Genomic DNA, 115343 nt, shown 5'->3' with positions numbered 1-115343 from the left:
TCAGTCGCAGTATTCAAAAAAATACTTAGACTGAAAACCGAGACTGAATACTGAAAACTGCGACTATAAAACTGTGACTAAAAAAACTAAGCGTAATTCATTTCAAGAGATTCTTTTATCAACGGATAATTCACTTTTCCGTTTGCTGTTAATGGTACATCAGTCTTATGGATTATTTTTATCGAACTGGCATGCAAATGCAATTTTGTTTTTAAGGCTTGCACAATCATTTCTTTGTTTAAATTATGATCTGTATATAAAACAGCCAAATGTTTGTCATTCAGATCCAGACAAATAAAGGTTTTTCCTCCGAGGCTATCTTTTAGCAGGAGTTCGATTTCATCTAAATTAATTCGAGTACCAAATAACTTCACGATTCGTTTTAATCTTCCGGTGATATAATAATAACCTTCAACATCTCTTCGTGCCTGATCTCCGGTATGCAGTTTTTCTTCCTGATGATAAAATTGTAAATCAGCTCTTCTTTCTGCATAACCGCCAAAAATATTTGGACCGTAATAAACTAATTCTGAGGTTTCCTCTTCGATCTCAAAACGACCATTTTGAACAGGGAGCCCAATCGAAGCTCTTTTTCTCAATAAGTCTTCAGGAGGTAAAAAAGCCATTCGTCCGCTTGCTTCAGTCTGACCATATTGCGCAAAGAATTTTTTGCCATATCGTTCTGTGTATTCTGAAATTACTTCGATTAATTTATGATTGATTATTCCGCCTCCATGCGTAAAATATCGCAATGACGGATAATCTTTTTTAAAAAAGCCAATACTGTAAAGCATTTCATAAAAGTAAGGCACCCCACCAAGGGTAGAATAACCATAATTTTTTAAATCGTGCCAAAACTCTTTTTTAAAAACATCTTTGTCTGTACAGATAATTTGATGTGCTTTTATGCAATTGGTATTAAAAATGGACATTCCGTAAACAGAATTTATCGGAACATTAAGCGGTACAACATCATCATTTTTAACAGGCAGATATTCCAGAATTGATCTGGCATTTTCAACAAGGTTTTTATCAGACAGCCGCACAAATTTAGGAGACCCTGTTGTTCCGGAAGTGCTCATTAAAAGCTTAACCTTTGGGTGTATGGGATAGATTGAATTTTCAATACGTTTAAACAGTTGTATGGTATCTGAGGCATCAACAATACTGTATCCGTCAATTTTACTTCTGGACGGATCATAAATATAATATGGTGTATAATTTTCTTCTAAGTTTTTCTTGAATTCAGCATTTATCCCTAATCCTAATAATGCAATTGTAAACCGGCTTTGATAAAAATTTAAAAAAGTTTCAACTGCCGGCAACTGATTGTCGTTGTAAATAAATGCAACAGAACGCAGGTTCTCAATTTCCAGCGATTGATGCATTTCTTTTATAGATTTAGAAAATCCGGTTGTAGAATCTGTAAAGATTAAATTTTCATTTTTTGAGATTAAATCATATAATTCCATAGTCTCTGGTTTCTAATTAATTTCAAATCCGTATTTCTTCAGTGCAATTTTTATTTTTGCTACGCTGTTCATCTCCAGAATATCTTCCATTTCTATAGTGATGTTATAAGTGCTTTCCAGTTCTTCGACCAAAACCAAATGGCTCATAGAGTCCCATTCGGCAATAGCCTGATATTCTAATTGGTCGTTTACTTCTTCAACAGGAATTTCAAAAGCTCTTGCAAATACTCCGTGTAATTGTTCTATTGTATTCATTTTTTCTATTTTTTAAATTGATATTTTTTAAACTTTGGCAACTAATTTTAACACATAGGAGAAACATAGATTTTCTTTCTAAAAAAAGGACTTATCAAGAATATATTTCTTCGCATAGCTGCTATGGATACTTTTTCTAAGTTTTTAAAGCTATGTCTATGTGTTTATTTAAATCTTAGCATCTCACTAAATATGATATTATATTAAACTTTGGTATGTTTCCATTTTCCTTTTCGAAAGACAATTATACAGGCTACAGCCAATACAATTTCTGACAGAAGGATGGCTGTAAAAACACCATTTGATCCCAGTTCAAAAGAAATTCCTAAGGCATAGGCGAGAGGAATCTGAACGATGTAAAACATTAAAATATAAAGCCAGGTTACCACTTTGACTTCGCCCGCTGCGTTAAGTGCCCTTGAAATCACCATTGTATATCCCAGAAGAATATAAGCCATAGAAATAAAATGGATGTATCTTGTACTAAAAGAGATAACTTCAGGAATATCAGTAAAAATTTCTACAACAGGAGTGGCGAGGAAAATCCAGCAAATACCAACAAAAACAAGAAATCCCATGTTTAGCATTCCTGCTCTCCAAACTGATTTTTCTGCTCTTTCCGGTTGTCTGGCGCCAAGGTTTTGTCCGGTTAATATTCCGGCTGCATTGCCAAGACCCCAAGCTGGCATTGTGGCTATAGAAGTTACTCTTTGTGCCAGAATATATCCTGCTAATGCATTGGGGCCAAAATGTGACATAATTTTAATCATAAATACCCAGCTTGAAGCAGGAATAATAAATTGAACCGTACCTCCAAAAGCCAATTTCAGCACTCTTTTAAAAATAGCCAGGTTAAATGCTAACTGCGCCAGTCCTATTTTCATGACCGTTATGCCTCTTACCAGATACCAGGCCTGATATAATACCCCGATAACTCTGGCAATTATGGTTGCTAAACCAACTCCTAATAAACCATAAGCTGGTATTGGTCCCCAGCCAAAAATAAATATGGGACACAAAACAATGTTTATGGCATTCGAAAGCCAAAGTATTCTCATAGCAGTCGAAGCATCTCCGGCCCCGCGAAATATTCCGTTTATTACTATTCGAAGAATTAAAAATCCGCTTGACGCAAACATGACGATTCCGTACGAAGTTCCTTCCTGAACCATGGCAGCAGAAAGCCCCATTGCGCTCATAATGTTGGTTGCCCATATTGCACAAACTACACTTATTAGTATTGCAATTGGGGTTGTTACGTAAATAACCTGCATAGCGGTTTGCCCGGCGGCTTTAAATTTTTTCTCTCCAATTCGTCTGGAAATCATGGCAGATGCAGCAATACCAAGACCTATTGAAACCGAATAACAAAACGTAATAAAAGTAGTTGTAGCTCCAGCAATAGAAATGGCATTTGTACCTAATCTACTCACAAAAAAAAGGTTTGAACAGACAAATAAAGATTCCATCAGCAACTCGGCCACCATTGGCACAGACAACAAAATGATCGTTTTGTTGATACTGCCAGAAGTGAAATTACTTTCGCTTCCGGCAAGGGAACGCCTTAGAAGACCAAAGAAAGAGCGTGTTTTAAAAATGGCTTCTTTCATGAGTTTTCTTTGACTATTAATGATTCTGCATGGATCAGTTGATAAAGCGGATTCGGAATAAAGCCACTTTTTTTCATGTGCGGAAAACCAGCTGTTTCTTCATAACCATTATGTAAACGTCTACTATTGAAAATAAGACGTTTAAATTCAGGAATTAATAAATTGTATTTATCAAACATATCCTGCAGTTCCGGATGTTCTTCCTGAAATTCTGAAATAACATCGTGAACGCAATTCCAAAAAGAAACTTCAGAATAATTTACTGTCGTTATTAATACATCACTCAGATATCTGAAAAAAGCATCAAAAACGGCAATTAATAATACTAAAGGGGCATTTTCAGGGTTTGGCGAAGCATTAAACATATTGTCAATGAATTCCTGAGGGAGTTTTTTCTTTCCTTCTTCATTAATTAAAATATCGCCCACAAAATCCTGCAAAGCAATACGAGTTGGAACGTAATCTTTTAGAATAAGAATTACATTTTGCCCGTGCGGATCAATGCATAAAGAATGTTGGTAATAAATTTGAAGAACAGGTTTAAGATACGCTCTCATATAGGCTTTTAACCATTGCTCTGTAGAAAGTCCTGATTTTTTGATAAGTTCTTCTACAAGGCTTTTACCATGATCATCTACATAAAGCAATGCCGCCATTGTCATCAGGTTTTCTCCGTATTTTAGAAAATTGATCGGGCTTTCGCGCCACATTGCCCCTAAATATTCATTGTATTGATAAGGAGGATTTTCAATCTTGCTATAACCCGGATGTGTATAAGTAACCGAAACCATTTCACCTAAAAGCACAACGCCCATTTTTTGTAAATGAGGATCTTTTTTAAGTATATCTTTAATATATTCAGTAAGTTTTGGCGCAATCGATAATTGTTTTGGACACAAACCTCTAATGTGACTTGTGTTTAATATAGACATTGATGTTTTTACATAATGCTTATCGGGTTTGCTCTGGTTAAAAAAGGTACGAATACTTTGTTGCGGACTGTAAATATCTTCTGTTAGTTCTAACGGAATAAGATGTTTAGACGCAATATCATGAGAAAACTGCATGACCAGTTTATTCTGCCATTGCCATAGATGCACGGGAATAAAAATATAATCGTCCGGATTTACTTTTAACTGCGTTAACTTGTTTCTAAAAGCAGCTATTTTTTCAGGACCTATTTCATCTTCATAAAAAGTCTGCTCATTCATATCAGATTGAAGGCGTAAAGTCGCTCTGTTTTTATGAGCCGCAATCCAGAGCAATCGTGTTTGTTGACCAGATTCAGGGGTGTAATTTTCATAATCATCTGAGTCAAAACCTATTCGGCCTTTATTTACAATCACCCACGGATGACCATCCAGACTGTGTTCTATGGCTTGAAAATCAGCATCGGCTAATTTTGCTGCAGACAAACGACGTTTAGAATGTATAAAGGCATCAGCATATAAAGTATGCAGCAATTCCTCGACATAATGGGAGAGGGTAAAAGAGTTGATACCAAAAGTTTCCTGAAGTTCTATAAAGAAATTGGGAACATCAATATGATCTGATTTTACTTCGTCTTCAATTTTATGAATGCTTTCTTTGACAATATGCCAGTAATTCAAAAATCGTGGATAGGCAGAAAAACTATAGTAAATATTCTCTTTGTCGGTTTCCAGAATAAAATGGGTCAAACCATTATCTTCTTTGCTTGTTATTTGTGGTTTTGCCAAATCTTCCCGCATCAATTCTGCGATGCTTTTAGCCAGTAGGTTTCGATTTACCTGATTCCAGACTGATGTATTGAGATGCTGTGCGTTGAATGTATTTTCCGGGGTTATCATCGTATTGAATTTATTAAGGTCTAATTATTTAATTGCTCGTTTACTAATTCCATAACACTTGCTGGCGAAAATTCCGGTGTCGTCTTTTGTATACCAAATTGTTGAAAAGCAATTCGTTTCTCGACCTTATAAACTTCACGATTAGCAAGCTGATTAATGATGCACGAGTTTCTGTAAGCGCCCATTCCTAAATCCGGAGTCGAAAGGCCATGAGTATGGAGTTCTGCGTTCTGAACAAAAATATCAGTACCCTTTTTATCAATCGTGTAATTGCGGTGCACATTAAATAAACCATTCTCTAAGCGATTGATCTTTGCTTCAATTCCTGAGAGAATAGTGGGTTCTTTGTATTTATAACCTGTTGCCAGAATGATATAATCGCTTTGATCCTTAAATGGTTGTTCCAATTCTGTGTGAACGAAATCCATGGTATAAGAACCGTCAGTTTCTTCATTAACAGAGGTAAGGCGCATATTCGAACGCAATTCTACATTTAGAGGCTTATCGTCTAAACTCATTTCGTACAAACTATCAAATATTTCATTGATTAATTCCTGATCAATACCTTTATAAAGTCCGTGTTGTCGGTCTAGAAGCTGTTTTCGTTTTTCAGGAGACAAACTATGAAAATGATCAACGTATTCCGGAGAAGTTAATTCCAGCGTTAGTTTTGATTTATTGTCAAGCGGAAAAAAGTGAGAGGAGCGGGTAAACCATTTCAGTTGCAATCCGTTTTCGGTTGCGGGTAAAAGGTCACGAAAAACCTCTGCAGCACTTTGTCCGGAACCTATTACAGTTACCGATGCGTTTTGAGGAATACGGGATTTGAAATATAAATATTTTGAAGCATGAATAACATTTGGTAACTCTTCCGGATCAATAAATTCAGGAATATGTGGAGAAGTTCCAGTACCCAAAACTATTTTGTGGGCATAATAAGTAGCTGTTATGCAAGTCTGAGTATTGATCACCATGATTTTGTAAACACCGTCTACATGATTTATAGCTACTACTTTATGTGAGAATTTGCAATTGTGCAATTGTGCTGCGACCCATTTGCAATATTCATTATACTCCCTTCTGTAAATAAAGAAGTTCTCACGAATGTAAAATTTATACAAACGCCCGCTTTCTTTGATATAATTTAAAAAACTATACTTGTTTGTTGGATCGGCCATGGTGACCAAATCTCCTAAAAACGGAACCTGAAGCGTTGCATTATTCAACATAAGGCCCGGATGCCAGTCAAAGCCTTCCGACTGATCAAAAAATAAAGCTGATAGTTCCTCAACCGGTTCTATAAGAGCTGCAAGGCCAAGATTAAAAGGACCAATTCCGATCCCGATTAACGAATATATTTTTTCTGTATTCATTGTAGTATTTTTATGGATTAAACTTGAGGGGCTGAAACAGTATTGTTTTTAAAATCTTTGGCAGCAGGAAATTTCTCCCAATACCATTCTCTATAGCAAAAGTTCAGATTGGCTTTTTTGTGCGGCATTTCGATTACTTTTTCGATTTTAAAACCTACATGAGCCTTATTGATCATTGCAGCGAGAGAATCTACAGAACCTTCGCCAACCATTTTACCAACTTTTGGCTCTGCCAATACAAAATCCATCATAGATTGCGTTGCAGGCGAACCATATTTTAGTTTAGGATCAATTGGTGCTATAAATTGATGAGTTCCGTAATCTGAAGGCAGCGCATCATAATATTCACCAACGATGTCGCGGCTTACCCAATACACTTCAATATTAAAAGTAGGAACACCATTAGCCTCTCCGATAAAACTGTGTGAATGATCTCCCGGAAGCAACATTCGATAATAAGCTTCTAATTCGCGAATTGGCCAATTCATCTGCCATATTTTTAGTGCATGTTCACGATGAAACCATTCATGAAGTATCTCCAGATCTTTATCAAGATCAACCGGACGCAACGTTATGGTTACATTTTCTTTCTCAAAAAAACGACTGAAAACGGCATTATTCGCTTTTGGATTAATTAACTTTTTGGAGAAAAAGTGTTTGTTTAACGGATTAGGATAGGTTTTGTAAACCGCAGGATTCGTTCTTGGTGCACTGGCTTCATCCATATTGTTTAAACTGGTCAGCAGATTTCCTTTTACCATCAGTTTGACACTATTAGTAAAATGAGAAACCAAGCCTGTGGTGTCTGACTGTTCCTCTTTTTTAAAGGCTTCATAAATAAGGTTCAGAAGCGTGCTCTCCTCAGCAAGTTTATTTTTTCCTAAAATATTTACTACTCCAAACAAGTGGTTGATCAATAAGTAATACCCCCATAGATTAATAATTTTAGTTTCTGCAATAAAAGATCTGCTTTCTTTACCAAAATCGGGAATCAAGCGTTCCAGTTCCCCTACTATTCCCTGACGGAAAAAATAACCCTGGTTGTCTCTGAAATAGAGCTTTGACGGAAAAAGATTTTCATCAAATTCAACAAGTATATTCTGCTGATGAAATTCGGCTCCAAATCCGTATTTATTGAAAATACCAATCAAAGGAGTCAGGCTAATATTCAGATATTGTTTAAACCATGAAAGGGCAGTATCGGTTATAGATGTATCTTGTTTTTTGGCAGCTTTATTGATAAGATTGAGGATTCGTGGCGATTCGCCCAAAAAGCCGTCCTGACAAAGAGAAGCTACCATAGTTACATTTTTGTTTTTACCAGCCCCGTGAAAAAGATTCTGGCGTACGCTTGTGCTGAAACCATCAATAATTTTATCTTCATAAATTACGGCAATAAAAGCAGGATCTGTAATAAGCTGTATCTGGGGATAATCTTTCCGGATACCTTTTCCCCAATCGGTTTTCATGAGCTGTGCAGCATCATAACCACGATTTAATTCATGCAGGTAATTGACACGAAAAGAATTGGTGATTTTAACATGCAAAGAAAATTTATACATCCATTCACTTTCATCATTATAAACTGTACGAACAGATGATGTGGCTGTATAAGAAGGTCCAAATTGCCCTAAACTGAAGAGAAGTTGCCTGGATTGCATTTCTTTCACTTCCTTTTGGCCTAATAAATAATTGGCTTCCCACGGATGCGTTGGAACTACCTTGTATTGCCTATAAAATTCTAATAATTCTTTGGTCTGCTTATTTGCATATTTAGAAATCTCCTCTCTCAGATAATCTGTCATCAGGTAATCTTCGGCGCTTTTCTCTATTACATTTTCAGGATGTACCAGAAAAAAGTGTAAAGCAAATTTACCTCCGGTTTCAGGAGAATATTGAAGCAACTCCGCTTTAGAGAAACCTTCCCTGCTTTTGGGCAGTGGATGAACCGTATGTCCTAAAATTAGGGATTGTTCTGACTCAATAAATGTTTGTTCAGGATTGTTAGCATTCTGATCGCTGTTTTTATAATGTTCAAGATATAAAGCCAGATTGTCAATACTGTTTTCCATACGTTTTTGCGTGGGAAATCCATCTATTTCCGAATAGTCAGTTTTTGCATAAATACTAACAAGTTCAATAAACTCCATTGGGTTAATCTCCCTGATTTCATCTGAAGCAATATTTCTTGACACAACCGGAAAGCTGAAAGAATGAACACCACTTTCAGAGAAGTAAGTCAAAGGTGTAAAAACTTCCTGACCAATGATGGTAAAATCAAATCTTAGAAAAGAGCTATGATCAATAGCCTGCATAAAATCAGCCAGCGTGTGGTCGTATTTCGGTACACCTTCGTAACGGCTCCAATTACTGAATTCCCTACAATAGCAATTAAGCAGGGATTTGAAGTTTACCTGCTCTGCCAACTGGCGAAAATTAGTTAAGTCTTTGGTATTCATTTCCATTTTTTTTGATGAGGTTAAGGATGTTTTTGATATCATTTAGGGTTGTCAAAGGATTGAAAATGGTAAACTTCAGATAGAATTCCCCGTTTACTTTGGTACTGGCTACTAAAACTTCCCCGCTAAAAAAGAGTTTTTCCTTGATGTACTGATTGACTTCGCAAGAGTTAGATTCAGCCGGTCCATTAAGATATCTGAACACGAGGACGCCTATATCTGAACGGCATAAAAGTTCAAAGTTTTCATCAGATTCCAGATGTTCTGCTGTCTTTTGAGTAGTTTCTATGATGGTATCCGTAAACTGCCCTAGTTTTTCTTTGCCCATATAACGAAGTGTACACCAAAGTTTCAGCGCATCAAAACGGCGCGTACTCTGTATAATCGACTTGTTGATTTGTGCCGGAAGTGCATCGTAATTCTGCTCTTTGGGATTTAAATAATCAGCGTGGTGCTTAATAATATTAAGATGAAGTTTGTTTTTTACAATAAAAGCGCTGCTGCTTATGGGCTGGAAGAATGATTTATGGTAATCAATTGTTACAGAATCTGCCAGCTCTATTCCGTTTAAAAGATGTCTGTGTTTCTCTGTCAATAATAATCCGCAACCGTATGCAGCATCAACATGAAGCCATAAATTATGACGACCGGCAATATCAGCAATCGCTCTCAGCGGATCAATATTTCCAAAATCTGTAGTTCCTGCAGTAGCAGTAATCGCTATGGGAATATTGCCTTTTTCTATTTCCTGAGCGATTGCTTTTTCCAGTTTTTCGGGATCCATGCGATATCTGTGATCAACCCCTACATGTACGATGGCTTGTTCCCCAAGACCTAAAATCCAGGCATTTTTATGATTGCTGAAATGTGCTTTGTCAGAAACAAAAATTCTGAATTTAGAAGCATCCTCAGGAAGGCCCTCAAGTTTGATATTCCATTTCTGGTATTCTAAAGAATAATAATCCCGTGCCAAAAGCAGCCCCATTAAATTGCTTTGAGAACCTCCTGCGGTAAAAATCCCGTCCCCTTTTGTGTATCCAATCTGTTCACTTGTCCAATCGATAAGTTTTCGTTCCATGAAAGTTCCGCCGGCACTTTGGTCATAAGTATCCTGAGAAGAATTAATGGCACTTATCAGGACTTCTGCTGCCAATGCAGGTATTACAACTGGGCAATTTAAGTGTGCGATATATTCGGGAAGGTGATAAGCGGTGGCATGTTTGACATAAAGTTCGTCAATTTCATCAAGCAGGCTTTTATAATCGGGCAGGGGCAACGAGAAATCTACTTCTTCAACTTTGGCCCTAATCTCTTCCGGTCTTATTCCGCTAAATGGTTTTTGATTGTTTTTCAGGAAATTTGAAACCCGTTCCTGTGCAGATTTAACGGCATAGGCATATTCTGTACCAGAATTCTCATGAAAAATATCTTTATAAAAACCGCGGTCTGGCAAAAGTGTTTTATCCATAGACACTTCAGTATTGGTCAATGTGTTATTCATAATTGATAATTATTTAGGGATTAGTTATAATTTTATTTGAGATAAATTACTTTTTTTGAAAGGGGTGTTCTCTTTTTTCGGGACACTTTTAAATCATCAGGATAATAACCCAGATAGAGCAGCCCTAATGATTTTTCATTTTCGGCCAGGCCGAACTGTGCCACATATTCAACAGCTGCTCCTTTAGAACTCCAATAACTGCCTATATTATACGCGGTACAGGTTAGGGATATGTTTTGGACAGCTGAGGAAACTCCGGCAATCTCTTCCCATTCCGGTAGATTGATTTTTGTGTTCCTCACCATTATAACACCAATGAGGCAGGCTGCGTTGAGAGGATAACTCTCAAGATAACTGAGTTTCTCTTTTAAAGCCTCAGCAGATAATTCACTATAGAAATCCTTGTAATAATTAGCCATGAACTGCCCGTATTCTTGAAGATATTTACCGCTGAAAACCATGAACCGCCATGGCTCTGTCATTTTATGGTTTGGGGCCCATGTTGCATTTAACAAAATATCGTCAAGAATTTTAACTGGAATTTCTTGCTTTATAAATTCAAAGGCATAAATGCTTCGTCTTGAACGGATTATTTCAGATATCAATTTTCCTTTATCAGGAATATCTGATTCCTTTGCTTTAATGGGGTTAATCATATTATTCATATTTTTTTTAAATTTTTCAGGAAAAAGTGTTTTTATTTAGACTTAATAAAATATATTTGTAAGTAATTTTTATTTAGAATAAATAAAAACAATAAGAACAAATGTAGAAATTAATATCAATAAAAAAAATTAAACACAATAATTTTATACGAATGTCCGTACACCTCTTTTTTTAACCAAGAATTATAACAAGTGTATTGTGCTGATTATAAATATTTATGTGTTTTAATTTCCCCAATTTTTAATAACTAAAAAAGCATTGAAAAAATGAAATCACAATCCATAACTGCAGAGGCTCACGCTGCAAAAGAAAATTTCAATTATGAAATTCCTACAAAGCCTTTAATTGTTGAGATTACCCCTCAGGAGAGAAATATTTTATCCAATGTCGGTGGTCTTCTGGTAAAAGCGTTTGACCATTATGAGAATCCTGACTATATTGCGGCTCTTCATCTTTATGCTTTTCAATTACTCCCCGAAAGAATCAGCAGAATCTTAAGCCAGTTTGGGACTGATTTTTCAGCTGGTCAGTATGGGGCAATAGTGTTTCAGGGACTTTTGGAAGTAGATCAGGAAGATTTGGGACCGACACCTTCAAATTGGCAGAGAGCAGATTATAGAAAATTAAATAAATATGGATTTATTTGCTCTCTTCTTCATGGAGCAGTGCCTTCAAAACCCGTGCAATATTATGCTCAGCGAAAAGGAGGAGGGCTTCTGCATGCGGTGATCCCAGATGAAAAAATGGCAGCGACGCAAACCGGCTCTGGATCGAAAACCGATTTATATGTTCATACCGAAGATGCTTTTTTACTTAACCAGGCTGATTTTTTGAGTTTTCTGTATTTAAGAAACGAAGAAAGGGTGCCTTCTACTTTATACTCTATCCGCTCACATGGGAAGGTAAATGAGACCATGGAAAAATTGTTTAATCCAATTTATCAATGTCCGAAAGACGCTAATTATGACGATAAACAAGTAGTTTCTGGACCTACAGCTTCTGTTTTGTACGGAAATAAAGAACTTCCTTTTATACGTTTTGATGCTGCTGAACAAATATTCAACGAAAATGCCGGACAGACACCGGAAGCCCTTTATAATTTGACTGAATTTTGGAATGAGGCTAAGACACTAATAAATAGTGAATATATTCCGAATTCCGGTGATGTCATTTTCGTCAATAATCATTTGTGCGCGCATGGACGAAGCGCATTTGTTGCCGGGCAACGCGAAGAGAATGGTAAAATTGTAAAATGCGAACGCCGTCAGATGCTTAGAATGATGAGTAAAACCAGTTTAATCCATATGAGATCTGTAACCCAGACAAACAATCCGTATTTTGTTATGGAAGAGCATTTAGGAGAAATCTTTGATTTGGATAGTCTTAGGGATTAAATTTATAAGAACTGCAATTCTTCACTTTAATTTTAATATGCATTCATTTATTGATCTCAGAAATAGTTTATAACTATGTATTTTAGTGCATTTTGCTATAGTTTCTAGAAAATATCAGCCACAAATTTTCACGAATTAATTAGTGCTGATTCGTGTAATTTGTGGCTAATAAATAGTGGTGCAACCTTGCAGGCTTTCAGTCTGTCAGCCAAATCTATGGACTGAAACCCCATAGGTTTAGTTTAATATTAAATTTCTTAAAGCAGTATAAAATATAATAACCAGTTGGAGGTAATTTGTTTTTAATGATACCAACATCTGATACCTTTAGTGTAATATCAACTTTATAAATCAAAACCTATAGAAAATTGCCAAACTCTGTTTTGTGCTCTCCCTTCGTCATATAAATCCCCTAAACCTAAGTGGTAACGTACTCCTAAACTTATACCGGAATTTGTTTTGAATCCTCCGCCAAAGTTAAACCCCCAATCAAAACTATTAGGGTCATATTTTTGTGAAGTATTAAAAAGGCCATCATATTCTTCTTTATGTGAAACTGCCAGCCCAATTTGCGGACCTGCTTCCAAAAAGAAATTTTTAGAAGGATAGGCTTTAAGCATTAATGGTAAGTTTATGTAATCTAACTTTTGCGTAAAAGTTCCGCTGTTATTTGTTATTTTATATCCTTGTTGAGAATATAGTAATTCAGGTTGGATAGAAAAGCTTTCGCTAATAAATGACTCGCCATACACTCCTATATGAAAACCATGTCGTTGTCCAGTTTCTCCATCTCCGTCAAAACTTACAGCTGCTAAATTATAACCTCCTTTTATTCCACCGTTCGATTTGGGAATAGTGTTATCCTGTGCATTTATTGTTGTTATTGCACCAAAGAATAAAGCTGTTATTAAAAATTTTGTTTTCATCTGTTTTATATTATAATTGTATTTAATTAAATTTTTATTTTCCTCCATTGGCACGAAGGTCCGCAATACATTGCGCATCTAATTGTGGTGCTGTACCACCTGAAACCATATTAGAAATACCTCCGCCTGTTTCTGAAGACCAATACATTAAACATGTCTTTTCAACACAGTGTTTTGGATGTTCTGTATCTTCATGATTGCTTTGCAGGGCTGTCCCAAGGTTAGTTAATCCTAATATATGCCCAAATTCATGGGTAATTACTGTTGTCTCCAATAAACTTCTGCCGGGCTCAAACGGGCTGTCACTTAATCCCTGAATAGTTTGCTCAAAAATAACAAAAGAAGTATTTCTGTAAGCCGTTCCAAGAATAACAGATGTTCCGGTATCCTTTGAAGATTTCCCATCTGCAAAAAATGCCCAAACTGCTATTTCATCAGAATTGTTATATTTTGTACGGTTAGCATCTTCAATACTTACAATCTCCTCATTTGTATAAGATAAATTTCCTGGAGATGGTATAGAACGTTTTATAACATTAATACCGTTTGGTTTGTATGTTCTGGCTGTAAGAAAATTTACCAAATTATTAATTGCGGTACTGCTTGGTTCAAAACCGGCTACATACACCACTTCAATAACCATACGCTTAAACTTTCTATCAGATAATAAATCGTTAGAAGAACTTCCTGTTTGCTGTTTATTGGTATTAGGATTTACTGCAACTAAGTTATCTGTGCGATCATCTTCTTTTGAACAGGATGCTATTGAGATAAACAAACAGATGGTCAGTAGAGTAATTGCTTTTTTCATTATTATCTTTATTTATTAAGTTTATTTATATAAGAACAGCTGTGTTTTTTCAGGCAGCTGTTCTTAATAAATGACTAACTTAAATCCAGTTATATTTGTTTCAACACTAACGTTACAGCAGCATTAGTCTTACTTTGCAATGTGATGGTTGTAGTTGTAAAATTGGTTATTTTCCAAGTATTATTTAATAATGTAAACGAAGCATGACCTGAAAAATTTAGTTTTAGAAAAACATCTAATTCCGAACTTACGGCATAAGTTCCATTCACAGTTGTATTCAATAGATCCACAGCTTTTATAGATAAATTATTTGCAAAATCTATCGTAAAATCTTTATAGTCATTTGCAGAATTAACTCCAGTGTTTATAAATGAATCTACTTTAAATTTTCCTTTAACTAAAATCGTTTCTAGTTTTTTTCCGTTTTGAACCGCTGTGGTCATCGCTTCTTCTGTCTTTAAAGATGCATTGATCGCGGTTTGTAATTCAGCATCACTGGAAACTGTTATTTTGGTTCCATCCGCAATTGTCACTGAAATTGGGTATTTTACTGAATATAATTCCGTAGCACTTACATTAGACATATACGTATATAGTTGTTGTTCAGATGTGATGACAACACTTCCGGTTTGTTCTAAACTTAAATTATACGTTAAAATTGTAATTGGGAAGGTAATATTTACTGAAGAAATAGCATCCTGACCTGAAGTTTCTGCTGATGTGCAGGCATCAAGAATCGCATTATACTCAGTTTGATTATTAACATCAACCTCTGTGTAGTTACTTAATTTAACTTTTAAAGGAAATTGTAATATAACAGTATCCTGATCATCGTTAAATTCCCCAAAAATAGAAATAACCTGTTGGTAATCTGCCTGGCTTAGAATAGAAACCTGAACGCCATTTACTTTAGCAGTAACTGGTAACAAAATTGAAGAACATGATGCTCCATCCAGGAAATCATCAAATGAACCATCGTACATCGAAGTACGTTTCAGATTATTTGTTGTAGTCGAATTTGCTGAATTTGTATTTGAATTTTCTTCTTTTACGTCATCAATTTCACTTTGGCATGATGTAAAACCTATTATAGCCATCAATGCGATTCCTGTAACAATTTTTAATTTTTTCATAATTTTCAAATTTAATGTATTTTTATATTGACAAGCGATGTTTTTACCGCCATTCTGTTAGTAAGACAACCATGCTTATTTTTACCCTATATAAATTTTAAAAAAAAATATAATTTTTTATAAATAAATACATAAAACCTTAATAATCAATAATGTATTGGTTGGTGTGTTTTTCAAAAAAAAAGCAATTATAATTAACGTAACTGCCTTTTCAAAAAATAATTTACATTTACAACCTACAAAAAATGAATTAATACTCAATGGACGACGAAAAAAGTACACTTTGCGAAGAAAATCACTTTAAAGACTTTTACTTAAAACACGTGCAATCAGCAACTAATTTTGCTTATTATAAATGTGGCGATGATCAGGCTGCCTTAGATTTGGTACAAGATGCATTTACCAAAATTTGGGAGAATTGTTCTAAAATTGACTTTAGTAAAGTCAAAACGTATTTGTTTACCAGTATTAATAATTTATTTCTAAATACGGTAAAACATCAAAAAGTGGTATTAAGGTATGGTAAAGATGCGCCTAACTTAGATACAAATAATCAAAGTCCTGAATATTTATTTGAAGAAGAAGAATTCAGACTTAAACTCACACAAGCTATTGCATCATTAAGTGAGGTACAGCGCGAAGTATTTTTATTGAATCGAATAGATGGAAAAAAATATAGGGAAATAGCAGAGTTACTTGATATTTCTCAAAAAACCGTAGAAAAAAGAATGTCTGGTGCCCTGCAATTATTAAGAGCCCAAATAGAAAATATATAAGTAGTCATTTAGTATAGGGTAATTTAAAAGTTAGTTGTCTTATAAACATACAGATGTAAAATGGAAAAAGAAAAAGAGATATTAAAATGGTTAAATAATGAGCTTTCAGGCAAAGAAATTGAAGATTTAAAACAATCTGAAGATTTGCAAACGCTTGAAAAGATTGCTTATTATGCATCGCAATTGGAAACTCCAAAAGTAGATGCCCATTCTGCTTTGGAAGCTTTTAAAGAAAGAAACCATTCTAAAAAGGAACCAAAAGTCAGAACGTTAAACTTCAGGGCATTTTATAGAGTTGCTGCAGTTTTGGTTATTATGTTAACCTCTGCATATTTTTTGTTTTTTAACAACACCAAATCTTTTGAAACCCAAATAGCGCAAACAAAAACAGTAATGCTTCCTGATAATTCGGAAGTGATATTAAACTCGGCTTCAAAATTAAGTTTTAACGACAAAAAATGGGCTGATAAAAGAGCTTTAACTTTAGAAGGAGAAGCTTTTTTTAAAGTTCAGAAAGGGCAGACTTTTAATGTAAATACAACTGCGGGAGTTGTTACCGTTTTAGGGACACAATTTAACGTAAAAGAGCGCAAAAACTATTTTGAAGTGAATTGTTACGAAGGATTAGTAAGCGTGACGTATAATAATGCTACTATTAAATTACCTCCCGGAAAAACATTCCGGGTTATAAATGGCATTATCGAAAATATTGAAGATTTTAATGCCCAAAATCCTTCGTGGATTCAAAAAGAATCAAGTTTTAATAAGATCCCGTTAGATCAGGTTATTGCAGAACTGGAGCGTCAATATGATATAGAAATTAAAGTTGAGGATGTGGATACTTCAAAACTGTTTACGGGAAGTTTTACACATACTGACAAAAAAATAGCGCTTCAGGCGGTTACAATTCCGCTTAAATTAAGTTACAGGATTCAAGGCAAAACCATTATATTTTACAATTATGGTGTTAAATAAATGGCTGGTTTATTTGCTGCTTTGCATTGGAGGTATTTGTTATGGACAAAATATCCCTGAAAAAGTTCATTTAACCGAGGTAATTATTTCCATCGAAAAACAATTCAATATTAAATTTTCGTATGCCGTTGAAGATGTAGCCAACATTGCAATTGAAAAACCAAATGTTTCCTTCACGTTACAAGAAACGATAGATTATCTAAACTCGAAAACGCTTTTGAATTTTAAAGCTTTAGACGATCGGTATGTTACTGTTTCAGTGCTAAACAAAACTATATCCGTTTGTGGAATTGTTTTTTCCGATGAAAAAAAATCTCGTTTAACTGGCGCCTCAGTAGTTGTAAATAACATCGGAAAAAGCACAATAACCGATAAAAACGGTGCATTTAGCCTCCAAAATATTCCAATAAATGCAACGTTAACCATTTCCTATTTGGGTTTTGAATCCAGGCAGTTTTCTGCTAACGAATTGTTTTCAGCGCAAAATCATTGCAAGGAAATAGTGCTTTCCACAAAAAATGAAGAGTTAAATCAGGTCCTGATAAATGTCTATTTAACGCCCGGTTTGCAAAAATACCTGGATGGAAGCACCGTTTTAAATACTAAAAAATTCGGAATTCTTCCCGGCATGACAGAACCAGATATTATGCAATCCATACAAGTGCTTCCCGGTGTTGAAAGTACCAATGAAAGTATTGCCAATATCAACGTTCGCGGTGGGACCAACGATCAGAATTTAGTGCTTTGGGATAATATTAAAATGTATCATTCCGGTCATTTTTTCGGGTTAATATCTGCTTACAATCCTAATCTTACCAGCAAAGTTATCGTTAGTAAAAACGGGACAAGTGCTGAGTACAGTGATGGTGTTTCCAGTACGATCAACATGTATACGAAAGATCTGGTTACCAATATCTTTTCTGGTGGTGCTGGAATTAACTCCATTAGTGCCGATGCTTTTTTAGAAATTCCAATAACTAAAAAAATAGAATTGCATATTTCAGGACGCCGTTCTATTACTGATTTGTTTAAATCTCCTACATACACTAAATACTTTGATCGTAGTTTTCAGGACACTGAAATCAATGCGGATAGTGATCAGAATAATACCTCTTCTGATTTTTACTTTTATGATTATACCGCTAAATTACTTTTCGATTTGAATGAAAAACATCAATTCAGAGCGAATATTATTGGTATTAATAACGCTTTGGATTATTCAGAAAGCCACATTACAAATTCAAACGAAACCCAATCTAAAACCAGTAGTTTATCCCAGAAAAACATTGGTTACGGCGGGAATTGGAAAGCACAATGGAATCCAAAATTAAGTTCAAACTTCATCACTTACTTTTCCAGATATAATATTGGTGCTATAGATTACAGAGTGGAAACTGATCAGCGCTTAACCCAGGCTAATGAAGTACTGGACACTGGAGTTAAACTCAATACCTATTACAAAACTAATGACAACTTAAATTTCTTATTTGGGTATCAATTCAATGAAACGGGGATGTTAAATCAAACTGTTGTTAGTGCTCCGTTTTACTCCAGTACTAAAAAAGATGTTTTATTGAATCACGCCTTATTTTCTGAGGTTGAATACAATAAAAATTCTACCTATTTGAGAGTTGGATTGCGTTTGAATTATTTTCAAAAATTCGAAAAGCTTTTGGTTGAGCCAAGAATAAACATTCGACAAAAATTATCAGATCAATTTGCTTTAAAATTAGAAGGGGAATTTAAAAATCAATCTACTACTCAAATCGTGGATTTTGAAGATGATTTTTTAGGTGTCGAAAAAAGGCGTTGGGTTTTAGTAACAGATAAAGACATCCCAATTGCAACAAGTAAACAAGGCTCTTTTGGTGTAGAATTCAATAAAAATAAACTGAATATTGAGGCTACAGGTTTTTATAAAATTGTTGACGGCATTACAGCTTCTAATCAGGGTTTTTACAACAATTTTCAGTTTAATAACGCAAATGGAAGTTACACGGCCAGGGGTTTTGAATTTTTAGCCAATAAAACAGCGCGCCAATACAGTGTTTGGGCAAGTTACACATTTAGTATAAATGACTATGAATTTGATGCTTTTACACCTTCAACTTTTCCTAACAATGTAGATATTAGACACTCTGTATCACTTGGTTTTTATTATGACATCCTTAAAAATCTAAAAATTGCTGTTGGTGGTATCTGGAGAAATGGCCAGCCCTATACAAAACCAATTGAAGGTAATGAAACCATTCAAAACGGAAATTATATCATGGTGAATTATGACTCCCCAAACAGCGAAAATCTGGATAATTTCATCCGTTTAGACGCTTCTTTAAATTATAATTTTAATTTATCGGAGTCTGTTAAAGCTTCGATTACTGCGGGTGTAATTAATGCTGCCAATCGAAATAATATTATCAACAGGTATTACAAAGTCAATCCAAATGACCCGGATGCTGTTATTCAGGTAGACAACAAATCACTTGGTCTGACACCAAATATAAGTTTTAGGGTGAATTTTTAATATTTTCATCCTGAAAAGGGTAGTCAATTTGAAAAACAGCCGGTAATTTCAATATCCTCTTTTAGAATTACACACAATAGAAAAGTTTACACCTTAAAATTCTGGAATATCAACAGCATAATTGTATTGGAATGAGCAAAGAAAAGAGTTGCATAAAGCCCACTCTAATGCAAAATTGCTGAATATTGAGGATCAAAGCAACTTAAGGTAAACAGCTATTTTGGAACTAACTAACCACCATCAAATCAGGTTTAATCATAGCCAAAAAGTTACTTGAAGCAGACCTTATATAGAAACTGATTCTTGTTCAAATTTTTCCTTTGTTGATTCTGTCGTAGCTGTTATAGTTGAAACTTTTTTGGATGAATCAGGAATCTTAAAGATTTATAAGGTGTTGTATATCAGTAATTTTTTTAAAAAAATTAGAACAAATTATGATAGATATTAATATATGTGACAGGAACAAAATTTAAAATATAATTGAAGTTTTTGTTCCTTTATCGTGTATTTTTCATTAAATTTATTATCAATTAAATATATCTGTTATGACTGTAAATCAAATATTAGACGTAAAAGGAAAAGAAGTCCATTCGATACTTTCTACTATTACAGTATATGAAGCATTGAGAATAATGGGAGAAAAAAATATTGGGGCTCTTTTAATAATAGAAAATAATGTTTTAAAAGGGATTCTGTCTGAGAGGGATTATGCCCGAAAAATTGCTTTAAAAAACAAAGCTTCAAGAGATACTTTCGTGCATGAAATCATGGATAGAGATGTGATTACTGTAAAGCCGACGGATAATTTAGATCATTGTATGGATTTGATTACCACTAAAAGAATCAGGCATTTACCAGTTTTGTCTGATGACCAAGTTGTGGGTATTGTCTCCATTGGTGATGTGGTAATGGCAATAATCGATATTCAAAAAAATACCATTGATCATTTGGATTCCTATATCACCGGCACTAAGAAATTAGATTAATTGACCCTGAATAATAAATGAAGTTTATAAAATCCAGAAAAAAACAGGAATGTCAACAACATTGTGAAACTTTTCAATAACGATATTTAATTATGGAAACGATCATTCTTTCAATTGTTCTTTTAGCTTTTGCCATTGCGGGGATTGCCATTAAAATAGTAGTGAAAAAAGATGGAAGGTTTTCCGGTACTTGCAGCAGTAATAATCCATTAATGCAAAACGAGGAGGGAACCTGCGGTATTTGTGGGGCAAAGCCTGAGGAGAAATGTAAATCTTAGTGCAGTTCCTTTATCCACTTTTTTAAACTTTCAGAGGCATATGTTTTCCAGTTTCCTTTTTCATCGTAAATAAAATATACTTCCAGTTTTAAGTCTTTGTTGTCTTCTAAAAACTGAATCGACTTTTTCAATCCCATTACCATAAAAGCAGTAGCATAAGCGTCTGCAGTAATGCCGTCATCTGCAATTACCGTGGCACTTAATAAATTTTGTTTGGCGGGGTAGCCGGTTTTTGGGTTGATGATATGAGAAAATTTTTGGCCGTTTTCTTCATAAAATTTTCGATAATTTCCAGAAGTAGCCAGTGCTTTATTGTTTAAATTTATTACAGCTTCAAGTTTTCTTTGAGATGTTGCTTTTTCATCGGGTTTATCAATGCCAACTTTCCAATTTTCATTTTCTTTTTTTCCTTTGGCTTTAAGCTCTCCACCTAGTTCAACCAAGTAATTGTTTATTCCTTTGTTTTCAAGATAATTGGCCAAAATATCTACTGAATATCCCTGTGCAATGGCATTAAAATCAATTTTTATCCCTGGTTTCGCTTTTATTATTTTGTTTCCCTCAAGTTTCAACATTTTGTAGCCCACAAAATGAAGCAAACTATCAATTGTGGTGCTATCCGGAGCAGCTTTTTTACTAAAGCCAAATCCCCAGGAATTGACCAAGGGACCAACTGTTACATCAAAAAGACCATCGGTTTTTTCTGAAACTTCAAGTGATTTATGAAACACATCCATAAAATATTGATCGACCACAACACTGTTGTCGTTATTGTTTATTCTTGAAATAATTGAACCGGGAAGCCAGGTTGACATGGATACGTCTATCTCTTTTAACAGTGAATCAATGGCTGTTTTGTGATTGATTCCGTCATCAGATATATAAGAAATGTGGTAGCTGGTTCCCTGCGCATTTCCTTCGATCTTAATTAAAGATTTTTTATTGGAGTTACAGCCTGTAAGGAAAATAATGGATGCAAGAATAGGGAATAGGAATTTCGTCATAATTGTTTTTTATCCTCCAAAATCATCAAAAGCAATATTTTCAGGCGGGACACCAAGTTCGTCAAGCATTTTAAAAACAGCAGTGTTCATCATAGGTGGACCGCAAATGTAGTATTCAACATCCTCTGGTGCTTCATGATGCTTCAGATAATTTTCATACAGCACATTATGAATGAAACCTGTATGACCTGTCCAGTTGTCTTCAGGGAGCGGTTCTGAGAGCGCAATATTGTATTGAAAATTTGGAAATTCCTTTTCGATGTCCCGGAAATGATCGGTATAAAAAACTTCCTTTAATGATCTTCCTCCGTACCAGAAAGTAACTTTTCTATCCCTTTCTTTTTGGGTATGAAAAATATGAAATAGATGGGAACGCAACGGTGCCATTCCCGCACCGCCACCAATGTAAATCATTTCTTTTTTTGTAGGCTTGATATGGAAGTCGCCAAATGGCCCTGCTATATTCACTTTGTCGCCTGGCTTTAAGGCAAATACATAAGAGGAACAAATCCCCGGATTTACCTTCATAAATCCACCAGATTTCCTGTCGAATGGGGGAGTGGCAAGACGGATATTCAGCATAATAATGTTTCCTTCGGCGGGGTGATTGGCCATGGAGTAAGCGCGGAAAATGGGTTCAGGATTTTTCATTTTCAGATCCCATATTTTAAACTTATCATAATCTTCCTTAAATCGATCATCAATTTTATAAAGATCTTTAAAATCAATTTCACAAACAGGTGTATCTAACTGAATATAACAACCCGACTCAAATTCCAGAAATTCATTTTCGGGTAATTTTACGATTAATTCCTTAATGTAGGTAGCCACATTGTCATTTGAAACAACTTCGCATTCCCATTTTTTAATTCCCAGTATTTTTTGAGGAATGGTTATTTCCATATCCTGTTTCACTTTTACCTGACAGCCCAATCGCCAGTTTGATTGCTGTTGTTTTCTGTTAAAGTAAGGGGTTTCTGTGGGTAAAATACTGCCGCCACCAGATAATACCTGACATTTGCACATGGCGCAGGTTCCGCCGCCGCCGCACGCCGATGGTAAAAATATTTTTTTATCAGCCAGGGTGGTCAGCAGAGTTGAACCAGCTTCAGTTTCAAGCACTTCTTTTCCGTTAATGATTATTTTGACTAATCCGGAAGGAGTTAGTTTTGATTTTGCATACAGGATAATATACACCAGTACCAAATTGAATCCTAAGAAAACAATTATGCTGCTAATAACTGTTGTACTATTTATACTTAAAATTATCATTTCTTTTATTTGATTATAGATTTATAACGAAATCCCCATAAAACTCATAAATGCAATAGCCATTAATCCAGTTAAGATAAAAGTAATTCCCAAACCTCTTAAAGGTGCAGGAATATTTGAATACCTTAATTTTTCCCTAATAGCTGATAATGCAACTATCGCCAGAAACCAACCCACGCCAGAACCGAATCCAAAAACGGTTGCTTCCCCTAATGTGGCGTATTCCCTTTCCTGCATAAATAATGCGCCACCCAAAATAGAACAATTTACAGCAATGAGCGGTAAGAATATACCTAAGCTTGTGTATAGGGCAGGGGCAAATTTTTCTACTATCATCTCTACCAGCTGAACAATGGAAGCAATGGTTGCGATGAACATGATAAAACTTAAAAAACTAAGATCGATTGTTGCAAAGTCAGGGGACAGCCATTTTAATGCACCTGCTTTTAAAGCATATTTCTCCAGCATATAACAAACCGGCACGGAAATCAGTAAAACAAATATCACTGCAAAACCCAATCCTACAGCACTTTTTACGGTTTTTGAAATGGCCAGGTAAGAACACATGCCCAGAAAATAGGCAAATATCATATTCTCAATAAAAATTGCTTTTATAAAAATATTTACATGTTCCATAAAAAAAAGTTTAAATAACGTTGTTTTTTAATCGCTGTCAGTAGAATTATTTGGACTCTATTAATTTTTTGTTCCTGCTGCGTTGTATCCAAATCATAATTCCAACAATAATAAGTGCCATGGGTGGCATAATAAAGAGGCTGTTATTAAAATATCCCATCTTAAAAACGGATTCCGGTATAATTTGAAAACCCATCAATTCACCGGAGCCAAATAGTTCTCTTGCCATGGAAACTATGACTAATATTAATCCATAACCAAATCCGTTACCAATACCGTCTAAAAATGATGGCCAGGGTTTATTTGCCATAGCAAATGCTTCTAACCGGCCCATAATGATACAATTTGTAATAATTAGCCCAACAAAAACGGATAGTTGCTTGCTTACATCAAACACGAAAGCTTTTAAAAACTGGTCTACCAGAATAACCATTGTAGCAACTACGGTTAGCTGGACAATAATGCGAATGCGGTTTGGAATAATGTTTCTGATAAACGAAATGATAACATTCGAAAAAGCACATACCACTATTACCGCAATGGCCATAACAATAGATGGTTCCATTTTCACTGTAACTGCTAATGCCGAACAGATACCCAATACCTGTACGGTAATTGGGTTATTATCGTTTAACGGGTCATACAAAAGCCGTTTGTTTTTTGGTGAAAATAAACCTTCCTTTTGTGCTTTCGGTTTTGCAGGAGTTGTTGTTTTTGTGTTCATATACTGCTATTTAAGTTTATCAATTACGACCTCTTTTACTTTTAAAATAAGGTATATAATTGCTAAGTGTTCTTTTAAACATTTCTGTAACACCATTACTGGTTATTGTTGCTCCTGAAACGGCATCCACACCATGCATATCAGTTGGAGATGCACCACCTTTAATAACTTTTACCGAAACAAAATTTTCTGATTCATCAAATATTTTTTTCCCGATGAACTGCTGCTGAAATTTTTTTGTTTCAATTTCGGCGCCAAGCCCGGGTGTTTCACTTTTGTGTCCAAAGCTGGCCCCGTAAATAGTGTTCATATCGCCTTCCAGGGAGATGTAACCCCATATTGGTCCCCACAATCCCTTTCCCCGTACAGGAATGATATAAAAAGATTTTCCTTTTTTATTACAAATGAAGAGAGGAAATAATTGTTCATCCGTTTTACCTGTTTTGATTTTGTCCAGTTCTTTTTTAAGGTCTATATCAAACGCAACTTTGCCGGTTACTTCTTCTCCTTTATTATTTAAAACAATTTGTTTGGTGATATATTGGTTGAAAAACTGCTCTGCCTCATCGGTTTCTGCAGATACAGAAACACTGGTTAAAATGTTTTTCATTTTTTCTGTCCTGATATTTTTTGCCTGATACGGAGCAAGGCTAATAGCAGTTACAGATAATAGTATAGCAATAACTACCACCATACCGGAGGAAAAAAGAAATGTGGCCTTATTGCTGTCTTTATGCATTTTCATTTTGTACGGGCTTTACTCTTTTTAGTCTTCGTTTAATATTTGCTGCAACAATATAATGGTCTATTAAAGGGGCCATTACATTCATAAATAAAATGGATAACATCATTCCTTCAGGATATGCCGGGTTAAAAACCCTGAACAGAATGGCAAACATTCCTATTAAAAAACCATAGATGTATTTTCCTGTATTAGTTTGTGTTGCACTTACCGGATCAGTGGCCATAAAAATGGCACCAAATGCGAAGCCGCCTAAAACTAAATGATGTTGTGGTGTTAGCTGCATTAATGTATTCGATCCAAACAGATTAAAAATAAGTGCCATTAAAAATCCACCTGCAAAAACGGACGACATGATACGCCAGCTGCCAATACCTGTGTATAATAAAATAGCCGCACCAATCAAACAGGCAATTGTAGAGGTTTCGCCTATGGAGCCGGGAATGGCGCCAATAAAGGACTCCATCGTTCCGGGAATTTTATCGGCAAGACCTGCAGCAGCGTCTCCCAAAGGGGTAGCACCACTGTAAGCATCTACTAAAGTCTGCCCTTTGTCCATGCTTGTGTTTATCCATACTTCATTTCCTGACATTTTGGTTGGATAAGCAAAAAATAGAAATGCCCTGGCCGTAAGTGCCGGATTTAAAATATTCATACCAGTGCCGCCAAAAACTTCTTTTCCGATGATTACTGCAAAAATTGTTGAAACTGCGACCATCCATAGTGGTACATCGACAGGCATTACCAATGGAATTAACATACCTGAAACCAAAAAGCCTTCGTTAATGGTATGTTTTCTTATGATGGCAAAAATAAATTCTGTTGATAAACCGGCAGCGTAAGAAACAATAATCAACGGCATTACTTTGATTAGCCCGAAAATAAAATTATCCTGTAAGGAAGCATCCGTAATTCCCAAAGCCTGATAATGCTGGTAGCCAACATTCCACATACCAAATAAAAGGCAGGGAACTAAGGAAAGTACAACCAATATCATGGTGCGTTTTAAATCTATCGCATCACGTACATGGGTACCTTTGCCTGCAGTGGTGTGATCGGGAACAAAAAGAAAAGTTTCGAACGCATCGAATGCCGGATAAAATTTTTCCAGTTTTCCCCCTTTTTCAAAGTTGGGTTTTATAGTGTTCAGTAATTTTCTAAGTGGCTTCAAATTCAATTATTTTTAATGATAAAATTCAGATCTCTACTTGTTTTAAATGAGGTTAAACTCATTATAAATCAGTGTATTAATAATTATTTAACGATGTGTTCTATTTGTTTTGAATAAATAAATAGTTTTCTATTTAAAAATTGATTTGAATTAAATGTAAATCAATTGGTGTCAACTGAATTCTTTGCGTATAATATCAAGTCCATGACGTATGATTTCCTGTGATTTTATCTTAGATGTACAGACCAATTCACAGAGTGCAAAATCTTCTTCCACTACTTCGTAAATGCCCAGCTTTTCCATCATGTCTATATCCTCAATTAATATTGATTTTAAAAGATATACGGGGTAAATATCCATTGGAAAAACTTTTTCATATTGCCCGGTCATTACAAAAGGGCGTTCTTCGCCATGCAGGTTGGTATTCAGGACGTGTTTTTTATTGGGTGTCAGCCAAGAGAAAAAAGTACGGGACACACTGAATTTATTAAAGCCGGGAGTCAGCCACCCCATAAATTCAAACTCATTGCCCTCAGGAATAACGGTTATTTGCGAATCATAAAAACCTAAATAGCCATCAGGTAAAATTTGATTACCCGTTAAAATAGTACCACTGATAATTCTGTTTTGTCCCTTTTTTAATCCACCATCAGCAATGATTTTTTTTATAGAGCAGCCTATAGTGGTTTTATAATATTTTGGTTTATTAATCTGTGAACCGGTTAATGCAATCAATCTTGTTGCATCAAATATTCCTTCATTAAATAATTTTCCAATGATTAACACATCCTGTGGATTGATGTACCAAACTACTTCTCCCTTGTTTAAGGGATCAATATGATGTATCTGTATGCCCACATTTCCCGCAGGATGAGGACCAGATATTTTGTTGATTTGCACCGACTTTGCTTGTGCAAAAATAGAAGCAGGAGCAGGATTGTCCCTTACATTCAAATGTATTTTTCCATCAGTTAATTTTTTTAATGCATCCAAGCCAGTTTGAAAATCAATTTCTTTACCGGACATGATAAAATCATTATCGGGAGCCAATGGATTACTGTCAAAAGCAGAAATAAAAATAGATTTTGGACTTTCACTGGGATTGGCAATAATACCATAAGGACGCTGACGGATAAATGGCCAAAGGCCGCTGTCCAATAATATTTCAATAACTTCTTCTTTCCTTAAATTATTAGGATTTGATTTTTTAAATGAGGCATATTTAATTTCCCTGTCTGCCAGTATTTTAATTTCCAGGATCACTCTTTTTTCTCCACGAAGAATTTCGACCACTTCGCCACTAACAGGAGAGCTTACTTTAACGGCTTCATTATTTTTGTTATAAAACAAAGGGGTGCCTGCAAATACAGCATCGCCTGCTTTGACCAGTAATTTTGGATCGAGACCAATAAAGTCGGTTGGTTTTATGGCTAATATGTCAGCTATGGGCATGTCCTGAACAAACTTCACAGCTTCCCCTATCAGTTTGAGATTTAATCCCCGCTTAATTTTAATATATTCACTCATACATTAATTTATTTTATTTGGGTATTATTGGTGATTTCCTGGTATTTGGATGAGGTTCTGGTTACTCAATGAGTTCAGGCATTTTAGCCGTTACCATTTGATTTAGGCAAAAATCAAAGAAGCAATTTAGTGATTTTACCTTAAAATAGCAACAAAAAATCTAATTTTAGTAAAAAACGATTGCATATAGCCGGAGAAATTAGGATCTGCAGTGAAGATGTATTAATTTGATGTTCAGTGTTCTGTTGCATCAGTTTAATAAAATGCAAATATTAAAATCATTCGAATTTAATGTTAAAAGATTATTCTAAATAGAACTAATTGTGAATTTTGTTAAAATATCACTAAATTCAGGTATTTCGTACCTCTAATATTTGGTGTATTCTTGTCGACAACTAATCGACTCAAATTGACCTTACGTATTTCTTTAGACTGGACACCTACAATCTTATTGTTATTAGCTTTAACAATGGGATTAATCACTACAGATTTTTTTTATGATCCAACCAGTTTCGCTTATTATGGTTTTTGCATAACAACGTTCCTTTTTGCAATCATATGCTCTTTTTTTTATTTGCGGAGCTATAAAGCAATACTGTTAAAAACACCAATTCTCTTTTTTGGTTTGTGGTCTTCCTATATTTTTTTCCAATGCCTTAATCACTCAGTTGTTCCCTTATTTGCGATATACTTTTTTACTCTCTTTTTCTTGCTGATCAGTGCAACTACCTTATTTAGTTTGCCAGAATTTAAGTTTGGCGTTTTTTTTTACGGCATAATACTACTCTCCATCATTGAATCACTCTATTGTATTTTACAATCCTTAGGAGTATTTAAAAGCCATAGCCTGCTTTTTTTGGTTACCGGAAGCTATAATAATCCAAATGTGACGGCAATCTTTTTAGCCCTGACAACCCCTGCTTTTTTATATTTCTTCAGGAAAAAATACAAGTGGTTGATCCGTATTTCCTTTTTCATTCTGGTAATAGCCTTGTTTCTGCTTAAATGCCGTGCAGCATTTATAGGTACAATTGTGTCAGTAGTTGTTTTTTACAGTCTGGAATATAATATGGCTTCCTGGATAAAAAAGAACAAGAACAAACCCATATTAAAAGCCCTGTTTATTTTAAGCTTTCTGATCATAATCCCACTCAGTTCGTATTTGTATAATGCCAAAAAGGATTCTGCTGACGGTCGGAAATTTATTTGGAAAGTGTCGACCGTTATGGCACTGGAAAAACCATTAATGGGTTATGGATATGGTTATTTTGAAAAGGAATACAATTTATATCAGGCCGATTATATAAAAAAGGGAAAAACCACACCGGAAGAGCTTAAGAATGCCGGACCTGTAATTATGCCGCACAACGAATTGCTGCATAATTTAGTTGAAGGCGGCTTCATTGGACTTATATTGACCGGGCTGTTTTTTGGTTCCCTTTTCTTTGCTGTAAAACGGCGAACAAGAACTGATGGTGAAAAATCAAATGGCTCTGAAGTAAAAAACAGTTATTTTAATATAAGTTATTCAGGAGTTATAGCATTTATCGGAATGTCTATGGTCAATTCTACGGTTCAAATCATGCCCATAATGGCTTTATTGATTATTTATGCCGCTATTATCTGCAGTAAATTAAAACCTTTACAGCTTCCTTTGTTTCTCAATTTTCGTTTGCATAGTAATGCATTTCCAATTCTCTATAAGACAACGATTATTGTTTTAAGTTGTTATCTGCTCTGTATTGTTTCTGGAATGGCTATAGCCGACAGAGAAAATAAAAAAGCATCAATACTTCAAGAAGAGAAGCGATATAAAGAGGCGTTGCAGATAATGCATGGTCTGGAAAATTATTTAAGTGACGATCGGAATTATTGGAAAAATCTGGGCATTATTTACATCAAAACAAAAAACTACCAACAGGCGATTGACTGTTTTAGTACAGCAAAAAAATGGAGTTCCCTCCCTGATTTATATTTTGCTCCCGGTATGTGTTATGAAAAGCTTCACGATTACCCAAAAGCTATAGCTGAATATAAGCAACTCGTACTTTTACTGCCTTCAAAATTTGGATATCGTTTCAGATTAATGCAGGCTTACTTCAAAAACAAGGATATTGTCAATACCGCAATAACAGCCAAAGAAATTTTAGCACTTGAACCCAAAATTCCATCAGCTAAAGTAAAACAATATAAGAAAACAGCTTGGTACTTATTAAAAAAAATAGAATCAGAAGAAGTCACCAGAAAAAAAAGTTAATGGAACCAATAGTCAGTTCATTGCACTACCATTCAAAATTAATAAACCTTAAAAAACATTCTGATGTTTAAAAATTTTACTGGAAAAATATCACAACACACTAAAAAAGTAATTTTTCTATTATTTCCCTTTGTATTACACGCCCAATACCCGGATGCTGTGGAGGCCGTTTTAAAAAAATCCGGAAATAACAGGACAGAACTTGAAAAAGCACTTCAATACACCGAAAAAACAGCAGACGTATTAAAAATAAAAGCAATGCAGTTTTTAATCAGCAACATGGATATTCATTCCTCCGCCGATTATTATTGGGAAAACGAGGCAAAAGAAAAAGTCGACTACAATGAGTTAGCCTACCCTGATTTTGGGCAGGCAAAAAAGGCTCTTACAGCGATTAAGGAAAGAAATCCGGAACTACAGCCCAAACCCGTTCTGTATCAGGATCTAGAAACTATTACAGGTGATTACTTAATTCAAAATCTTGAAAAAGCCTTTACAGCCTGGCATTCTTCTGCAGTGAAAAATATCTCATTTACTGATTTTTGCGAATATATTTTGCCTTACCGCGTGAGTGAAGAACCTTTACAGGAATGGCGCCCTGTTTATTCCGATAAATTTAAGTGGATCAGTGAGCAAATCCCATCCAAAGGATTCAAACCCGTTTTATTTTCTGTAAAAGATGATTATGAAACCTGGTTCACCAATACCTGGGGGGAGACACGAAAAGAACCTTTACCAAGGCTCAGTGCTTTGCAATTATTGTTTAGAAAAGAAGGCCCTTGCCCGGACATTGCAGACCTTGGAGTATTTATTATGCGTTCACAAGGTATCCCTGCAGCTGTAAATGTAATTCCGTATTGGGCAACTGCTACAGGAGGACATTTTACGAACACTTTTTTTGATGATAAAATGCAAACCTATAATTGCGATTATGGGGCTAAGGATTTTGAAGAGAGTTTAAAAAGGGAACCTGCTAAAGTCCTCCGTCTGACATATTCCAAACAGCCAGGGACATTGGCTAGTTTTGAAGATAAAAACAATATTCCTACCGCTATTTTGAGACAGCGAAATTACATAGACGTAACCAAAGATTATTGGGAAACTACTGATGTAACATGCCCGCTATATCCTTCAACAAATCCATCTAATATTGTATATGCAACTACTTTTAACGGACTGGCATGGAGACCTTTTTGGTGGGGAAAAGCAGAAAACGGGAAAACGGTTTTTACTACAGTCTGTAAAAAAACGGTTATAATCCCACAATACTATCGAGACGGAAAATTGGTTCCTGCTGGTGCACCAGCAGTAATTGGAGACCGAGAGCCACTAATACTGACTCCTGATTTAACCCAAACCAGGGAAGTGATAATAGCCGAAGCCGATAAATACTTAAAATTTAAAATGGGTGTGACCTATAAATTATTTTATTGGAACAACGGTTGGAAACTTGTAGATACCCGGGAAGTAAAAGATCAGGTTACATCTATGCTTTTTTCCAAAATACCAAAAAATGCTTTACTATTATTCCTGTCCAGCGATTCTAAAAAATTAGAACGTCCTTTTATAATAGATGATCAGGGTAACAGGACATGGTTCTAAATGATATTTATAAAGCAATAACCATAACTCTTTTTTTTTGTTTTTATGTAATCGATTGCATATATAAAAACATAAATAAATAATAAATTATTAAATACTAAAGATGAAAACAAAATTAATTAAAACATTCCTCATAGGTATTCTGCTTCAGCCAGTTTTAGGCTTGGCACAAGTAAGTCCAAATGTAAACAAACTGTTTCCCGCACACATTATCTATAAAATAGATGAAGTAAATTCAAAAGTAAACTTATCAGAAGACACGCAAATTAAATTAGGCAGAAAACTCTATGCTGCCGACAGCCTCGCTAATGTCAGTATTGTTAAGGGTGAGCCTATTGCTCAATTGAAATCGTATTATACAGTAGATGCCGGTTTTTTAAAACCTATTTTCTCTCCTGAAGAATTGGACACTTATGGATATGCAACAGATCATGATAATCGTTATTTGGCAGCCTTAAATTTTGCTCCCCAGTTAAAACTGGAATCCACACAAATAAACGAAATACGAAAACAAAACGATTCTTTGGCTGGTGTTCCTAAAATATCCTTAAAAGAAACGATCCGAATTTATAATAAAAAACTCCACAGTATTCTGGCAAAAGAGCAATATGTATCATTACTTAAAATAATTTATCAGGAACAATCAGAAGATGAGGCAAAAAGTGACTGGGAAAAAATAATAAAACTTCAACTGGTTGCCGATAAAAATGATAGGACTGAATACATTAAAATTATCAATTATCACTTGGCTAAAAATGTTTTTCTAGATAAAAAAGCGGATCGATATGAGAAAACCAAAAGAGACCTTTTAGCAAAAAAAATGGCATTGGAAGAACCTCTTATTTTATTACATGTCAATATATTATCTGAAGGTTCGTACACTAATAATAAATACTCTTCTGTGATCAAATACGAAAAAGAAGTGGAACTTACTAAAAGCCAGATAGACACTATTTTGGTAAAGTATAAAGAATTGGAACGGATTAAATTGGAGAATAAAGAAAAAGAATCTTCTTCAGATGCTCCAAAAATAGTTCCTTCAGAATATGGAAATATAGCCCTAATATTAAATTCAGAACAAGTAAAAAAGTGGCTGATTAATAAAAATATAAAAATAGCAAAAAAAGAAGCACAACGAAACTGGGAACAACTGGAAGCGGAAGGCTTAAGTACAGATTTAGATAAGGATAAAACACTAAGAGAATTTGGAACTTATCAATTGAAATATTTAGTAACCAAAGAAAGAGCAATGATTTACCATACCCAGGAAAATATATTTATGAAACGGGATGTTGAACAGAAAAAACCTGAACTGTTAAAACAACTGGATGCGATAGCCCGAAAAAAATCAAAAAATACGACTACCAAAAACGCACTAACCTGGTAGAAAGCCCATCTCCTGCCTAATCCTCCAACGAGGAAGATAGCGGGATAGGAAATTAAGAATAATAACCAAACAAATAATTCATGAAGAAAACTACAAGAAAAGGTGTGTGCTTATTGCTTCTCCTCGTCAGTATGCTGGGCTACTCGCAACAATCCCCAGAAGCAAAGAAGGCGTTTTTAAATGCAAGATCGCAACTCACCCAGGGAAGCAATAATTACAATCCGGAAGCTGGGCTGGCCACTCTTAAGGAACTGGCTTCCCAAGGCAATGCTGAGGCGATGAACGGACTCGGTTTATTGTACAGTAAAGGAATGACTGTACCTGTAGATGAGCAAGAAGGTATCAACTGGCTTGAAAAATCCGCCCAAAATGGGTACGCCAAGGCGTGGTACAATTTGGGATTATTGTATAAAGAGGGTGTTGGTACAACCCAAAACGATGAAAAATCCATAGCTTATTTTGAGAAAGCGGCAAAAGGCGGCTATAATCTTGCATACAAAGCATGGGGAAGTATGGCAATGAAAGGTAAAGGCGTACCCCAGGATTATCCTTTAGCGATAAGTATTTTTCAACAAGGAGCCGACAAAGGAAGCGGCAGTTCGATCTATGCCCTGGGTTATTTGCATTACAAAGGTTTTGGTTATCCGCAAGATTATGCTAAAGCTGTAGCATTATTTGAGGTGGCTGCCGAAAAGGGAGATACCGGAGGTATGTATATGCTGGGTTTATGCTATCGCAACGGATATGGAGTAGCTATTGATACAGACAAAGCCAAGTATTGGCTCAGCAAATCGGCAGCTTTGGGATTAAAAAAATCCGAGATCGAACTGGCAGAACCGGAGGCAGAAAATGCCAACCCAAACCAGATTAAAACAGTTTCAACAGTAATTCCTGAAGTTATTATGATCACCGAAACTGATATTCCTGAAAGGTTTAAAAAAGTAAAACAACAAGCTATTCAGAGAAACATTAAGGGCAGTTATACTGGGCATTTATTACGTTATGATTGGAGTGGACAAAATATCATCAGCAAAACCCCAATAGAAGTTGAACTTACACAGGACCGAAAAGAACTTTTAGGCGAATGGAAAGAAACTGCCGGCGACACTGCTGTTTTTTCTGCCAGAATCGAAGAGGATGCTATTGTTTTTCATGACTCTAAAATTGACCGAACCGAACATTTTTATAATGGTACAGTTGCAACCTATGATTTCAAGGAGGCACGATTACAGTTATTAGAAACTAACGAATCTCTCTTTATTGTGGGGAACCTGCAGCTTTTTAATATCAAGGAACAGGAGAACGAAAAACCAATGTATCTTATTTTAGAACGAAAAGAAGGGCAAAGTAATGAAAACAAAGAATTATTTTCTTCTGTAGTGATACATCCTAATCCTGTAGTGACCGACTTCAATCTTAGTTTTGATTTGTCCAGAGATGTGGATACAACCTTGAGTATTTATTACATAACTGGAAGGGAGTTATACCGTGAACAATGGAACGGTTTAACTGCTGGGCAACAAACTAAAACAATCTCCTTAAATGCTCCTGCAGGTTATTATCTTCTGCGATTGACCTATGGCACCGAAGTAAAAACTACACTTTTAATTAAAAAATAAGAACAATGAGAAATAAATACTTTATATTGGTACTTACGTTCTTTGGTATTTTAGCAAGCCAGGAAAGCTTCGGACAGGACTTTAATGGTTCGGAATGGGATGATGTAGTATATGTCGATAATGATTATCATGCACCAGATTACCCGGATATTCCTGTATTTTATGATGAGCCTAATTATACTGATTACTATAATGACCCATACGATGATTATTTTAATAATGACAATCCAAGTAATCCATCGGAAAATAGTTCATCTACAGAAACACCACAAGGACCGAATATAATTGATAAACCAGTAATAACAAAAAGCGAGTTAAGCAAGCTGATTCAGGATCTTATTAAGCGTTACGAAGTTTCTACAAAAGATAAATATGTACTTACTACAGCAAAAGGTGAATCACATACTGGTACAATTATAAAATTTGAGGACCGTTCCACGGGTCATTCTTTTTATTATTTTACCCCCGATAAGACTAGTGGTATTTTACAGGTGGGTAATTATTATAAAATTCCAGAACCTACAACTAATGGTTCAACAAATACAAGTACTAATGTAAACATAACAATTACAGGTTACATAGGTTCAGACGGAATGCCAGTTGGTTTTCAAACAATGGGGACTTCAAGCGGAAGTCAGCCGATATTTCTTGGAGCAAATGATGAATATCCAGAACCTTATTGTCAGGATTGCACACGAATTGACCCGGTTAGAGATCCTAAATACCCAGCCCTTTTAAAACTACTTCCAAAAATAAGAGAATTGGTTATGAATAATTCAAAAATAAAGATGAGTTTTGCAAATGCATCCGGATATAGTTTACAATCTGTAGATCATTTACTTTCAGTTGCTGCTTTTGAAAAACACATAAGGGTTGCCAATATTTCCACGTGGGGCTTGTTTGAAGGTGATATTACGCCTAATATTGTGTTTATTAGGGAAAATTTGGTAGCCTCTTTAGAAACTGGGGGATTTAAATTGGGAGGAGAAAATGAAGATTTGAACGGCACGTCTTTTTTTACTGCAATCGTAATTTTACATGAACTAGTTCACTATTGTAGGAAGTCGTATAATTTGCCGGCAGATATTACGATAAATGGAGTACAATATGAAGCAGGAGAAGTATTTGAAACTGCTATTTTCGGACGTGTATTAGGAATCACAGGTGTAACAAATATAGCAAAACAATATGGATGGACTTTCTAAAAAAACAGTATTCTTTTTTTTATTCTTAGCCTTTATGGGCTGTAAGAAAGATGAAAAAGTAGAAATAAATAAAAACAATCTAATTGAGGATGGGAGAAATTTAATCATACAAAACAGTAATGTTTTAATTGATTCTTTGGAAAGATATGATTTGAGATTTTTAAATGAGAAAGAAAAGCTTGAACCATTTACAGTTGGAGTATTAGATTCAATAATAATTGATGAGAGGTATTCCAAATATAGCGAGACGCCACATAAATTTTTTACTTTCAAATTAAAGAAAAGTGATTTTTTAAATTTTAAATCTCTATATCAACTAAAACTAATAAATAAAGGAGGCAATGAAAGTAATGTTGTTTTAATTTCCTTTTCAAATCTTAAGATAGAAAATGATAAAGCAGAGATCATGGTTACCAAAATAAATGGGATTAGCTCGGTTATTGACCGCTATTATTTTAAGAAGCAAAACAGCAAATGGATTTTTGTACGTAAGAAGCAAGTAAGTATGGGATAAATATTTAAGAATTCAATCCCTGTATTAATAGAATAAGGCGAATGTATATCATCTTTTTCAAAAAACGGATAAAATGATTGAAACTCCTACTAGCTATTTGTTTATGCCTATTTACATGAAGGCATATAAGTAGTAACTACATTATATTTAAAGACGCTATAATTGTGATTAAAATGAAAAAAATATTTAAAATAGCCTTAATAGTAATAGCTGGAACTATATTCAACTCTTGTCAAGCTCAAATTGCTAATTTTCAAGGAAAATGGAAAATTTCCAGTACGGATACTGATGAATTTATTTTGACGCTCAATCAAAACAATTCCGTTTTAACAGGATCACATATTTCTGTCCAGTTAAATGGAGATAAAATTGATAGTACATTAGATACAACAGACATCTCAATTAATGGAAATGTAAGTTCTAATACACAAGTTCTTGTTACCTTTACAAGTGCATTTAGTAATACTAGTGGTAAAGCCACATTGACTAAGATTAGTCCAACAGAAATTGCTTGGAAAATTGTTACACCTCCTTCTGGAGAATATTACTTCCCAAAAGAGGTAAGATTATATAAAGAATAATTTCGTAGATATATGATGAGGTTCAGGATAGTGGTTTTCTCTTTTCCTGTTAGAAGCTACAAGCCTAAAAATTTGTAGCTTTTTTATACAAACTGATTAACGGTCTTAAACATTGTCGCAAATACTATATAAGGTGGATATGGATTGCATATAGCCGGAGAAATTAGGATCTGTTGTGAAGATGTATTAATTTGATGTTCAGTGTTCTGTTGCATCGGTTTAATAAAATGCAAATATTAAAATCATTCGAATTAATTGAGAGTTCAACATAAATGCAACATCGCATGCAAAAGTGAGCTGATAGTTTTTTGAGAGGTATAAATTTATTGAATCAATTCGGGAACCTGTGGGATTACAAAAATACAGGAAACTGTACATCAAATATTATTGAAGTCATTTATATTTAATTTCAGTAAAAGTGTTCTGCACACGTGTGGTAATATTGATTCTTTTCAAAATCTGAAATACATTGTTGATGCGGCAAATAAAATATCCTTACCCGGACTTACTTCTCTAAGATAATCCTGTGCTTTGAACCAGGTTCCTTCTATTCTTACCGCAAACCATTTATTTATATTATAATCCAATGACATACCTAATTGTTTACCAATATACTTTTTAGAAGTATTTCTTCCAGAATAAATTAACATTGTATTTGGTTGATAAATCCCATCATTTTTACTAAACCTCCAAAAGAAATCATAGTCTATAGATAAGTTTATATCTTTATGAAATTGAAAATCAATAGAGGGATGAAAATCAATAAGATTTGACGGGCCAATTAATGCTGCTATTCCAAAATAACCCCCTTTAGGAAATAGTGGATTAAAAGTTTGCAGTTTATCATCGTCATAGTTTTTATCACCAGAAATTATTTCGGTTTTCAGGCCTATTTTTGGTTTGAATTTTAAAGCATTGAATTGATAATTGGTATTCAATGAAACTGTCCAGGCTTCAATAGTTTTATCTTTTATGCTTCCAAATTGATAAACGGTTTCAAAATCATAATTCCAATTTTTGTTTTTGCTCCAAATTCTGGTTCCTATAGAATGACGCAATTCGTTTCCATTTACATCATCAAATTTTGCATCAGCCCGCTCCAGACCAAAATAATATAAATCAATGTTTTGGATAAATGGAACTTTGTTTATTACGTTGTATAGTCCATATAATTTAGTTTCAGGGTTTAATCGGTCATCAAAATATCCATTTTGATTTTTTACATATTGACTGTAGAATGCATCCGACTTAAAATTATTATTTTTTAAAGTTATTCTAACGGCATCAAATGATTGACGGCTGTTTGGAGCTTCTCTAACTGACACCAGTCTCTGCGAACCAAAGAGCATTTCTTGTCTTCCGAACCTGAAAAGCATATTGTTTTTCCTCAAATTAAATTTAAAATCAAAAAAAAGCTGGTGTATGTCAAGCGGATTGTTTTCTATAGCATTTGGATCTATTCTGCTAATTTCAGTACTGCTTTGTAATTGAGTAAATAATCTGAATTGTTCCCTGAATTTTAAATCGGAGTGTAGTAATGCCCTATTTAGAATAAAACCGTTATTATCATTTTCTATACCACCCCAATTTTCGTTTTTAAAATATTGGTATTGCAATCTTAATTCGCCACCCAATGAAAGAGCTAAATTTGAGTTTTTGTCAATTGGCAAAAACTTAATTTTATCAAAAAAAGCAGCATTAGTATCAAGTGGTACTGCAGCGTATTCTTCGTCATATCTCAATGTTTTGAAATCCAGTCGGTTTTGGGCAAATGCTATATTGCCTATTACTAAAAAAAGAAAAACTATTTTTTTCATAATTAATTAGTTCTAAATGTTTTATCAATGGAAAATTTACCAGTCAAAAAATACAAATAAGGAAAAGATTGGATTGGCAGCAATAGCAAAATTTGGGTAAAGCCAATGGATAAATTGAAAGGATTGGGAACAGTTTTTACTATCCCAATCCTATACCAATTTTTTCAAGTTCATAAATATCAATTGCACTTAAAGACTAATTCTAAAAAAAAGATTCAGCAATCAAATGATAACAAGTTGTCATTGAAAAATATTTAATTTTTGTGATAGCCGCCAAAATAGTTGATTGGTGACCAATCCGGAATTGCTTTAGGCAGTGGTTTGATAACTGATTTAAAAATATCATCCGCATATACAGCCTTGCCATTAACAATGGTTAAATTTGAGGTAATGTCAAGAATTTTATTGTCGCTAACAGTAAAATAATCATCAGATAAAATTGCAAAATCTGCCAGATAGTTTTCTTTTAGAATTCCTCTATCAGCATCTAGTTTTACCAATTTCGCACTTCCTTGGGTGTATAGTTTTAGGGCAGTTACTCTGTCCAGAATATTTCTTTCTCCCTGATACTTGGTACCGCCAATTGTTTTACCTGTTGTTAACCAATATAAACCAATCCATGGATTGTATGAGCTAACACGAGTTGCATCAGACCCCATCCCGACAGGAATACCCATTTCAATCATGTCTTTAACAGGGGGCGTGTTTTCGGCAGCTTTTTTACCATATCTTTTAATAAATGCTTCACCCTGAAGGGCCATTCGGTGTTGAATGGCAATTCCGCCACCTAAATTTTTTACCCGTTGTAAATTTTCAACAGTAATTGTTTCCGCATGATCAAAAAACCAGGTCAAACCATTTAAAGGCGTTTCTTTATTTACTTCTTCTATAACGTTTAAGAAACGTGTAATTGTTTCATTGTAAGTAGCATGAATACGAAATGGCCATTTGTTTTTTACCAATGTTGAAATTACAGCTTTCATCTGTCCCTCCATTACGGGAGATAATTCTGGTCGTGGCTTGTCAAAATTTTCAAAATCGGCACCTGTTGCTACAAGACTTTCTCCACCACCCTGAACATAATATTCCAGTTTATCACTATGGTCGTCATCGTGATTGCCAATTTCTACTTCACTAATCCAATTGGTAAAGTCATTAATTTCCTTTCCTGGTTTTTGCGGATAAAGATAAAATGGTAATCGTACCGTAAGTTCATCCTGAGCAGCTAACTTACCGGTTATGCCATAATCATCAGGATAATTTTGAAATCCGCCTCCGGCATCCATTACAGCTGTAATTCCGAAGCGATTATTCTCGGTTAAAAATTGTTTGGTTGAATTAATTTTCTCTTCGTCTGTTAATTCGGGTAATTTAGCAATATTAGAGTATAAAATAAATGCATTTGGTTCTGCGACCAGCAATCCGGTTGGGTCTCCATTTTCATTTTTCTGAATAAGGCCACCTGGCGGATTTGGTGTATTTGCATCTATTTTTAATTTTGCTAATCCTGCTTTATTAAGATAAGCATGACCATATAAATGCAGAACAAATGCAGGCACATTACCAGTAGCATCATTAATTTCCTCTAATGTAGGCAGTCTTTTTTCTTCAAATTGGTAAGCATTCCAACCTCCAATTACACGAACCCATTGACCTTCAGGAGTTCTTTGTGCCTGCTCTTTCAACATTTGCAAAGCCAGTTTAAGAGAACGGACGCCATCCCAGCGTAATTCGGTATTAAAAAATCTGCCACCGCGAATTACATGAGAGTGGCTATCAAAAATACCCGGTATTATTGTTTTTCCTTTAGCATCAATAACTTTGGTATTTTTGCTTTTTAGCTTTAAGATTGTTTCATTTTTACCCAGCCTGATAATTTTTCCATCGGCTACAGCTATTGCTTCTGTAACTGTGTTTTTATCATCTAACGTGTAGATTTTCGCATTGAATACAATTAATGAAGGGCTTGTCTTTTTTTGGGCAAAACCAATCGAAGTGATGAGCAATGCTAATAAAACTGAAAATTTAATCGTTGTTTTCATTTCTCATTTTTTTTAAAAAAAGCGGATTTTTAAAACCCGCTTTGATTATTTAGTGTTTTAACATTTCTCTGGAGTATTGAATTCCAATACCGTATGCACCACCATATTTTACGGCTAAATCTGTAACAGCTTTATACGTTTCACCACGGGCCCAGTCTCTTTGTAATTCTAATAGGTATTGCATAGAAGTTATTGGTTTTGCTCCAACTTGTACCATTCTTGTAATTGCCTGATCGTGCGCTTCTTTAGAAACATCGCCGCTTGCATCGGTAATTACATAAACTTCATAGCCATCGCTTATAGCTGATAATACTGGTCCAACAATACAAACGCTTGTCCATAAACCTGCAAAAACAATTTTCTTTTTCCCTTTTCCGGTAATGGCTTTGTAGGCATTAACATCTTCCCAGGTATTCATTGTAGTTCTGTCAATATATTTTGTTCTGTCTGGGTAAGCCTCTAAAATTTCCGGAAAAACAGGGCCGCTAAATGAGTGCTCAGCAACTGTAGTTACAACAGTGGCAACATTAAAGATTTTAGATGCACCGGCAATTAAACCCACATTGTTTCTTAATTCGATGGCATCAATGCTTTTTGTTGCAAATGCCATTTGGCCTTCGTGATCTACTAAAACCAAAGCATGGTTTGTTGGATTTAATAAATTTGGACTTGGTTTTTGTGCAAAACCTGTCAAGGTTGAAAAACCTACTACTAAAGATAAAATTACTTTTTTCATTTTTTTAAAATTTTAAGATTAAAAATTATTGCTTAATTAATTGAATTTCAGAAACTAATTTGATTTCCTCTCCAACCAGAACCCCTCCGGTTTCAAGGGCTGCATTCCACGTCAAACCAAATTCTTTTCTGTTTATTTTTCCAGTTATTGAAAGTCCTGTTTTTGTATTTCCCCATGGATCGGTCATTAATCCACTGTATTCTGTATCTAATACGATGTTTTTTGTAACATCTTTGATTGTTAAATCTCCGGATATTTGATATTCACCATCATTAATTTTCTTAATCTGTGTAGAAACAAAAGAAAGTTTAGGGAAGTTATCTACATCAAAAAAGTCAGCACTTTTTAAGTGACCATCTCTGTCTGTATTATTGGTGTCAACTGAATTTATTTCTGCTGAAAAGTTGATTTTTGAAGTTTCAAATCTGTTATCTTCATTTTCGATGCTTGCTTCAAACGTGTTGAATTTTCCAGATACATTTGTAAACATCATGTGCTTTACTTTAAAGCCAATTTCCGAGTGTGTAGGGTCAATAGCCCAATTTGATTTTTCCAATTTTTGAGATTTAAGTTATTTTTATTTAATTATTATAAAGACATTGGTACTTCCACAATAGGATTTCGGTATCATCTGAATTTGCGGTTACGCTAAACTGATTGGTATTCCAAATTCCAAAACCATCTCTGGCTTCAAGAGTTTGCTGTTCTATGGTGGCAGTTCCTTTAATTAAGAAAGCATACACCCCATTTCCCGGTTTTTTAATAGTATAGTTTGAAATAGCTCCCTTATCAAAATTTCCAATATGAAACCAGGCATCCTGATGAATCCATACACCGGCATCGTTTGGATTTGGAGAAAGTATTTGTTGAAATTTATTTTTTCTTTCTTCTTTATTTAAAGTTATTTGGTCGTATCGTGGGTTAACATTTTTCTTATTTGGGTATATCCATATTTGAAGAAACTTCACTAATTGATTGTCATTTTTATTGTATTCACTGTGAAAAATTCCAGTTCCGGCGCTCATTACCTGTACATCCCCATTTTTTATTATGGTAGTATTTCCCATACTATCTTTATGTTCTAAATCGCCTTCAAGTGGAATACTAATGATCTCCATATTATCGTGAGGATGAGTTCCAAAACCTTTTCCAGCTGCAACCTTATCGTCATTTAAAACTCGTAAAACTCCAAAATGCATTCGCTCCGGGTTATTGTAATTCGCAAAGCTGAAAGTATGCCTGCTTTCTAGCCAACCGTGATTAGCTATTCCTCTTGAATCAGATTTATGAACTACTGTATTTTCAAATTCTTCTGATTTTATGTTTGGTAAATGATTATGACCAAGAACTTCCAACTCTTGAATTTCATCAATTTCATTTTTCATGATGTTTCCAAAAGCAGCAGTTGCGGCAAAAATTCCAGTTCCCAGTATTCCTTTCTTTAAGAAATCTTTTCTGTTCATGATTTACTTATTTATAATGTTAGTACAAAGTTGTGAAACTCCGGAAGGATGTGCATTGAACCAGTTCAAGAAAGTAAAATGTTCTTTTTTACTTTTTCATCACATTTTGATAGTGCAAATTTTGGGTATCTTTTTTACCTGTGCATTGAACCAGTTCAAGAAAGTAAAATGTTCTTTTTTACTTTTTCATCACATTCTGATAGTGCAAATTTTGGGTATCTTTTTTACCTGTGCATTGAACCAGTTCAAGAAAGTAAAATGTTCTTTTTTTACTTTCTCATCACATTTTGATAATACAAATTTTAGGCATCTTTTTTACTTGTGCATTGAACCAGTTCAGGAAAGTGTCTGATGGTTAATTGATTGATTTTTAAATATATAGTTCATTTATGGACATGCTTATCCAATAGCAGTAGAGATTGCTACAAAAACAATTAAATTTTAATGATTACTGTTTAGATATTCGGGTTCTGATCTTACTCAGGAATTCGGCAGAGATACCAAGATAGGATGCAATATAATGTTGGGCAACCCGTTGAGGAATAGTGGGATATAATTTGATAAATTCGAGATATTTTTCCTGAGCAGTTTTTACAATTGTATTTATTAATCTGTTTTGAGTTGCCGAAAGATTTTTTTGTACCATTAATCTAAATACTCTTTCAAATTTTGGCACCCGATTTAATAATTCTTCTTTATTTTTATCAGAGAGTATAAATATTTCGCAATCTTCAAGAGTTTCAATATAAATTTTACTCGGTTTCTGATCATGAAAACTGGCAATATCACTTACCCACCAATCTTCAATTGCAAACTGAATGATAACTTCAAAACCATTTTCATTGATGTAATAATTTCTAATACATCCTTTTATAATGTAAGCTTCAAAATTGCAAATTTCTCCTTCTTGCAATAAAAACGTTTTTTTTGGTACTGATTTATGCTTTAACAAAGAATTGAAAATTTCTAATTCTTTTTCAGAAAAATTCGCGCATCGGGTCATGAATTTATTAATAGCTTCGTACATAAGGAATATCAATTTTAAGAATTACATTCATTTAAACAGTAAGATTTCAGATTTTTAATAGTCCGCTTCCTTACCATGCTGAATAATTTTAATGTTAGAATTTAATGCCAGTGCTTTTGTCCTTATCTTTTGTTCTGTTATTTCATCGATATCACAACTTAAAACACTATCTCAATTATCTTTGAGTTGCCCTTTATGGCAAATATAACGCTGTTTTCTCAAATAATTTCAAAATTAGATCGTTCACAATGCAATAGATTAGTCCACCAGAAAGAGACTGATACGCATAATAAAGGAATTCAATCGTTTAAATCATTTATTGGTCTCAGATTTAGTTTGCAACTATGTACTTAGTGTATTTTGCTTAGCTTCCTTCATTTCTGATTTTAATACTAACAGGTTGTTTTTTCGTTATGGAAAATTTGTTCTCAATTAACAGAGTTCTTTCAGCATATATTCAGGTTAAAATTATAAAGGCCGGATTACTGTACTCAGATCAGGGTTTTTTAATTATTAGCTTAAAGCCCGGCTTTGAATAATGCTGTTTTTACGGTTTTCCTTAATTTAAGAATTTTAGTTCCCAACTAATATTGAATAAAAAATTGGATATGGTAACTGAACTCAGGTCTTATTAATTTAGAATTAGGATGAACAACAGTAGCTTTGTTTTTAAAATAGCGTATATTAGTGTAAATGCTAAAAAATAACTCCAATTAAATCATACGAATGTACTTGAAATACCTATTAATTTGTTTCATTTTGTTTTCAATTGAGGCAAATGCACAATTGTTAGAACAGAGCAAAGATCTCCGGGCAGCAGATTCACTGTTGACGGAATCCAGTTTTTCTGTCCACAAGGACAATTATTTCTTAACAGGCGTACCGTTGAATGCTTCCATCAATCGAAACTCAGCGGATATAAAATATCAGGTAAGCTTTAAGCTAAGATTGAGTTCCAAACCTTTGTGGGGTGGTTTTTTTTCCTATTTAATGTACACCCAAAAAGCATTTTGGGATATTTATGCAAGCTCAAAACCTTTTGCAGAAATTAATTTTAATCCTGGAGCAGCCATCGTTCGTCCCTTTTATTTAAAAGGGGGAAGGCTAACGTATGGAACAATCTCTTTTGAACACGAATCAAACGGCAGGGATTCTATTTATTCCAGAACCTGGAATATGCTTGCCTTCTCATTAAAGTCGCAGATTTCTCCCCGGTGGACTGTCGGGCTGAGAGGATGGATTCCGATTGTCGATAAGGAAGATAATCCTGAACTTACCAAATATGTGGGTTATGGTGAAGCAAGTGCAACCTATCAGATACAGCCTGGACAATGGAGTGCAGATATTCTTTTCAGAAAAGGAAGCGGACTTATCAATTATGGCTCTTTGCAGACACAGATAAACTGGAAACCGTACAAAAATGAGAATTATTACCTCACGCTTCAATGGTTTGTGGGTTACACAGAAAGTTTGATTGATTACCAGGAACATAAAAGCATGTTACGTTTGGGATTTGTAATCAAACCTGAAAATATGGGTATTTTTTAAATAACCAAAAAGAGTTACATTTTCGAATATGGTCTCAATATTTATTATAAGCCCTTAGTTCAGTCTGCTAACCAAATCTATGGACTTTCTGCCCATAGGTTTATTTTATATGTTGTCCTGCCTGTTACACTAAGACAATTTTGTGTTTAATGGCGTATAAAACCAAGCCAATACGGGTTTTTATTTCCAGTTTATCAAATAAACATTCTCGATATCCGTCAATTGTTTTGGGGCTGAGGCACATTTCTGAAGCAATTTCTTTATAGGTTTTTTCTGTGCAGGCGTGTTTTATAAAAACTATTTCTTTTTCTTTTAAATTGATTTTTTTGGAATCATCATTGGCTTTTTTGACCAGCATACCCGAAACTAATTCTGTAAAATAAAAACCTTTTTCGATAACAGATGCAATAGCATCCTTAAATATTTCTGGCGAAGTATCTTTCAGCAAGTAGCCTTTTGCTCCGTTGGTAATCATCTTTATAATAATTTCTTCATCATCATTAACCGAAAGGGCGATCACTTTTAAATCGGGTCTGTTTTCTTTGATCCATTTCATCGTGCTTACACCGTCTAAAACAGGCATATTGACATCTAATAAAATTAGGTCTACTTCTATATCAACATGATCTTCCAGGCAGGAAATAAATATTTTGCCATTTTCAAAGCGGTTAATTACTTCAAAATCTTTAAAACTGTTGATTAAAAGTTCGAGAGATTGTGAAAAAAGCTGATGATCATCTACAATAATAATTCTATTTTTAGTGTGAGGTTTCATTGGTCTTGATTAAGGGGGTATTCTATAGTCACGGTTGTTCCTGATGAATCTGATTGCATTATTAAGGCAGCACCAATTAATTTTGCTCTTAATTTCATGTTGTTTAAGCCTAATCCGAAATTTATCTGACTTACATCATAACCAATTCCGAAATCTTTTATTTCCAAATGAAAAACGGTATCAGTTGTTTTAATATTCACTTCAAATAAATCACTGTGCGAATGTTTAAGGCTGTTGTGTACTGCTTCCTGAAAAATTCGATAAATAAATAAATCATGTTCCTGGCTAATCTGAGGGATTTCTCCTCTAACATTATAATGATATTGAATGTTTTTTAGTTTTTTTATGCGCTCCAGATCTTGTTTTATGGCTTCGATAAAATTGCTCTGAAGTAAATTGTCCTTATTGATGATTCGGGATAAAATCCTTATTTCGTCTAATGATTTGGCTAATGTTTCTTTCAAATCATGTAGTTCGCTGGCTTGAACTGCTTTTCCGCTATTGAGATACATATTAAGCTGCATGATTCCAACAGAAACGATTTGGCCTATATTGTCATGAAGTTCCTTGCTGACTTCACTTAGTGTCTGATCTTTAATCTCTATTCTTGTTTTAATTAATTCGGATTGAAAATATAGTTCTGATTCCATTTTTTCAACTAAATAATTATTTTTCTTTTTTAAAAAATAAAAGAATATAACAAGCAGAATGATCAGTAAAGTTAAAAAAACAATACCTAATGAAATGACTAATAATTGTATTTCTTTTCGCTCCATAAAAATCCAATAACATAACAAGTGTGAGCCAGAACATTTAAAATAAACACTACTAAACTAAAAATGGATTCGTCATGTTTGATCAAAAACCAGTTTAAAGCAAGCATAAAGGGCAAAAATGGCACATGAAAAACTAAAATTCCTAATATATACCAAAAAAAGACCGATTTTTTAAAATTTAATATTTTGTCTGAATTAAAAATTTCTACGAGATATAAACATGATAATATCATAACTAGCAATACGCCAATGGCAAAACTATAAGTACATGAATGATTTACATCTTCTTTAAAATATAAAATATTCATAAAAAATGACAGCAGAAACACTGCCAGACTAAGGAGCGCCACTATTCGATAACTTATTTTTGATAAAAGACTCCTTAAAAGTAAGATGTAGGCGCAAAAACTGACCAGCATATAAAAATTAAAAACATAATAGTTTAACAGGCCTGTCCATTCGGTAAAATAATATCCGACTTTTTCTATTATGACAGAAAACCAAATTAAAATCACCAAAAATTTAGCTTTATTGACAGGAAGCTTATGCCATGAAATCAATCCAATAATTCCTGAAAATAAAGCTAAATAGACAATATAAAATCGTAGAAATTCAAACATAATTTTTTAGTATAATAAACTAGGCGGCCTTCCGATGCTTCCATAATTCATGGGTTCAATACTTGATATATCAGCATTGTCGTTTTCCTGAACTAATGCAAAAGTCTGTATCTTGCCTGGAGTACTTGTTCTGATTTTTTTTCCTGTAGCGGTTAAAAACAAGGTCATTAGACCGGCTTTTTCAGCATATTTTTTTTCATCCGGATATACTCCAAAATAAAAACGAATTCCGTTTACATCATAACCCGTTTTCTCGCCTTTTGACTTGATGTAATGAATGTAATTTTCGAGCTCTTCAACAGAAAACCAAACAGCATTGGCATCTTCTTTTTTAATGTATTTAGCAATTATACTGGCTCGGCATTTCATAAAATTCAAATGTAAGTCCTTTGCGAACTTTTTTGTAATTAATTGTGTGGGTCTTCCAGGTTCTTTTTTCATAATCATTTTGATGGTTAATTGGTTAATTAATTGGTAAATAGTATTTTAAATAAATTATTACAAACAAAATTATTTTAAATTCCTACAGTCGGCAAGGGGAAATATACCCTTTTTTTGTAGGGTAAATTTATTTAAAAATTTGTGTTAAAACACTGTTTTGGAGTAAATTATAAAAATAAATTTTGCATCATTCATTTTTGCGCACAAAATAACAGGCAAAATCCAAAAAGCCTGCTAAAAGAGTATGAGTTGATTATACTACTAAAAGTTATAAGTTTATATCACAAATTTTTCAGGGAGAATCATCAGCGAAGACAATTATTTAGAAGCAGTACGATATGTTTTAGGATCAGAATCTTCTAATTTAAGTGAAGACAAATTAGAAGATGTCCTTTTATCAAGAGTTGAGCAAATGCCAGAAATTGAGGCAGAAGGGTTTTGGTCAGGCTTTGAAATGTTGCAGGCAGTATTAGCACTTAAGTTTTAGATACTTAATTTATCCAAATTCAGCAGGAGCGGGGAGATTGTAGACCTGCGTTAATTTTTAAGATGCAAAAACCCGACTGTTGTTGGTCGGGTTTTTATATATAAAAAGATCAAATCTTTTTTTAATATTGAGATCAGGTTACTATGGTTTACTTTTTTCTTCCTAACCAAATTAATAAACCACTAATAGGCAATGTTACAGCAAAAAGGCAAACCAGTAAAGCTAGTATTTTGGTTGGATATCCATAAATGCTTCCGGTGTGAACAGGATAAATCAACCGTCTTATTTTATCTCCTTTTGAAAAAGATTCGTAGGGTCTTATTTCAATTTTTTCAGCGGTATATTTATCAAAATAAGCAGCACTGGATTGATTCGGAATCGTTTTTTCTAAATTTTCCTTAATTACAAAAATGCTATTAATACTATCGTTCGGCATTCTGATCTGTACATTCCCTTTGTATAAATAAATGCTATCAGTAGCTTGTAAAATATGCTGGTAAAATGCAGTTTTATTTAGTTTAGGGTCAATTTTTGTTGGATTTTCCACTTTAGCTGAAGGTTTGTTGGTTGTGCCATCGGCTAGATAATAAATAGCACTTTCAAACCATTTAAAAGACCAGGTAAGGCCTGTTAGAGAGATGATTAGCAGTATGAAAAAGCTGTAAAAACCAAAAGTAGAGTGAAAGTCCCAATTGACTCTTTTAAAGGAGGCATTCCATTTTACGGTTAAGCGTTGCTTTAAATTTTTTATTTTTTTTGGCCACCATAAAATCATTCCCGAGATTAACATGAAAACAAAAATCAGGCAAGAGCAGCCCGTAATAAATTGCCCGACATCACCCATTATTAAATGTCGGTGTAAATCTAAAACTACCGAATAAAACCTGTTTTTTTTATTTACAGAACCTAATACTTTTCCGGAATACGGGTCAACAGAGAAAATTATTGATTCCCCTTCAGAATTTTTCCCCAGAATTCGCATCGTACGTTCAGGATCATTATAGGTATAAATACGATTAATTTCTTCAACTGAATATTGTTTTTGCAAGATATCAGTACAATAATCAATTGTTTTTTTTGATTTTCCAACAGTAGAAACGGTATAAAACTCAGGATTTATGAATTGCTCAATTTCATCTTCAAAAACCAGAAGGCTTCCTGTTAGTGCCACTACAAAAACTACAAGCCCGGAAGCAAGTCCGAGCCATAAATGTAGTTTTCTAATATTTTTTTTCAATGTTTTATTCATACTAGATACTCTTCAGGAGTTTTTAAATATAAGTAAAAGAGTTTTTAAAATGAATAACCAAGAGTAAGTAACCAGTTACCAGGTGCTCCGGGAAATAGACGAATGTAATCGTAGCCACCAACCCAATAGGTTTTATTAGTAATGTTGTTGGCATTTAATTGTATCTTGAATTTATTGATATTATAATAAAGTGCCGCATTGAATAATGTGTAACCAGGGATTGTCTGAGTGGCGCTAATACTTAAATTACGTGTAGTTACAAAATTGGAACCCATGGCAATACCAAAATCTTTTAAAGCACCATGTGTAAAATTATAGCGTGTCCAGATATTTCCCTGTTGTATAGGCGTATTTGGTTTTTGTCTTCCAACCTCAGATGCTACAGGACTATCTGTAATATGAGCTTCATTATATGAGTAAGCGGTTGAGATACTCCATTCGCGGGTAATATTACCGTTGATGTCGATTTCAATACCTTTTGATTCTTCCTTTCCAATTGCTCTCATTAAGTCAGCATTCGAGGCATCGTTGGCATTGTATAAAGTATTTTTTTGCTCGATTTTAAATAAAGCAAGCGTTACAAATAATTTTTCTTTAAACCATGATGATTTTCCTCCAAACTCTATCATATTACTTTCTAACGGGTCAAAAGGACCTCCGGCATTTGGATTCGATAATGAAGATGCCGTTTGCGGATTATATCCTTTTACATACGTACCATAAAGATTAATATTAGGATTAACGGTATATGTAAGGCCCAAACGGGGCAAAAATGAATGTTGTTTTACTTTATTCTCGTTATCTTTTTTATAATTCTCTTTATCGGTATATTCATCATATCGAACTCCAATTAAAGCTTGAAATGCTCCCCATTTTATGTGATCCTGCAGGTAAATACCATACAAGGAATAATAAGTTGGATCAAACGGACGGGCAACATAAAAATACTTGCTCATGTCTTTTAATTGCTGTGATCCAGATGGATTCGTTAAGTCAAAATGTGCCACATTGGGAACAGGATTTCCATTAGCATCTAACAAATAAGCACTACTGTTATTAGGATTATAGGTACTGATAAATCCTGTATTGGCAGCATTTCTATATCCTCTTGCCTCGAGTTGAGAGCCACCAGAAGGAACTTCTTCCTGTGCATAATCATATCCTAAAATCAAATTATGATCTAAGTCCCCAGTTTTTGCTTCATATTTAAAAAAAGTAGAAAGATTATCGATATAACGTTTACGTTTACGCATAAAAACCTGCATCTCAATTGCTGTCGGAATTGTGCTTCCGTCTGCTGCTGAAGCATATTTGTTCGCGCCGCGATGTTCTAGAAGATCTTCATTATAACCCGTTCGGATATAAGAAGCAGAAAATGATAAACGATCACTAAATTGATGATTTAATGAAGTCGTTACTATATACGTTTCCTCATTTAGATAATCATTAGTTGAGTTTAATGAATTTGAAGTTTTGGTTGAATAAAGATTATTTTCATAAGTTGACTGACCTCGATCCAATATACTTTTTGAACTGGTATAGATTAAATCAAAATTGACACTCGTTTTGTCATTTGGTAAAAAAGACAGGGAAGGGGCAAATACCAAATTTTTGTCAAATTGTAAATCCCTAAAAGAGTTTGCATTTTCGTAACCTAAATTCAAACGATATAAAAGTGATTTATCTTCAGTAAGTGGTCCGGTAAAATCGGCTAATGCCCTTAAGGTATTGAAACTTCCGGTCGAGAAACTCACGCTGTTTGCCGCCTGATCTAAAGGTTTTTTTGTAACTCTGTTCAAAACCCCTCCAGGCGATGCATTACCAAATAAGGCAGATGACGGACCTTTTAAAACCTCTACACGCTCCAGATAATTGGCTAATGGCTGTTTCCAGAACCCGGTTGAAGTTCTTAATCCGTTAAGTAATTGAGTATTGCTTCCTCCGTTTATTCTAAATCCTCTAATCGAAATATCATCGTAAAAAGTAAACTGACTTACGCCACTAAAATTTTTAACAATTTCACCTACACGTATAGATCCCTGATCGGCAATTAATTCTTTTGTAGCATACGACACAGCTTGTGGCAAATCTTTTAAGGCAATTTCTGTTTTTGCTCCAATAAAAGATTTGGTATTTCTATAAGATTTCTCTTTTCTGCCTGTAATTTCAACTGTTTGTAATGTATTGATGTTTTCCTTTAAAGTAACAGAAAGATCAAGCTTTTCATTTTCATGCAATTCAACTGTTTTTTCCTGAGGAGAAAATCCCATGGCAGAAAAAAGAAGCGTATAAGTTCCGGGAGTCAGGTTGTTAATTTCAAAATATCCCTTTTCAGTTGCGGTAGTGCTTTTTTTAAGGTTTTTAATCGATACGGCGGCGTATGAAACCCCTTCGTTATTTTCAGAACTTATTGTTCCTGTAATTTGAGAATTTTGTGCCTGGCCAATACTAAAAAAGGCCAATAACACAATCATGTAATTAAACTTCATGGCGGTTATTTAAATTTTATGTCGCAAATTTACACTTATTTAGATTAAATACAAATAATAAAATTATTGATAAAGTTGAATAACTCTAATTTTAATTCAAAAGCGGGGTAGTTTTATATTTGAATTTCCTGAAAAAAGAGAGGATAATTTAATCCAATTATTGAGACACAAATAAGAAAATGAAAGAGAAGAAGGAGGTGAGGATTAGCTGAGCAATGGATGAGACTTATAAAAGTTAAAGGTATTTAGTGTTTTTTATATAGTGCTGTTAATGAACTTGGTTATGCAGCTGATAACGAAAGAAGCTCTCTTTTAGGCAGTTTATTGATGAATACACTGTAATGCATTGAAATTGCTATTTGTTTTTGTGTACTGATTTGTACATTTGCAAAAATTAAAATCCTTTTATGGATGCGATAGAAAGAAGGTGTTATTTTGATTATCATAAATTAGCTCAATAAATAAAACAGATAGAATTCTATTCGTTTTATTAAATTTAATTGTAAAACAAGAACAATAATGATGGAGGGTTTTAAAACATTGAATGAAGTAATTAAAGTAGTTTTAGGTAATTTTACGGAATCGGATAACCGACTTTCTTTTTTTTACTTAATTCCTACAGTGCTAATTGCCTATTTAATATATTTTAAAACCAAACAAAAAGGCTCTTTCCTCAATTATATTTTTAACAAAAAAACATGGCTAAGCAAATCTGCCAAAGTAGATTATGTGATGTTGTTTTTTAACAGCATAATTAAAGTGATACTGATTGGCCCTTATCTGGCCTTTGGATTCTATCTGGCTTTTTATACCGATGATTTTTTGGCACGAACTTTTGGTTATGAAAAAATAACTTTAAGCATAACTCAAACCCTGATTTTATATACCCTTACACTAACATTAGTGAGTGATTTCACTACTTATGTCATTCATTACCTCATGCATCGATTTGAATTTCTGTGGGAGTTTCACAAAATTCACCATGCCGCCACAACGCTGAATCCCGTAACACAATATCGCATACACCCTGTTGAACTCATTCTTGTAAACATCAAGGAAACATTGGTCTTCGGATTAGTTATGGGTTTATTTGATTATCTCTCGGCGCACCAAGTTGAGATGATCACCTATTTAGGAATCAATATTTTTTCCTTTATTTTTATGTTTTTTGGCGCCAATCTACGCCATTCCAGTATTAAATTCAAATATTTTAATTTTTTGGAATACATATTTATGAGCCCGTACCAACACCAAATCCATCATAGTAACCAGCCGGAACATTTTGATCGTAATATGGGGTCAAAATTAGCCGTTTGGGACTGGATGTTTGGAACCTTGTTACGCTCGAAACAAGTAAATAAAGTTACCTTCGGAATCAGTAAAGAAGAAGATCTTCAAAAAAAATATGAGTCTTTTTTTAATAATTTGTTTTTGCCTTTTGTAAGTATTTACAGGGTAATTATGAGTAAAAATTCAAGATGATATATCGGATTTATGTTTTAAATAAAATAAAACATGTTTTAATATGCAAAATATCAATGAATTATGGCTTTGTATTTATTTATTCTAAATAATCTTTGGCAATTTGAAATACGTTCCTATATTTGCAAAAAATTATCTTAATCCAATCTAAATTAACCAAATATGGAATTTAAAAAATTATCTCTTTCTGCATTATCAATTATATTCTTGGGATTTGCTTCTTGTTCAAGTGACGACACATCACCTGAAGAAACTTTCAATTATACCGTTCCGGCAACTTACACGTTCGAAAGAGACGCTGTGACTTCTATAGATTATTCAGGTCAGACAAGCCGTTTATTAATGCTTGATGAGATGGGAAAATATTTTAGTACAGCCGCAACAAACGGAACTGTTGCTGACAACGTTGTTTTATCTGAAATGTATGCAAACACGAACGATCATTTTACAGGTACAGGGTTAAATACCTCAGGAAAACAGTTAAAAGATAAAACGGCTGCTTCGAAAGATTATTTTTCGCTATATCTTGGTGGTGGTTCAACTACTGAACAGATTAATGTTCGTGAATTATTTGAAACACAATTTGACAATGCTAAGGCCGCAAGCCAAGGAACGACTGCTTCTGCAGGTGTTGCCGGTGTCTATTTGGATGGATCAAGTAAGCGATTATTAGCTGCAAACGGATTAGAGCCTCAACAAGTATTGTTAAAAGGAATGATGGGAGCTTGCTTTTTAGATCAAGTTGTAAATAATTATTTAAGTTTGAATAAATTAGACGAAAGCACTAATAAAGCTGACAATACTGCTAAAGTTTTAGTAGCGGGTAAATCTTACACAACGATGGAACACACTTGGGATGAAGCCTATGGTTATATTTATGGAGGCGATAATTTAACCGTTACACCTAATGTTTTCAAATTTTGGAGCAGTTATATTAATCAAGTTAATGCTGATGCTGATTTTAATACTATAAAAGCTGATATTGATTTAGCTTTCCGTAAAGGCAGAGCGGCAATTGTAGCTAATGATTATAAAGTTCGTGATGCTCAAATTGATATTATTAAAGCAAAACTTGCAATGGTTCCTGCTGTTAGAGCGGTATATTACTTGCAAGAAGGAAAAGGAAAATTAGCAACCGATAATGGGGCAAAAGCATTTCACGCTTTGTCAGAGGGTTATGGTTTTATAATGTCATTAAGATACACGAATAAGCCGGGAACAAACAGCCCTTATTTTACAAAAGCAGAGGTAGATGCTATGCTTGCTTCGCTAACAAGCGGGACAAACGGTTTATGGGATATCGACACATTGGGTGCAAAACTTGATGCAATTTCTGCTCAAATTGCAACAAAATTTGGTTTCACGGTTGCTCAAGCCACATCAGTAAATTAATTCAATAAAAAACAAAGCAAGAGAAATTTACTTCTCTTGCTTTTTGTATTTTTGTGAAAATTTTTTAAGAAATGAAAAAGACCCTATTGATTTTAAGTTTTATAGCACTAATTGTTGCTTGTTCGTCTAATGGCGGAGACCCTAGTAGTGAAGGTAATGAGAGAACAGCACTTTTAACCAACTGGGCTGATAATATCATTGTTCCAGGTTATATAAATTATCAAGCAAAGGTTCAGATATTGGTAACTGGCACAAATGCTTTTGTTGCAGTTCCAACTGAAGCAAATCTTCAAACGGTTAGGACTTCCTGGTTTGAAGCCTACAAGGCATACCAATATGTAGCGATGTATAATATGGGAAAAGCAGAGGAAATCAACTTTAATGTGGCTTCCAATACCTACCCAACAAATACAGTTGGTATCGAATCAAATATTTCATCAGGAAGTTACAATCTGTCACTGCTTTCACAACTTGACAAGCAAGGTTTTCCAGCTCTGGATTATTTGATAAATGGTTTGGGAACTACTGATGCTTTGATTGTTGAATTTTATACTACAAATGCGAATGCTGCCAATTATAAGCAGTATTTAAAAGATGTTGCGGGCAAATTAAAAACAAATATCGATGCCATTGTGACAGATTGGAATTCAGGTTTTAGAAATAGTTATGTGGCCAACGACGGAACTTCGATAAGCAGTTCTGTAAACAAAACAATAAATCTGTTTGTAAAAAGTTTTGAGAAGGACATTCGCACCGGTAAAATAGGAATTCCTGCAGGAGTTTTTTCCGGGGGTGTTAAATATCCGGAAAAAGTGGAAGGCTATTACAAAAATGACATTTCTAAAGAGCTGCTGAATATATCAATTAAGGCATCACAGGATTTTTTTAACGGAAAACATTTCAATAGCACAACAACTGGGGAAGGACTAAAATCTTATTTAGACATTAAGAATACAACAAAAAACAATCAAAAATTAAGCGATGTCATAAATAATCAATTTACTGCTATTTTTAACGCAAATAGTGTACTTAATAATAGTTTTTCACAACAAGTAAATGCTGATAACTCAAAAATGATTGCCACTTATGATGCTTTACAGCAAAATGTAATCTATACAAAACTAGATATGATGCAAGCATTAAGTATCACTATAGACTATGTAGATAGCGATGGCGATTAATACCAATTATTTTTCTATATAAAGATAAATATCCCAACATTTGAATCCATTTTCAGAGTTGGGATATTTAGTATTAAAAATAATTCCTTTTCCAAATAGAATACAAAAATGAAGATCTCAAAAAGCAAGCAAAAGATTCAATTCTCTAATTTATTATACAAGCTGTTCATTTATTCAACTTTACTGTTTGTCTCGTCTAATGCTATTTCCCAAACAAAAATTGCAGGTATAATTACAGCTGAGAATGGCAGAAGATTGACTTCTGTTGAAATATATAATAAAACTTCGGGAACTAAATATTTGTCCAACTCTAAAGGGGAATTTTCAATAGAGTTAGACAAGTCTGGTGATTTTGAACTTGTTTTTTACAAAGAAAACTATTCAGTTTTAGAAAAAATAATTTCAACATCTGATAAAAATATTACCATTATTCTGGATAAAATCACAAACCTTTCGGAAGTAGTTATCAATAAACAAAAAGAAAAAATATTTGCTGTCAATAAATTAAAAGATATTGATGAAACGGCCATTTATGCAGGTAAGAAAACAGAAGTAATCTTATTGGATAAACTGACAGCGAATAAAGCAACCAATAATGCACGCCAGATATTTGCTCAAGTTGTAGGATTAACAATCAATGAAAGTTCCGATGGCGGTTTGCAATTAAGTATAGGCGGGCGTGGATTAGATCCAAACCGGACTTCCAATTTTAACACACGCCAAAACGGTTATGACATCAGTGCTGATGTTTTGGGCTATCCCGAAAGCTATTATGCAACACCCACCGAAGCATTAGAAGAAATACAAGTAGTTCGAGGTGCAGCATCATTACAATATGGGACTCAATTTGGCGGGCTGGTGAATTTCAAAACCAAGACGCCCAGCAAAAAAGCATTCGAATTCACAACAAGAAACACTTTTGGCTCTTATGGATTGTTTACCAATTTTACTTCATTAAGCGGAACAAAAGACAAATTCAGTTACTATACCTTTTACAATTACAAGCAGGGGAATGGTTTTAGACCCAATTCTGAATTCGAGAGCAAAAACTATTTTGGGAATTTAAATTATCAGTTTACAGATAAAACTTCACTACATTTTGATTACACCTATTTTAATTATTTGGCTCAACAAGCTGGCGGATTGACAGATGTGATGTTTAACGAAGACCCAACTCAAAGTAATAGAACACGAAACTGGTTTGCAGTTGATTGGAATTTATTTGCAGTGCGATTAAAACATAAGTTCAATGCTAACGCTGATTTTTCATTGCAATTATTTGGCTTAGATGCAAGCCGGAAAGCAGTTGGTTATCGTTCTAATCGAGTTTCAAATCCTGATATATTGGAAACAGAAAGAGATTTGATAATAGGTGAGTTTGTCAATTGGGGAGCAGAAGTGAGGTATTTGCAGCGCTATAAAATAAAAGAGAACACTAGTGCTTATTTGATAGGTGCTAAATATTATCAATCACGAAATACGGGAATTCAAGGCCCCGGAAGTTCAGGTAGTGATGCCAATTTTAATGTAGCTGATACAGAATTTCCTTTTTATCAAAATCAATCCAATTACACCTATCCAAACTTGAATGTATCGGTTTTTGGAGAAAACATATTTAAGATAACATCTGACTTTTCAATAACCCCAGGTTTTCGATTGGAAAAAATAAAAACACAGGCAGAAGGTTCTTACCAAAAAATAAATCTTGATTTGGCAGGAAATGTAATTTTAGATGAGACCAACTTTGAGAATAATATAAAAGATAGAAATTTTGTTTTATTAGGTATAGGATTAAGTTATAAACCATTGAATAAAATAGAGTTTTATGGAAATATTTCACAAAATTATCGTTCGGTAACATTCAATGATATTCGAACTGTAAGCCCAAGTCAAGTGATTGATGAAGATATTACAGATGAAAAAGGCTATACATCAGATATTGGAATACGTGGGCAATTAGGAGATAAAGTAAATTTTGATGCCAGTATATACGGATTGTATTATGATGACAAAATAGGTGAATATGAAACTAGAAACCCCAATGGTTCAGCGGCAATTGTTAGATTCAGGGATAATATAGGAACTGCTGTTACTTATGGGTTTGAAACAATGTTCGATTGGAGTTTGAGCAGGACATTTTTTAATAGGAATGACAACTTTGTTTGGAATGTGTTTTCTAATATTGCAATCACAGATTCGAAATACCTAAAATCAGACGCACCAAATATTGAGGGTAATAAAGTAGAATTTGTTCCGCTTTATAACGTAAAAACCGGAACAGGAATTGGGTATAAAAATTTTATTTCGAGTGTCCAATTTACCTATGTATCTTCTCAATTTACAGAAGCAAACAATAGCAAAACTGATGTAAATGACAACACGTATGGTATTTTTGGTCAAATTCCGGCCTATTACGTAGCTGATTTTTCAACCTCCTACAAATGGAAAAAATGGAAGCTGGAAGCAGGAATCACCAATTTTACAAACAACAGTTATTTTACAAGAAGAGCAACAGGATATCCTGGCCCCGGAATCATTCCGTCTGATACCAGAACTTTTTATACAACGCTCGAGTTTGTTTTTTAATGTTTTGAGATAATAGTCAGGTAGGCTTTAGGGATGTCGATAATGTATCAAACCAGGTCATGAAAATAAAATGTAATTTTAGCAATGATTCTAATGCGAGCCTCTTTAACACCTACATGATGAAACTCACATACTTTTCAAATTTTTCTTTAAGTTAAGAATCATCACAAATGCGAACCGTTAAACTCAATAAACATAAGGAGAGCTTTTTATGAAAAAATAGTAAAGAATTAGTTTTTGGTTATGCTACTTCAGCATCAAACGGTTTTGTGATAGGAATAAATAACAGATTCACTGATTAGAAAAGAATGTCAAAAGTAGCTTTTGCAGATTATCCAAAACTTATTGATGCGGTTGTAAAAGAAGATTTTAAATAGGGGTATTGTCATAGTCAATTAAAAACTATTTTTGAGAAAATAAAATGTAAATAAATTTTAAGTTATCGAAAAAAGGTTGAGTGGTTAATAGTGTAAATAAGAATAGAATTTTGTAATGTTCCGATTTAAACTATTTAATGATTTTAGTTTCTAAGAAGTTTTCAACTGATTTTTTAATCATTTACAAACGGGAATATCCAGAATGCACAAATATTATTTTTTTTCAGCTTCTTTCAAGAAGAAATCGGTCATCTTTTTAAAAGTATGTTCATTAAATGTAACCGGTCCATGTTGACCTTCAGGGACAGAAATAAATTCAGTCAATAATCCTTTTTCTTTCAATGCTTTGGAGAAAATTTCACTTTGACAATATGATACAACATTGTCAGCCTCCCCATGGATTACTATAAATTGAGGGTCTGTTTTGTCAATGAAAGTGATAGGATTAAGAAGAGCTAGCATGTCTAGGTTGTCTGCCGGGTTTCCTTTAATAAGAGCGGCCTCAGGAGAGTTACCATCTTTGGTACTTTTGCATTCATTCATGAGAGTCATGTCGATAGGACCAAACCAATCGACTACAGCATTCACAGAACTGCTAACGGAGGTGTAATTTCCTATATTGCCTTCAATATCGACCGTCTTTTTACCTACTGTAAATTCTTTAACAGAGTTTGATGCTCCTGCAAGTGATGAAAGATGGCCTCCGGAAGAATAACCTGTAATACCTATGAATGAAGGATCAATTTGGTATTTGGATGCATTTGCTCTTACAAATCGTACCGCAGCCTTAACATCATTTATTTGAGCAGGATAAGCAGCATCGGAACTTGCCCTGTGATTGATAACAATTACCGCAAAACCACTATATAGTAAATGTTTTCCTATTGTTTCGAATGCGGTTTGTTTCATATTATTACCATACCATGCACTGCCATATATTACAATTATTGCCTTATATTCAGGTTTCTCTGCCTTAGGCAAATAGATGTCAAGGTTATGATACTCTTTGTCATCATTGGCATAATTTTGATTAAGCCATTGGTTGCCAGAATTTTGTCCAAAACTTGTGACAAAGTTAAATACAACAATTATTATAGAAAGAACGGTTTTCTTCATACTCATAATTTTCATCAAGTGTTATGTTCATTTTTAAAATGATTTATTTTTATCTTTATAAAGATTCGTATAAATGTACTAAAAAGAGGTGTGTTGTAATGACAAAAACAAATGAAAAATTAATTAGTGCTAATTCGTGTAATTTGTGGCAAAACTATTAGAATTTTTGTGTCATAAAACTCACAAGTGATTCGATCGAGAGGCTTTTATATCAGATTGTTTTTAATTCCATGTCTCAATTGGATGTAAATTTTTATTGCCGAAAAAATAAATTAGAGTATTACGATTTAAATTTTCTCCAAAATATTTTTCCGGAACTTTACAATCACCCAATACTCTTTTAAAAACGTTGTTGGTCGAAATAGTGTGAAATAGAATATTGATTTACTTTAAATTTATCTTTTTAACCTGATGGGTATAATTAGTTTTTGATGATAATTTTTTGTCAGTTCAAGTGATCCGCTTTTTAACGGGATTGTATCGAGAACAGAAAAATTATTATTAAAAAAGGTTCTCGATACATTTTTTGTTCCGCTTCTCTGCACAAAAAACACTCGAACTGACGTTTTTAATAATTACACCCAATGGTTATTTAATTGCCTTACTAACAAAATATTAATTAAAGCCCTGATGAAAAATATTTTTTTATTGCTTAGTTTTTTTTTAATAATAACACCAATTTGTTCTCAGGAATTGTTAAAATCTCCTGAGCCATTTGGGCCATTGCCAACACAAAAACAAGTTGATTGGCATGAAATGGAGTTTTATGCTTTTGTGCACTTCTCATTAAATACATTTACAAATAAAGAGTGGGGCTATGGTGATGAGTCCCCAGAGCTGTTTAATCCGACTAATCTTGATGTTCGTCAATGGGCCCGGATTGCTAAGGAAGCTGGTATGAAAGGAATTATATTAGTAGCAAAACACCATGACGGGTTTTGTTTATGGCCATCAGCTTATACAGAACGGTCTGTAAAAAACTCTCCATGGAAAAAAGGCAAAGGGGATTTGGTTAAAGAATTAGCTGCAGCTTGCAAAGAGTACGATTTAAAATTAGGACTGTATCTTTCTCCTTGGGATAGAAATCATGCTGAATACGGCAAACCGGAATATATTACGTATTTCAGAAATCAGCTGAAGGAATTGCTTACTAATTATGGAGATGTCTTCGAAATGTGGTTTGATGGTGCCAATGGTGGTGATGGTTATTATGGCGGAGCCAATGAAACCCGAAAAATAAACACCCTTGACTATTATAATTGGGATGAAACCTATAAATTAATTTATAAAACGGCGCCAAAAACTTTGGTATGGGGAGTTGGGCCTTCAGAAGCCAGATGGATTGGGAATGAAGAAGGCCGTGCCGGAAAAACAAATTGGAGTCTTTTACGTCAAAAAGATGAGTTGGCAGGAAAAGTACATTATACGGAGTTCATGTCCGGGCATGAAGATGGAGAAAAATGGGTTCCCGGCGAAGCAGATGTATCCATTAGGCCAGGATGGTTTTATCATGCAGTTGAAGATGATAAAGTTCGCTCACTTGATGAAATGGTCGATATTTATTATGAGTCAATTGGACGTAATGCCAATTTACTGCTTAATCTTCCTGTAGACAGAAGGGGATTGGTTCATGAAAATGACGAAGCCAGACTAAAAGAACTGGTTGCTACTATAAGAGAAGATTTTAAAACCGAATTATTAGCATCAACCAAAGTAACAGCAGATAATAACAGAGGTAACAGTAATGAATTTGCAGCCAAAAGTGTAATTGACGGAAATAAAGATACTTATTGGGCTACAGATGATAATGTAAAAACAGCTTCGATTGTGTTTGATTTTGAAAAACCTACAGCGATCAATCGGATTCTGCTTCAGGAATATATAAAATTAGGACAACGCGTCAAAGCTTTTACGGTAGAGGCTAAAATTGACGGACAATGGAAAACTATTACCGATGAAACTACAATTGGATATAAAAGAATTTTAAGAATAGACCGGGTTATGGTTTCAGCACTTAAAATAAATATTACTGATGCAAAAGCAAGTATTGTTATCTCGAATATTGAGGCATATAATGCACCAACTTTTGTAAAGGCACCGGAAATTCAGCGGGATAAAAATGGAAATGTCACTATAAAATCTGAAGAAGGAAATAGTATTTATTATACTGTTAATGGTAGTACGCCATCTGTAAAAAGTACATTATATAAAGGCGTTTTTAAATATAATAAAGCAGTTCAGATAAAAGCCATAGCAATCAATAAAAATGAAAATAGCAGCAGTGCAGCTGCAACAGCAAAGTATGGGATTTCTAAAGAAAAATGGAAAATTGTTACCGCTTCAAGCGGAGATTTGAATTTGGTAAATAGAATTATAGACGGAAATCCGGGTACAGACTGGAGTTTTGGAAACGACAGCAATACCCTTTCGCAGGAAGTAGTAATTGATATGGGAGGCATTCTAAAAATAAATGGTTTTACTTATGTTCCGCAACAAGTAGGTAACAACCTTAATTTAATATCTAAATATGAATTTTACACAAGTTTAGATAACATAAAATGGACGGCACAATCTCAGGGTGAATTTTCAAACATTCAAAATAACCCTATAGAACAAGTAAAAACATTTACTGAAACTAAAGCAAGATACTTACGCTTTGTTGCTAAATCAGCTGAAGGAAAAGCTCAGACATTTTCTATTGGCGAAATAAATGTGATAGAAAAGTAAATAAACGAATCTTAAATTGGTCTCTGATTTTTTTTAAGTTTCTAATTATGTCTTTTGCCGAAGTTAACAGGTTATTAGTCGAATTTTTAATTTTATAGCTAGACTAATTCTTAATTTTATACTATTAATTAAAGGAAACAGGCAAATGATTAAAGAAGGTATAAATTTTAAAGAAGCTGGAAAATTTGAAGAAACACGTTTTGAGAAGATTCATAACGTAATTTTCGAATCATCTCAGGAAGCTTCTGTATTAGTTGCACAAGAAATAGCAAACATAATTCAGAGAAAAGAAGAATTAAATGAACCTTGCGTTTTAGGATTAGCAACTGGGTCTTCGCCAGTAAAAGTTTATGAAGAACTAGTAAGACTGCATAAAGAAGAAGGTTTAAGTTTTGCCAATGTGGTAACCTTTAATTTAGATGAATATTATCCAATGGATAAAAATAATATTCAGAGTTACTACTATTTCATGCATGAACATCTCTTTAATCATGTTGATATTCTTCCGGAGAATGTTAATATTCCAAACGGAAATATAAGTAATGAAGATTTACAGCAATATTGTATTGATTATGAAATGAAAATTAAATCATACGGTGGTTTAGATTTCCAGCTTTTAGGAATTGGAAGAACAGGTCATATCGGGTTTAATGAGCCGGGATCTCACGTTAATTCAGGGACAAGAAGTATTACGCTAGATCATTTGACACGCGTTGATGCAGCCTCTTCATTTTTAGGAATTGATAATGTACCCCGTAAGGCTATTACAATGGGAATTGGTACTGTAAAAACCGCCAAAAGAATCGTACTTCTGGGATGGGGAATCAGTAAAGCTGAAATCATTAAAAAAACAATAGAAGGTGAAATTTCTTCACGAGTGCCGGCAACCTATTTACAGCAGCATAACAACACAACATTTGTTTTAGATACCGAGGCTTCATCAGAATTAACGAGAGTAAAAACGCCATGGTTAGTAAAATCAATTATCTGGACAGAGGAATTAAAGCTTAAGGCTGTTGCCTGGTTAAGTGAGCTGACCAAAAAACCTTTTCTTAAACTTACAGATAAAGATTATAATGATAACGGTATGTCCAGTCTCTTGACAGAAGAAGGAACTGCTTATGACTTAAACATTAAAATGTTTAATAAAATGCAGCAGACTATTACGGGCTGGCCGGGAGGAAAACCAAATGCAGATGATACTTACAGACCGGAACGTGCCACTCCTGAAAAAAAGAGAATTATCATTTTTAGTCCGCATCCTGATGATGATGTTATTTCGATGGGAGGAACTTTTGACCGACTTGTAGAGCAGGGACATGATGTTCATATTGCTTATCAGACATCCGGAAATATTGCCGTTTCTAATGAAGAAGCTTTAAAATTTGCTGAAATTTCGATGGCATTAAATGAAAATTCCAGCGAGTCTGAAAATATCATCAATTTTTTAAAGAATAAAAAAGCCAATGATATTGATTCATTAGAAGTTAGAAAATTAAAAGGGTTAATTAGAAGAAGTGAATCTTTGGCTGCTACCAGATATTTAGGTTTGCAGGATTCAAGTGTTCACTTTTTAGATTTGCCATTTTATGAAACAGGTACAGTTAAGAAAAATAACCTGGGAGAAGCTGATATACAAATTATGTGTGATATTATCGAAAGAATAAAACCACATCAAATTTACGCGGCAGGCGATTTAGCAGATCCGCATGGAACCCATAAAGTTTGTTTAGATAGTTTGTTTGAGGCTTTAAAAAGAGTAAAGCACAAAAGTTTTATGGATGATTGCTGGGTCTGGTTATATAGAGGCGCCTGGCATGAATGGGAATCTTATCAAATCGAAATGGCGGTGCCAATGAGTCCTGATCAGGTTCTTAAAAAGCGTCATGCTATTTTTTATCACCAATCCCAAAAAGACGGAGTGATGTTTCAGGGAGATGACAGTAGGGAATTCTGGGTAAGGGTAGAAGACAGGAATAGATTAACAGCAGAAAAATACCATGCTTTAGGATTAGCAGATTATTCGGCTATAGAAGCATTCAAGAGATATATATTCTAAAAATACAATAAATTATTTTTTTAATGGTTTATTTTGATTAGTTAGTAAGTTGAAAATGCGGCCTTTATGGCCGCATTTTTTTGTTGGTACAATCTTGTTTCCCTGACAAAGAAAGAATCACACAAGAAATTCTGTGTAGAAAATAGCTAATCTTTGTAGTGTTTAGAATTTGCGACCCAGAAATTAAACAGCCCAGTATTTACAAATATTTCAGATTTGAGGTACAAATGAGGTATAAAATCTGCACAAGTAACACGAAATAACAACAAATAAATTTTATTCATTTTTTAATATAATGACAGCTTTCTGCTAATCTGTTTGGTAATAAGAACGCATTAGCTAGTGGTAGAAACAATGTTTAAAATATATTTGATAGAAAAAGGTTGTTTATTTATATTTTAAGGCTACCCATACTCTGGACAATTTATAAACAATTTTATGCAAGATTTAATGAAATTTGTATGTTTTCAAGTTAATCCTGTAAGAAAAAATTAAAAACTGCTTGCTTATAGTATTAGGCAAATCGTTTTGATCTTTGAGTGCAAGTATTAGAAGTGTTTTTACAATGGTTTAGGTTATTACTGACAATTGATCCACTTTGTGTGAGTTCACATTTCTACGAAATTTTTGCGAAGAAATAATTACATTTTGAAGTTATCATTATCTTTTTTTAAAATGATTCCATAAATAATATTTCTATGAAAGATAAGAAAATATCTTTGAAGTTCTAAAAACTTATTAACCAATAATTGTTTAATAATTATTTTTGAGACACTCCCCACGACTATTTAAAACATTCTAATTTCATTTTTGTACAGATAAAAAGGTGTATAGAGATATTAATTACCCTACAATTTTCATCAAAACATTTGATAGTCAGAAAATTAAATTTATTAACTAAAATTTAACAAGAAAAAAAAAGAATTTAGGTGATTGAAATTGAGAATAATGACCTATTTTTATTTTTTTTTTAACAAAATAGCATGAAATTTCAATTTTTATAAAGAAAATAAAAATTAATAATCATAAAACAGAGAGTGCCAACATAAAGATTTTAACAAAAAAAATGAATAGAAAAATTTTAATATTAATAGTTACAGTATTATCCCCAATAGCATTGTTTTCTCAAGTAAATATAAACGGACAGATTAAAGATAAAAACAATAAATCTATTGAATTAATTGAAATACAATTAAAAAACAAAGATTCTATAATAGTAAAAAGTGAATTAACAAACTCAGATGGTAAATTTATAATAGCTACTGAGAAAGGAGAATATCTATTATTAATAAAACAAATGGGTAAGTTTATATATAAACAACCAATAAACATAATTCAAAATATTGATCTAGGAATTATCAGAGTTAATGAAAATGAACAAAAACTCTTAGAAGTTGTAATAACTTCAAAAAATAAAATAATAGAAAGGAAAGTAGATAGGCTAATTTTCAATGTAGAAAATAGTGTTTCAGTCACTGGAGGTGATGCTATTGATGCGTTAAGACTTACACCTGGACTACAAGTTGAAAATGATGAAATCGCTATGATTGGCAAAGGCAGTATGGCTGTGATGATAGACGACCGATTAGTGCAACTTTCTGGTGATGATTTGATGAATTTTTTAAAAACAATCCAGTCCGATAATATTAAAAGTATTGAAGTAATTAAAGCACCTCCTGCCAAATATGATGCTGGAGGAAATGGAGGTATTGTTAATATTAAACTAAAGAAGGTAAATAAAGATGATCTATTTAGAGCAAGTATTAATTCATCATATGAACAAAAAACATATGCTACTGGTTCTATTGGAGGAAATATAACTTCACAAATAAATAAGTTGAGTATCTATTCGGCGATAAATTACAAAAATGGTTCTTATAAGGTAACAGAAAATAAAAAGTATCATTATCCTGCACAATTATGGGATGAGAATAATTTAAGAAGAGAATATACTAAAATCTTATCGGGAAGAATTGGATTTGACTATAAGCAAAATGATAAAAATGAATATGGTGTTTTGTACCTTGGTTCATTAAATAAGCCGTCAAATAATGAAATTGATAAAACTGACATTTATGACAATCAAAATCAATTAACAGATTATTTTACTAAAACTGATTCAAATAGAGATAAAGACGAAATTTTTAATTCTTATAATGCACATTATAAAAGAACTATAGACACTTTAGGGAAATCAATAACAGCGAACGTTGATTATTTATTTACAAATCAAGGAACAAATCGCACTTTTGATATTAACTCATTTGTAAATGATAATAATGCTAATTATAATGCATTCACCACCGGAAATCAAAATATAAAAATTTCTACATCGAATATTGATGTAGAATTACCATATGCAAAAATAAAATACACTTTTGGAGCAAAGGTATCATTTATCAATACAAACAATGATTTTAAATATTATGACATTTCAACTGGTGATTTTGTATTAGATACAAACCAAAGCAATGAATTTAATTATACTGAAAATACTCAGGCACTATATTTTATCACCGAAAAAAAAATAAATAAATGGGAATTTCAAATTGGATTAAGAGCAGAAAATACTCAAACAAAAGGTTATTCAAAAAATTTGAATCAGACTAATACAAATAATTATTTAAAACTTTTCCCTACAGTTTATTCTTCTTATACTGCAAATGAAAAAAACGTTTTTTCTTTTAATTATTATCGTAGAGTTGGAAGACCTAGTTACTACATGGCAAATCCATTTAGGACTTATACAAGTGATTTTAGCTATACAGAAGGAAATCCATTTATTCAACCCGAATTTAGCACTAATGTTGAATTAGCACATACTTATGATAACAATCTAAACACGTCCTTTTCTTATAGTTACTTAGAGGATGGAAAAAGTCAAATTCAACTATTAGATCCGACTACAAATATTTCTAAATCAACTTTCCTTAATTTTTTTAAAGTATATAGCTATTCATTAGATGTAAGCTATACACTAAAAAGATGGAAATGGTTGGAATCGAATAATTCAGCTAGTCTTTTTTATAGAAAAACAGTTGCAAATGAATTGTTAGATAATCAAATCGTTGAACAATTGAGTTACTATGTCTCATCAAACAACACATTTTTTCTAAATGATTCAAAAACATTCTTATCGAGTTTGGAATTAACATATAAGTCTCCACAAACCATCAATATCTATCATATTTCAGAAACTTTTAATACTAATATTGGTTTTAAATATATTTTTTCCAGCAAAAACTTACAGTTTAGTTTAAATTTTTACGACGTATTCAAAACAAATAGATATAGATCTTACAATTATTCAAATAGTGTCTTGTTAAAATCAAATAATTACTACGACGTTCAAACATTAAGATTTTCCCTCCTTTATAAATTTGGAAATAAAAAAATAAATGTAAAAGAGAACAAAAGAGGAAACGAAAACGAGTCAAACAGAGCCAATTAATTTCAACAAACCGCACCAGTACGGTTACTTGCTGGTAAATATTTTTTAATCTTTAATACTTTAAAATGAAAAAACAATTAAACAAAGTACCAAAACTAAAAGAGCAAAATGGCACTCTATCCGGAGGTTTTGCATCATTAAATGAATTTCAAATGAACAAAATTAAAGGGGGTAAAGCACCTGCAGATGGGAATTCTAGTTGCAACAATCCTGGAGATTGTACAAAAACTGATAATGGAGTTTGTACCAACGGGACTTGCTAGTATTATTCTTTTAATAAAAAATCCAAAAATGCTCTAAGGATGTAAATTATGATGAGCTGTATTTTAAAACAATTTTAAACATGAAATTAAATAAATTAAAATCATTGAAAATTGATTCAAATGGTAAATTGTCAGGTGGGTTTACATCATTAAACACATCTCAGATGAGTAAAATTAATGGAGGTAAAGCGCCTTCGGATACAAATGGATATTGCACTAACACGAATGGTTGTGGCGGTCAAAATGACCAGTGTACCAATACTACTTCGTGTTAATCAGTCTGATGCTTTTTGTAAAATAAAAATTGGTTCCTAAATAGACAAAGAGATATTTAAATCTTTTTGTCTATTTAAAATATTTCCTTACACTTAAAGTGTTAAATCTAACAAACAAGTGATAAAAAGTTAGACAATAAAAGTCCGAAAATACTCTGAAGACATAAAAATATTGAGTACTATTAAAAATCTTTGTAAAAATGAAATTAAATAAAAAATTAGAAAAATTGACATCATTGAGTGTAAATTTAAATGGCAAAATGTCTGGAGGATTTGGATCATTAAACTCAACTCAAATGAGCAAAATTAATGGGGGTAAAGCTCCCGCAGATTCAAATTCGTATTGTACCAACAATACAACATGCAACGAAGCAAATACATCTACTTGCACTAACTCAGGGACATGTGGATAAGTTTCCTAAGTATCTTATTTTAAAACTATTTACTTTCAGTAAATAGTTTTAAAATATATCATTTCTCCAATTTCAAACAAATTACCCAAATATATGAAATATAGTAAATTCAATAATTTTTTTAATTATGAAGACAAAAAAATCGGCTACAATACTTACGCAAATGAATTTATACTTTTAGACCCCGAGCTTTTTGAATTATTAGAAGCATCAAAACGAGAAGCAAATTTTGATGAACTAAATAATATACATCCAGATTTCTATGAACATTTAGTTGAAAAGGGATTTTTAATTAACGATGAAATTGATGAAATTGATAATGTAAAAAAATTGGTAAAAAAAATTGATCAGGAAAACGAATCTTCTTATCAATTAACAATAAATCCAACAATGAATTGCAATTTTAAATGTTGGTATTGTTACGAAACGCATATCAAAGCATCAAAAATGTCCCAAGACACAATACTTTCTGTAACAAAGTTTATAGATAATTTATTAATTGAAAAAGAAAATTTAGAATATTTTCATTTGAGTTGGTTTGGAGGTGAACCCCTACTTTATTTTGACAAAACTGTTTTACCATTGTTAGAAGATGTTTATCCTAAAATGATGGAAAGAAAAATAAAGTTTTCTTCAGGTTTTACTACAAACGGTTTGTTAATAAGTCAGAAAATGCTTGATTCTTGCAAAGATTTAGGAGTTAATCATTTTCAAATTACATTGGATGGACATAGGGAGAGACATAATCAAGTAAGATATATTTCAAAAGAAAAAGGTTCATACGATGAAATTGTAAAGAATATAATATTATGCTTAAAAAATAAATTTTCAGTAGGCGTAAGGTTAAATGTTTCTGAAGAAACGATTGAAACATTGCCAAACATTATTGAAGATTTTATAAAAATAACAAAAGCAGAAAAAAAATATTTGAATTTTTCTTTTCATGAGGTATGGCAAGAAAAAAAGGATATTAATTCAGACATTCAATCTATTGTTGACATGTTTAGATCAAAAGGATTTAATACTTTATATAAAGGAGTTAATTTAGATACAGTCAAAAACTCTTGTTATGCAGATAAAAAAAATCATGCAACTTTAAATTATAATGGTGAAGTATTTAAATGTACAGCTCGTGATTTTGAGTCTAAATCAAAGGAGGGACAGTTGAATGAAAACGGAGTAATTGAATGGAATGAAAAATTTGAAGATAGAATGAATTCAAAATTCAAAAACCCTCCATGTTTGAATTGTAGTATACTTCCAATTTGTAATGGCGGTTGTTCTCAACAAGCGATAGAACATAAAGGTGTTGATTATTGTATTCATAATTTTGATGAAAACAAAAAAATAGACATTATTAAAGATAAATTTTTATATGCTATTTCATAAATTAAATATTTCTAAATGATTTTCTCAGCACAACACGACCAAACTGATTGTGGTCCAGCTTGTTTGTCAATGATTGCAAACTATTACAATAAAAATTATTCTTTACAATTTTTAAGAGAACTCTCCTTCATTAATCGTGAAGGAGTTTCTTTATTAGGGATAAGTGAAGCCTCAAAAAAAATTGGATTTGAAACCCTCTCAGCTAAACTTACAATAGATAAACTTATTGAAGAAAAAGATACCCTCCCCTGTATTTTGCATTGGAATCAAAACCATTTTGTAGTTCTTAAAAAAATATCTAAAAATATTTTTTCAAAGAAATATCATTATCATTTAGCAGATCCTGCTCATGGTTTCATAACCTTAAACGAAGAAAATTTTAAAAAATCTTGGTTGTCAGATAATAGTAATGGAGTTGCATTTTTTCTAGAACCGACAGAAGAATTTTATAAAAAAAATCCTCAAGAAGAAAAAAAAATGTCACTAAAATATATGTTCAACCACCTAAAACCATATAAAAGACAACTTACATTAATGTTTATAATGCTTTTATTGGGTAGTTGTTTAACATTAATATTGCCATTTCTGACTCAAAACCTAATAGACAAAGGAGTAAATGCAAAGAATATAAATATAATTTCTATAATACTTCTAGCACAATTAGGCGTCTATTTAGGAACATTATCAATTGAGATAATTAGAAACTGGTTAATGCTTTATGTAGGTACAAAATTAAGTATTACCATTATTTCAGACTTTCTAAAAAAACTTTTACAACTACCAATTAAGTTTTTTGACACAAAAATGATGGGCGATTTTAATCAGCGAATACAAGACAATGAACGTATAGAGCACTTTTTAACTTCACAAAGTTTATTGACTTTTTTTTCGATTATTACTTTTTCTGTTTTTTTTGGGGTGCTTTGGTATTACAATATCATAATACTTTTTATTTATTTAACTTTAACCGTACTTTCAATTACTTGGTCATTATACTGGCTTAAAAAACGGAAAATTTTAGATTATTTTAAATTTCAACAGCGAAGTGAAAATCAAGAGTCAATATATGAAATTATTAACGGAGTTACAGAAATGAAACTCAATCAGTTTGAAGATTTAAAGCGTCAAGAATGGGAAAAAATTCAACAAAAGTTATTTAAGATAAACATCAGAATTTTAAAACTAGACCAATTTCAACTATCAGGTTTTGAGTTTATAAACCAAATCAAAAACATTATAGTAACATTTCTTGCTGCAACTTTTGTAGTCAAAGGTAAAATGACTTTGGGCGAATTATTAAGTGTTTCATATATTGTTGGTCAAATGAATTCGCCAGTAAACCAATTAGTAGCTTTTTTTCGTTCATTGCAAGATGCAAAATTAAGCTTAGAAAGACTTAATGAAGTTCAAAACCATCCAACAGAAGAAAGCGAAAATAACAAACAACTTTCTTTATCAGAAATAAAAACAGAAATAAAATTTATCAATGTGAGTTTTCAATATGAAGGCCCAAAGTCTCCATTTGTCCTAAAGGATATTAACTTCACGATTCCTGAAGGCAAAATAACAGCCATTGTAGGTGCAAGTGGTAGCGGAAAAACAACATTAATGAAATTGTTATTGAAATTTCACGAACCTACGAAAGGAGAAATATTTTTTAATTCCGAAAATATAAACAATATTTCACCCAAAAGTTTACGGGAAAACTGTGGAGTAGTAATACAAGACGGTTTTATATTTTCCGACACCATTGAGAGAAATATCGCAACAGGCGATGAAATTATTGACAAGGAAAAGCTTAAAAATGCAATAAAAATTGCAAATATTGAAGATTTTATAAATTCTTTGCCATTAGGAAGTAATACCAAAATTGGAGCATCAGGGAATGGAATATCTGGAGGGCAAAAACAAAGAATTCTTATTGCTAGAGCAATTTACAAGAACCCACATTACATATTTTTTGACGAAGCAACTAGTGCATTAGATGCAGAAAATGAAAAAAAAATACACGATAACTTGCAACTATTCTTTAAGGGAAAAACAGTTTTAATTATTGCACATCGTTTAAGTACTGTCAAAAATGCAGACCAAATCATTGTTCTTAATACAGGGGAAATTGTAGAATCAGGTACACATCAAGAACTTGTATATAACAAAAAAAACTATTACAACTTAGTTAAAAATCAGTTAGAGCTTGGTAGTTGATTTTTTATTTAAAATTATCAAGAATTTGAGCTTTATTGGTTTCAGATCAGGGTTTAAAAACCCAGCAATTTATTGCAGTGTATATATTAGTAATGCGAAAAAAACATAAAATATTACCTTTAAATTGATCTAATATCAGTTTTAAAATTAATTATCCCAGTTTTTATTAAAACAGAGAGACTGAAAGTCTCTCGTAAAACCAAACCCTTGCACTGAAAATGTAGCGTGGGGGTTTGTTTAGTTATAACATTTTAGCTTTTTGGTAGCGTGTTTTGTGTTGTTTTAACGTCTTATTTTTTGCTCCTCAAAATGACAAAGATATTGTCGTCAATTTTTTAATTAAAAGTACAGCTGTATTAAATAGAAGAATTTAAAATTCTTTGTTTTACATGATCAATATACGATCTGCCAATTACGTATCTAAGGCCTTCAATTTCTATACTATTTCCTTCAACGGCATCAATCTTATCAATAGCGATAGTATATGATCTGTGTATTCTCAAAAAATTTCTTTCGGGTAATAAATCTGTAAAATCAGATAATGTGCTGTGTATGATGTATTTGCCTGTGAGTGTGTTTATTTTTAGGTAATCTTTCAAACTTTCGATTACTAAAATTTCATTAAAAAAGATTTTCTTCATTCTCTTCTTGTCAATCTTAACAAAAATAAAAGCACTTTCGGAATTATTTTCATGCGGAATATTGCTGCTATTGTTAAGTCTTTTGCTAATCTTGTTTAGTGTTTTCATTAACCTCGGAAATTCGATAGGCTTTACCAGGTAATCTAAAACATCTAATTCGTAAGTTTCTATAGCAAACTGACTGTATGCACTGGTAATGACAAGTATAGGAGGGTTCTCTAAACTTTTAATAAAATTAATGCCATCAAGGACAGGCATATTAATATCCAGAAAAACAGCATCAACTTTATTGTTTTTTAAAAAATTAAGGCCTTCGATGGGGTTGCTAAAAGTATTTACTACCTCAAAATTTTCAATAGGTTCCAGGTAATTTTTAATAACATTAATTGCCAATGGCTCGTCATCTATGATCAAACAATTTATTTTCATTACTATTATTTTTTTTGAGAGAAATAAATTTAGCAGTTGTACTTGTAAAAAGAGATAATAGCTCCTAAGATACTTTAATTACAAGCTTTACAACAAAAATATCCTTTTTATTTTTAAATGAAAGCGTATAGTCACTTTTATTATAACCTAATTCAAGTCTTTTTTTGACATTTTCTAAACCTATGCCGTTAGACATGTTAAAATTACCCTTATGTTGCGTAATTTCGGGCATTGGGTTAGTAATAGTGAAATGTAAAAAATCACCTTTAATCTTAAAATTAATATTGATTATAACTGATCCGGTATTTTTGTTTACACCATGTTTAAAAGCATTTTCTATAAAAGTCAGTAATATAATAGGACTAATTTCTTTATCATGAATATCTCCTGAAATAGACATATTTATTTCTAACCGGTCATCATTTCTAATTCTTTCTAAATCCAGGTAATTCTGAATGCAAAGTATTTCGTTTTCTAAAGTTTGTTTCGTGCTTTTGGTATCATACAGCATATACCGCATTAACTCAGAAAGTTTAAGGACAATTTTTGGGGTCTTGTTTGATTTTTCGACAGATAAAGAATAAATATTATTCAGTGTATTGAAAAAGAAATGTGGAGAAATTTGAGATTTCAGGAAAAGCAGTTCTGTTTCTAATTGAGATTTTTCAAGGTCGGTTACTCTTTTATGCTCTCTTAAAAAATCGAATGTAATCTTAATGGCAGTAACAAATGTCATTACATAAAGTTCTCCCATCATCATGTCAATAGTGTAATTGAGTGTCAGTTTATCAATAGTTTCCGGTCCTTCAGGCCAAACATCGTGAGTTATTAACAGGTAAGTGAGGTTGAATTTAATGATTACCATCATAAATATGGCCGATAAAATAGAAAATATGTATAAGATATATTTTTTTCGATAAACCAAACCTGGCATAAGCACCAAAATATTTAAATAACATAACGTCATATGAATAGGGAATCCCAATAAATTTGTTTTTAAGGAATAAACGTAATCATTAAAATAACTTCCCCAGCGAAAAGTATTAAATATGAAATAAGTTAACCAAAATATAATGTGATATTGCAACTGAATACGGTATAATTTACTTGAATTTAAAATCATGATATATATTGTGTTTTGTGACTTTTTTTGATGTTTATCTTAGTTAATGTGTTGTCCGTCTAAATTACTTTTAATAAAAGCTGAATTTATTTAAATTTAAGGTTAAATTAAGATTGTTTTATATGAAGAATTTTACCCTGCTGGTTGTGTGTGTTATTTTTGCTGCAAGTTGCAAAATAAATGTAAACAAAAATAAGCATCACAAAACACTTTTTGTTAACCATGTTGATCCTTTTATTGGTACAGGTGGTCATGGGCATACATATCCGGGGGCTACAGTTCCTTTTGGAATGTTGCAGGTGAGTCCGGATAATGGAATTTCAAGCTGGGATTGGTGTTCCGGGTATCATTATTCAGATTCTATAGTAGCTGGCTTCAGTCATCTGCATTTAAGCGGAACAGGAATTGGTGATTTGGCCGATATTTTATTCATGCCAACCAATAAAAAACTTGATTTAACAACAAAAACAACTTCACGCGATCAATTACCTTACAAATCATCTTATAGTCATGTTAACGAAAAAGCAACACCGGGCTCTTACCAGGTTTTTCTTGAAGATCCTAAAATCAATGTAGAACTAACTTCTTCACAAAGAACTGCCTTCCATAAATATACATTCTCTAAAAATGATAAACAATCGGTCGTAATCGATCTTGGTTTTGCCATTAATTGGGATAAAGCACTAAAAACAGGAATTACAATTGAAGATGAATATACCATAAGCGGGTATCGTTTTAGTACCGGATGGGCAAAAAACCAGAAAGTGTTTTTTGTTGCAAAATTTTCAAAACCTATTTCAGAATCTGTTTTAATTGCTGATAAACAAATTATTTCAGGAAATCAGTCTGAAGCCGAAAACACGGCAACACAATTGTTTTTTAATCTTGGTAATACTGATGAATTACTGGTAAAAGTAGCTTTGTCATCTGTTAGTGTGGCCAATGCCAAAGATAATTTAGAGGAAGGAGGCTTCAACTTTGAAAAAACAAAATCAGATGCAACAACAATATGGAATGCAGCCTTAAATAAAATTGAAGTTGAGACACCGACAGATTCATTAAAAACAATGTTTTATACTGCGATGTATCACGCACAAGTTGCCCCTGTAGCCTATAGTGATAAAAACGGTCAGTTTAGAAAAGAGGATGATCAGATTGTTACAGCAACTGATTATACGGCCTATTCTACCTTATCACTATGGGATACTTTTAGAGCAGAAAATCCATTGTTGACTTTATTGGCACCTGACAAGGTTTCTGATATTGTAAACTCAATGTTGGCGTATTACGATACCAAAAAAATATTACCCGTTTGGACACTTTATGCCAACGAAACCAATACTATGACAGGATATCATTCTATTCCTGTAATTGTTGATGCCTACCAAAAAGGCATAAGAGGCTTTGATGCTGAAAAGGCATACGAGGCTATGAAAACTACCATGATGCAGGACGAACGCGGACTGAATTTCTATAAAAAGTACGGTTACATTCCTTATAATTTACTTGACGAATCAGTAACCATTACTTTAGAATATGCGTATGATGATTGGTGTGTAGCGCAAATGGCGAAAGCTCTTGGTAAAAATGAAGATTATGAATTTTTCTTAAACCGATCTAAAGCCTATCAACATTTATTTGATCCGAAAACCGGATTTATGAGAGGCAAATCTGAAGACGGAAAATCATGGAACGAGCCTTTTGATCCCAAACATTCCAACCACAGGGAACATACGGACTATACTGAGGGCAACGCCTGGCAACACAGCTGGTTTGTACCACAAAATGTTGAAGATTTTATTTCGCTGCACGGAAGCAATGACATTTTTGCAAAACGTTTAGAGCAATTATTTACCGAAAGCTCAGAAATTACAGGAAATAATGTTTCTGCTGATATTTCAGGTTTAATTGGCCAATATGCACATGGCAACGAACCAAGTCATCATATCGCTTATATGTTTAATCATGCTAACCAGCCCTGGAGAACGCAATATTGGGTACGTCATATTTTAGATACACAATACAATACTACACCAAACGGGTTAAGCGGAAATGAAGATTGCGGGCAAATGTCAGCCTGGTATGTTTTCAGTTCAATGGGATTATATCCTATGAATCCGGCATCGGGAGAATACGAAATTGGAAGCCCTATTTTCGAAAAAGCGAAAATCAATCTTGAAAAAGGAAAAACTTTTATAATTGAAGCAGAAAATGTTTCAGAGAAAAATTTCTATATACAATCAGCAACACTTAATGGTGTTCCATTTAATAAAACAGCTATTTCACATCAACAAATATTGCAAGGCGGAATTTTACATTTTGTGATGGGATCAGAACCCAATAAAAATTGGGGTTTAACGAATAAAACAGCTAAATAATGGATAGTATTGACGTAGCAATAATAGTTTTTTACATACTATTAACCATAGGTATTGGAGTCTGGATTTCCAGAAAAGCATCAAAAGGATTAGATGATTATTTTTTAGGAGGCAACTCTATAAAATGGTATTACCTGGGTTTAAGTAATGGATCAGGAATGTTTGATGTCTCCGGAACTGCCTGGATGGTTGGCGTGCTGTTTTTATATGGTGTAAAAAGTTTCATGTTCATGTGGCTTTGGCCTATTTGGAATCAAATTTTTGTCATGATGTTTTTGGCAGTCTGGATTCGTAAATCCAATACCATGACAGGATCCGAATGGATTTTGACTCGTTTTGGAAATGATAAAGCAGGTAAAGCATCGCATATTATAGTAGCTGTTTTTGCCATTGTCTCTACCATAGGTTTTATCGCTTATTTCTTTGAAGGAATTGGCAAGTTCATGACCATTATTTTGCCTTGGGATTTAGCTCTTCATTTTGGACATCTTATGGTGTTAAGTTCAGAACAGTCCTATGCTTTGTTGATTATCTTTTTAACGACAATTTACACCATCAAAGGCGGAATGTTTTCTGTGGTAGCAACAGAGGTTTTGCAATACGGAATTATGGTAGTGGCAGGGATATTAGTTGCCGGCTACACACTGATTAATTACACAGATGTCCAAATTGATGCTGTAATTACAGAAGAATGGAGAAACGTATTCTTTTCTATGGAGTTAGGGCCACATTGGAGCGATAAATATCAGGCGTTTAATAATTTGATAGATACCGAAGGTTATAAAATGTTTGGTTCATTGGTTGGAATGTCACTATTTAAAGGTTTTTTTGCCAGTATTGCAGGACCAACACCCAGTTATGACCTACAGCGAATTCTGTCGACTAAATCGGTTAAAGAAGCCGCATATATGAGTGGGTTCACCAATTTAATTCTATTTATTCCAAGGTATTTATTAATTGCAGGAATTGTGGTTATTGCATTAGTGACTTTGGCTCCGGAAATGAGCGTAAATTCTCATTTGAGCGGTGCCGATTTAGAGGTAATAATGCCCAAAGTGATTAATCTTCATATTCCGGTAGGGATAAAAGGTTTGTTGCTTGCCGGTTTATTGGCAGCATTTATGTCAACTTTCTCCGCCTTTGTCAACGCAGGACCGGCTTATATTGTAAACGATTTGTATAAAAAATATTTCAAACCTGATGAAACCAGCGAACATTATATTAAAATCAGTCAGATTGCATCGTTTCTGGTTGTCGGTTTAGGGGTGTTTATGGGCTTTTTTGCCAATTCGATTAATTCCTTAACCTTGTGGATAACCAGTGCTTTATTTGGGGGGTATGTGGCTGCCAATTTCCTAAAATGGATTTGGTGGCGTTTTAATGGCTGGGGTTATTTTTGGGGTATGTTCTCCGGACTTATCGTAGCTTCTTTGGAGTTTGTTCTGGATCAAAACAAAGGCAATTTCACCCCGGGAACATGGTTTTATGATTTATCAGAGGTGCAAGCCATATATTTATTCCCGGTTATATTAGCGTTCTCTATTTTGGGTTGCCTTTTAGGAACTTTCTTTAGCAAACCAACAGATATGGAAGTCCTGAAAGCATTCTATACCGGTGTAAGACCTTGGGGATGGTGGCAACCAGTTTATAAATTACTAAAAGTCGAAGATCAGACTTTTGAAAAAAACAAGGATTTTGGAAAAGATATGCTAAACTGTCTTGTCGGAATTGTTTGGCAGTCCAGCATGATTTTACTTCCAATTTATTTTATTATCAGAGATTATCCAAAAGCAATCATAGCATTATTAGTATTTTTAGTAACATCGGTCATTTTGAAATTTACATGGTTAGATAAAGTTCGAAAAATTCCGAATTAATAATGCAAAAAAAATTATGCAAGAATACCACAAGTCCATTAAAGGAGCCCTGGGTGTAGTTAAAATCTAATTACACCCAAGAGGGCTAAAAAATTAAGTCTAACAAATAAAATGATATAAAGTGAATACAATTCCATGGCAGGACAGACCCCAAAACAGCAATGATATAATGTGGAGATATTCTGAAAATCCAATTATAGAAAGATATGCAATCCCTTCATCAAACAGTATTTTTAACAGTGCTGTTGTTCCTTTTGGAGATGGTTTTGCAGGTGTTTTCAGATGTGACAACAAATCGGTTCAAATGAATATTTTTGCCGGTTTTAGTAAAAACGGAATCGATTGGGACATTAATCACGAACCAATCGTAATGCAGGCCGGAAATACCGAAATGATCGAATCAGCTTATAAATACGATCCGCGTGTCGTTTTTATCGAAGATCGTTACTGGATTACGTGGTGTAACGGTTACAACGGGCCAACCATTGGCATTGGTTATACTTTTGACTTCAAAGAATTTTTTCAATGCGAAAATGCCTATTTGCCTTTCAACAGAAACGGAGTATTGTTTCCACAAAAAATAAACGGGAAATATGCCATGTTAAGCCGTCCAAGTGATAACGGGCATACCCCTTTTGGAGATATTTGGATTAGTTACAGTCCGGATATGAAATATTGGGGAGAACACCGTTTAGTTATGAAACCAAGTGCTTTTATCGACAGTGCCTGGCAATGCGCTAAAGTAGGGGCAGGACCAATACCAATACTTACTAACGAAGGCTGGCTGATGATCTACCACGGGGTTATCAATACCTGCAACGGTTTCCGTTATGCAATGGGAGCAGCACTTTTAGATGTTGATTCACCGGACAAAGTAAAATACAGAACACAACCTTATTTATTAGGGCCTGCAGAACTTTATGAGCAAGTTGGCGATGTGCCAAATGTGGTTTTCCCATGTGCCGCTTTACACAGCATAGAAGAAGATAAACTGGCTGTATATTATGGTGCGGCAGATACAGTTGTGGCACTTGCATTTGGTAAATTAAGTGAAGTAATTCAGTTTACAAAAGATAACAGTTTATAGAAAAAGCATGCGTTTAAAATTTCAATGGTTAACAGTTCTTTTTTTAGGTCTTCTTTCGGTTGCGGGTTTTTCTCAATCGAAGAAGAGCACCATCATACCTAAAACTTATGTAGCGGCAAAAATAACAGATCCAATCCTGATCGACGGTGAGGAAACTGATGCTTCATGGGCAAAAGCAGATTGGACGGATCTTTTTGAGGACATAGAAAACAGCATAAAGCCAAAATATGCGACAAAAGTTAAAATGCTCTGGGATGAAACCAATTTTTATATCTTAGCTAAGATTGAAGAACCGCATGTTTGGGCAAATTTAAAACAACGGGACACCATTATTTTTTACAATAATGATTTTGAAGTTTTTATTGATCCTGATAACGACACTTTTAACTATTATGAACTAGAGATAAACGCATTAAACACAGCCTGGGATCTGTTTTTGTCAAAACCTTACAGAGAAAATGATAATGTTGTTCTAAACGACTGGAATATTACAGGTTTAAAATCAGCGGTAAAAATCAACGGAACGCTTAATAATCCAAACGATACAGATGAAGGCTGGGTATTAGAAATGGCAATTCCCTGGGCATCTTACAGAACATCTTATAATGAACAAAATGTTCCCGCTGATAAATTTTGGAGAGTCAATTTCTCACGGGTAAATTGGCAGCATACCGTAACAAATGGCAGTTACGAACGCAAAAAAGATGCTGATGGAAAATTTTTACCGGAGTACAATTGGGTTTGGTCGCCAATGGGAGTCATTAATATGCATGAACCTGAAAAATGGGGATATGTTTATTTTTCTACACAAGGAGGAAAAGATAACTTTACAATTCCCCAGGAAGAAAAAATAAAATGGGAACTTTATAATTTATACAGAGCTCAGAAAGAATATTATCAAAAGCATAAAGCCTGGGCAAAATCGCTGACCAGTCTTACTAAAGAAACGATCTGTGTTGAAGGTAAAATTTTAAAACCAGTAGTAGAAAATCATGCCGCTGGATATAACATTTCAGTAAAGAGTCCTTTTTCTAATCAAACATTGATTATAAGGCAGGACGGCAAAATAATATCAAAATAAACCACTATGAAACTACCAAAACTATTACTTTTTTTACTGGCATTTACGATCTTTTCATGTGCCGAAAAAGAAAAAGAAACCACTTTTAAATTCGGGGTCTGGACAACCGCCGATGCTAAAAAATCAGACGCCGATTACACAAAAGAATTCAGGAAATATAAAGACGGCGGAATCGATGAAGTATTAATCAATACAACAACAGACCCGAAACTTTTAAAAAGATTAGTGCCTTTAGCCACAAAAGAAGGTCTGAAAGTTCATGCCTGGATAATGGCCATGAACAGACCCGGAGATTCAATTGCTTTGCAGCACCCGGATTGGTACATGGTTAGCAAAGAAGGAAAATCTTGTTTTGATAACCGCCCTTATGTAGATTATTACCAATGGTTATGCCCAACCAGAAAAGAATCCAGGGAACACGTTTTAGCTTTGGTTGAAGAATTAGCAAAAGTGGACGGAATCGAAAGTGTTCATTTAGATTATATTCGTTTCCCGGACATCTTTTTACCTATCAGCCTGTTGCCAAAATACAATTTAGTTCAGGATGTAGAATTACCGCAATTCGATTTCTGTTATTGCGATGAATGTATCAAAGCATTCGAAAAAATCCACCATAAAAACCCAAAAGACAGCCACAACACTTCTATCGATATGGAGTGGAAAAACTTTCGGTTAAATGCGATACAAGCAGTTGTTAACGATGCTTATGCAATTGCCCATAAACACAACAAGCAATTAACGGCAGCCGTATTTCCTTATCCTGAAATGTCAGATCACATGGTGCGCCAGCGATGGGACAAATGGAATATTGACGAGGTGTACCCGATGATTTACCATAGTTTTTACAATGAAGAAATTGACTGGATTGGGTACGCGACAAAACAAGGTGTTGCTGATTTAGAAGATAAAAAAACGAAAATCAACACCGGAATTTATATTCCGGGATTAAAAAACGATAAAGAATTGAAAGAAGCCATTTTACTGGCAAAAGAAAATGGAGCTGTTGGCGTTACTTTCTTCGACGGAAATGCTTTGACCGAGAGTAATTTAAAAACTATCGCAGCAACAAAAGCAAGTTTAAAATAATATACTCCCAATTTCATTTAAAAGTTAGCAAAATGTCAAACAGAAGAGATTTTATCAAAAAAGCAGCTTTAGGGTCTTTGGCCGTAAGTTCTGTTGTAGGCTATAGCGGATTTGCCAAAAATTCGGAAGAGGAAAAAGTTTTTGGAACCGAAGACTTAGAAAAAAAGCAAAAAAAGCCCATTATAATTTCGACATGGAATCATGGTCTGCCTGCTAATCAGGAAAGCTGGAAACAATTAAAAGCAGGTAAATCTGCGTTAGATGCCATAGAAGCAGGTATGAAAATTCCTGAGGCAGATCCTAATATCCGCAGTGTTGGTTATGGAGGATATCCGGACCGCGAAGGAAAAGTAACTTTGGATGCCTGTATTATGGACCATAACAGCAATTGTGGTTCGGTTTGTTTTTTACAGGGTATCAAACATCCAATTTCTGTAGCAAAAAGAGTGTTACAAAATACACCGCACGTAATGCTGGCAGGACAAGGCGCACTGCAATTTGCATTATCTGAAGGATTTAAAGAAGAAAATTTACTAACTCCGGAATCTGAAAAAGACTGGAAAAAATGGCTCGAAGATTCTAAATACAAGCCGGTAATCAATATAGAAAATCACGATACTATAAGCATGCTAATGTTGGATCAAGACGGAAATCTTGCAGGTGGCTGTACAACAAGCGGAGCTGCCTGGAAGATGCACGGTCGCGTCGGTGACTCCCCAATCATCGGCGCGGGTCTTTTTCTGGATAATGAAGTAGGTGCTGCAGCGGCAACAGGTTTAGGAGAAGCCGTTATTAGAACTGCCGGAAGCGCCATGGTGGTAGAATTAATGCGTCAGGGAAAATCCCCTTACGATGCCTGCAAAGAAATCACAGAGCGCATTTACAACAAACATAAAAACCACAAAGACATGGAATATCTTCAGGTTGGTTTTATTGCTTTGAATAAAAACGGTGAGCATGCAGGTTACAGTCTTAGATCAGGATTTAATTACGCCGTTTCTGATGATGAAAAAGGGCATAGAATGGAAGATGCAAAATTTAAAATGTCGTGGGATAAATAGTTATCACGTTCTTAACATTGTCAATGTTTGAACGCAATTTTGTCATTTCGAGGAACGAGAAATCACACTAGTCAGTCGAAAAAGATTGGTAATGTGCGCAATTTTGTCATTTCAACAGAGGAGAAATCTTCACAAGAAGCTAACACAAAGTGTATGTAGATTGTCGAGCTACTAACGAAGATCCCTCGTCCTCGGGACGACAAAAGTACGTAAAGCAACTTTGTAGAGAATAAAAAACAAATAATGAAAAAAACACTATTCATATTAACCCTAATTACTTCAATACTATCTGTACAGGCGCAGGAAAAAGTTCCGTTTTGGCAGAACGAAAAAATCAATGAAGATAACAGAGAGCCCATACACGCTTCTTATTATGTTTTTGAAAATGAAGCATTGGCCTCTAAAAACGAATGGAGACAATCGAAGAACTATTTGGATATTAACGGAACATGGAAGTTTAAATATGTTGATAGTCCGGATGGTTTACCAAAAGATTTTGAAAAAAACACATTTAACGATTCAGGTTGGGATAATTTTAAAATTCCTGCAACTTGGGATGTAAACGGTTATGGGTATCCAATCTATACCAACACAACGTACGATTTTGCAAAATATATCAAAATAAATCCGCCTTTTGTTCCAACAGATTATAACCCAACGGGAGTTTACAGAAAAGAAATCACAATCGATAAATCCTGGGAGGGAAAAGATATTTTTCTTCATATCGGAGCAGCAAAATCAAACTTGACGGTTTGGGTAAATGGCGTGTATGTTGGTTATGGTGAAGATGGAAAACTGCCATCTGAATTCAACTTAAATAAATATGTAAAAACCGGTAAAAATACAATCGTTCTTCAGGTGATGAAATGGAATGACGGTTCCTATTTAGAATGTCAGGATTTTTGGAGAATGAGCGGAATTACCAGGGATTCTTATTTGATTGCCAGAAATAAAGCGCATTTAAAAGACTTTGAAATTATTCCTGATTTAGATGCTTCTTATGTAAACGGAAGTTTAAAAATTTCGACCCAATTTTCGAATTTAAACCCAAAAGACAATTACACTTTAGAAGTTCTTCTTAAAGACGGAGATAAAATCATTACATCGAAAGTTATTTCCGCTTTAAGTGAAAAACAAACCTTTGATTTCACCCTAAATAATCCTAAAAAATGGAGTGCTGAAATTCCTAATCTGTATCAAATCACATTCCTTTTAAAAGATAAAAAAGGAAATGTTGTTGAGGTTATCAATCAGAATGTAGGTTTTAGAAAAGTAGAAATCAAAGGCGGACAGCTTTTAGTAAACGGAAAAGCGATTTACATAAAAGGCGTAAACCGACATGAAACTGATCCCGTTACGGGACAAACCGTTTCAAGAGAACGTATGGAAGAAGATATTAAATTAATGAAAGAATTTAATATCAACGCAGTGAGAATGTCACATTATCCTAACGATGAATATTTTTATGAATTATGTGATAAATACGGAATTTATGTGGTTGATGAGGCCAATATAGAATCTCACGGGATGGGTTATGATATTACCAAAACTTTAGGCAATAAACCTGACTGGGAACTGGCACACTTACAACGAATGCAGCGTATGGTTGAGAGAGATAAAAATCATGCATCCGTTATTATATGGAGTATGGGGAACGAAGCCGGAAATGGCTACAACTTTTACAGAGGGTATTTGTGGATAAAAGAACGCGATAAATCAAGACCAATTCAGTATGAGAGAGCGACTGCCGGAGCCTGGGACGGAAAAGATTTGAAATATGAATGGAACTCGGATATTATCGATCCAATGTATAGTTCACCCAATAAAATGGAAGAATATATTCTGGCGAACCCAAATCCGGACAGGCCATATATTCAATGCGAATATGCACATGCAATGGGAAATTCGATGGGAAATTTTAAAGATTATTGGGATGTTATCCGAAAATATCCAAATTTCCAGGGAGGTTTTATTTGGGACATGATTGATCAATCGGTTTATAAAACACAGCCGGATGGTACAGTAGTTTTTGCTTATGGAGGTGATTTCGGACCTAAAGATGTACCAAGTGATAATAATTTTTTAAACAATGGTGTTTTTAGCCCGGACAGAAAACCAAATCCACATGCTTTTGAAATGCGAAATGTGATGCAAAATATCCTGACCTCCTGGGATAATCAGGCAACTGCAACGATTAAGGTGTACAACGAGTTTTCATTTAAAGATTTAGGAAATGTGAGTTTGCACTGGAAATTAGTTTTAGACGGAAAAGATGATGCAATGGGAATTATTGACAATTTAGACATAAAACCGAATGAATTTAAAACCTTTCAACTCCCCGTTAATGTAGAAGAAAAAGAGTTTCAGGAAGCTTTTATAGTGGTAACCTTTCAAATAAAACAAGATGAGCCATTTTTGCCAAAAGGTTTCGAAATCGCAACAGACCAATTAGCGTATAAAGGAATTTGGAAAAATGATATTAAAATTGAAGGAGCATCAAAAATCAATGTTGAGAAAAAGGCAAACAGCACTATTTTTAAAAGTGAAAAAGCAAAAATTGTCTTTGATAAAAAAACAGGATTTATAAGTGGATACACATTCAATAATCAGTCAATTTTAAAAGAAGGATATCAATTGCGCCCAAATTTTTGGAGAGCGCCAAATGACAATGATTTTGGGGCCAATTTGCAGGTAAATTTAGCCGCATGGAAAAATGCCACAGATAACCCAACACTTGCCAGCTGGACATATTCTGTAACAAAAGACAATAAAATTTTGGTAAAAGCAACCTATAATTTAACTCCCGTTTCTTCGACTTTAGAACTAAATTATGAGATAAACAGTAACGGAGAATTAGGTGTAAAAGAGCAATTAAATATTGATAAAACGAAAGAACAGCCAATTTTGCCGAGATTTGGTATGGAAATAATTGTACCGAAAGATTTTAGCAATTTGGCCTATTACGGAAGAGGCCCTCACGAAAATTATATCGACAGAAATTACAGTTCGCAGGTTGGCCTTTATAATCAAACAGTTTCAGAGCAATATTATCCTTATATCCGTCCACAGGAAACCGGAAATAAAACAGATGTCCGTTGGCTGGAATTATCAAATGATAAATTACGATTAACAGTTACATCAGATGATTTATTAGCTGTTACGGCTTTGCATTATTTAAATGAAGATTTAGATGATGGCCTGCAAAAAGACCAAAGACATGCCACTGAATTAAAAGAAAGAGATTTAACCAGTTTAAAAATCGATTATAAACAAATGGGTGTTGGTGGTATAGACAGCTGGCAGGCCTGGCCAATGGAAAAATATCTTTTGAGAGACAAAAATTATCAGTATCAATTTAAAATAACACCCTCTTTAAAATAAAAATTATGAGAACATTAAAATCATATTTTGTCTTAATCTTCTTGGCAGTTTTAAGTTCGGGTTATAGTCAAAAAGTTTTTACGGAAAATGACATTCAAATTATTCCAAAGCCAAATCAACTGGTTTTGCAAGGAGGAACTTTTGAGTTTTCTAAAAATACCGTTTTTGTAGCTAATACAGATTTCCAAAAAGATATTTCTAATGCATTAATAAGCAAATTTGAAGTTGCGGCAGGCTGGCGTCCCGTTTTGGGAGCAAAAGCACCTCAGAGTAATTTTATTCAGTTTAAAGTTGACCCAACGTTTCATAATGAAGCTTATAAATTAGAAGTAAACAATACTACTATCACAATTACAGCAAAGGGAAATGCCGGTTTTATCTACGGATTAGAGACTATAAGGCAATTGCTTCCTGTTGCTATAGAAAGCAAATATGCCATTACATCTGCAAAATGGCAGATTCCAAATGTTACGATTACAGATGAACCGCGTTTTCAATGGAGAGGCCTTATGTTGGATTTATCGCGTCATTTCTTTGATAAATATTACATATTGGAAACTATAGATCGTTTGGCAATGCTTAAAATGAATGTTTTGCATTTGCATTTAGTTGACGATCAGGGCTGGAGAATGGAAATAAAAAAATATCCAAAATTAACCGAGGTAGGAGCATGGAGAGTCGATCAGGAAAATGTAGCATGGAATGCAAGATTAACCGTAAATCCTGATGAGAAAGGAACTTATGGAGGTTTTTTAACCCAGGATGAATTAAAAGAAATTGTAAAATACGCAGCCACAAAAAACATTGAAGTAATTCCGGAAATCGAGATGCCGGCACACGTAAGCAGTGCCATTGCATCGTATCCTGAATTGGCTTGTTTTGATCAGCGTATTGGCGTTCCATCTGGGGGATTATGGCCCATTACCGATATTTATTGTGCAGGAAAAGAAACTACTTTCGAATTTTTACAAAACGTGATCGATGAGGTTATTGCTGTTTTTCCTTCAAAATATATTCATATTGGTGGCGATGAGGCAACCAAAACCAATTGGGAAAAATGCCCGCATTGTCAAAAAAGGATGAAAGACAATGGTTTGAAAGACACCCATGAATTGCAAAGTTATTTCATTAAAAGAATGGAGAAATACATCAATTCAAAAGGTAAAAAAATTATTGGCTGGGATGAAATATTAGAAGGTGGCCTGGCCCCTGAAGCAACTGTAATGAGCTGGAGGGGAACAAAAGGAGGAACTGACGCTGCAGAACAAGGGCATGATGTTATTATGACACCGGAATCGCATTGCTATTTTAATTTTTATCAGGGACCTCAAAATGAAGAACCTTTAGCTTTTGATGGCTACACACCATTAAGCAAAGTATACGAATTTGATCCTGTTGTAGAAACAATGACACCGGAACAGGCAAAACATGTTTTAGGCGGACAAGCTAATTTGTGGGCAGAATATCTTGCAGACCCAAAAGCATCTGAGTATATGATTTTTCCAAGAATTGCAGCTTTGGCTGAAGTTTTATGGAGTTCGAAAGAAAGCCGTAATTGGAACGATTTTACAACGAGATTGAAACCGTTATTAAGTCGTTATGATTATTTAGGAATTAATTATGCAAAAAGCGCTTATTTGGTAACGGCTTCGTCAACGGCAGATTTAGCTAAAAAACAAATCAATGTCACTTTAAAAAATGAGTTCCCAAATCCTGATATTCGATATGTTTTGGGCAATAAAAGCATAGATCACAATGCTGTAAAATATACAAGTCCAATTCAGTTTACCGAAACAACAGTACTAAAAGCTTCCTTGTTTCAGGATGATAAACCGGTCGGAAAAACATTTACAGACACTATTATTTTCCATAAAGCAGTTGCGCACAAAGTAAAATACTTAACGCCATACAACCAAAATTACAAAGGCGATGCCAATACGATGGTCAATACCATTAGGGGAAGCAAAAATTTCCACGATGGGCAATGGCAGGCCTGGCTAGTAAACAATATGGAACTGGTAATTGATTTAGAAAAACAGGAAAGTATAGAACAGGTCATTGTCGGTACATTGGAAAGTCAGGGCTCTGGAGTTAATTTTCCTGTAAAAATCAAGGTTTTGGTTTCGAATGACGGAATCTATTACAAAGAAGTTGGTAAAGTTTCGCGTCCGTATGCTGGGAATGTGACTTCAGAATTGAAAGATTTCAAAGTTAATTTTGCAAAGATCAATACCAGATTTGTAAAAGTAATCGCTTATAACTTAAAGAAAAGCCCAAAAGGCGAGGATTCCTGGTTATTTGTAGATGAAATTTTAGTGAATTAAATCCGCAGCAAGTTTTAAACTTTGATAAAGTTTGGATTATGTATGAATATTTGAACACATAGAAACATAGGTTTTTATGTAAAAAAAGTTAGAAGAAAAAAAAATAGTTTTAACGCATAGCTGTGAGATATAGTTACGGATGGATTAAAATCCATCCCTACAATATAATTTGTTCCTATGGAACGCTTTATAAAATTCCAGAGGAATGATTCATTTTGTGGCAACGGATTTTAATCCGTTGAAATCGGAATGGCAAGAACACAAGGCTTGACATCAAATAATTAAAATAATTTAAAAAATAATAAACCTAATAAACAGATTAAAGATGAAAAGAGGAATATTCATAATAGCCCTTTTATTTTCAGCTCAAATATTCGCTCAGGCGATTTATGAAGATGAAAGATATGTACCGGAAACAGATCCGGCAGTGTTGAAAAATTTAGAGGAGTGGCAAGGCAAAAAATTTGGTCTGCTAATGCACTGGGGAACTTACAGTCAATGGGGAATTGTAGAATCATGGTCACTTTGTCCGGAAGATTATGGATGGTGTGAGCGTAAAAAAGGAAGTAATCCGGACAATTATAATGAATATGTAAAAGAATATGAGGGATTGAAAAAAACATTTAATCCAACAAAATTTGATCCTGCTAAATGGGCAAAAGCTGCAAAAGCAGCCGGAATGAAATATATGGTTTTTACTACAAAACACCATGACGGGTTTAATATGTATGATACCAAATATTCTGATTATAAGGTGACTGACAAAGATTGTCCGTTTAGTACGAATCCAAAAGCAGATATTTTAAAAGAAGTATTTAATGCTTTTAGAACAGAAAATATTTCTACAGGGGCTTATTTCTCTAAACCAGACTGGCATAACGAAAATTACTGGGACCCGTATTTTCCTCCTTTCGACAGAAACGTAAATTATGATCCGTCTCTTTATCCTGAGAAATGGCAAAAATATGTTGATTTCACGCACAATCAAATCTTAGAGATCCTTACAAATTACGGTAAAGTTGATATTTTATGGCTTGACGGAGGATGGGTTAGAAAAAGAGACCAACAAAACTTAAAAGAAAACTATGATGAAAAGTTTGCAGAAAACGAGTCTAAAAATGGTTTCATCAAACACAGAGTTGTAGATCAGGATCCTAAAATGGATGAATTGGTTATAAAAGCACGTCAAAAACAGCCGGGATTAATCGTAGTTGACAGAGCCGTTCACGGAAAAAACCAAAATTACTTAACTCCTGAAAACAGAGTTCCTGAAAAAACGTTGCCTTATCCCTGGGAATCTTGTATTACTTCTGGTGGCGGATGGTCTTATACTCCGGATGCTACATATTTAACCGGAAGACAGGGTATCCACATGCTTATTGATGTTGTAGCAAAAGGCGGAAACTTATTACTGAATGTGGCGCCAAGTCCTGAAGGAGAATGGCAGCAGGGTGCTTATGATTTATTAGCAGCTTATGCAGATTGGATGAAAGTAAACAGCACAGCGATTTATAATACAAAACCAATCGAACCTTACAAAGAAGATAATATTTGCATGACACAAAATAACGCCGGAAATGTGTTCTTGTTTTATTTGGCTAAAGAGGGAGAAGATAAAATTCCTGCAGAACTAACAGTGAAATCTATTAATCCTAAAAAAGGAACTAAAATCACAATGTTAGGTTCTAAAACAGCATTGAAATGGACAAAAGAAGCAGAAGGATTTAAAGTTGTAATTCCGGAAAGCCTGCGAAATAATTTACCCGCTAAAGAAGCGTGGACTTTAAAAATTGAAGCTATTAACAGATAAAAATATGTTTTCAGGAAAAAAGATAACACTACAAACAGCATGTTTTTTTTACATGCTGTTTTTTAGCATCACTATTTTTGCGCAACAACCGGCAGATTTTGTGAACCCTTTTATTGGAACTTCCAATTTTGGCGCTGCTTTTCCGGGGCCAATTGCACCACGCGGAATGGCAAGTATCAGCCCCTTTAATGTTGCGGGGCCGCAAAATCTTCCTTTGGAGAAAGATAGTCAGTGGTTGTCAAATCCGTACGTCAATGAAAATACATTTTTAACCGGATTTAGTCAGGTTAATTTAAGCGGTGTGGGCTGTCCTGAATTAGGTGTGATTTTAGTAATGCCGACAACCGGAAATGTAGAAATCGATCATTTAAAATATGGTTCAGCTTATTCTAATGAAGTTGCAAAAGCGGCTTATTACAGCTTAGATATCGATAAATATAAAGTAAAAGGAGAATTTACAGCCTCAAAAAGAGTCGGCGTAAGCAGATTCACTTTCCCAAAAGGGCAATCTAATATTTTACTGAATCTTGGATTAGGGTTAACAAATGAAGAAGGAGCGATGATAAAAGTAGTTTCTTCTACAGAAATTGAAGGAATGCGAAGCGTGGGTTCATTTTGTTACAACAGTCCGGAAGATGCCTATCCGGTTTATTTTGTAGCTAAATTTTCCAAACCTGCGGATAAATTCGGCGTTTGGAAAAAACCTGCCAAATACAACGGTGTCGAAGCACAATGGATGACTTACAACGGCAAAACCAGAATGATGGAAAATACGATCAAAACGGTAGTTGGTGACAGTATAGGAAGTTATTTTACCTATCAGTTCGACAAAAAAGAAACGGTTGAAGTTAAAATTGGAGTTTCGTACGTAAGTATTGCAAATGCCCGCGAAAACTTAGAAAAAGAAACCGGAAATAAATCTTTTGAGACCGTTTATAAAGAAACATATAACGAATGGAACGAAGAACTTTCTAAAATTTTGGTTGAAGGCGGTTCAAAGGATGATAGAACGATTTTTTACACCGCTTTGTATCACACTTTAATTCACCCAAATACTTTAAATGATGTCAACGGAGAATACCCTGTAATAAAAAGAACCAGGATTGCTAAAACTGAAGGTACCCGTTATACCGTGTTTTCTTTATGGGATACGTATCGAAACATGCATCCGTTAACGTCTTTAGTATATCCTAAGCAACAATCTGATATGATAAAAAGTATGTTGGAAATGTATGATGAAAATGGCTGGCTACCCAAATGGGAGTTGAATTCAACAGAGACTTTTACCATGGTGGGAGATCCGGCAAGTATCGTTATAGTCGACGCCTGCTTAAAGGGAATCCAGGATTTTGACTTTTACAAAGCCTATTATGCGATGCTAAAAGGGGCAGATAAAACGGAAAACAATCCGTTGCGTCCGGGACTTAAAGAATATATAGATAAAGGTTATGTGTCAACAAATTATCCGGGACCAGTTTCTACGACGCTAGAATATAATACATCAGATTATGCGATTTCACTTTTAGCGAAAGCTTTGGGTGAAAAAGATGATTATAAGCGTTTTACAAAACGTTCATTATCCTACCGAAAATTATATGACAAAGATTTAAAATTACTTCGCCCAAGAAAAGCAGACGGAAAATGGTATGAGCCTTTTGACCCTGAAGCAGGAGCTAATTTTCAGGAAAATGTTGGCTTTATCGAAGGGAATGCGTGGCAATATGCTTTTATGGTGCCGCATGATATCAGGGGATTGATAAAATTAATGGGTGGTGATAAAGCTTTCTCTGATCAATTGCAAAAAGTTTTTGATATCAAACAATTTGATATGGCAAACGAGCCGGATATTGCTTACCCGTATTTATTCAATTATATAAAAGGCGAAGAATGGAAGAGTCAGGAAATGGTTAAAAAACTCGTTAGGGAATATTTCCAGAACAATCCAAAAGGCTTGCCCGGAAATGACGATACCGGAACCATGTCTGCCTGGTTGGTTTATTCGATGATGGGAATTTATCCAATATCTCCGGGAGATCCAATTTATACCATTACAGCACCAATGTTTCATAGAGTGACGATCAAATTAGATCCAAGATATTATAAAAAAGAAAGCATTGTAATTGAAAGACAACTCAATAATGATGGAAAAATCAATTCTATTGAGCTAAACGGAAAAACGCTGAACAGTTTTTTTATCTCACATGATGATTTTGTGAATGGAACGATACTGAAAGTGATTCAAAATTAAAACTCATACAACTATGTTACAATTAAAACTCAAAAAAACAGCCATTATTTTTGTAATGGCTGTAGGTTTTTTTAACCAAACCTATGCACAAAAAAAATATCCGTACCAGAATCCGAAATTACCGGTTGAGGAAAGGGTAAAAGACTTGTTAAGCCGAATGAGCCTGGAGGAAAAAGCCCGCCAGATGGATATGTACAAAGGGGAATTTTTTAAGGAAAATGAAGATTTTTCTAAATCTAAATCGAACCTTAAAATCGGAAACCTTGGAATTGGAGCTATTCATGATATTTATCCACGTTCGGCAAAAATGATCAACGATCTTCAGAGTGAGATTGTTAAAAAGAATAAATGGGGAATTCCTGCGCTTATTATGTGCGAGATGCTTCACGGTTATTTAGATGACGGAAGCACGGCTTTCCCAATGAACATTGGTTTAGGCGCAACCTGGGACACGAACCTGATGGATAAAGTAGGAAAAGTAATTGGTACCGAAGCCAGGGCACATGGTGTTCATTTTGGTTTAGGTCCCAATTTAGACCTTGGCCGTGAGCCGCGTTGGGGAAGAGTGGCTGAAACTTTTGGTGAAGATGCGTATTTGAACAGCGAGATTGGTTTAGCGATGATCAAAGGAATGCAGGGTGATGATTTAAAATCAGATCGATCAATTATTGCAGAACCAAAGCATTTTGCTGTGCATGGTATTCCACAGGCCGGAGGAAATTCATCTCCAATTTTAGTAGGAGAGCGTTCGGCCCGCGAAGATCATCTCCCTTCATTTGAAAAAGCATTTAGAAAAGGGGGTGCTTTAGGAACTATGTGTGCCTATTCAGAATTAGACGGAATTCCTTGTGCGGCCAATGAATGGTTATTGACAGATGTGTTAAGAAAAGAATGGGGTTTTAAAGGAATTGTAGTTTCAGATCTGGGGGCTATCAAATACCTTCAAACCACACATTACGTTACGGATTCTCCAAAAGAAAGTATTAGACAGGCCATTGCTGCGGGAGTTGATATGCAGTTTTATGATTTTACAAATGAGTTTTGGCAACAAAGCATCATCGAATTGGTGAATGAGAAAAAACTAACCATGGAACAAATCGACCGTGCGGCTGGCGGAGTTTTAAGACTTAAATTTTTATTGGGATTATTCGAAAATCCATATACCGATAAAAATTTGATCAAAGAGCGTTTTCATACTAAGGAAAATCAGGATATTGCTTTAGAGGCAGGACATAAATCGATTGTTTTATTGAAGAATGAAAACAATATTTTGCCTTTAAAAAAGGATTTGCAAACCATTGCTGTTATCGGGCCCAATGCTGATGCTTCAAGATTAGGAGGATATGCCGTAAAAAATAAAGTAGGAACAACAGTCCTTGAAGGTGTTAAACAAGTGGTTGGTGCTAAAACAAATGTTTTTTATGAAGAAGGGGTTTCTTTAATCGTAAAAGGGCAAATTATACCGTCAAAATATTTATTTACGCCTGATGGGTCTCAAAACGGATTAAAAGGAGAATATTTCAATAACAGAAATGTAGAAGGAACTCCGGCATTGACGCGTATAGACAATCAATTAGAGTTTGACTGGCCATGGTCTCCCGGAGACGGAGTTACCGACGATGATTTCTCTATTCGCTGGACAGGTTATATACAATCAGATAAATCATTTGACGGATGGCTGGGTTTAAGTTCTGATGACGGAATCAGAATGTGGGTTGATGACCAATTGGTTATTGACAACTGGACAAAAGGGGCAACGAGTATGGTTACCACTCCAAAAAATATTGAAGCCGGTAAAAAATACAAAGTCCGCATAGAAATGTGGGAAGGTGGCTGGGGAGCCAGAGCGCACCTGCGTTGGAATTTAGAAAAAGTAAACTTTCAGCCGGCGATTGATATTGCCAAAAAAGCGGATGTTGCGATAGTTGTTTTAGGAGAATCAAATGAATTGGTAGAAGAAAACAGAGATGTGGCTTCTTTAGATTTGCACGGAATGCAGCAGGAACTGATCGAGGCAATTCAAAAAACAGGAACTCCGGTAATTTGTGTATTGTTAAATGGCCGTCCGCTCTCAACAAATTGGATTAGCGAAAATATTCCTGCTTTGGTCGAAGCCTGGTTTCCTGGTGAAGCGGGAGGAAAGGCTGTGGCCGATGTTTTATTCGGAAATTATAATCCCGGGGGAAGATTGCCAATTACAGTTCCAAAATCAGTTGGGCAGTTACCTATATATTATAATCAAAAACCCTCTGCCATACACAGGTATGTTTCTGAAAGTGAAAACCCGCTGTATACATTTGGTTACGGCCTAAGTTATACCAGGTTTGAATATTCAAATTTTGCAATCAATACTGCAGAAATTAAAGCAGATGGGGAATTGAAAGTAAGTGTAGATGTTACAAACACAGGTGATCATGATGGGGATGAGGTAGTACAATTATATATCAATGATGTTTACAGTAGCGTAACAACTCCAGGAAAGACTTTAAAAGGATTTAAAAGAATATTCATCAAAAAAGGAGAAACAAAAAAGGTTGAATTTACATTGACGCCTGATGAACTTTCTATCTGGAACAGAGAAATGAAAAGAGTGGTAGAGCCGGGAGACTTTGAAGTGATGGTTGGGGGGAATTCTACTGATTTGGTTAAATTAAATTTTAAGGTTCTCAATTAGTTTTTGAGTAGATAAAAAGATATAATATTTAGTGTTTTAAGTGTTTTTCGGGTAATTCTTTTATGAAATTAACAAATTGCAAAGATTATAATAGATTAGCACTGAAAAAGTAAGGATTTTAATAGAAAAATAAAGGCTTTTAAACAAAAAAATGCCCAACACCTTTTCAAAGATGTCATTTGTCGAAATAATGATTTAGTTAACAAAACGAATTCTTAAATTTAACATGATATTAACTCAAAAAACAACCTATATGACTAAAGACGTACTAAAATTATTGTTGGTGGTTTGCTTGTTCGGATTTCAAAACCTTCAGGCACAAACAACAGTAATAAAAGGAATGATAACAGATGCTTCAAGTGGAATTCCGATTCCGGGAGCCAATATTATCGTTAAAGGAACAAAAACTAGCGCATCATCAGATTTTGATGGTAAATACAGTATTACGGTTCCTAATCAATCAGCAGTTTTAATTTTCTCTTATGTTGGGTCTGCTTCTAAAGAAGTGGCCGTTTCAGGACAAACTACTATTGATGTAACTTTAGGTGCAGACACACACCTGTTAGGCGAAGTTGTAGTTACAGCCCTTGGTATTAAAAGAGAGAAAAAAGCAGTTACCTATTCTGCTCAAAACATTGATGTAGCAGAGGTTTCACAGGCAAGGTCTCTGAACGTTGCTAACTCACTTTCAGGTAAAGTTGCGGGTCTTAATTACTCTACAACTTCAAATGGTGTGGGAAGTTCTTCCAGAATTACATTAAGGGGAAACAGATCTCTTAATGGTAATAACCAGCCTCTATATGTAGTTGACGGTGTGCCAATCAGTAACGGAACCTCAACAGGTAATCCTGATATAGATACAGGAGGAACTACACAGCCTGATGGTATCTCAAACATTAACCCTGAAGATATTGCTTCGATGACTGTTCTTAAAGGGCCATCTGCAGCAGCACTTTACGGAAACAGAGCGAGTAATGGTGTTATTATTATTACTACTAAATCTGGAAAAGCAGGTAAGACTTCGGTTTCGTTGTCGTCTAATTTTATGGCTTCTACAGCTTATAATTTGACAAATTTCCAGAACGAATACGGTCAGGGAGACCAGGGAGTTTACAATCCTATTTCAGTGTCAAGCTGGGGAGGAAGATTAGACGGAAGTCAGGTTTCAGCCTGGCAGCTGGCTCGTAATCCTAATTATGCAGGTCCTGCGACTACAAGCTATACACCGCAGCCCAATAATGTTATTGACTTTTATAAAACAGGGTATAACTTAGCAAATACCTTATCTGTTACGACAGGAAATGAAAAAGCACAAGGGTATTTCTCTTACACAAACACTCGTGCAGATGGTATTGTTCAGGGGAACTCTTTAGACAGACATAATCTTAACTTAAGATTGACCAGTAAATTATCTGATAAGTTTTCTTTGGATGTAAAAACAAACTACATCGTTCAGAACATAAATAATTTATTAAGAACTGGTGAAGAGTCTATTGGTACTTCAGCTTACTTATTGCCTCGTAGTATCAAATTTAATGAATACAGAGATTTTGAATATACAGATGCTGCAGGGCAGTTGCAACAAAATTATTTTATAGACGAAACAGGTTCTCCGGGAGGAAACCCATACTGGTCTGCATTACGTGATGATTCAAGAGATGACAGAAGAAACAGATTTATTGGTCTTGCCTCTCTTAAATATGATATTACAAATACAGTAAGTGTACAGGTAAGAACTGGTTTAGATCAAATGACAAATAAAGCTGTTAGAAACAGGTATGCAACCAGAGCATTTAATAATAATTTAGGTTCATATAGTGAGTCTTATGAAACAGTAAGTGAATTTAATACCGATGCATTACTTTCTTATAAAGAGAAATTTGGTGATTTTACAATTGGTCTTAATGCTGGTGCCAACATGTTGAAACAATCAAGTTCCGGATTAACATCGGGAGGAGTTTTAAGTAAAAGAAACTATTTTTCTTTAATAAATGTAGCAACAGTTCAGTCTACATCAACAATGTCAGAAAAGCAAGTTAATTCTGTTTACGGATTTTCTCAAATTGGATTCAAAAATTATTTATTCCTGGATGTAACAGCAAGAAATGACTGGTCATCAGCTTTACCAGCACACAACAGATCATTCTTTTATCCTTCAGCAGGTCTTTCAGCTGTAATCTCAGATATGGTTACTTTGCCGGAAGTTATTAGCTTTGCTAAAGTAAGAGGATCTTATGCAAAAGTGGGTAATGATACAGATCCTTACCAGACTAGTTCTCAATTATCTTATATTGGTGGTAATGGTGGTATGTTATATTCTCAAACTACAGCTGCAAATCCTAACCTTAAACCGGAAATGTCCAGTTCTACAGAATTTGGAGCAGATATTAGATTTTTGAAAAATCGTTTAGGATTAGATTTTACTTATTTCCAAACAAAAACATCAGATCAGATTTTCTACATAAATACGCCTGAATCTTCTTCTAAGTCAAGAGCGGTATTAAACGGAGGTGATATCGAAAATAAAGGTATCGAGCTTACGCTTACTGCAACTCCTGTTCAGACAGAAAATTTCTCATGGGATATTATGGCAAATTATGCTACTTATAAATCTGAAATTACTTCTATTTATGATAACAGGGATGAATTGGTTATTGGAGAAGGAAGATTGGTTAGAAGTAAAGTTATTAAAGGAGGAGAATACGGAGATTTATACATCAAAGGATTTCAAAGATCGCCTGATGGTCAAATTATTGTAAACGCTGCCGGTATACCGTTAGCAACTGATGATTTTAGTGTTCGTGCAGGTAATTTTAACCCGGATTGGACTGCAGGATTTAAAAATAATTTCACCTATAAAGATTTTTCACTAAGTTTCCTTGTTGATTTTAGAATTGGAGGAGAAGTTATCTCTTATACACAAGCAAGACAAGCTGGTTTAGGTGTAAATGATATAACTTTGGCAGGAAGAGAAGGCGGTATTGTTGTTGATGGTGTTGTTGCCAGCGGAGGAACTTTTGTTCCAAACACTACAAGTATTACAGCAGAACAGTACTGGACAGCAATTGGACAAAGAACCCCGGTAGCAGAACCTTTTATTTATGATGCTACAAACATCAGATTAAGAGAACTTGTTTTTGGATATTCTTTACCAAAACGTTTCCTTCAAAATTCTGGTTTTGCAAGTATGGACTTTTCATTAGTGGGAAGAAATTTATTCTTCTTCTTAAACGAAGCAAAATACTTTGATCCGGAAGTAGGGGCAGGTACAGGAAACTTACAAGGTATTGAGTCTTTCAATATTCCTTCGACAAGAGAATATGGTGTAAATGTTAGGTTTGGATTTTAATTTAAAAAAGTAATAATATGAAAAATAAACATAAAATTAAAACAATAGGAGTTGTCATGTCGATGCTCGCTGTTTTTTCAAGCTGTACGCAAGATTTTGATGATATAAACACCAATAAAAACACGTTAACCGAAGATCAGTTAGATCAGACTCTTGCGGGTCCTTCATTTGCCTCAGCATTATATGCCGGAATACACCATGGTTCTTATTCTTCTCCCGGAGTTGATGATCAGGGAACCTGGGGTATTGCAACAGGGATATTGCCATCAACGTTTACACATTATCTAAGTTGTGGTTATGGTACAGAAAGAAATGCTTTTGTAAATGGTTATGAAGGACGTGGCTGGTTGAGATTTTACACAGTTGCTGTACCGGCTTTAAACAATGCGATTAAAGCATCTGAAGGAAATGCTGATGCTCTTGCAGTATTAAAAATCTGGAAAGTATTCATGTACAATCAAATGACAGATGCTTATGGTCCAATTCCTTATACAGAAGCTGGAAATAATAAAGAAAAAGTGCCTTATGACAGTGTAGAATCTATCTATGAAGACTTTTTTAAATTGTTAGACGAAGCAAATGCTACTCTTACTTCTACTACTGCAACGACAGTAGGTACACTTCAGCCTAATGACAGAGTATATTCAGGTGATGTACAAAGCTGGAGAAGATTTGGAAACAGTCTTAGATTACGTTTAGCATTAAGAATTTCTGATATAGAACCTGCAAAAGCAAAAACTCAGGCAGAGGCTGCAGTTGCCGCTGGTGTTATAGAAACTAATGAGCAAAGTGCAACTTTTAAAGTGAGTAATATTACACCAAACAACCTGAATATGATTGTAAATTCATGGGGGTATTACATGACAGCTTCTATGGAAAGTCTTCTTGTAGGGTATGATGATCCCAGATTGGCAAAATGGTTCGCACCTATTGATACAGGTGTTTATCAAGGCCGCCCGGTTGGAGGTTTGCAAGGTCAGTTTGGAACTACTAAATTCTCTATGTTTAATGATTTAATATTAGGGAATGGCCCTAATGGAAATATTAGCGAGACTAAAAACATCGAAGTCTTCATGGCTTCTGAAAATTATTTAAGCAGAGCTGAAGGTGCTTTGAATGGATGGAGTATGGGTGGTACAGCTAAAAACTTGTACGAGCAGGGTATTACATTATCATTAAGACAATGGGGGATAACTGATGCTTCTGTTATTGCAGATTATATCGCAGGAACATCTACACCATCTGTACCAAATATTGCAACTGCTTACCCAACTTTAGGTTTACAGACAGTTCCCGTAACCCTTCCTGTGGCATGGGATGCTTCTGAAGCAAACCAACGTACGCAAATTGCCGTTCAGAAATATTTAGCAATATTCCCTGAATCCTGGGAAGCATGGGCAGATTTACGCAGAAGTGATGCCAAAGTTATTTACCCGATACTTAATACTGACAATGTGGAAGCCGGAGTTGGAAAAAGCCTGATGAAACGTGTAATCTTTGTTACCAATGAATATTCAGCGAACAGAGATGCTGTTACAGATGCGATTTCAAAACTTGGAGGCCCTGACTCTGGAGGAACCAGACTTTGGTGGGATACAAAAGAATAAAAGTAAAGATAAAGAGGTTCGTTACTTTAAAGATAAAAGGAGAGGTAACTCTCCTTTTGTTTTATACGACTATTTGTAAAATAGCCGGACAAAACAGTAAAGAAGAAATTTAACAAGAATGGTTGTCTGAGTTTTTAATCCTTTATTATGATTGAAATAATAGGGTATGATAACCGAATACAAAAGAATAATTATGGCTAATAACGATACATTATCTCCTAATAAAAACACATTAATTCCCATCATAATTATAGCAGGCCTATTTTTTATTTTTGGATTTGTAACCTGGATAAACGGTGCTTTAATTCCGTTTATGAAAACCATAAATGAACTCACCTCTGCACAATCACTTTTAGTGGCATCAGCGTCTTATATTTCATTTGTAGTTATGGCATTGCCAGCATCTTATATCTTGTCAAAAATTGGATACAGAAAAGGAATGTCTTTAGGCTTATTTATAATGGGATTGGGAGCTTTGGTTTTTATACCGGCAGCCGGGGCAAGAACGTATTGGATGTTTTTGACCGGAATATTTATCCAGGGAGCAGGAATGACTTTACTGCAAACAGCATCAAACCCCTATATTACTATTCTCGGGCCTATTGATAGTGCAGCGAAACGAATTGCCATTATGGGAATTTCTAATAAAATAGCAGGAGCATTGGGTTCTCTTATTTTTGGCGCCATTTTATTATCAGGAATAGATGAAATTCAACAAAAATTAAGTGTTGCAGGTGCTGCAGAAAAAGCACAATTATTAAACACGATGGCAGATAGCGTAGTAACGCCCTATATCATAATGGCAATTGTTTTATTTGTACTGGGAATATTAATACGAAAAGCACCTTTACCTGATGTTGAAGCAGAACCAATTGAAGCACCAAAAGAAGGGGAGACAACCAAGACAAGTATTTTTCAATTTCCACATTTATGGTTAGGCGTAGTAACACTTTTTATGTACGTTGGTGTTGAGGTTATAGCCGGAGATACGATTATAGCATACGGAATCTCATTAGGTTTTCCTGCAGCTGATGCCAAATTTTTTACCACATTTACATTAATGGCTATGGTGGCTACTTATGGACTTGGTGTTTTTTTAATTCCAAAATATATTACTCAGGCTTTGGCTTTAAAAGCCAGTGCTGTTTTAGGAATCTTATTGTCCTTTTGTATTGTATTTTCTTCGGGATTTGCCTCTGTTCTGTTTGTGGCAGCATTGGGTATGGCCAATGCTTTGGTTTGGCCGGCTGTATGGCCTTTAACTTTAAAAGGCCTGGGTAAATTTACAAAAACAGCTTCGGCATTATTGATTATGGCTATTTCCGGAGGAGCAATAATACCTCCTTTATATGGTGAACTGGTCGATTCAAATAAAGCAGATTATATCGCCCAGGGAATGAATGAAGCCTTAGCGACTGCAACCGCATCAACAAAAGGATATTGGATTTTACTGCCTTGTTATCTCGTAATTTTATATTATGCCATTGCCGGGCACAAGCTGGGCTTAAGTAAAAAATAATCTTTAATGATTATCATTGAATGCAAAATCTGAGCACAGTGTTGAGTTTTCATATTGTTCAGATTTTGTATTTATAACCAGATTGATTGTAATACAAAATTGATGTCAGGCTGAGCCCTTCGACAAAAACTCAGGACAAACGTAGTCAAAGCCCTTTCCAAGTCAAAAATTTTCAACTAAGTTTATCCTGAATGAAGCCCAATGGACTCAGGATGGCATTGATTTCTAAATGAATAAAGATATTTTACTCAAAACAGATATTTTGGAATCTGTTTTTTATATCAATTAAGATTTATTTTTATATCAATTAAGATATAATAAACAGGTTTTTATAATTAACATTTACAATACACAATGATTTTAAAATTGAAATATCCGATACTGCTATTAGTTTTAGCTGCCATTTCTTGTACTTCGTTAAAGAAGGCCCCAAAGGCTGTTAATATCACGGCTACTTTCATATCAGATCCGCCAATAACAGATAACAGTCATGCAGCAACATTAGTCGAGCTGAAACCAGGCCAACTGATGGCGGCATGGTTTGGCGGCAAACATGAAGGGGCAAAAGATGTAGGGATTTATTATTCTGTTTATAAAGAAAAAAAATGGTCAGTACCTTTAAATCTTGTTACGCCTTTAATATTACAAAAGGATACTTTGCCTTGCTGGAATCCGGTGCTTTTTAAGGGCAAAAGCGAAAATTTATATTTATTCTATAAAGTCGGCAAAAACCCAAGGGAATGGTTTGGTGCCATGATTATTTCAAAAGATAACGGAAATACATGGAGCAAGCCCAAATACCTTCCGGATGGTATTCTTGGCCCAATCAAAAACAAGCCTATAGAAACAGCACCAGGCGTTATTTTATGCGGAAGCAGTACAGAAAGTGTTGATGACAATAAATGGAGGGTTCACGTAGAAAAGTATACTGAGACCACTGATACATGGGAAAAGATTACTATTGATGATAAAAAAGAATTTGATATTATCCAGCCTGCGTTTCTTGTTCATTCCCCAAATGAGATTCAGATGCTGTCCAGAAGCAAACACAATAAAATAATTTCAAGCTGGTCTGAAGACAATGGAGATACCTGGAAAAAAACGGATAGTATCCATGTTGTAAATTCTAATTCAGGAATTGATGCTGTTACTTTAGCCAAAGGATCGTTCTTATTGGTAAATAACCCGTTGAAACAAGGAAAAGATTGGTTTAATGGCCGAAATGTATTAGATGTAGAATATTCAAAAGATGGAGTAAAATGGCAAAAGCTATTTGATCTCGAAAATCAGGCAGAAGGAGAATTCAGTTATCCCGCAATTATTCAAACCACTGATGGTAAAATTCATATTTTGTACACTTTTAACAGAAAATATATTAAGCATACAGCTTTTGAAGTGGTGAAATAAGTTAGTTTTGAAATAATTCCAACCTTGTTTGTCCAACTTATTAATGTAAAACATTTAAACAGAAAATAAAATGATGCAGAAACACTGTCTTACTTTAGATTTAAAAGACGACCCTAATTTAATTGATGAATATATAAGGTTTCATGAGAACGTTTGGCCTGAAATAACACAAAGCATTAAAGAGGCAGGAATTATTAATCTTGAAATCTATAATGTTGGAGACCGTTTGTTTATGATTATAGAAGCAGATTCTGATTTTTCTTTTGAAAAGAAGTCAAAATTAGATGAGCAAAATCCAAAAGTTCAGGAATGGGAAACGTTGATGTGGAAATTTCAAAAAGCCTTACCGGGAGCAAAACCGGGAGAGAAATGGATATTGATGGATAAAATTTTTGAACTGAAATAAAAAAATATCTCTTACATTCAGTAGAATAACAATCGAACCAAATTTTCTATAAGTTTAAAACAGAAAACGTAAGCTTTGCAATTGTTGTGTTCAATATATACTCCTATTTAGATATGAAATCTTTTCAAAACTTAAAATTTAAAGTCTTTTTCGTTAGTGCGGTATTTTTTACTATCACTATTCATGCTCAGAATGGAATTAATGCCAAAACATTTTACAAACACGATAAATATCTTTCTTCTGATAAGTTGGAAGGACGTTTTCCCGGTACAAAAGGCAATAATGAGGCAGCATCTTACATTAAAAAGCATTTTAAAAAATATGGTCTGAAGGAATTCAACAGAAACTATTATCAATCTTTTAAGCTATTTGTAAAAGCAGGAATAAATAAAGTGAAGTCGGATAGTGTTACAACACAAAATGTTGTGGGATATCTGGAAGGATCAGATGAAAAACTTAAAAATGAGTTTATAGTAATAGGAGCCCATTATGATCATTGGGGGTGGGGAGGAGAAGGTTCAGGCAGTAAAAAAAAGGAAGCAATGGCAATTCATAACGGAGCAGATGACAATGCCTCCGGAGTTTCGGCCTTGCTGTGTATACTGCAGGAATTATCAAAAGCTGCTGTGAAACCCAAAAGAAGTATCATTTTTATTTCTTTTAGTGGAGAAGAGGAAGGGCTGTTAGGCTCTAAATATTTTGTTTCAAATTTGCCGGTTGAAAAAGACGCTGTAAAAGTAATGTTGAATATGGATATGGTGGGAAGACTAAATGAGGAGAAGCAGATTTATATGGGAGGCGCAGGAACTTTTCCAAATGGAGTAGAATTGATGAAGAAATTAGGTGAAACAAGTGCCCTTAATCCTGTTATTCACGCCGGTGAGGTTGGAGGATCTGATCATGTTTCATTTTATAAGGCGTCTATATCGGCTGTGGGATTCCATACAGGAGGCCACCCGCAATATCATACACCCGAAGATGATATTGATTTAATAAATATCCAGGGAGGCGCTTTGGTCTCTCAATATATTTATAATGTTTTGGTAGCAATTGCAAATGATCTGCAACCATTATATTTTATTAATCAGGATTAGGGAATTGTAGCAGAAAAAATACAAGACTGGATTTCTCTAAATAAAAAAGTCCCACCGAAGCAGGACTAAAGGTCTTCACCTACGGCATATAGCCTTATTGTGATAAGATTAAAGATTAGAAATTTTAATCAGTCACAAATATATAGAAAAAATAAATTGTTTTGAATAAGGAAAACCATAATTGAATTAATTTTTTTTGTGGTAGATTTCGTGCGCATTAAATTTTAAATATTATGGCAAAGATTTTAGGATTAGATTTAGGTACAAACTCTATTGGATGGGCGATTGTGGATGATGAAAAAAAAGAAATTGTTGATTCGGGAGTTAGGATATTTCCTGAAGGTGTAGTTGCAAAAACAATTGGTCAAGGAGATAGAGAAGAAAGTAAGAATGCAAAAAGAAGAAATAGCAGGCAACTAAGAAAGCAATTTTACAGAAAGAGATTAAGAAAAATAAAGCTACTAAGGACTTTATTATATTTTGATATGTGTCCATTGACAAATGAAGAACTTGATGTTTGGAGTAAATGGGACAAACAAAAGAAAAAAGAGGGTAGAATGGCTCCCGAAATTTATTTGCCTCAAAATCATCCTTACCATTTATGGTTAAAGCAAAATCCTTATGAATTAAGAGATAAAGCATTACAAAAAGATTTGACTCTTTTTGAGTTTGGAAGAGTTTTGTACCATTTAATTCAACGAAGAGGTTTTTTAAGTAATCGTAAGGGAAAAGATGATGGTGCAATCTATAAAGGAAAAGAAAATATTATAGGAATTTCGCAAACTCAGAAAGAACTTGAAAATTCAACACTTGGCAAATATCTATTTGAGATTCTTCCTAAAGAAGGGGAGCCTTATAAATTAATTACTGATGAAGAAGGAAACGAGTTAAGAGTTAGAGCACGTTATACCTTAAGAAATATGTATGTTGCAGAATTTGAAGCCATTTGGAATAGACAAGAAAGCCATTTAGGGCTGGATAAGAAAAATGTATTCAAGAATAAAAATATATTTCTTAATGGTGATATTGAAAAAAATAATAGAAATAAAAGAAAGCTAGAATATCTTACAAAGTCAAAGGGAATTGAGAATGTTACCATTAATTTATTAGAGAATAATACAGAAAATATTTCAAGTAAAAAATATCTAATAAAAGTAGCTTCTGAAATTTCTCTTAAAGAGTTTTTAGCGGGTATTATTGAAAAGGATGAGGACGGAAATTTAAAATTTAAAAGTCAAGATAGTGTTTTGTTTTGGCAACGTCCTTTAAAATCGCAAAAAAGCTTGTTGTCAAAATGTCGTTTTGAACCAGACTTGAAAGACGACAATGGTAAATATTTACAAAAAGGGAAAACACCTTGCCATTTATCACATCCATTATATGAGGAATTTAGAGCCTACCAATTCATTAATAATATTGAATACGGAAAGAAACAAAGATTGGAAGAGAGTCAGCGACTTCAGGTTTTGGATTTAATAAATTCAAAAGAGAGCAATTTTAATTTTTCTGAAATAAAGAAGAAACTGAAACTAGAATATGAAAAGTTCAATTATTCTGATGATCAAAAGGTTCCGGGTAATTATAGTATTAAAAGTTTAAATTCAATTTTTCCAGAATCAGTTTTAGGAAAGGAGTATGTTAATTTTGTCAATAAAAAAGAAGTTATTGAATATGGATTTGAAAAAATTTGGCATTGCTTTCACTATTTTGAAGATAATGATTTACTAATAAAGAAACTTTGTGTTGATTTTGCTTTAGAAGAAAAAAATGTTGATAAAGTTTCTAAAATTAATTTAAAAGAAGGGTATTCCAATGTATCATTAAAAGCTATAAAAAATATTTTGCCCTACTTAAAACAAGGTAAAAGGTTTAGCGATGCTGTAATCCTTGGAGGTGTAAGGAATGCTTTTGGTCATAAATGGGAAATTTATAAAAATGATCACCAGGAATTAGAAAAAGATATAATTTCAATATTGAAGGATAAAAACAATAAAGAAGGAGATGCAATTGAAAAAATAAAAGAGTATTTGATTGAAAACAAATATGGTTTTATTAAAAATGATAAAAGATTTAAAAATCTTTATCATCATAGCCAAGAAATTGAAAAGGTTGAAAAAAGAGATAGGATTGGAGAAATTGAAAATTTAAGAAATCCAATAGTTCAGCAAGGTGTTAATGAAGTAAAAAGGCTAGTTAATGAGATGTTAAGAACATACGGAACGTTTGACCAAATAAGAGTTGAGCTTGGTAGGGATTTAAAAAACAATAAAACCAAAAGACAAGAATTAGGTTATAAAATTGCAGAAAACACTAAAAAAAATGATGAAGCCCGACAATTACTTACAGAGTTTGGATTGAAACATAGTCGTGAAAATGTTCAAAAAGTCTTGTTGTACAAAGAAATGCAAGAACGTGGTACAATAGCTGTCTGTCCTTATACTAATAAAACAATCAATATTTCAGATGTTTTAGGAAGAGAAAATAAAATTCAAATCGAGCATATTATTCCAAGAAGTATTTCTCTTGATGACAGTTTTGCAAACAAAACACTTTGCGATGCCAAATTTAATGGATTGAAAGGAGAAAGAACACCGTATGATTTTTATCAATTAAATAAGGACTTCAATTTGTGGGGTGGTGCTAAAACATGGGAAGAAATTGAGCATCGTGTGTTTAAATTACTGCCTTACCCAAAAGCAAAGAAATTTACCTCTAAAACAAAATTTGAAAAGAGTGATTTTATTGAAAGGCAATTAAATGACACAAGGTACATCAGTAAAAAAACAAATGAAATACTTTCACAAGTTTGTGATGATGTTCGTGTAATGCCAGGAGGGCTAACAGCTGAGCTGAGAAAACTTTGGGGATTGAATAATATTTTACAACCCACATTTACGGTTGATATTCCAGATTTGCACATTGCTGAAAATAAACATATACCTCATTATGTTGTTCTGAATGCAGATAATAAGCCAGTGGTTTCCCAGAGGATTTACAACTCAAAACCAGAATTAGAAAATAATGAAACTACATTATTCGGAAATGTTGATAAAGGAATTTTCAAATCCAGTGTCAAATATGTCAATTTTCAGATGGAAACTCCAGAGCTCACAAATGGCGAATATTGGGCAAAGTTAAAAATATCAGAACCCAAAGATGTTGTTAGAGTCTTTAGAGATAAACCAGAAGCATCTGAAGACGAAATTGTATTAAGAGGCAAAGTTGAAAAAGAAAAGTTTAAAAATGAAGGCTTGGGTTTAATAAATGCTTCGGGAAAAGATAATGGTACTTATTGGGCGAAATTCTCCATTTTGAAAAAGAAATTTGAAGCACCCAAAAAAGATGACCAACCTAAAAAGAATGGAAAACAATTATTGCTTTTTGGCGAAGTAAAAGAAGGTGTCTTCTCGTCCTATATTTATCAGTGTGAAACGACTGAATTAGACGGTAAATATTGGCTATTAATTGATGTTGATTTTGAAAAAGTTGATTTTGAAAGAGCAGTCAACGAAAAACCAACCGTCAAAGATTATCAAATAATAATTGAAGGAACTACAAACGATGATGGTATTTTTGTTTCAGAAATGGACAATCAGCATCAGTTTGAAATGAAGGCAGGAAAAGGAAGGTATTGGGTTTTGTTTGATATAATCTCTGAAGTTAAAGATTTTTATGATGTCAAGAATGAAGTTCCAAAATTAGAAGAAAGACAAACTTTGGTAGAAGGAACGGTTTGGGTTGATAAGTATACAGGTGAAATTAAGTTTGATCCAAAAAAGAATAGGGAAGATCATAGGCATCACGCAATTGACGCTTTAGTTATTGCTTTAACGAAAGAAAGATATTTTCAGGAATTGAGTAAATACAACGCTTCTGTCGAAAATAAAAAGAGAGGTAATGAATACGAAAAAGAACAATTGGATTTTCCAGAGCCTTGGAATGGATTTCATACTGATGCAACGAATGCAATTCAAAAAATATTGATTTCTCATAAGCAAAACAAAAATATACTTACAGAAGTTAGAAAAAAGATTGTTAAGGACGGAAAGAAGTATTTGAGTGTTGGCCAGGCTGTTCGAGGGGAGTTGCATGAGAAAACCTTTTATGGCAAAAATGCCTTATGTTTAAATAAAGAAATAATTCAAAGAGTACCAATTTCAAAATTAAAGTATGCCCCTACAAAAGGACAAGCATCTTATATAACAGATATTGTTGATGAATCTATTCAAAAAATCATTATAAAAACAATAGTCGATAGGTTTAAATATATATTGATAAAATTAAATAGAATAGATTTTGAAGACGAGGAGTTTAAGAGCATAAATAAAAAGTATAATAAAACAAAAGTATTAGAAATCTTAAATAGTTTTTTAGAAATTGAAGAAAAAGAGTTAGTTTTAAAGAAAACTGTCAAGAAGTCAGAACAGAATTTAAAGCAAAAGGAAATTAATAAAATTAAAACATCAATTACAAAAGCAGTTGAAGAAATTTTACAAGAAGAATCCTTTTTCTTGCCAAATGAAGGAAAAAGATATTTAAGATTGAAGAAAAATTTAATAGATTTAGAAAGAAATCCGGTTCCAATAAAAAAAGTTAGAATAAAGAAAGTGCTTTCTAAAAGTGAAAGAGTAAACAATAAAATACAGCAATATGTAAACCCAGGAAATAATCATCATGTGATTATATATGCAAATGAGAATAATGAGATTAAAGAAGATATTACAACTTTTTGGGAGGTAGTTGAAAGGAAAAAAACAGATGGTGAAATTTATAGATTACCGATGCCTATTGAGGGGGAGTCTTTGCCTAAATCTATAATTAATAACTTTCAAGAAAATGATATGTTTATAATGGGATTGAATGATGAGTTATTTAGAGATAATATCGATAATCATTCATTTCTCAGTAAGTATCTTTATAGAGTTCAAAAAATTTCTAAACTAAATTATTCTTTTAGACACCATCTAGCATCCACTGTAAATAATGTCAGTGAAGAAATTCATATTCAAAGTATTGGAAATTGGATAAATTATAATCCTATAAAAGTAAAAGTTTCAGCTAGTGGTAAAATTGAAAAAGAATAAAAATTTTAAAACGTTCATTGACATAAAACATAATCTTAAACATCTCAAACCACAACGGAAAATCTTCCGATTTTCTGACAACGGCTTTTCCGTTGTGGTTTGATTAAAGATTAGAAAACACGATATTAATAAAAAAATGGAGATACTACCAAGTGGTGTTGTGGTTTGATTAAAGATTAGAAAACACGATATTACAAGCACCGGCAGACTACAATGTAGGTATGTTGTGGTTTGATTAAAGATTAGAAAACACGATATTATTCGCGCTGTCAAACATAGATACAATGAGGTTGTGGTTTGATTAAAGATTAGAAAACACGATATTATGAATGCAAGAAAAAAAAACAAGCAACTAGTTGTGGTTTGATTAAAGATTAGAAAACACGATATTTACAAAACAATCAATAACGAAATAACAATAGTTGTGGTTTGATTAAAGATTAGAAAACACGATATTCTTACAAATGAACAAATTAGAGATCGGAAGGTTGTGGTTTGATTAAAGATTAGAAAACACGATATTTTTTTATTCCATGTTCATCTCTATCGCTACGTTGTGGTTTGATTAAAGATTAGAAAACACGATATTTAGTAATGAAGAAATGAAAAAACTAGATAAGTTGTGGTTTGATTAAAGATTAGAAAACACGATATTTAACGAAAAATCTCCAAAAAATGGCCATGCGTTGTGGTTTGATTAAAGATTAGAAAACACGATATTAATCTTTTGAGCCACGCTTCGGCCATGTCTGTTGTGGTTTGATTAAAGATTAGAAAACACGATATTGATCCGAGCCAGGAAGCTTTGACTGCTTACGTTGTGGTTTGATTAAAGATTAGAAAACACGATATTAAAGGCGTTTGTCGCGCCTATGTTAAAGTCGTTGTGGTTTGATTAAAGATTAGAAAACACGATATTATGAGTTTTTTATGCCCATTGCCATACCTCGTTGTGGTTTGATTAAAGATTAGAAAACACGATATTTGTGGATCAGAAAAATAGAAGAAGAAGTAAGTTGTGGTTTGATTAAAGATTAGAAAACACGATATTGCAATCGAGAAGAAGGCCGGTCCTCTTAGGTTGTGGTTTGATTAAAGATTAGAAAACACGATATTTTCTTCAAACAGGAACGGCCAAATCAAAACGTTGTGGTTTGATTAAAGATTAGAAAACACGATATTCTAATGGAGGTATAACGGTATTTGCTAGAGGTTGTGGTTTGATTAAAGATTAGAAAACACGATATTAATGAGTCAGTACTTGTTTGGTCGCGTATCGTTGTGGTTTGATTAAAGATTAGAAAACACGATATTAGTAGGCATCCAGTTAATCGCTCTACAGGTGTTGTGGTTTGATTAAAGATTAGAAAACACGATATTGTATAGTAGTTTTTTCGTTTTCCATTTTACGTTGTGGTTTGATTAAAGATTAGAAAACACGATATTAATTATTTGTGCATAAGCTTTTATTCATTTGTTGTGGTTTGATTAAAGATTAGAAAACACGATATTAAAGAGCCAAATTCTATAGAGTTTTGTTGTGTTGTGGTTTGATTAAAGATTAGAAAACACGATATTTATTTCAATATAATAACCTAAAGGTTCATAGTTGTGGTTTGATTAAAGATTAGAAAACACGATATTACGATGGAACTCATAATTATGACGGATCCAGTTGTGGTTTGATTAAAGATTAGAAAACACGATATTAAAAAGCAAAAACCCGAAGCGCGTCAGCATGTTGTGGTTTGATTAAAGATTAGAAAACACGATATTGATCCGAGCCAGGAAGCTTTAACTGCATACGTTGTGGTTTGATTAAAGATTAGAAAACACGATATTGATAAACCCTACGAAGGTACCACTAAGTACGTTGTGGTTTGATTAAAGATTAGAAAACACGATATTTGGTATGATGAAAACGAAAGCAGATTTGGTGTTGTGGTTTGATTAAAGATTAGAAAACACGATATTACTTAAGTGATCTAAGTATTGCTGGTCCAAGTTGTGGTTTGATTAAAGATTAGAAAACACGATATTTGTAGGCATCCAATTGATCGCTCTACAGGTGTTGTGGTTTGATTAAAGATTAGAAAACACGATATTTTATGTAATAGGAATAGTTAGTCTAACGCCGTTGTGGTTTGATTAAAGATTAGAAAACACGATATTTAATGGGTCAATTAAAAAAATGGAAGAGTTGTTGTGGTTTGATTAAAGATTAGAAAACACGATATTAACAGCACAGGAGGCATGGGCACAGCAGGAGTTGTGGTTTGATTAAAGATTAGAAAACACGATATTTAGAAGGTACGAGGTAGGGTACAGCGGGGAGTTGTGGTTTGATTAAAGATTAGAAAACACGATATTGATAACTGACACATTGGCGTGGTGGGACACGTTGTGGTTTGATTAAAGATTAGAAAACACGATATTCAACGAAAAACAAACAAAAAGACAATGGGCGTTGTGGTTTGATTAAAGATTAGAAAACACGATATTTGTGGATCAGAAAAATAGAAGAAGAAGTAAGTTGTGGTTTGATTAAAGATTAGAAAACACGATATTTACAAAACAATTAATAACGAAATTACGACAGTTGTGGTTTGATTAAAGATTAGAAAACACGATATTTATCCAACTCGTTTGTTTACCCGCACTTTTGTTGTGGTTTGATTAAAGATTAGAAAACACGATATTAAAGAAAATCTTCGAACGATGGGTAGCTGTGTTGTGGTTTGATTAAAGATTAGAAAACACGATATTATTAAACCAGAAAATTCACATAGTATTAGTGTTGTGGTTTGATTAAAGATTAGAAAACACGATATTGAAGTTCATCGCATCCGGGCTTGTGTCTGCGTTGTGGTTTGATTAAAGATTAGAAAACACGATATTAAAGAAAATCTTCGAACGATGGGTGGCCGTGTTGTGGTTTGATTAAAGATTAGAAAACACGATATTTCTGACAATCTGTATCGCCCCAGGGTCACTGTTGTGGTTTGATTAAAGATTAGAAAACACGATATTAGACAAAGAAGTAGAATACAGATCTCTCGAGTTGTGGTTTGATTAAAGATTAGAAAACACGATATTCGTGCTTAGAAAAAAAAATACAAAAAAAGTGTTGTGGTTTGATTAAAGATTAGAAAACACGATATTATGACAGTAGTGAAAGAAGAAGACCCCGAAGTTGTGGTTTGATTAAAGATTAGAAAACACGATATTAGACGGGGGGAACACCCCCCCATCTATCCAGTTGTGGTTTGATTAAAGATTAGAAAACACGATATTACAAGTAGTGCTGGCTTGCTGCGGGCAAGGTTGTGGTTTGATTAAAGATTAGAAAACACGATATTTAATAACGAACGATCAAGTGTCGTCGTTAGGTTGTGGTTTGATTAAAGATTAGAAAACACGATATTGGAGTAGCTAAAACAAAATTAGCAGAGAAGTTGTGGTTTGATTAAAGATTAGAAAACACGATATTAGTGTTCGTGACACTCACTTTTAGTGACAAGTTGTGGTTTGATTAAAGATTAGAAAACACGATATTAGTACTACCGGTACTACCGGGAGACACTATGTTGTGGTTTGATTAAAGATTAGAAAACACGATATTGGTAAATAAAGCACCCGTAAGCTTTTACGAGTTGTGGTTTGATTAAAGATTAGAAAACACGATATTAGTTGGTCTGTTACCTTCTAATAACCAAAGGATTAAATCGAAATATCGTATAAAAAAATGCTTCTTTTCAGTTCGTGATAGGCTGATTTGGGGCATTTTTTTTGTTGTATGAAATTGAAAAGGTTTTTTTATATTCTTATTGTCCTGTTAGAAAATTTTGTGTCATGAAAATCAGAAAAAGAAATCGTATGATTTGATTTTTCAAGCAATAATATTTATTTTGTCACGATATGTGTTCAAATCGTGAATGTTGTTTTGGATACGTAGGGACAGGTCGCGACCTGTCCGTACAGGATTCGAATGAAAATCATCCCCAATGAAAATCATCCCCAATGAAAATCATCCCCAATGAAAATCATCCCCAATGAAAATCATCCCCAATGAAAATCATCCC

At 33.9% G+C, this 115343-nt stretch carries 78 protein-coding genes and 1 CRISPR repeat array; of the genes, 45 read left to right on the top strand and 33 right to left on the bottom strand.

The genetic code is table 11. From position 1 onward, the window contains the following. Positions 1-86: 86 nt before the first annotated feature. The 8 genes from J2W48_RS18815 to J2W48_RS18780 all read right to left on the bottom strand — a co-directional run bounded on the left by J2W48_RS18815 (position 87) and on the right by J2W48_RS18780 (position 11164). Positions 87-1472 (bottom strand): AMP-binding protein, encoded by a 1386-nt coding sequence (locus J2W48_RS18815; RefSeq protein WP_310283317.1) that lies wholly within the window; start codon positions 1470-1472, stop codon positions 87-89. A gap of 12 nt (positions 1473-1484) precedes the next feature. Further along, a complete protein-coding gene (locus J2W48_RS18810; protein ID WP_310283315.1) occupies positions 1485-1727 on the bottom strand; it encodes an acyl carrier protein in 243 nt (80 codons plus the stop codon). A 203-nt stretch (positions 1728-1930) separates the two neighbouring features. Next, positions 1931-3337, bottom strand: a complete 1407-nt coding sequence (locus J2W48_RS18805) for an MATE family efflux transporter (protein WP_310283313.1) — start codon at positions 3335-3337, stop codon at positions 1931-1933. Beyond that, entirely contained in the window at positions 3334-5166 is a 1833-nt protein-coding gene (locus J2W48_RS18800; protein WP_310283311.1) for an IucA/IucC family protein, read from the bottom strand. Before J2W48_RS18800 ends, J2W48_RS18805 begins: the two co-directional genes overlap by 4 nt. 20 nt (positions 5167-5186) lie before the next feature. Continuing rightward, complete coding sequence (locus J2W48_RS18795) at positions 5187-6539, bottom strand: lysine N(6)-hydroxylase/L-ornithine N(5)-oxygenase family protein (RefSeq protein ID WP_310283309.1); 1353 nt, start codon at positions 6537-6539, stop codon at positions 5187-5189. 17 nt (positions 6540-6556) lie between these two features. Further along, complete coding sequence (locus J2W48_RS18790) at positions 6557-8998, bottom strand: GNAT family N-acetyltransferase (protein WP_310283308.1); 2442 nt, start codon at positions 8996-8998, stop codon at positions 6557-6559. Then, a complete protein-coding gene (locus tag J2W48_RS18785; RefSeq protein WP_310283306.1) occupies positions 8976-10499 on the bottom strand; it encodes a pyridoxal phosphate-dependent decarboxylase family protein in 1524 nt (507 codons plus the stop codon). Before J2W48_RS18785 ends, J2W48_RS18790 begins: the two co-directional genes overlap by 23 nt. A gap of 32 nt (positions 10500-10531) precedes the next feature. After that, complete coding sequence (locus J2W48_RS18780; RefSeq protein WP_310283305.1) at positions 10532-11164, bottom strand: nitroreductase family protein; 633 nt, start codon at positions 11162-11164, stop codon at positions 10532-10534. A gap of 267 nt (positions 11165-11431) precedes the next feature. On the opposite strand from J2W48_RS18780, the gene J2W48_RS18775 reads away from it, so the two are divergent. Continuing rightward, entirely contained in the window at positions 11432-12559 is a 1128-nt protein-coding gene (locus J2W48_RS18775; protein WP_310283303.1) for a Fe(II)-2OG oxygenase family protein, read from the top strand. Positions 12560-12903: 344 nt separating this feature from the next. On the opposite strand, the gene J2W48_RS18770 is transcribed toward J2W48_RS18775, so the two are convergent. From J2W48_RS18770 to J2W48_RS18760, 3 genes are all read right to left on the bottom strand, one after another. Continuing rightward, entirely contained in the window at positions 12904-13485 is a 582-nt protein-coding gene (locus J2W48_RS18770; RefSeq protein ID WP_310283302.1) for a porin family protein, read from the bottom strand. 34 nt (positions 13486-13519) lie between these two features. Further along, the gene (locus J2W48_RS18765) at positions 13520-14296 is read right to left on the bottom strand and encodes a membrane metalloprotease (protein WP_310283300.1); all 777 of its coding nucleotides are present in this window, start codon (positions 14294-14296) and stop codon (positions 13520-13522) included. A gap of 89 nt (positions 14297-14385) precedes the next feature. Next, a complete protein-coding gene (locus J2W48_RS18760) occupies positions 14386-15429 on the bottom strand; it encodes a hypothetical protein (protein WP_310283298.1) in 1044 nt (347 codons plus the stop codon). A gap of 260 nt (positions 15430-15689) precedes the next feature. Here J2W48_RS18760 and J2W48_RS18755 point away from each other — a divergent pair, with 260 nt between their 5' ends. From J2W48_RS18755 to J2W48_RS18735, 5 genes are all read left to right on the top strand, one after another. Continuing rightward, complete coding sequence (locus J2W48_RS18755; protein WP_310283296.1) at positions 15690-16205, top strand: RNA polymerase sigma factor; 516 nt, start codon at positions 15690-15692, stop codon at positions 16203-16205. 60 nt (positions 16206-16265) lie between these two features. Further along, entirely contained in the window at positions 16266-17180 is a 915-nt protein-coding gene (locus tag J2W48_RS18750) for a FecR family protein (RefSeq protein WP_310283294.1), read from the top strand. Continuing rightward, positions 17167-19704 carry a TonB-dependent receptor gene (locus J2W48_RS18745; protein ID WP_310283293.1) on the top strand — a complete coding sequence of 846 codons (2538 nt, stop codon included), beginning with the start codon at positions 17167-17169 and terminating at the stop codon, positions 19702-19704. Before J2W48_RS18750 ends, J2W48_RS18745 begins: the two co-directional genes overlap by 14 nt. Before the next feature lie 545 nt (positions 19705-20249). Next, entirely contained in the window at positions 20250-20690 is a 441-nt protein-coding gene (locus J2W48_RS18740) for a CBS domain-containing protein (protein WP_310283291.1), read from the top strand. 92 nt (positions 20691-20782) lie between these two features. Beyond that, on the top strand, positions 20783-20968 hold the full coding sequence (locus J2W48_RS18735) for a membrane or secreted protein (protein ID WP_310283289.1): 186 nt from the start codon (positions 20783-20785) through the stop codon (positions 20966-20968). Here the strand turns inward: J2W48_RS18735 and J2W48_RS18730 are convergent. The 7 genes from J2W48_RS18730 to J2W48_RS18700 form a co-directional block, all read right to left on the bottom strand. Next, on the bottom strand, positions 20965-21972 hold the full coding sequence (locus tag J2W48_RS18730) for an FAD:protein FMN transferase (RefSeq protein ID WP_310283286.1): 1008 nt from the start codon (positions 21970-21972) through the stop codon (positions 20965-20967). The genes J2W48_RS18735 and J2W48_RS18730 overlap by 4 nt on opposite strands. A gap of 9 nt (positions 21973-21981) precedes the next feature. Continuing rightward, positions 21982-23244, bottom strand: coding sequence for an NADH:ubiquinone reductase (Na(+)-transporting) subunit F (gene nqrF / locus J2W48_RS18725; protein ID WP_310283284.1), 1263 nt, complete (start codon positions 23242-23244; stop codon positions 21982-21984). 21 nt (positions 23245-23265) lie between these two features. Beyond that, the gene (nqrE, locus tag J2W48_RS18720) at positions 23266-23880 is read right to left on the bottom strand and encodes an NADH:ubiquinone reductase (Na(+)-transporting) subunit E (protein WP_310283282.1); all 615 of its coding nucleotides are present in this window, start codon (positions 23878-23880) and stop codon (positions 23266-23268) included. 46 nt (positions 23881-23926) lie between these two features. Next, a complete protein-coding gene (locus tag J2W48_RS18715; protein ID WP_310283281.1) occupies positions 23927-24604 on the bottom strand; it encodes an NADH:ubiquinone reductase (Na(+)-transporting) subunit D in 678 nt (225 codons plus the stop codon). A gap of 19 nt (positions 24605-24623) precedes the next feature. Continuing rightward, complete coding sequence (nqrC, locus tag J2W48_RS18710; RefSeq protein ID WP_310283279.1) at positions 24624-25349, bottom strand: NADH:ubiquinone reductase (Na(+)-transporting) subunit C; 726 nt, start codon at positions 25347-25349, stop codon at positions 24624-24626. Beyond that, entirely contained in the window at positions 25336-26517 is a 1182-nt protein-coding gene (locus J2W48_RS18705; RefSeq protein ID WP_310283278.1) for an NADH:ubiquinone reductase (Na(+)-transporting) subunit B, read from the bottom strand. The genes nqrC and J2W48_RS18705 overlap by 14 nt, the downstream gene beginning before the upstream one ends. 171 nt (positions 26518-26688) lie before the next feature. Further along, positions 26689-28044, bottom strand: a complete 1356-nt coding sequence (locus J2W48_RS18700; RefSeq protein WP_310283277.1) for a Na(+)-translocating NADH-quinone reductase subunit A — start codon at positions 28042-28044, stop codon at positions 26689-26691. A gap of 739 nt (positions 28045-28783) precedes the next feature. Between J2W48_RS18700 and J2W48_RS18695 the strand changes: the two genes are divergently transcribed. The 7 genes from J2W48_RS18695 to J2W48_RS18665 all read left to right on the top strand — a co-directional run bounded on the left by J2W48_RS18695 (position 28784) and on the right by J2W48_RS18665 (position 37209). Beyond that, on the top strand, positions 28784-30301 hold the full coding sequence (locus tag J2W48_RS18695) for an O-antigen ligase family protein (RefSeq protein WP_310283276.1): 1518 nt from the start codon (positions 28784-28786) through the stop codon (positions 30299-30301). Between the two features lie 63 nt (positions 30302-30364). Further along, complete coding sequence (locus J2W48_RS18690; protein WP_310283274.1) at positions 30365-31903, top strand: hypothetical protein; 1539 nt, start codon at positions 30365-30367, stop codon at positions 31901-31903. Positions 31904-32006: 103 nt separating this feature from the next. Continuing rightward, positions 32007-33290, top strand: coding sequence for a hypothetical protein (locus J2W48_RS18685; RefSeq protein ID WP_310283272.1), 1284 nt, complete (start codon positions 32007-32009; stop codon positions 33288-33290). Between the two features lie 80 nt (positions 33291-33370). Then, positions 33371-34909, top strand: coding sequence for a T9SS type A sorting domain-containing protein (locus tag J2W48_RS18680; RefSeq protein WP_310283271.1), 1539 nt, complete (start codon positions 33371-33373; stop codon positions 34907-34909). Between the two features lie 5 nt (positions 34910-34914). Continuing rightward, positions 34915-36114 carry a hypothetical protein gene (locus J2W48_RS18675; RefSeq protein WP_310283270.1) on the top strand — a complete coding sequence of 400 codons (1200 nt, stop codon included), beginning with the start codon at positions 34915-34917 and terminating at the stop codon, positions 36112-36114. Beyond that, positions 36098-36628 carry a hypothetical protein gene (locus J2W48_RS18670; protein WP_310283269.1) on the top strand — a complete coding sequence of 177 codons (531 nt, stop codon included), beginning with the start codon at positions 36098-36100 and terminating at the stop codon, positions 36626-36628. Before J2W48_RS18675 ends, J2W48_RS18670 begins: the two co-directional genes overlap by 17 nt. Before the next feature lie 173 nt (positions 36629-36801). Then, positions 36802-37209 carry a hypothetical protein gene (locus J2W48_RS18665; RefSeq protein WP_310283268.1) on the top strand — a complete coding sequence of 136 codons (408 nt, stop codon included), beginning with the start codon at positions 36802-36804 and terminating at the stop codon, positions 37207-37209. Positions 37210-37661: 452 nt separating this feature from the next. On the opposite strand, the gene J2W48_RS18660 is transcribed toward J2W48_RS18665, so the two are convergent. The 6 genes from J2W48_RS18660 to J2W48_RS18635 all read right to left on the bottom strand — a co-directional run bounded on the left by J2W48_RS18660 (position 37662) and on the right by J2W48_RS18635 (position 44294). After that, entirely contained in the window at positions 37662-39026 is a 1365-nt protein-coding gene (locus J2W48_RS18660) for an alginate export family protein (protein ID WP_310283266.1), read from the bottom strand. Positions 39027-39280: 254 nt separating this feature from the next. Continuing rightward, positions 39281-41068 carry an amidohydrolase gene (locus tag J2W48_RS18655; protein ID WP_310283264.1) on the bottom strand — a complete coding sequence of 596 codons (1788 nt, stop codon included), beginning with the start codon at positions 41066-41068 and terminating at the stop codon, positions 39281-39283. Positions 41069-41117: 49 nt separating this feature from the next. Then, positions 41118-41804, bottom strand: a complete 687-nt coding sequence (locus J2W48_RS18650; RefSeq protein WP_310283262.1) for a hydrolase — start codon at positions 41802-41804, stop codon at positions 41118-41120. A 25-nt stretch (positions 41805-41829) separates the two neighbouring features. After that, positions 41830-42360, bottom strand: a complete 531-nt coding sequence (locus tag J2W48_RS18645) for a YceI family protein (RefSeq protein ID WP_310283260.1) — start codon at positions 42358-42360, stop codon at positions 41830-41832. A 25-nt stretch (positions 42361-42385) separates the two neighbouring features. Continuing rightward, positions 42386-43267, bottom strand: coding sequence for a pirin family protein (locus J2W48_RS18640; protein ID WP_310283259.1), 882 nt, complete (start codon positions 43265-43267; stop codon positions 42386-42388). Positions 43268-43715: 448 nt separating this feature from the next. Continuing rightward, positions 43716-44294 carry a Crp/Fnr family transcriptional regulator gene (locus tag J2W48_RS18635; protein ID WP_310283258.1) on the bottom strand — a complete coding sequence of 193 codons (579 nt, stop codon included), beginning with the start codon at positions 44292-44294 and terminating at the stop codon, positions 43716-43718. A 195-nt stretch (positions 44295-44489) separates the two neighbouring features. Between J2W48_RS18635 and J2W48_RS23155 the strand changes: the two genes are divergently transcribed. Together J2W48_RS23155 and J2W48_RS18630 are read left to right on the top strand one after the other, a co-directional pair. Then, positions 44490-44648 carry a DUF4372 domain-containing protein gene (locus tag J2W48_RS23155; protein WP_409025188.1) on the top strand — a complete coding sequence of 53 codons (159 nt, stop codon included), beginning with the start codon at positions 44490-44492 and terminating at the stop codon, positions 44646-44648. 372 nt (positions 44649-45020) lie between these two features. Then, positions 45021-45842, top strand: coding sequence for a phospholipase A (locus J2W48_RS18630; protein ID WP_310283257.1), 822 nt, complete (start codon positions 45021-45023; stop codon positions 45840-45842). Between the two features lie 124 nt (positions 45843-45966). Here the strand turns inward: J2W48_RS18630 and J2W48_RS18625 are convergent, their stop codons facing one another. The 6 genes from J2W48_RS18625 to J2W48_RS18600 form a co-directional block, all read right to left on the bottom strand. After that, positions 45967-46617 carry a response regulator transcription factor gene (locus tag J2W48_RS18625; protein ID WP_310283256.1) on the bottom strand — a complete coding sequence of 217 codons (651 nt, stop codon included), beginning with the start codon at positions 46615-46617 and terminating at the stop codon, positions 45967-45969. Beyond that, positions 46614-47267, bottom strand: coding sequence for a sensor histidine kinase (locus J2W48_RS18620; protein ID WP_310283255.1), 654 nt, complete (start codon positions 47265-47267; stop codon positions 46614-46616). Before J2W48_RS18620 ends, J2W48_RS18625 begins: the two co-directional genes overlap by 4 nt. Positions 47268-47365: 98 nt before the next feature. Further along, positions 47366-48013, bottom strand: coding sequence for a hypothetical protein (locus J2W48_RS18615; protein WP_310283254.1), 648 nt, complete (start codon positions 48011-48013; stop codon positions 47366-47368). Positions 48014-48019: 6 nt separating this feature from the next. After that, entirely contained in the window at positions 48020-48454 is a 435-nt protein-coding gene (locus J2W48_RS18610) for a hypothetical protein (RefSeq protein ID WP_310283252.1), read from the bottom strand. A 635-nt stretch (positions 48455-49089) separates the two neighbouring features. After that, positions 49090-50178: a PepSY-associated TM helix domain-containing protein gene (locus tag J2W48_RS18605; protein ID WP_310283251.1), complete on the bottom strand. Its 1089-nt coding sequence runs from the start codon at positions 50176-50178 to the stop codon at positions 49090-49092. Between the two features lie 56 nt (positions 50179-50234). After that, on the bottom strand, positions 50235-52679 hold the full coding sequence (locus tag J2W48_RS18600; protein WP_310283250.1) for a TonB-dependent siderophore receptor: 2445 nt from the start codon (positions 52677-52679) through the stop codon (positions 50235-50237). Positions 52680-53198: 519 nt separating this feature from the next. On the opposite strand from J2W48_RS18600, the gene J2W48_RS18595 reads away from it, so the two are divergent. The 4 genes from J2W48_RS18595 to J2W48_RS18580 all read left to right on the top strand — a co-directional run bounded on the left by J2W48_RS18595 (position 53199) and on the right by J2W48_RS18580 (position 59320). Further along, positions 53199-54161, top strand: coding sequence for a sterol desaturase family protein (locus J2W48_RS18595; protein ID WP_310283248.1), 963 nt, complete (start codon positions 53199-53201; stop codon positions 54159-54161). A 162-nt stretch (positions 54162-54323) separates the two neighbouring features. Continuing rightward, positions 54324-55553, top strand: coding sequence for a DUF4856 domain-containing protein (locus tag J2W48_RS18590; RefSeq protein ID WP_310283246.1), 1230 nt, complete (start codon positions 54324-54326; stop codon positions 55551-55553). Between the two features lie 71 nt (positions 55554-55624). Beyond that, positions 55625-56734 (top strand): imelysin family protein, encoded by a 1110-nt coding sequence (locus J2W48_RS18585; protein ID WP_310283245.1) that lies wholly within the window; start codon positions 55625-55627, stop codon positions 56732-56734. A 108-nt stretch (positions 56735-56842) separates the two neighbouring features. Beyond that, a complete protein-coding gene (locus J2W48_RS18580; protein WP_310283244.1) occupies positions 56843-59320 on the top strand; it encodes a TonB-dependent receptor domain-containing protein in 2478 nt (825 codons plus the stop codon). Positions 59321-59910: 590 nt separating this feature from the next. Here J2W48_RS18580 and J2W48_RS18575 read toward each other — a convergent pair. Further along, positions 59911-60813, bottom strand: a complete 903-nt coding sequence (locus J2W48_RS18575; protein ID WP_310283243.1) for an alpha/beta hydrolase — start codon at positions 60811-60813, stop codon at positions 59911-59913. A gap of 630 nt (positions 60814-61443) precedes the next feature. Here J2W48_RS18575 and J2W48_RS18570 point away from each other — a divergent pair. The 8 genes from J2W48_RS18570 to J2W48_RS18535 all read left to right on the top strand — a co-directional run bounded on the left by J2W48_RS18570 (position 61444) and on the right by J2W48_RS18535 (position 73595). Then, positions 61444-63540: an alpha-L-fucosidase gene (locus tag J2W48_RS18570; RefSeq protein ID WP_310283242.1), complete on the top strand. Its 2097-nt coding sequence runs from the start codon at positions 61444-61446 to the stop codon at positions 63538-63540. A 145-nt stretch (positions 63541-63685) separates the two neighbouring features. Continuing rightward, positions 63686-65599 carry a glucosamine-6-phosphate deaminase gene (nagB, locus tag J2W48_RS18565; RefSeq protein ID WP_310283240.1) on the top strand — a complete coding sequence of 638 codons (1914 nt, stop codon included), beginning with the start codon at positions 63686-63688 and terminating at the stop codon, positions 65597-65599. A 1066-nt stretch (positions 65600-66665) separates the two neighbouring features. Beyond that, complete coding sequence (locus tag J2W48_RS18560; protein ID WP_310283239.1) at positions 66666-69050, top strand: TonB-dependent receptor domain-containing protein; 2385 nt, start codon at positions 66666-66668, stop codon at positions 69048-69050. A 65-nt stretch (positions 69051-69115) separates the two neighbouring features. Then, the gene (locus tag J2W48_RS18555; RefSeq protein ID WP_310283237.1) at positions 69116-69313 is read left to right on the top strand and encodes a hypothetical protein; all 198 of its coding nucleotides are present in this window, start codon (positions 69116-69118) and stop codon (positions 69311-69313) included. A gap of 80 nt (positions 69314-69393) precedes the next feature. Continuing rightward, on the top strand, positions 69394-69588 hold the full coding sequence (locus J2W48_RS18550) for a hypothetical protein (protein WP_310283235.1): 195 nt from the start codon (positions 69394-69396) through the stop codon (positions 69586-69588). A gap of 200 nt (positions 69589-69788) precedes the next feature. After that, positions 69789-70001 carry a hypothetical protein gene (locus J2W48_RS18545; protein ID WP_310283233.1) on the top strand — a complete coding sequence of 71 codons (213 nt, stop codon included), beginning with the start codon at positions 69789-69791 and terminating at the stop codon, positions 69999-70001. Between the two features lie 93 nt (positions 70002-70094). Then, positions 70095-71390: a radical SAM/SPASM domain-containing protein gene (locus J2W48_RS18540; protein ID WP_310283231.1), complete on the top strand. Its 1296-nt coding sequence runs from the start codon at positions 70095-70097 to the stop codon at positions 71388-71390. A gap of 15 nt (positions 71391-71405) precedes the next feature. Beyond that, a complete protein-coding gene (locus J2W48_RS18535) occupies positions 71406-73595 on the top strand; it encodes a peptidase domain-containing ABC transporter (protein WP_310283230.1) in 2190 nt (729 codons plus the stop codon). A 356-nt stretch (positions 73596-73951) separates the two neighbouring features. Here the strand turns inward: J2W48_RS18535 and J2W48_RS18530 are convergent, their stop codons facing one another. Together J2W48_RS18530 and J2W48_RS18525 are read right to left on the bottom strand one after the other, a co-directional pair. Next, entirely contained in the window at positions 73952-74665 is a 714-nt protein-coding gene (locus tag J2W48_RS18530) for a LytR/AlgR family response regulator transcription factor (RefSeq protein WP_310283228.1), read from the bottom strand. Between the two features lie 64 nt (positions 74666-74729). Then, on the bottom strand, positions 74730-75788 hold the full coding sequence (locus J2W48_RS18525; RefSeq protein ID WP_409025187.1) for a sensor histidine kinase: 1059 nt from the start codon (positions 75786-75788) through the stop codon (positions 74730-74732). 122 nt (positions 75789-75910) lie between these two features. Here J2W48_RS18525 and J2W48_RS18520 point away from each other — a divergent pair, with 122 nt between their 5' ends. The 18 genes from J2W48_RS18520 (at position 75911) to cas9 (ending at position 111261) form a co-directional block, all read left to right on the top strand. Then, positions 75911-78166, top strand: coding sequence for a GH92 family glycosyl hydrolase (locus tag J2W48_RS18520; RefSeq protein WP_310283225.1), 2256 nt, complete (start codon positions 75911-75913; stop codon positions 78164-78166). Further along, positions 78166-80043 carry a sodium:solute symporter family protein gene (locus J2W48_RS18515; RefSeq protein WP_310283223.1) on the top strand — a complete coding sequence of 626 codons (1878 nt, stop codon included), beginning with the start codon at positions 78166-78168 and terminating at the stop codon, positions 80041-80043. The genes J2W48_RS18520 and J2W48_RS18515 overlap by 1 nt, the downstream gene beginning before the upstream one ends. Positions 80044-80164: 121 nt before the next feature. Then, positions 80165-81130 carry a glycoside hydrolase family 130 protein gene (locus J2W48_RS18510; protein ID WP_310283221.1) on the top strand — a complete coding sequence of 322 codons (966 nt, stop codon included), beginning with the start codon at positions 80165-80167 and terminating at the stop codon, positions 81128-81130. Between the two features lie 7 nt (positions 81131-81137). Then, a complete protein-coding gene (locus tag J2W48_RS18505; RefSeq protein WP_310283220.1) occupies positions 81138-82211 on the top strand; it encodes a carbohydrate-binding family 9-like protein in 1074 nt (357 codons plus the stop codon). A gap of 6 nt (positions 82212-82217) precedes the next feature. Next, the gene (locus J2W48_RS18500; protein ID WP_310283218.1) at positions 82218-83297 is read left to right on the top strand and encodes a putative glycoside hydrolase; all 1080 of its coding nucleotides are present in this window, start codon (positions 82218-82220) and stop codon (positions 83295-83297) included. Between the two features lie 32 nt (positions 83298-83329). After that, positions 83330-84358, top strand: a complete 1029-nt coding sequence (locus tag J2W48_RS18495) for an isoaspartyl peptidase/L-asparaginase family protein (protein WP_310283216.1) — start codon at positions 83330-83332, stop codon at positions 84356-84358. 243 nt (positions 84359-84601) lie between these two features. Then, entirely contained in the window at positions 84602-87739 is a 3138-nt protein-coding gene (gene lacZ / locus J2W48_RS18490; RefSeq protein ID WP_310283215.1) for a beta-galactosidase, LacZ type, read from the top strand. A 5-nt stretch (positions 87740-87744) separates the two neighbouring features. Continuing rightward, positions 87745-90063, top strand: coding sequence for a glycoside hydrolase family 20 protein (locus J2W48_RS18485; protein ID WP_310283214.1), 2319 nt, complete (start codon positions 87745-87747; stop codon positions 90061-90063). A 325-nt stretch (positions 90064-90388) separates the two neighbouring features. After that, entirely contained in the window at positions 90389-91873 is a 1485-nt protein-coding gene (locus J2W48_RS18480; RefSeq protein ID WP_310283213.1) for an alpha-L-fucosidase, read from the top strand. A 4-nt stretch (positions 91874-91877) separates the two neighbouring features. Further along, the gene (locus tag J2W48_RS18475) at positions 91878-94121 is read left to right on the top strand and encodes a GH92 family glycosyl hydrolase (RefSeq protein ID WP_409025189.1); all 2244 of its coding nucleotides are present in this window, start codon (positions 91878-91880) and stop codon (positions 94119-94121) included. 13 nt (positions 94122-94134) lie between these two features. Then, on the top strand, positions 94135-96795 hold the full coding sequence (locus tag J2W48_RS18470; RefSeq protein WP_310283212.1) for a glycoside hydrolase family 3 N-terminal domain-containing protein: 2661 nt from the start codon (positions 94135-94137) through the stop codon (positions 96793-96795). A 253-nt stretch (positions 96796-97048) separates the two neighbouring features. Beyond that, a complete protein-coding gene (locus tag J2W48_RS18465; RefSeq protein WP_310283210.1) occupies positions 97049-100144 on the top strand; it encodes a SusC/RagA family TonB-linked outer membrane protein in 3096 nt (1031 codons plus the stop codon). Between the two features lie 17 nt (positions 100145-100161). Next, positions 100162-101751: a SusD/RagB family nutrient-binding outer membrane lipoprotein gene (locus tag J2W48_RS18460; RefSeq protein WP_310283209.1), complete on the top strand. Its 1590-nt coding sequence runs from the start codon at positions 100162-100164 to the stop codon at positions 101749-101751. Between the two features lie 193 nt (positions 101752-101944). After that, on the top strand, positions 101945-103270 hold the full coding sequence (locus J2W48_RS18455; RefSeq protein WP_310283207.1) for a sugar MFS transporter: 1326 nt from the start codon (positions 101945-101947) through the stop codon (positions 103268-103270). Positions 103271-103636: 366 nt separating this feature from the next. Next, positions 103637-104677 carry a sialidase family protein gene (locus tag J2W48_RS18450; protein ID WP_310283206.1) on the top strand — a complete coding sequence of 347 codons (1041 nt, stop codon included), beginning with the start codon at positions 103637-103639 and terminating at the stop codon, positions 104675-104677. 73 nt (positions 104678-104750) lie between these two features. Beyond that, entirely contained in the window at positions 104751-105083 is a 333-nt protein-coding gene (locus J2W48_RS18445) for an L-rhamnose mutarotase (protein WP_310283345.1), read from the top strand. A gap of 113 nt (positions 105084-105196) precedes the next feature. Further along, the gene (locus J2W48_RS18440; RefSeq protein ID WP_310283205.1) at positions 105197-106177 is read left to right on the top strand and encodes a M20/M25/M40 family metallo-hydrolase; all 981 of its coding nucleotides are present in this window, start codon (positions 105197-105199) and stop codon (positions 106175-106177) included. A 233-nt stretch (positions 106178-106410) separates the two neighbouring features. Further along, positions 106411-111261 (top strand): type II CRISPR RNA-guided endonuclease Cas9, encoded by a 4851-nt coding sequence (gene cas9 / locus J2W48_RS18435; protein ID WP_310283203.1) that lies wholly within the window; start codon positions 106411-106413, stop codon positions 111259-111261. A gap of 91 nt (positions 111262-111352) precedes the next feature. Then, positions 111353-114949: direct repeats of the CRISPR family, unit length 36 nt; unit sequence GTTGTGGTTTGATTAAAGATTAGAAAACACGATATT. Positions 114950-115343: the final 394 nt, after the last annotated feature.

The sequence above is a fragment of the Flavobacterium piscis genome (assembly GCF_031457575.1).
Taxonomy (GTDB): Bacteria; Bacteroidota; Bacteroidia; order Flavobacteriales; family Flavobacteriaceae; genus Flavobacterium; species Flavobacterium piscis_A.
The sequence above is the reverse complement of the archived record's forward strand: the minus strand, read 5'-3'. Positions and strand labels throughout refer to the sequence as shown.

Coding starts and splice junctions, on each gene's coding strand:
- J2W48_RS18815 (WP_310283317.1), bottom strand. CDS start 1,472: ATGGAATTATATGATTTAATCTCAAAAAATGAAAATTTAATCTTTACA.
- J2W48_RS18810 (WP_310283315.1), bottom strand. CDS start 1,727: ATGAATACAATAGAACAATTACACGGAGTATTTGCAAGAGCTTTTGAA.
- J2W48_RS18805 (WP_310283313.1), bottom strand. CDS start 3,337: ATGAAAGAAGCCATTTTTAAAACACGCTCTTTCTTTGGTCTTCTAAGG.
- J2W48_RS18800 (WP_310283311.1), bottom strand. CDS start 5,166: ATGATAACCCCGGAAAATACATTCAACGCACAGCATCTCAATACATCA.
- J2W48_RS18795 (WP_310283309.1), bottom strand. CDS start 6,539: ATGAATACAGAAAAAATATATTCGTTAATCGGGATCGGAATTGGTCCT.
- J2W48_RS18790 (WP_310283308.1), bottom strand. CDS start 8,998: ATGAATACCAAAGACTTAACTAATTTTCGCCAGTTGGCAGAGCAGGTA.
- J2W48_RS18785 (WP_310283306.1), bottom strand. CDS start 10,499: ATGAATAACACATTGACCAATACTGAAGTGTCTATGGATAAAACACTT.
- J2W48_RS18780 (WP_310283305.1), bottom strand. CDS start 11,164: ATGAATAATATGATTAACCCCATTAAAGCAAAGGAATCAGATATTCCT.
- J2W48_RS18775 (WP_310283303.1), top strand. CDS start 11,432: ATGAAATCACAATCCATAACTGCAGAGGCTCACGCTGCAAAAGAAAAT.
- J2W48_RS18770 (WP_310283302.1), bottom strand. CDS start 13,485: ATGAAAACAAAATTTTTAATAACAGCTTTATTCTTTGGTGCAATAACA.
- J2W48_RS18765 (WP_310283300.1), bottom strand. CDS start 14,296: ATGAAAAAAGCAATTACTCTACTGACCATCTGTTTGTTTATCTCAATA.
- J2W48_RS18760 (WP_310283298.1), bottom strand. CDS start 15,429: ATGAAAAAATTAAAAATTGTTACAGGAATCGCATTGATGGCTATAATA.
- J2W48_RS18755 (WP_310283296.1), top strand. CDS start 15,690: ATGGACGACGAAAAAAGTACACTTTGCGAAGAAAATCACTTTAAAGAC.
- J2W48_RS18750 (WP_310283294.1), top strand. CDS start 16,266: ATGGAAAAAGAAAAAGAGATATTAAAATGGTTAAATAATGAGCTTTCA.
- J2W48_RS18745 (WP_310283293.1), top strand. CDS start 17,167: ATGGTGTTAAATAAATGGCTGGTTTATTTGCTGCTTTGCATTGGAGGT.
- J2W48_RS18740 (WP_310283291.1), top strand. CDS start 20,250: ATGACTGTAAATCAAATATTAGACGTAAAAGGAAAAGAAGTCCATTCG.
- J2W48_RS18735 (WP_310283289.1), top strand. CDS start 20,783: ATGGAAACGATCATTCTTTCAATTGTTCTTTTAGCTTTTGCCATTGCG.
- J2W48_RS18730 (WP_310283286.1), bottom strand. CDS start 21,972: ATGACGAAATTCCTATTCCCTATTCTTGCATCCATTATTTTCCTTACA.
- nqrF (WP_310283284.1), bottom strand. CDS start 23,244: ATGATAATTTTAAGTATAAATAGTACAACAGTTATTAGCAGCATAATT.
- nqrE (WP_310283282.1), bottom strand. CDS start 23,880: ATGGAACATGTAAATATTTTTATAAAAGCAATTTTTATTGAGAATATG.
- J2W48_RS18715 (WP_310283281.1), bottom strand. CDS start 24,604: ATGAACACAAAAACAACAACTCCTGCAAAACCGAAAGCACAAAAGGAA.
- nqrC (WP_310283279.1), bottom strand. CDS start 25,349: ATGAAAATGCATAAAGACAGCAATAAGGCCACATTTCTTTTTTCCTCC.
- J2W48_RS18700 (WP_310283277.1), bottom strand. CDS start 28,044: ATGAGTGAATATATTAAAATTAAGCGGGGATTAAATCTCAAACTGATA.
- J2W48_RS18690 (WP_310283274.1), top strand. CDS start 30,365: ATGTTTAAAAATTTTACTGGAAAAATATCACAACACACTAAAAAAGTA.
- J2W48_RS18685 (WP_310283272.1), top strand. CDS start 32,007: ATGAAAACAAAATTAATTAAAACATTCCTCATAGGTATTCTGCTTCAG.
- J2W48_RS18680 (WP_310283271.1), top strand. CDS start 33,371: ATGAAGAAAACTACAAGAAAAGGTGTGTGCTTATTGCTTCTCCTCGTC.
- J2W48_RS18675 (WP_310283270.1), top strand. CDS start 34,915: ATGAGAAATAAATACTTTATATTGGTACTTACGTTCTTTGGTATTTTA.
- J2W48_RS18670 (WP_310283269.1), top strand. CDS start 36,098: ATGGATGGACTTTCTAAAAAAACAGTATTCTTTTTTTTATTCTTAGCC.
- J2W48_RS18665 (WP_310283268.1), top strand. CDS start 36,802: ATGAAAAAAATATTTAAAATAGCCTTAATAGTAATAGCTGGAACTATA.
- J2W48_RS18660 (WP_310283266.1), bottom strand. CDS start 39,026: ATGAAAAAAATAGTTTTTCTTTTTTTAGTAATAGGCAATATAGCATTT.
- J2W48_RS18655 (WP_310283264.1), bottom strand. CDS start 41,068: ATGAAAACAACGATTAAATTTTCAGTTTTATTAGCATTGCTCATCACT.
- J2W48_RS18650 (WP_310283262.1), bottom strand. CDS start 41,804: ATGAAAAAAGTAATTTTATCTTTAGTAGTAGGTTTTTCAACCTTGACA.
- J2W48_RS18640 (WP_310283259.1), bottom strand. CDS start 43,267: ATGAACAGAAAAGATTTCTTAAAGAAAGGAATACTGGGAACTGGAATT.
- J2W48_RS18635 (WP_310283258.1), bottom strand. CDS start 44,294: ATGTACGAAGCTATTAATAAATTCATGACCCGATGCGCGAATTTTTCT.
- J2W48_RS23155 (WP_409025188.1), top strand. CDS start 44,490: ATGGCAAATATAACGCTGTTTTCTCAAATAATTTCAAAATTAGATCGT.
- J2W48_RS18630 (WP_310283257.1), top strand. CDS start 45,021: ATGTACTTGAAATACCTATTAATTTGTTTCATTTTGTTTTCAATTGAG.
- J2W48_RS18625 (WP_310283256.1), bottom strand. CDS start 46,617: ATGAAACCTCACACTAAAAATAGAATTATTATTGTAGATGATCATCAG.
- J2W48_RS18620 (WP_310283255.1), bottom strand. CDS start 47,267: ATGGAATCAGAACTATATTTTCAATCCGAATTAATTAAAACAAGAATA.
- J2W48_RS18615 (WP_310283254.1), bottom strand. CDS start 48,013: ATGTTTGAATTTCTACGATTTTATATTGTCTATTTAGCTTTATTTTCA.
- J2W48_RS18610 (WP_310283252.1), bottom strand. CDS start 48,454: ATGAAAAAAGAACCTGGAAGACCCACACAATTAATTACAAAAAAGTTC.
- J2W48_RS18600 (WP_310283250.1), bottom strand. CDS start 52,679: ATGAAGTTTAATTACATGATTGTGTTATTGGCCTTTTTTAGTATTGGC.
- J2W48_RS18595 (WP_310283248.1), top strand. CDS start 53,199: ATGATGGAGGGTTTTAAAACATTGAATGAAGTAATTAAAGTAGTTTTA.
- J2W48_RS18590 (WP_310283246.1), top strand. CDS start 54,324: ATGGAATTTAAAAAATTATCTCTTTCTGCATTATCAATTATATTCTTG.
- J2W48_RS18585 (WP_310283245.1), top strand. CDS start 55,625: ATGAAAAAGACCCTATTGATTTTAAGTTTTATAGCACTAATTGTTGCT.
- J2W48_RS18580 (WP_310283244.1), top strand. CDS start 56,843: ATGAAGATCTCAAAAAGCAAGCAAAAGATTCAATTCTCTAATTTATTA.
- J2W48_RS18575 (WP_310283243.1), bottom strand. CDS start 60,813: ATGAAGAAAACCGTTCTTTCTATAATAATTGTTGTATTTAACTTTGTC.
- J2W48_RS18570 (WP_310283242.1), top strand. CDS start 61,444: ATGAAAAATATTTTTTTATTGCTTAGTTTTTTTTTAATAATAACACCA.
- nagB (WP_310283240.1), top strand. CDS start 63,686: ATGATTAAAGAAGGTATAAATTTTAAAGAAGCTGGAAAATTTGAAGAA.
- J2W48_RS18560 (WP_310283239.1), top strand. CDS start 66,666: ATGAATAGAAAAATTTTAATATTAATAGTTACAGTATTATCCCCAATA.
- J2W48_RS18555 (WP_310283237.1), top strand. CDS start 69,116: ATGAAAAAACAATTAAACAAAGTACCAAAACTAAAAGAGCAAAATGGC.
- J2W48_RS18550 (WP_310283235.1), top strand. CDS start 69,394: ATGAAATTAAATAAATTAAAATCATTGAAAATTGATTCAAATGGTAAA.
- J2W48_RS18545 (WP_310283233.1), top strand. CDS start 69,789: ATGAAATTAAATAAAAAATTAGAAAAATTGACATCATTGAGTGTAAAT.
- J2W48_RS18540 (WP_310283231.1), top strand. CDS start 70,095: ATGAAATATAGTAAATTCAATAATTTTTTTAATTATGAAGACAAAAAA.
- J2W48_RS18535 (WP_310283230.1), top strand. CDS start 71,406: ATGATTTTCTCAGCACAACACGACCAAACTGATTGTGGTCCAGCTTGT.
- J2W48_RS18530 (WP_310283228.1), bottom strand. CDS start 74,665: ATGAAAATAAATTGTTTGATCATAGATGACGAGCCATTGGCAATTAAT.
- J2W48_RS18525 (WP_409025187.1), bottom strand. CDS start 75,788: ATGATTTTAAATTCAAGTAAATTATACCGTATTCAGTTGCAATATCAC.
- J2W48_RS18520 (WP_310283225.1), top strand. CDS start 75,911: ATGAAGAATTTTACCCTGCTGGTTGTGTGTGTTATTTTTGCTGCAAGT.
- J2W48_RS18515 (WP_310283223.1), top strand. CDS start 78,166: ATGGATAGTATTGACGTAGCAATAATAGTTTTTTACATACTATTAACC.
- J2W48_RS18505 (WP_310283220.1), top strand. CDS start 81,138: ATGCGTTTAAAATTTCAATGGTTAACAGTTCTTTTTTTAGGTCTTCTT.
- J2W48_RS18500 (WP_310283218.1), top strand. CDS start 82,218: ATGAAACTACCAAAACTATTACTTTTTTTACTGGCATTTACGATCTTT.
- J2W48_RS18495 (WP_310283216.1), top strand. CDS start 83,330: ATGTCAAACAGAAGAGATTTTATCAAAAAAGCAGCTTTAGGGTCTTTG.
- lacZ (WP_310283215.1), top strand. CDS start 84,602: ATGAAAAAAACACTATTCATATTAACCCTAATTACTTCAATACTATCT.
- J2W48_RS18485 (WP_310283214.1), top strand. CDS start 87,745: ATGAGAACATTAAAATCATATTTTGTCTTAATCTTCTTGGCAGTTTTA.
- J2W48_RS18480 (WP_310283213.1), top strand. CDS start 90,389: ATGAAAAGAGGAATATTCATAATAGCCCTTTTATTTTCAGCTCAAATA.
- J2W48_RS18475 (WP_409025189.1), top strand. CDS start 91,878: ATGTTTTCAGGAAAAAAGATAACACTACAAACAGCATGTTTTTTTTAC.
- J2W48_RS18470 (WP_310283212.1), top strand. CDS start 94,135: ATGTTACAATTAAAACTCAAAAAAACAGCCATTATTTTTGTAATGGCT.
- J2W48_RS18465 (WP_310283210.1), top strand. CDS start 97,049: ATGACTAAAGACGTACTAAAATTATTGTTGGTGGTTTGCTTGTTCGGA.
- J2W48_RS18460 (WP_310283209.1), top strand. CDS start 100,162: ATGAAAAATAAACATAAAATTAAAACAATAGGAGTTGTCATGTCGATG.
- J2W48_RS18455 (WP_310283207.1), top strand. CDS start 101,945: ATGGCTAATAACGATACATTATCTCCTAATAAAAACACATTAATTCCC.
- J2W48_RS18445 (WP_310283345.1), top strand. CDS start 104,751: ATGCAGAAACACTGTCTTACTTTAGATTTAAAAGACGACCCTAATTTA.
- J2W48_RS18440 (WP_310283205.1), top strand. CDS start 105,197: ATGAAATCTTTTCAAAACTTAAAATTTAAAGTCTTTTTCGTTAGTGCG.
- cas9 (WP_310283203.1), top strand. CDS start 106,411: ATGGCAAAGATTTTAGGATTAGATTTAGGTACAAACTCTATTGGATGG.